The organism is Collinsella sp. An271 (assembly GCF_002159695.1).
GTDB classification, from domain to species: Bacteria; Actinomycetota; Coriobacteriia; order Coriobacteriales; family Coriobacteriaceae; genus Collinsella; species Collinsella ihumii.
Genome location: NZ_NFJE01000006.1, coordinates 1 through 115343, shown reverse-complemented (window position 1 = coordinate 115343; position 115343 = coordinate 1). Strand labels below are relative to the sequence as shown.

Sequence of the window (115343 nt, the reverse complement as noted above, 5' to 3'; positions counted from 1 at the left end):
TCAAAGCAACCTTTTTCGGAGCTTTGCACCATACTCTGGCCGTTGGGCACTCTTTACCGAAATCAGTATTTCCCTGGAAAAAGGGCAGTCCGATGCTATCGCCATTATATGTTTCAGTTTTTGGCGACTGCCCCATTGTCAGCTGGCACACATCACCAAGCCTCACCATAGGCCATTTAGCCAATGTGATCAGCCTCCTCGTGGAAAAGCACTTCCCAATAGCCATTTTTGCGCGCTCCAACTCGCTTAAGCACACCCTTTCCTGAAAGTGCGGAAAGCCTGCGGGAAACAGTTGCGCGCGCCATCCCCGTCTCAGTCGCTATCTCCCCGTACGTGGCGCGTGGAGCACGTTCCAGAAATGCCAGAATCATTCGATCCTTTTCGTCCAGTCTCAAAGTCTCATTTATAGTCTCATTTATAGTCTCATTTAACGTGCCATCAGTGCCATGCACCGCGCTTTCCGTCTCACCAGACGTGGCAACATCATCATTCAGCCCCAGGGCCTCTTGCGAGAACGGAAACGTCACGCAGATGAAGTTGTCGTCGATTTCGAATGCATCTCGACCGTACGCATCGAGAATACGGCGCATGCCGGAACCCAACTGCTCAACCAACTCCATATCGCGGAACACACGCATGAGCTCGCGCGAACGCGGAACGCTCCGCCCCGCAAAGAAGCCCTCGAGGCTCTGTCCGGGGACAAGGCCGCCATATGATGACACCGTGATTCGATCGGAATAGATCTCCACCACCGGTGAGACCTCCATCGTCCAGTCATTGTGCACAACGGCATTGATGATGGCCTCGCGCAGGGCGGTCGCGTCGACGAGCTTTCTCTCGATACGGTATTTCGGCGTTATGCGCGCTTTGGTCGTATTCTCGACCAGCATCTTGTCGAGCACGCGATCAAGCGCCTTTAGGATGGAGCAATACCCATACTCCTCGTTTTCCAACAGGTAATACTTGTCTTGACCGGCGTATTTTGCCACCTTCATGGACACGCCGTTCTCATCTGCCAGCAGATACGCAAGCCAGTTGTAGGCACCGTCATCCGTGCGCAGGTCAAGCGTTTCCTCAAACTCGTCGTTGAGCTTGAGGCCATGCCCTTCGTAGTAGATCTTGAGCTGGGTAAACGTCAGCTTCTGGCGCGGAGACCGAATATTGCGAATGGTCGGGCGAGCACGACAAGCAAAAAGACCGTCGATCATCGCTTGTGGCATGGGCTGCACTGCAGACCCAACGCGCACGCTGCATCCGCGCTCGGACATGCCATAGCGTCTCTCGTAATACGGCTTGTCCGGGCCGCCGGAAACGATGATCTTAACGACGGGAACATCCTGCACACGCTCAACCGAGACATCGATGATTCCAAGCGTTGCAGGAACGATACCGTCTCGAATACGGCTCGCGACCCGCAATTGGATATCGTCCACATCCAAGCCTTTGATTGGATTGCCCTCATCATCAACGCCGATATAGATAACCCCGCCCTCAGAGCTGTTGAGAAAGGCAACGACCTCGCGCTCGAACTTATCGGTCAGCCCCACCTTATATTCGATGTGCGCGTCTTCGGGCACCATATGCGTCACCTTACCCGTCCTCGCCAGGCAAACCCTCCTCGAGCATCGCTTGCAGCTCGAGAAGGCCTTTTTGAATCTCGGCTTCGGAGGCGATCAAATCGGCCATGATCTCCGATGTGGGAGGGTAGTCCACCTTTTCGTATACGATTTCCTTGTACTTGTTGATCGATAGGTCGTAATCGTTCTCAACAATCTCCTCCTTGGGAACAACGAAACTTTTTTCTGTACGAGCGCGCGACGCTTCCCCGCTCTCGGAACCGTTTTCGCGCCAATCCGCGTACCGCTTGACGATGTCGGGAATATCGTTTTCGGAAACCTCTTGCCGCTTGTCATCCAAGCTGAACCCGTCTGCTTGCATATCGTAAAACCAGACGTCCCCGGTTCCGTCATTACCCGTTTTGGTGAACACTAGAATCGCTGTGGACACCCCCGCGTAGGGCTTGAACACCCCGCTTGGCATGCTGATGACCGCCTGGAGGCAGTTGTCTTCTATAATCGCCTTTCGAATCGCCTTGTGCGCCTTGGAGGAGCCGAACAGCACACCATCGGGAACGATGCAGGCGCATCTACCCCCCAAACGAAGCGAGCGCAGGAAAAGCGCCAAGAACAAAAGCTCGGTCTTCTTCGTTTTGACCAGCTTGGTAAGATCTGGCGAAACGATATCGGCATCGAGACTGCCCTTGAACGGAGGATTTGCCAAAATCACCGAGTACTTGTTGGTATCCGTATTCTGCTCGCTCAGGCTGTCTTTATACTCGATACGAGGGTTCTCAATACCATGGGACAACATGTTCATGGCACCGATTCGCAACATGGTCCGATCCATGTCATAGCCCGTAAACATCTCGCTGTTGTAGTGCCGCCTGTTTTCCGCGTTTCGAAACGTCTCGTCAAAATAGCGCCCGGCGACATACTCAGCCGCCCCAACCAAAAATCCGGACGTTCCGCACGCAGGATCGCACACGGTGTCCTGAGGCTTCGGATCCAGCAGCTCGACCATCATGCGAATGATATGACGCGGCGTGCGAAACTGCCCATTCGTGCCCGATGTTGAAAGTTTACTTAGAAGATACTCGTAAACATCCCCACGGATGTCCTTATCCTTCCAGTCGATGCGATCCATCTGCTCCACGACCTTCGAGAGCATCTGGGGCGTCGGAATCAAAAACAACGCATCGCCCATGTACCTGGAATATGCGCTGTCTTTATCGGCATGCAGCCCTTTGATAAAAGGGAAAACGCGGTTCTGCACGACCTCATACATCTGCGGTGCCGCCATATCGCGAAACACCGACCATTTGCATTGCTCGTTGCCACCGGCAAATATGCTGGAATAACTCAGCCCGAGGACCAGAGATTCCTTGCCGCGCCGGTTATCGACCTCGTCAAGATCGCGCACAAACATAAGATAGGTGATTTGCTCGATGACCGACAACGGATTGGTGATCCCACCCGTCCAGAATGTTTCCCACAGACTGTCAATCTTGTTGCGAAGCTCTCCGGTAATCACAAGCCCTCCTTCGGTCTATTCGCTTTGCCAATCATACCTTGTCGCGCAGACACATTCATGGCGGTGCCAACAGATTCGAAGTGAGAAGGGGCATGGATATAGCAGGCCGTTACCCGAAGCTCCCCAGCTAGACGCCCGGCAGCGAAGCGCTGATCTCCAGGATGTCACCGAGCTTGCGCGCGCGGATCTCTCCCCCGTGGCGCTCGACGATCGAGCGGGCAATGGACAGACCGATGCCGTATCCGCCGGCGGAGCGCTCGCGCGCGGCATCGGGACGGTAGAAGCGCTCGAACAGCTGGCTGGTCTCCCCTGCGGTGAGGCTCGACGCCGGGTTGCTCACGACAAGCTGCACCGACCCGCGCGTCACGGAGAGCGTCACCTCCACATCGCCGTGCTCGTCGCTGTACTTGATCGCGTTGTCCAGCAAAACAGACACGAGCCGCGTCAGCGACGCCTCGTCGCCCTTGACGACCGCGCCCTCGTCGATCGAGGTGACCAGATGCTTCTCGGACGCCTCGGCAAGCGGCAGGAAGTCCTCGACCCCGCGCTCGACGATGCGGCTCACGTCGACGTCCGAAAACGAGTCGCGCGAGTCGGGCTCGTCGGCGCGCGAGCTCCATCAGGTCGCCGATGAGCTCCGTCATGCGCCCCGCCTGCTTCTTGGTGCTTCTCGTCCACTGCGTCTCGCCGTCGAGCTCCTCCATCAGCTCCACGTTTGCCGTGATGATGGCCACGGGCGTCTTGAGCTCGTGGGACGCGTCGGTCACGAAGCGCCTCTGCCGCTCCAGGTTGCGGATATACGGCCGCATGAACCGCTTCGAGAGCGGCACGATGACGATGAGCGTCACCGCGATGCAGGCCGCCATGACGCTCGCCGATATCGTCAACAGCGTGTCGGCGGCCTGGAACTGCCTGAAGCAGTCGACGACGAGCGACCCGCCTCCATCCTCGTTGAGGTAGACGTGGTAGCGGTACTGACCCCAATAGCCCTGCTCGCGCCCCTCGGCCAAGATCTCCGCGGCGGAATCGCCGGCGGCATCGCGGTCGATGGCGGCGATGTGATCGGTGTCGATGGACAGCGTCGCGCGGTCGGCGTCGAACGCGACCACGAAGTAGCGCGTCTCGAACGGCGTCTCCAGCGTGATCTGCGGCTCCGAGTTCGTGGGAGGTCGGTCGGGGATCTCGCCGCCGTGGTCGTGGATCATGTCGCCCACGTAATCGACCTCTTGCGTGAACAGCAGGTAGTTCCATACGTTGACCACGGCGAAGATGGCGAGCAGCGCGCCGGCGATCGACGCCATGGCGCCGGCGATCAGCCGCAGGCGCAGGCGCTGCAGCTGATCGCGGCGGCGCCGTGCCCCCGCTATGCGACGGAGCGCGTCCATCAATCCTCCGCTTCGCCCTCGAGCAGGATGTAGCCGCGCCCCCGGCTCGCCTCGATGCGGCAGCTCGACTACACGGATTTGATCTTGCGGCGCAGGTAGGACACGTACGTCCAGATGACGTTCGGGCTGACGTACTCGTCATAGCCCCACACGATGGTGAGCAGGCGCTCCGCCGTGATGAAGGCGCCGTTTTGCCGCATGAGCAGCTCCATGATCTGGTACTCCTTGTTTGCGAGGCGCACCGACAGGTCGCCGCACCTCAACTCGAAGGTCGAACGGTCGAGCTCGAGGTCGCCGAACGACAGCACGCGCGGGAGCATGGTGGGGCTTCGGCGCGACAGGGCCCGCACGCGCGCCAGGAACTCGGACATGTGGAACGGCTTGGGCAGGTAGTTTACGGTATCGACCAGCGGCGTCACCCGTACGCCGTCGACCTCCATGGAGGGTACGCGCGCCATGCGATGGCGCACGATATGGTGCGAGTTATGGGAGGCTTCTTTGGTACCAGCAGCCGCATGCACGCGCGAAAGCAATCGGTATGAGACCGGCAGGCGATGCATCACCGCTGCGCTATAGGAGCAAAAGACGATATCCGGGCGAGATGCGCCGAGCGTCGACAGTATTCGGCGCATGCGTTGATCGGGCAGAAGCTGCTCCCATGCGTCCGCGCGTTCAAACATGCACGGGAACGGTTCCACCAGCTCACCTGTCTGCACGCGGCGTCGCAAAGCAGCCTTTTCCGCTCGCGTCGTCGGGCGGACAAGCATGGCGTCGTCACTCGTCTTCAGCATCATTTCATCTACACGTCGGCCAGCTTCTGTATCTCGCTTCATATGCCACCCCGTTCATCGGCTCCATCGTCAATGAATTATGTACTGCATTTATAGATATCAGTGAAACATATTGTATATATTGCATATAAAGTGGCCGATCATCGAACCATCTGACAGAATTCCGACAGAGCCCGATGACACAAACTGGGCAGTTTGGCACGCTAAAGGCCTTTATTAGGCCCCTTTAGCGTGCCAAACTGCCCAGTTTGTGTCATTGACCCCCTCGCTTGGACGTGCCGGGATGCTATCCCTCCTCGCGCGGGGCCCTGGGGAAGGTGCCGACGCGGCACCCGTTTATTTGAATAAACCCGGCCTTAAGAAGCCCTTACGTTCTTGTCATGGTTTATTGCCCTGAGATTGCGCGTACCTCCCCCTGCTAGACTTTCCGAGACTTACGGAGGACCGATTTTGCTGAGGAGAGGTATGGAACGTCAGCTTGCGAGCAAGCGCGACACCAGGCGCACCCTATGCGCATGCCTGCTCGGTCTGCTCTGCGCCCTGTTGGTCTCCGTCGATCTCGCCCCGGTGCCCACCAAGGCGGTCGAGGCGCTGTGGCCCCATGCCACGGGCGCCGTCTATATCGCGCTCGAGGTGCTCTGCTCGTTCCCCGGACGCGAGGACAGCCTGCTTGTCGTGGCGTTCGGCCTGCTGCTCGCCCGGCCGGCGGCGACCGTCTACCTCGATCGCAACGCGGACCGTCCCCGCATGCGGGGCGCGTCCACCTGGGTCGTGCCCGCCCTGTTCGCGCTCGCCATGGTGTTCGGGCGCAGTTTCGATGTCGCCGGCTCCGCCGAGCTCGTCTGCGGCGGCATTTCCGAGGGAATCAAGGCCGCGCTCAGCTTCATCGGATGGCTGCTGCTCGCCCGCATCGGCATCGTCTACCTCTTCCGGCTGCTCGACCGCGCCCGAGCGGCAGCCGATGCCGAACCGACCGGGTGCGGCACGAGGCCCAGCTCCGCATCCCGCGCCGGCCGCGCCGCCGCGTTCGTCTTCGACCGCCACCCTTTCGCGCTTCCCGCCGCCCTGCTCGCCCTCGCCTGGCTGCCATGCCTGATCGGCTACGCCCCGGGCCTTTTCATGTGGGACACGGGAACGCAGATCCTCCAGTGGTTCGGCCACCCCAACAACGCGAGCTCCTACCTCAACCTGATCGACCCGGGCACGACCATCCTCACGCAGCACCACCCGCCGCTCACCACGGCGCTCATCGGCTCGTGCGTCCAGCTCGGTATGGCGCTTTGGGGCAGTGAGAACGCCGGCGCGTTCCTGTTCACCTGCCTGCAGTTCACCGCCGTCATCTGCTCGTATGCCCACGCCCATGCCGCGCTCGCGCGAATCGGCTGCCCGCGGGCGGCGCGCATGGCGGCCTTCGCCTTCGTGCTCGTCGTGCCGGTCTTTTCGAACTACGCCGTCCTCATCACCAAAGACGTCCTGTTCGCGGCGGCGTTGCTCCTGTTCGTCACGCAGCTCGCCCTGCTCGTTCGCGCCCAGCGCACCGAGGGCGTGCCGTTTGGAGGCTGCGACATCGCCCTGCTCGCCGCAAGCGCCCTCGGCATCACCCTCACGCGCAACGGAGCGCTCGTCATCGCCGCCGCGGGAATCATCCCCGTGGCGATCGTCTGCCTGCGCGGCCGCCAGCGCGGCGAACCCCGCACCGGCGCGCGTCGTGGGCTTCGCGTCGCGCTCGGGACGCTCGGCGCGGTCGTCGCCGTCAACGTCGCGCTCACCGGCATCGTCTACCCCGCCCTCGGCATCACGCCCGGAAGCCGTCGCGAGGTCCTGTCCATCCCCTTCCAGCAGACGGCGCGCTACGTGCGGGAGCACGAAGGGGAGCTGAGCCAGGAGGAACGTGACGCCATCGGGGCCGTGCTCGACATCGATGCCATCGGCGAGGTGTACAACCCGAACAAGTCGGATGCCGTGAAGAACACCTTCAACGAGGACGCGACCGCCGAGGACCTTGCGGCCTATTTCCGCGTCTGGGCAAGCGAGTTTGCGCGCGACCCCGTCTGCTATCTCGAGGCGACCGCCGCCAACTACTATGCGTACTTCTATGCGGGCCATGCCTCCAGCTGGTCGTACACCTCGGATTTCAGCCGCGAGGTCATGGACTGGGAGATGCTCACGCCCTATTTCTCGTTCTCCGCGCCGGACCATCCGGTCGTGCGCGCGTTGGACGGCCTGTGCACGCTTTGGCGCGCCGCGTTCCAAAAGCTGCCGCTCACCACGCTGACCATGCAGGCGGCCCTGTACTGCTGGGGCCTGATCGCGCTGACCGCCTACGCCGCGCGCACGCGACAGGGCCGGATGGCCGTGGTGCTCGCCCCCATGTGGGCGGTCCTCCTTATCACCCTCATCGGTCCCTGCAACGCCGCCACGTACTTCCGCTACGCCTACCCGCTCGCCGTCCTCGCGCCCTTCGCGTTCGCGCATGCCGTGAGCGGCGCGTGCGCGCCGGGGATGGCGCCGACCGATCGCCCGCGCGCGCAGGTCCCGCAGGTTTCCGGCGCCACCGCGCCGGACGCGGCGTGAATCGGCCGATGCTTCATAAGAGAGGTGACCCGCAATGAACCGTCTTGACCGTCCATCCGATGCGCCGCAGCCGCCTGAGGCCGGCGCGGTCGCCCCGCGCATCGCCGTGCTGATCCCCTGCTACAACGAGGAGCTGACGATCGGCACCGTCGTCGATGATTTCAGGCGCGCCCTGCCCGAGGCCGACATCTACGTCTATGACAACAATTCGTCCGACCGCACTTCCGAGATCGCGCGGGAGCACGGTGCCATCGTCCGCTTCGAGCCGCGCCAGGGCAAGGGCGTGACCGTCCGGCAGATGTTTCGCGATATCGAGGCCGACTGCTACGTGCTCGTCGACGGCGACGACACCTATCCCGCCGAGGCCGCCCGCTCCCTGATCGAACCGATACTCAGCGGCGAGGCGGACATGGCGGTGGGAGACCGCCTGACGAACGGCACCTACGAGCACGAGAACACGCGTGCCTTCCACGCCTTCGGCAACAACCTCGTGCGCTGGCTCATCCACTGGATCTACGGATACAGCTTCCACGACGTCATGACCGGGTACCGCGCGTTTTCCCGTCTGTTCGTCAAGACGATGCCCGTGCTCTCGGTCGGGTTCCAGATCGAATGCGAGATGTCGATCCAGGCCGTCGACAAGCACTGGCGCATCCTCGAGATCCCCATCGCCTATCGCGACCGTCCGGCCGGCAGCTTCTCGAAGCTCTCGACGGTCTCGGACGGCATACGCGTGCTCGTGGCCATCGGATCGCTCTTCAAGGATTACCGGCCGCTGAAGTTCTTCACGCTCGCGGCCCTGCTCTTTGCCGCATGCGGCCTGGTGGCGGGCGTGCCGGTCATCCTCGAATACCTTGCGACGGCCTATGTGAGCCGCGTGCCCTCGGCCATACTCGCCGCCGCGCTCATGTTCTGCGCCGCCCTGTCACTCAGCACGGGCGCCATCTTGGACACCGTCGCCAAAGGCGAGCGCAAGCGCTGGGAGCTTGCCGTCTACGAGGTGCAGGAGCGCGCGAGGCGGCGCGAGGACGGGCGAGCGCGGTAGGCCCCAACGCTGCGCACGATCACGGGAAGACAGCTCGGGCGCACGCCGAAGGTGTGTCCCCGATTTGCAAAAGTGCAAATTTCAGGTACGTCCCCGATTTGAATGACCCCCTGCTCGGGTGGTGCTGCAAAAAAGGGCTCTTCGGTGGTTTCTGTGGGAGAGATTCCGGCATAGGCCCAGCTCAGCGGGCGAAAACAACGATCTGGAACTGAAACGGCCCCGGGAGGGGCCGTTTCCGCGTCATCCGCCTATGATTGCTAAGCCAAATTCAGACAACCGAAGAGGTGTGACGCATGAAGAGTCTACTACTTCTCGCCCTCGGTCTGGCCCGCACGGTCGTCCTGGGCGCGCGCATCGAGGCCGAGCGCATCGTCGTGAGCGTCCGGCCCTACAAGCGCGAGCAGCGCCGCTGCCCCGTATGCGGCAGGGCCTGCGACTTCTACGACATGGCGAACCGCGGGGCCCCCAGGCTGTGGAGGGCGATGGACCTGGCGCGCTCGGCCTGCTACCTGGAGTACGCGCCCTGCAGGGTGCGCTGCCCGGAGCACGGCGTGCGCACCGAGGCCGTCCCCTGGGCGCGGCACGGGGCGCGCTTCACGCGCGACTTCGAGGACTGGGTGGCGTGGCTGGCGGTCCGCTGCACCGCCTCGGCGGTCTCCGAGCTCGCCCGCGTCGAGTGGCACAGCGTGGGCGGCGTGTGCAGGCGCGTCTACGCCGAGCTGGAGGCCGCGCGCGGCGCCTCGAGGTTCGACGGCGTGCGCCGCATCGGCATCGACGAGACGTCGTACAAGAAGGGCCACAAGTACGTCACGGTGGTCGTCGACCACGACCGCGGCTGCCTCATCTGGGCGCACGAGGGCACCGGCAAGGACGTGCTCAACCTGTTCCTCGACGAGCTCACGCGCGAGCAGAGGCGCGCCATAGAGGTGGTGACCGCCGACGGCGCGAGGTGGATAAGGCAGCTGGTCAAGCGCCGCTGCCCCAACGCGAGGTGGGTCATGGACCCCTTCCACGTGGTCCAGTGGATGAACGACGCGCTCGACGCCGTGCGCTGCGAGGAGTGGAACGCCGCCAGGGCCGCCGCCAGGGCCGCCAGGCCCAGGCCCGAGGGCAAGCGCGGCAGGCCTGCCAAAGGCGAGCTGCCGCCCGAGGAGGTCAGGGCGCTCGAGGAGGAGGCGGCCTCCATCAAGGGCAGCCGCTACGCGCTCGTGAAGAACCCCGAGGACCTCACCGACGGCCAGAGGGCGAGGCTCGAGGCGCTCAAGAAGAGGGCCGGCTCGCGGCTGGTCAGGGCCTGGGAGCTCAAGGAGGACCTGCGGGCCGTCTTCCGGGCAGCCGACGGCTCCGAGGCCGCCGAGCTGCTCGACGACTGGATGCACAGGGCCGCCTACTGCAAGATCGCCAAGGTCGTCGCCGTGGAGAAGAAGGTGCGCCGCCGGCGCGACGACATCATCGCCGCAGTCGAGCTCGGCATCAGCAACGGGCGCGTAGAGGCCATCAACAACAAGATCAAGGTGACGGTGAGGATGGGCTACGGCTTCCGCAACACCGACAACCTCGTGGCCCTGCTCATGCTCAGGTGCGGCGACTGCCAGCCCCAGCTCCCGGGTCGCCCGGTGAAGGCGAGGAAGAAGGGCGTGAAGGGAGCGAAGAGCGTTGCTGCCTAGGCTAGCCCCTTGTCACACAAACTACCGAAGCCTCCAAAAAAGTGGGCCGTCCCGGTTGCGGGACGGCCCTCATGCAAGCTGTCGTATCAGAAAAACCGTTACTTACCGACGCCCTTGCCCAGGCGGTCGGCCACGGCGGCCACGGCATCCTCGGATACCGCACCGCACGCGCGGCAGGAGTCGCCGCGATCGTCGAGCGGGTTGCGCGTGTCGTCGTCCTCGGCGTGGTGCGGGCGGAACTTGGAGTCGACGGCGTCCATCTCCAGCGGCTTGATGTGCTCGAGCGTGAAGCCCTTGCCGGCGCGCATGTTCTCCTTGGCGACCGAGATCATGAGCTTGATGCGGTTGAGCTGGTTGACCTCGGAAGCGCCCGGATCGTAGTCCACGGCGACGATGTTGCTCTCGGGATGGCGGCGGCGCAGCTCCTTGATGACCGACTTGCCCACGACGTGGTTCGGCAGGCAGGCGAACGGCTGGGTGCAGATGATGTTCGGCGCGCCGTGATCGATCAGGTCGAGCATCTCCGCCGTGAGCAGCCAGCCCTCGCCCATCGTGTTGCACAGGGAGAGCACCTGGCTCGCCTTGGCGGCAAGCGCGCTGATGGGCTCGGGGCGCTCGAAGCGCTTCGACTTCTCGAGGATCTCGTCGGCGGGTCCGCGCATCCAGTCGATCAGCTTGATGAGGGCGGCCATGGCCGTGCGCTGCGTACCGGAGCTGCCGAGCTCGCCCTTATCGTTCTCGGCGCCGCTCATCGCGAACAGGAAGAAATCGAGCAGGCCCGGGACCACGGCCTCGCAGCCCTCGTGCTCGATGACATCGACCACATGGTTGTTGGCCGTGGGATGGAACTTCACGAGGATCTCGCCCACCACGCCCACGCGCGGCTTGGTCCCCTCGCCCTTGAGCGGCATGGTGTCGAACGCCCGCACGCTCTCGCGCACGAGCTTGGTGTAGCTGTGGCGCGTGAAGGTCGGCGCCATCTCGCGCGCCTTGGCCATGTACTTCTCGTACAGCGCGTTGGCCGCGCCCGGCTCGACCTCGTAGGGGCGGCAGCGGTAGAGCATCTGCATCATGACGTCGCCGTAGAGCACCGCGTAGACGGCGGCCTTCAGGATCTGCGGCGTCACCTTGAAGCCGGGGTTGTCCTCGTCGAGCTTCACGGCGGAGATGGAGATGACCGGGATCTCGGGGTGGCCGGAGTCCTTCAGCGCCTTGCGGATGAGCGCGATGTAGTTCGTCGCGCGGCAGCCGCCGCCGGTCTGCGAGATGATGACGGCGGTGCGGGACAGGTCGTAGCGGCCGGACTCGATGGCCTCCATGATCTGGCCCGTGACGAGAATCGACGGGTAGCAGATGTCGTTGTTCACGTACTTCAGGCCCGCCTCGACTGCGCCGCGGTCGGTGGAGGGCAGAAGCTCCAGGTTGTATCCGTTCTTGCGGAAGACCTCCTTCACCAGGTCGAAGTGGATCGGCGCCATCTGCGGGCACAGGATCGTGTAGCCGTCACGGCGCATCTGCTCGGTGAACTTGACCTTGGGGAACGCAGCGGAGGCGGCGCGGCGCTGCGCGGACAGGGCGTACTTGTGCGTGGCGAACACCGGTGCCTCGTCGCTCGGGGCGACCGGCGCGGCATCGCCCTGCTCGTAGGCCTCGCCGGCGGCAGCGGCCTCGGCCGCGCGCTCGGCCTCCTGGTCCTTCAAGGCGGCCATGAGCGAGCGGATGCGGATGCGCGCCGCGCCGAGGTTCGACACCTCGTCGATCTTGAGCACGGTGTAGATCTTGCCGGAGCCCTCGAGGATCTCCTGCACCTGGTCGGTGGTCAGCGCGTCCAGGCCGCAGCCGAAGGAGTTCAGCTGGATGAGATCGAGGTCGTTGCGCAGCGTCACGAGCTTGGCCGCGCGATACAGGCGGCTGTGGTACATCCACTGGTCCACGACGCGGATGGGACGGTCGGGCTTGACGAGGTGCGCCACGGAGTCCTCCGTGAGCACGGCGAAACCGAAGCTCGCGATGAGCTCGGGCAACGCATGGTTGATCTCGGGATCGTTGTGGTAGGGGCGACCGGCCAGTACGATGCCGTGGCCGCCGTGCTCCTCGATCCAGTGGATGGCCTCCTCGCCCATCGTCTGGATCTGCTCATGGAAGGCGGCGTCCACCTCGTAGGCGTAGTTGACGGCGTCGTCGACCTCGCGGCGCGTCAGCTTGGGCCCGCGCACGCGGCCGCGGCCGGCCTCGGCATCGGACACGCGCTGCTCGGCGAGCACCTCGTACAGGCGGCGCTTGAGCGCCACGCGGTCGTTATACGGCACGAACGGATACATGAACTCGATGTTCTTCTCGGCGAGCTCGTCGATGTTCAAGCCGAGCGCCGTGGGATAGCTCATGACAATCGGGCAGTTGTAGCAGTTGCCCGCGGCCTCGTCCTCCTTGCGCTCCTTGCGGATGCAAGGCATCCAGATGAAGTCCGGATCCTTGTCGATGAGGTTCATGATGTGACCGTGGGAGAGCTTGGCCGGATAGCACACGGACTCCGACGGCATGGACTCGATGCCCGCCTCGTAGGTCTTCTTGGTGGAGTCGTCCGACAGCACGACCGAGAAGCCGAGCTTGGTGAAGAACGCATGCCAGAACGGGTAGTCCTCGTACATGTTGAGCGCGCGCGGGATGCCCACCGTGCCGCGCGGGGCCTCGTCGGCGTCCAGGCACTCACGGTCGAACAGCAGCTCGTTTTTCTTCTTGAACAGGTTCGGGGCCTCGGTCTTGCTCTTCTTGTGCCCCGCGCCCTTCTCGCAGCGGTTGCCCGTGATGAAGCGGCGGCCGCCGCCGAAGTCGTTGATGGTGAGCTGGCAGTTGTTGGAGCAGCGGCCGCAGCGCGCGTGCTTCTGCGTAACGGTGAGGTCGGCGATCTCGCCGGCGGTCAGGATGGTCGAGACGCCGGTGGCGCCGGCGCGGTCGCGCGCGAGCAGAGCGGCGCCGTAGGCCCCCATGCAGCCGGCGATGTCGGGGCGCACGGCGTCAAGGCCGGTGAGCAACTCGAAGGCGCGCAGGGTCGCGTCGGACATGAAGGTGCCGCCCTGGACGATGACCTGGTCGCCGATCTCGGACGGGTCGCGCAGCTTGATGACCTTGAACAGGGCGTTTTTGATGACGGAGTAGGACAGGCCCGCGGCGATGTCGCCCACCGTGGCGCCCTCCTTCTGCGCCTGCTTGACGCGGGAGTTCATGAAGACGGTGCAGCGGCTGCCCAGGTCGACCGGGTTCTTGGCGCCGATGGCCTCCTTCGCGAACTGCACGACGTCCATGTTCATGGACACCGCAAAGCTCTCGATGAAGCTGCCGCAACCCGACGAGCAGGCCTCGTTCAGCATGATGTGCTCGATGACGCCGTCGCGCACGCGCAGGCACTTCATGTCCTGGCCGCCGATGTCCAGGATGAACTGGACGCCGGGGAGGAACGCGCGGGCGCCGCGCAGGTGGGCCACGGTCTCGATCTCACCGGAGTCGGCCTTGAGCGCCTCGATGAGCAGCGCCTCGCCGTAGCCGGTCGTGGTCACGTGCCCGATGGTGCAGCCGGCCGGGATATGCGCGTAGAAGTCGGCCATGATGGTCTTGGCCGTGCCGAGGATGTCGCCGTTGTTGTTGCCGTACCACGTGTGCAGCAGCTGGCCGTCCTCGCCCACCATGGCGGCCTTCATCGTGGTGGAGCCGGCGTCGATGCCGATGAACACGCGGGCGCCCGTATAGGTCGCTAGGTCGCCCTTGGGCACGACCTCGCGGTCGTGGCGCTCCCTGAACGCGCGGTACGCCTCCTCGTCGGCGAACAGCGCGTCGAGGCGCGCGACCTCGGAGCCCTGCGTGTCGCCGAGCGCGTCGATGGCCTCGATGAGCTCGGGGAACGTTGCGAGCTTGTTGGACTCGTGCGCCATGGCGGCGCCGCTCGCCACGAACAGGTGCGCGTTCTCGGGCACGATGCGGTGCTCCTCATCGAGCTCGAGCGTGATGTAGAACCGCTTACGCAGCTCGGAGAGGTACTGCAGCGGGCCGCCGAGGAACGCGACGTTGCCGCGGATGGGGCGGCCGCACGCGAGGCCCGAGATGGTCTGCGTGACGACGGCCTGGAAGATGGAGGCGGCGACGTCTGCGGGCGCCGCGCCCTCGTTCAGCAGGGGCTGGACATCGGTCTTGGCGAACACGCCGCAGCGGGAGGCAATCGGGTAGATGGTCGTCGCCTCGCGGGCGAGCTCGTTCAGGCCGGACGCGTCGGTGTGCAGCAGCGTGGCCATCTGGTCGATGAACGCGCCCGTGCCGCCGGCGCAGGTGCCGTTCATGCGCTGCTCGATGCCCTGGTCGAAGTAGATGATCTTGGCGTCCTCGCCACCGAGCTCGATGGCGACATCGGTCGCGGGGATCAGGGTCTCCACGGCGCGCTTGCTCGCGATGACCTCCTGTACGAACTCCAGGCCGAGCCACTGGCTGAGCAGAAGACCGCCCGAGCCGGTGATGGCGCAGGTCATAGGCGTGCGCTCGAGCAGGCCGGCCGCGCCCACGAACAGGTCGCGCGCGCAGGCACGCACGTCGGTGTGGTGGCGCTGGTACTTGGCGTAGACGATCTGGTTGTCGTCGTTCAGGACCGCGAGCTTGACCGTGGTGGAGCCCACATCGATGCCCAGGTGGAGCGTGCCGTAGGCGGCCTCGGGATTCCAGATGCTGCCCTCGGGGACAACACCGATCTTGATCTCGTCGCTCATTTAGTTCCCCTCGTTCTCGAGTTGCAGGTTGAGAAGCTTCATGCCGTATTCCGGCACGTTGATGTCGATGGGCATGCCGTACAGGTCGCCGGGGCGCACGAAGGCGATGACCGTCATGATGCGCGCCATGGTCTCGGGGCTCTCCTTGAGGCCGGTCTCGAACCAGCGCTGGATCACGCCGACCTCGGCGGTGACGACATAGCTGAGGTAGTAGTCGAAGAAGGCGCCCAGCGCACCGGGGAAGATGCCGGTCTGCATGCGGTCGGCGACCGCCGCGCGCGCCAGGTCGATGAGCTTCTTGATGAACGCCGGGTCTCCGCCGGGACCAAGAAGCGATCCGATGAGCTCGCAGTGCTCGCGCAGGTAGTCGAGCAGCTCGACGGAGCCGGGGGCGGGAGCCAGCTCGTCGATGGTGCGATAGAGCTCCGGCAGCGTCGAGGCGCCGATGCGCGCCACGAGCCCTCCGATGTCTTCGAGCAGGACGGACTCCACCTGCTCGACGAAATCGGGAATGTCCTTGTAATGGGAGTAGAACGTGCGCCGCGTCAGGCCCGCGCACTCGGTGAGCGACGCCACCGTGATGCGCGACAGGTCCTCGCCCGCGCTGAGCTGCCGGACGAGCGCGCCGAGCAGCGCGTGCTGCGAGCGCAGCGACCGGCGGTCGCACTTGAAATCGGTTTGTGGCATGCAGTCCTTTCGGTTGCAATTTCACTCCGTGTGCATTATTGCACAGCGTGTGCACAAATATACCTGCCTCGCCGCGCCGCACGGTCTCTGCACAAGTGTCAAGGCACGGTTAAGGAAAACACCAATCGACTAAGTTTGCACCAGCCGCTACCGGGGCATGCCCCATCTACCGCGCGCTCCGGGCAACGCTCGAATCGACGGTACGTATAGGTAACACCGCCCCATCGACGGTACGGTATGGGAACGTTTTTGGGTGAAAAACGTTCCCATACCGCACCGTCGATCGACTGGCGTTCCCATACCGTACACTCGATTGCCCGACCGCGTCCCCGATTTGTGCCGGTCGGATCAGCGTTTTCCTTGATCTGCGGCTCCTCACATGCGACCAGTGAAATCGCGGCATCAAAAGATGCCCTCACAAAAATGGGCACACTAGAAGGTAGTCACCTAGCGAGGAGATGGTCTTATGTCGATATGCGCCGCATTCGCCGTTCCGCATCCACCGCTGATCGTTCCCGGGGTCGGGCATGGGCGCGAGACGGGCATCCAAGCCACCGTCGACGCCTATCGCGAGGTGGCGCGGCGCGTCGCCGAGATCGCGCCCGACACCATCGTGCTCTCGAGCCCGCATTCGACGTCGTACCTCGATTACCTGCACATCTCGGGCGGCAGCGGTGCAGCCGGAACGTTCGCCCAGTTCGGGGATCGCGCCGACGGGAGCCGGGTCGCCTACGACCGGGAGCTCGTCGACGCGCTGTGCGAGGCGGCAGACGCCTGCGGCCTTGCCGCCGGCACCGCCGGCGAGCGGGACCCCGAGCTCGACTGGGGCGTGCTCGTGCCGCTCCACTTCATCCAGGAGGAGTACGCGCGCCGTCGCGATGCGGGCGACGACCTGCCGACGTACCGGCTGGTCCGCATCGGGCTGTCCGGGCTCTCCCCGCTCGACCACTACCGCTTGGGCCAGCTCGTCCAACACACGGCCGATACGCTGGGGCGGCGCTGCGTCTACGTCGCGTCGGGCGACCTGTCGCACAAGCTTGCCGAGGACGGACCCTACGGATACGCCCCCGACGGCCCCGCCTTCGACGAGCTCGTCTGCCATGCCTTCGAGGAGGGCGACTTCCTGGCGCTGATGACCGTGGACCGCGGCATGTGCGAGCGCGCCGCCGAATGCGGGCTGCGCTCGTTCCAGATCATGGCGGGCGCGCTCGACCGCACGCCCATCCGATCCGAGCTGCTTTCCTATGAGGGGCCCTTCGGCGTGGGATACGGCATCGCCGCGTTCACTCCCACCGGGGCGCACGGCTCGGATGCCTCGCGCGCCATCGGCGACCGGTACGAGGCGTGGCATGCGGCGGACATGGACAGGCGCCGCCGCGCCGAGAGCCCGTGGGTGCAGCTCGCGCGCTTCTCGCTCGAATCCTACGTCCGCGACGGGCGGCGTATCGATCCCAGCCGGGACCTGCCGGCAGATCTCGCCGGGGCGCTTCCCGACGAGCTGTTCTCGACGCGCGCCGGCGCCTTCGTCTCGCTCAAGATGAACGGACAGCTGCGCGGCTGCATCGGGACCATCCTGCCCGTGCGCGACAGCCTTGCCGAGGAGATCTGCGCGAACGCGATCTCGGCCGGATGCCGCGACCCGCGCTTCTCCCCCGTGGAAGAAGACGAGCTCGCGGAACTGGTCTACGATGTCGACGCGCTGTCGGAACCCGAGGCGATCTCAGGGCCCGACGAGCTCGACCCCGCCCGCTACGGCGTCATCGTGAGCGCGAGCCAAGGGCGGCGCGGGCTGCTGCTGCCGGACCTCGACGGCATCGACACGGTCGCGGAGCAGATCGGCATCGCCGCGCGCAAGGGCGGCATCGACCCGGACGACCCGAGCATCACGCTCGAGCGGTTCACCGTCACGCGCCACGTATAGGGAGACGCGGGCGCGCCTCGAGGCGCCCGTCGAAGGAGGGGACCATGGAAGCAGCTGCGTACGCAACCTGCGGCACCTGCCCGCACCGCTGCCGCCTGGCGCCGGGACGCCTTGGAGCGTGCCGGGCCCGACGCAACGTCGGCGGCGCGGTGGTGCCCGCAAACTACGGGCGCGTCACCTCGCTGGCGCTCGACCCCATCGAGAAGAAGCCGCTTGCGCGCTACAGACCCGGCACCTTCGTGGTCTCGGCCGGAAGCTTTGGCTGCAACCTGCGATGCCCGTTTTGCCAAAACGCGGAGATCTCGCAAGCTGACGATGTGGGCGTCCCCTGGCGCGAAATCGCTCCCGACGAGCTCGTCGCCATCACCCGCGACGCACGCGACCGCGATGGCCGCGTGATCGGAATCGCCTACACCTACAACGAGCCGCTCGTGGGATGGGAGTACGTGCGCGATTGCGCGCAGCTGGCGCACGAGGCGGGGCTTGTGAACGTCTTGGTGTCGAACGGATGCGTCGAGCCGAGCGTGCTCGACGGGCTCGCGGGGCTCATCGACGCGGCGAATATCGATCTCAAGGGGTTTACCGACGGGTTCTACGACGCCTGCGGCGCACCCGCGCACGCGCTCTCCCGCGTAAAGGGAGCCATCGCGCGCCTTGCGGCCGATCCCGCCTGCCATCTCGAGGTCACGACGCTCGTCGTTCCCGGCATGAACGACACCGAGGAGGAGATCGATGCGATGGCCCGCTGGCTCGCATCGCTTGATGAGGGACGCGGGCGTAACACCGTCACCTACCATGTCACGCGCTTCTTCCCGCGCTGGCACCTCACCGATCGTGGGCCGACGCCCGTGGATGCGGTCTACCGTCTCGCCGACGTGGCGCGCCGGCACCTCGAGCACGTCTACACCGGCAACTGCTAGAAACGCTGATTAAAGCATTCCGCTCACAGCAGCGGTGACGGGCAATCGTCTGAATCGACGGTACGCTATGGGAACGCGGGCCTGCCGAAACCGTTACAACCCGCCGGCGGCGTCCAGCGACTCTCGCCCGGATGCACGTTGTCGCGGAACTTGCCCACCATGGACTCGACCTTGAGGCGCCACACGGTCGTAGCCGGCACGAGCTTCGTGCTCCACGGGAAATCCTCCGCATGGTAATGGCGCATGAGGATCTTGAGGCCGTCGACCTTGCGCTCGTCGGGCAGGATCTCCACGGTGCCCCGTCCGATGACGCTGCGGTACCCCATGGTGCAGCTCATGCGCTTGTCATAGAAGATGAAATTGTGGTCGCAATCCATCTCGAACGTCGCACGCGCATCGCGAGCCATAAGGTCGAGCTTATGGCCTCGGTTCGCACTATGGAAATACAGGTATACCTGACCGTCCTCGACATCGACGCCGAAATTGAGCGGAACGATGTACGGATAGCCGTCATCCCCGTTGAGCGCCACACGGCACACGTCGCAGGCGTCGATGATGGCGAGCTGCTCGGCGCGGACGGTGATCTCGCGGTCTGTGCGGATCATGCTGCCTCCATCTTGTTCGTACAAGTATGTCAACGTCAAGTATAGCAAAATGGAGGCGATGGCCGGCACGCCCCGCCGCATGTACCCGTCCCCCATGGCGGGAGAAGGCACCGGGCCTATTCGATACGCGTGTAGCCGCCGCGGAGCTGTTGCGCCCGCACCGTGTCGACCATGTGGCGCGGCACCGCGTGGAAGGCACAGCGACCGATCACGTTGCCCGCAGCGCGCTTGGCGGCATCGCTGCCGTTGGCGGTCGCGTATGCGTGCTCGAAGCGCGAGAGCATGGCGATGTCGTTGCCGCCGTCGCCGTACACCGCGACCTCGTCCTCCGTGTAGCCGAAGTGGTTCGCGAGCCACGCGACCGCAGCCCCCTTGTTGACCGCGGGGTCGGTCAACTCGAACATCACGGGCGAAAACGGCGCGTTGACCACCAGGTCGGAATGCTCGGCGATGAACGCCTTGAGCTCATCGGAGCGCGCAGGGTCGCCGACACGGCAGTTGACCTTGCAGATCTCATGCTTGAGGATCTCCGCGAGCGGGGTCATGAAATGGATGCTTCTCTGCATCGCCTGGCGCATGCCGCGCATGGCGATGCGGCGCCACCACGGGTCTGCCGCGAACCCCGCATCGCGCACCTCGGCGGATGCGGTCGCGAACGTGCCGTCAAGCGAGATGCAGTCGAAGCAGATGTCGGGAAACGCGGGGATGAGCAGCTCGAGCAGCTCGGGATTGACCGGGAACGTCTTGAGCACGCCCTCGCGGCCCACGACGATCGAGCCGTTGGCGCCGCACATCTCGACGGGAAGGCCGTCGAAGCCGTGGTCGCGGTTGGACAGCATGGTGCGGCCGGTGGCGATGACGACGTGCGCGCCGGCATCGGTCACCGTGCGGATCGCGTCGGCGATAGTCCGGTCAACGTTATGGAACGCATTCAGCAGCGTCCCGTCCAAGTCAGTCGCAAACAGCTTGATCATACGCTCGTCCTCACATCTCTCGGTGCCCGCACGTAATGGTACCCCACTGTCCGGGAAACGCAGGCCAATTCATGGAGCGCGAGGCACCGGCGCGGCGTGAATCGACCGGTGCTTCCCCTGAGGAACCGCCGATCAAAGGGCTTCGAGCCCCGCGGCGCAAGCGTTCGAACGTACGCTATAGGCACGCTCTCCCATCGGCGGTACGCTATGGTCACGCTTTCGGGCGAAAAACGTGCCTATAGCGTACTCTCGCCCGGGCGACGTGCCTATAGCGTACTCTCGATTCGGACGGCTCCGCAGAGCACGTGGAAAGCGCCCGGGACCGGGCCGGTACCGGCCATCGGTCAGCGCCCCCTAGCCCAGCGCCACGTCGAGCACCATCATCACCACGAAGCCCGCGATGACGCCGAAGGTCCCCACGTTGGAGTGCTCCCCCAGATGGGCCTCGGGGATGAGTTCCTCGACCACGACGTACACCATGGCGCCCGCGGCAAACGAGAGCAGCCAGGGCATGAACGGCTGGATCCACCCGGACACCAGCACCACGAGGATGCCGAAGATGGGTTCGACGATGCCCGACAGGCTGCCCATGGCAAAGGCGCGCCGCCGCGAGAACCCCTCGCGCACCAGGGGCAGCGAGATCGCCGCGCCTTCGGGGAAGTTCTGCAGGCCGATGCCCGCCGCCAGCGCAAGCGCCATGCCCAGATACGCCTCGCCGGCGGCACCCGCCTGCTGGGCCGCCATGGCGAACAGCAGGCCGACGCTCATGCCCTCGGGAATGTTGTGCAAGGTCACCGCCGACACGAGCAGGGTCGTGCGCTTCCAGCTGCTCTTGATGCCCTCGGGCTCGTCTGCATCCATGTGCAGGTGGGGCAGCAGGGAGTCCAGCGCGACCAGAAACGCCACGCCGAGCAAGAAGCCTCCCGCCGCGGGAATCCAGCCGATCTGCCCGAGCTCCTCCGCCTGCTCGATGGCGGGGTTGAGCAGCGACCAGACGCTCGCCGCGATCATCACCCCCGCCGCGAAACCCAGGAAGATGTGGTGCATGAGCTTGCGCTCGCCGCGAAAGAAGAAGACGACCGCCGAGCCCGCCGTCGTCATCAGCCAGGTGAATCCGCATCCCAAAGCCGCCCACGTGAGCGCCTGCACCAAATTCGCCGGAATCATGAGGCCACCTTTCCGCATTTCGTCTCGTCCGTCACGTGCCCGCAACCCGCCCGGAACAGGGGCGGGGACACGGTGGTTAACCTAGGCTAACCAATGTGTCCCCGCATCATACCCGCTTTTTGCCGGCGGCGCACGTGCGAAAACGCCCTCAACGTCCCTCTACAATTAGTTTAGGGAGGCCTGAATGGCTAGCCGTCCACCCACATTTCAGCATATTGTTAGCCCGTACGAGAGCATTGTCAAAGGAGACTTTGACCCGTTACATGAAACAAGGGCTATGGACATCAGGCAAATCAGGTATTTCGTTCACGCCGTGGAAGGCAAGTCTCTTTCCGCTGCAGCGAAGCGCCAGTTTGTCACCGTCCAGGCTGTTTCCAAAGCCATCTCGGAGCTGGAGCATGAGCTCGGCATCCAGCTGCTCACCCGCGGCAACCACGGCGTCAAGCCCACCGCCGTGGGCGTCGCGTTCTACGAACGCGCGCGCAAGACGCTGGCGAACTTCGACGAGCTCGACGACTTCACCAAGCACTTCCCCACCTCGCGGGACAACGAGCACATGTCGATCGCGCTGTGCTCGCCCTCGTTCGCCAACGCGGAAGGGGTCATGGCGAGCCTCTCGAAGTTCATCGGCAAGCGCCTCGGGCTCGACCTCGAGATCTTCATCGCCCCCGGCAGGGAATCCATCGAGGCGCTGCACGCCGGCGTCATCGACGCGGCCTGCACGCTCGGCGAGTACGCGAGCCCCGGTACCGACTGCGTCTCGGTCGGCAGCCTCCCGACCGGCGTGGCGCTCGCGCGCACCCATCCGCTCGCGCACAACCGGGCCATCACGCTGAGCGAGATGGCGCCCTACCCTGTCGTCTGGTCCGAAACGTTCGACGACTTCAACCGCTCGATCCACGCCATGTATCGCGAGCGCGGGCTCGCCTCGGAAGCGGTCCGTTTCCCCTCCAACGCGACCGATGAGCAGGTCAACGCGTTTTTCAGCGAGCAGAACGGCATGGCGTTCGGCGCCGTGCTGCCGTTCAACCAGACGAGTGGGAACCTGCTGACGTTCCTTCCCGTCGACCAGTGCGATCAGGTGCGCGTGCCGCTCTGCCTCATCTCGCTCAAGTCGCAAAAGACCGACGCCTACCGCGCCTTCGAGCGCTCGGCGGCGGCCATCTTCCGCGGCGGCCAGATTCTGGGAGGCTCGTGACCGATTGCTTTCGCGGCACCCGCCGCAGGGGCGGCCGGCGCGCAGCGGCTTGATCGGCGTTTCCTTAAGCGTTCTCCATCTGCTCAAGGCTTCCCGGGGCGCGGAGCAACATGGACCAAAGATAAGCCGTCATGGCCTCCGGTTCCCTTGAGTCCTTCTGGGCGCGACGCGTGTTGGCGGTCGTTGATGTGCCCGTCGACGCGGCGGGACGCTGGACGTAGGGTGCGTGTGATGCTGCAGACTTCATCGTTCACTCGATTCTTCCGACGGGACATCTTGGGCAGCGCTGACCGATCGCTTTCGCGGGGCCTGGCACGGGGCCGACCGGCGCGGGATGAATTGGTCGGCGTTTTCCTCACAATCGTCTGCGAACTGTTCGCACGCTCAGGATAAAACGTTACATCACGGGAAACACCTGAGGAACACTGTTCGTTTCGAAATCGAGACACGCCCGAAACCATTCCGAAACGTACGGACAGGAGGACGCCCGCGACTCCAGCGCCCCTCGCGACGCCCCCGCCGCCCAGACCGCGATTCGCGCCGCTCATGCATTTCCACTTCGGCGCACCATGTCTTTTCAAGACAGAGATTGCACCGTTCACCTGCTGTTTTGTTGCTAATCAACCCCGCGCTCGAACAACGCTCGCACTCCCGCCACACATTGCGCGGGGATTTGTGAGATAGTGGATAAGTTACTGCGGTGCCTGAGGGGGCGCGCCGCTCGATGCATGCGGAGGGAGGGTCGCGCGGCATGATCATTTCGCATATCGCGTCGCCTGCTGACGTGAAGGCACTCGATCGCAGCGAGCTTCCGACCCTTTGCCAGGAGATTCGCCAGGCGATACTCGCGAGCTCTGCGGCGGTGGGCGGCCATGTGGCCCCCAACCTCGGCGCCATCGAGCTCGAATGCGCACTGCACCGCGTGTTCTCGTCCCCGCACGACAAGATCATCTTCGACGTCTCGCATCAGACCTATGCGCACAAGATGCTCACGGGGCGCGCCGATGCATTTTGCGACCCCGCGCACTACCTCGAGGTGTCCGGGTTCTCGAACCCGCTCGAGTCGGAGCACGACCTGTTCGCCATGGGTCACACCTCGACCTCTATCGGACTGGCGCTCGGCATGGCCTATGCGCGCGACCTGGCGCACGAGACCCACGACGTCATCGCGGTCATCGGGGACGGCTCGCTTTCTGGCGGCCTTGCGTTCGAGGGCCTCGACAACGCGGCCGACCTCGCGAGCGGCCTGATCATCATCGTGAACGACAACGATCATTCCATCGCGGAGAACCACGGCGGACTCTACCGCAACCTGGCGCTGCTTCGCGAGAGCAAGGGGCGGGCGCAGGACAACTATTTCCGCACGCTCGGCCTGGACTACCGCTACCTCGACGACGGGAACGACGTGCTGGCGCTCGTCGACGCGCTGGAGGAGCTTCGCGGCATCGACCACCCCGTCGTGCTGCACGTCCGCACGGTCAAGGGCATGGGCTATGCCCCCGCCGAGGCCGATCCAGAAGGCTGGCACCATGTCGGCCCGTTCGATCTTGCGACCGGTGCGCGCGAGCCGCGCAAACCGGCGGCTCCCCATGCGAACTACGCCGAGCTCACGGCATCATGCCTCGTCTCCGCCATGGAGCGCGATCCGCGCGTGGTCGCCGTCTCCGCCGCGACCCCCTACATCATGGGCTTCACGCCCGAGCGCCGCGCGCAGGCGGGACGGCAGTTCCTCGACGTCGGCATCGCCGAAGAGCATGCCGTGACGCTCGTCACCGCGCTCGCCGCAGGCGGGGCGAAGCCGGTGCTCGGCATCTACGGCACCTTCCTGCAACGCGCCTACGACGAGCTGTGGCACGACCTGTGCCTGAACGCCGCCCCTGCGACCATCTTGGTCTACGGCTCGTCGGTGTTCGGAACGACCGACCAGACCCATCTCGGCTACTTCGATATCGCCATGCTGGGCGATATGCCCGGCCTGCGCTACCTCGCCCCGACCAATCCCGAGGAATACACCGCCATGCTGTCCTGGTCGCTCGAGCAGCGCGAGATGCCCGTAGCCATCCGGGTGCCCGTCGTCAGCGCGCCGGCGCCGGCAGACGGCCCGGCGTGCGATGATGCAGCCTTCGACACCCCTGCCTACCAGGTCGTGCGCTCAGGCTCAAAGATCGCCGTGCTTGCGCTGGGCGACTTCTTCGACCTCGGCGCGCAGGTCGCCGACGAGATCGAGCACCGCAGCGGCGAGCGCGCGACGCTCGTGAACCCGCGCTTCATCACCGGACTCGACCACGCCTGCCTGCAGCGCCTGTCGCGCACGCACGATGTGATCGTGACCATCGAGGACGGCGTGCTCGAGGGCGGCTGGGGCGAGAAGGTCGCACGCTATCTGGGTCCGCTCGGCACCCGCGTGCGCTGCTTCGGCGTGCACGCCGGCTTCCCCGACCGCTATGACCCCAAAGAGCTGCTGGCACACGACGGCATGACCGTCGACGCCATGGCGACCGAAGCGCTCCGCCTGTGCGAGGGCAGCGCTTCGTAGCAGGGGTTGGGTGACGGACGGGTTCGTTCCAACCCATGCTTGGCGAAGTGACGGTTTTTGCGGAAAGTTCGGACGAGATATCCATATCGATTCGAGCTTAATTCAGAATCGCGAGGTAATCGGGCATATCGTTTTGGCCGTTATGCAAAACATCCCTGCTGTTTCCGCAGAAACCGTCACTTCGTTTTCTGCGGAAAGGCGCCGCGGCGGCCCGGACCGTTGGGATGAGTTGAACCGAGCACGTCCCCAAGCAACCCATCGCCTCTGTGCACTCTACGGTGCGTAGGTGGTCTGCGCGCGCCCGCTTTTCCATAATGGGTGGGCGCGCAGAAGAATCCACCGAACGAGAAGGAGTTTTCTCCATGGGAAGATATGTGACCGCAGAAATCATCAAGAGCCTGCGTGAGGGCAAGTGCCTCACGCAGCGCGAGCTCGCCTCGGCCGTCGGCGTGACGGACAAGGCCGTATCCAAATGGGAGTCCGGGGGTTCACTTAGATAAAGATACCACATCAATCCCACGCTGACTTTTGCTCAACCGATACAGCCGGAGGGCTGGATAACAAGAAAAGGCGGTATGCGCCCCGTGGAGGGGGAGCATACCGCCTTTTCTTGTGGGGGTTTCCAAAGGGGGCAACGCCCCCATTTGGCACACGACTTTGCGAAGCAAAGTGTAGTGTGTTATACGCTCTGTCGGCGTTGCTGTGAAAATGCCGTTGCCGCCGGGGAGGGCAAGGGCATTTGAAGCGGCAGGAAAACAGGGCTGTGCTTGTGTGGCGTGGAGCCGCAAGCGCAGGTCTGGTTTCAACAGCAGACTGGGCGTATATGAAAGCCCCCGTCCCTCGTCCTACGCTCCGACTTGTGGACAAAGTGTCCCGAAGTTGTGGCCACACTCCCGGAAAAGTAGCAGGACAGCGGGCAGCCGTCAAGGCTGAAATGAACGGGGTTACACCCGGCCTTGACCGCCACCCGCCGTCCCGCTGAATGGGTGGACAAGGCGGCCAATCCCTCAAAGTGCTTGGCCGCACTCTCTTTCATTTTGGAGCATTCTTTTCCTCAAAATTGAAATGGGCGGGAAGCCATTTTGTGGCTTTGCTATTTCCCCGATAAACTGGGAGTTGTTGTGCAAGACATTATATTTTTCTATTTTCTATTATGAGCAATGCTGTAAATATAATTTCAAAAACAAGCATCATTAACGCTAATATCAAACGTGTAGAATTACATCCAACAATCAATGAAGCTATAGGGATAAGAACTGACATAATCATGTAAGTTTTTGATTTATATAACCAGCTATATGGTAACAAATGCGCCCCAAAAATCATAGCAATAACCATTAGCATTTTTTCTGGTACTGTTGGATAAATCCACATTGCAATCATTAAATATAAGATTTGATTTATCGAAAATAATATACCTAGATTATTCAGTGGATTGCTTTTGTCCTGAAATTGGATCTTTAATAATTTGGACATCAAAAATGCTAAAGGCAATAGTGGTGCGGTACAACAAAATGTTAGCAAATTCTTGGTAAGAATCGGTAAATCTAAGAATTGTACCATCATCACCAAAAGCCAAATCACAATAGAAGCTGAAATAAAATGAATACCTCTCTTTTGCTTGATAGCACAATCTATTCTTAAATCCTCTAAATTCATAACACGTTTTTCCTCCACAAATTCTAATTTAACGCTTTCTTTGCTTATATATAACAACAGCAAACCAACTGGCTATAATGAACATCATTATTCCTCGAACAATCTCCGCAATCAACAATTCTTTGCCGTTCATCACTTGAGATACCCAACAATATCTTTAACTAAGGGAAACTGGACGCGGCCTGCCCGACATCTCGCTCATCGACGCGCTGGCCCAGGCGCTGGGCGTGTCGGTGGCGGAGCTCCTGACCGGCGACGTGCGCGAGAACGCCAACCGCGCCGGCAACATGATGCGCTCGAAGTTCTACGTCTGCCCCATCTGCGGCAACGTGGTGCACGCCATGGGCGAGGGGTCGTTCTCGTGCTGCGGCGTGCAGCTGATGCCGCAGGAGGCCGAGGACGCCGACGAGGACGACGCCCACCGCGTGCACGTCGAGCGCATCGAGAACGACTGGTACCTCACGCTCGACCACCCCATGACCAAGCAGCACTACCTGAGCTTTGCCGCCTATGTGACCAGCGATACGGTCAGCCTGAAAAAGCTCTATCCCGAACAGAGCCCCGAGGTGCGCTTCCCCATGCGCGGCAGCGGCCTGCTGTACGTGTTCTGCAACCAGCACGGCCTGTTCCGGCTGAAGACGCCGCGCATCCAGCGCACGCGATAGCGCGGGAACGGAGCGGGGCGAGGGCGGGCACGCGGACACGCGGACGCACGGGCGCGGCAGGCGCTTTGGTACGCAGCCCATGCGCCGGAACAACCCATGGCGATATACTGGGGGCACGTGAATCGACGCCACCTCCCCGAACCAAAAGGAGTGCCCATGAACGTCCTCGTCCTGCTCCCCTTCAACGATGCGCAGCGCGCCGTCCTCGAGGCGGGCGCCCCCGACGCCGACTTCCGATACACCACCAAGGCCGCGGTCACCGATGAGGAGATCGCGGACGCCGACGCCATCATCGGCAGCCTCGCCGTCGACCGCCTGCCGGCCGCGCGCAACCTGCGGATGCTGCAGCTCAACTCGGCGGGCTACGACAACTACGTAAACCCCGCGGGCACCGTGCCCGCATCGGTCAAGCTCGCCTGCGCGGTCGGCGCCTACGGGCAGGCGGTGTCCGAGCACATGTTCGCCATGGTGCTCGCCCTCATGAAGCACCTCGACACCTACCGCGACGACCAGCGCTCCCATGCGTGGACCGACCGGGGCGCGGTCACCACGCTCGCCGGGGCGCAGGTGCTCGTGCTGGGCGCCGGCGACATCGGCACGCATTTCGCCCAGCTCTGCCGTGCCATGGGCGCGCGCGTGACCGGCGTGCGCCGGCGCGTGGGCGTGGTGCCGGAGGGCTTCGACGCCGTGTGCGCCATGGGCGATATCGAGACCGTCCTGCCCGACGCCGATGTCATCGTCTCGTTCTTGCCGAGCTCCGACAAGACGCGCGGGCTGGTGGACGCGCGGTTCCTGTCGCAGTGCAAGCGCGGCGCCTACTTTGCCAACGGAGGCCGCGGCGACCTCGTGGTGCAGCCCGACCTGATCGCGGCGCTCGAATCGGGGCAGCTTGCCGGCGCCGCGCTCGACGTGACCACGCCTGAGCCCCTGCCCGCCGACGATCCGCTCTGGGATGCGCCCAACCTGTTCATCACCCCGCACGTCGCGGGACAGTTCCACCTGTACACCGTGCTCGACAACATCGCGCGCATCGCCGCAGAGAACCTGCAGCATCTCGCGGCGGGCGAGCCGCTGCGCAACGAGGTCGAGCACTAGGGACCGCCGGTCGTTCCATACCGTGCTGCTTTTGGGGACAGTCCCTTTTGAACCGCGATGGCGCACATGCGCCATCGCGGTTCAAAAGGGACTGTCCCCAAAAGCAGCACAAAAGCAGCAGAGCCGATATGCAAAAATGCATGAGAAAGGTACGTCCCCCATTTACATCAGGAGGAGTTGGCATGAAGGTCATGTTGGTCAACGGCAGTCCGCACAAGACGGGCTGCACCAATCGCGCGCTCGAGGAGATCGCGCGCACGCTCGAAGACGCCGGCGTCGAGGCCGAGATCTTCTGGATCGGGGCGAAGCCCGTGGGCGGGTGCGTCTCCTGTGGCGGCTGCAGCACGCGCGGCGCCTGCGTTTTCAACGACACGGTGAACGAGTTCCGCGCCAAGGCCGCCGAGGCAGACGGCTTCGTGTTCGGCGCACCCGTGCACTACGCGCATGCGGCGGGCTCTCTGCTCGGATTCATGGACAGGCTCTTCTACGCCAACGGGCGCGCCGGGCAGCCGAACGTCTTCGCCCACAAGCCGGCGGCAGCCGTGGCGAGTGCGCGCCGCGCGGGCACCACGGCGGCACTCGACGATATCCAGAAGTTCTTCACCATCTCGCAGATGCCCATCGTGAGCTCGCGGTACTGGAACAACGTGCACGGCAACTCCGTCGAGGAGGTCGAGCAGGACGAAGAGGGCCTGTGGACCATGCGCCAGCTCGGCCGCAACATGGCCTGGATGCTCAAATGCATCGAGGCGGGCCGCGCTGCAGGCATCGAGCCGCCCGCCCAGGAAGCCGGCACCTGGACCAACTTCATCCACTAGCACGGCAGCGCCATTGGAATGCAAATAGGGGGACGTACCTGTTCCGTGCAAAAATGCACGAATAAGGTACGTCCCCCAATTTGCACAGGGATGGGGTCGCTCAGGCGATGGTCGCCGCGTCCGCTCCCTCGATGCGGATGTCGGCATCATAAAATGCCGTCAGCGCGTCGATGACATGCGCCACGTCGCGCGCACCCGCCGTCTCGTAGCTGGAGTGCATGGCAAGCTGCGGACATCCCACATCGATGGCGTGCATGCTCACGTGCGCGTTCGAGATGTTGCCGAGCGTGGAGCCGCCGGCCATGTCACTGCGGTTCGCGAACGTCTGGTACGGGATTCCCGCGTCGTCCATGATCGCGGAGAACACGGCGCGCGAGAACGCGTCGGTGCAGTAGTGCTGGTTCGCCGCCTCCTTGATCACGATGCCGCGGTTCAGGCGCGGATCGTTCGCCTCGTCGGCCTTCTCGGGATGATTGGGGTGGACGGCATGCGCGTTATCGCAGCTCACCAGCATGGAGCCGGCCAGCGCACGCACGAGGCTCTCCGGCGTGCGACCGATACGGGCGTTCACGCGCTCGAGCGTGTCGCGCAGAAGCGTCGACGCCGCGCCCTGCTTGGTGTGCGAGCCGACCTCCTCGTTATCGAAGCACACGTACACCGACACGTCGCGCTCGTTGCCGCTGGCCAAAAACGCCTCGAGCGCGGTGTAGGCGCACATGAGGTCGTCGAGCTTGGGCGCCGAGACGAACTCGTCGACAGCTCCCCATACGCGCGGCGCCTGGCGGTTCACCAGGAACAGATCGCGCGCCAAGATCCGATCGGGCGTGATGCCGAGCTCCTCGGCCACCAGCGCGTCGACCGCCCCGCTCGTCAGCTCGCCGGCGGAAAACAGCGGATACAGGTCGACGGCCCGGTTGGGCGAGAAGCTGCTGTTGACGCTGCGGTCCAGGTGGATGGCGAGGCTCGGGATGAGCGCCACGTCGCGATCGAGCGAAAACAGGCGGCTCACCACGCGCGCCCCGTCGCGCACGAGCACGCGACCGGCGAGCGACAGCGGCCGATCGAACCAGGTGTAGTCGATCGTGCCTCCGTACGGCTCGATATCGAGACGCAGGTAGTTCGCCGGGCCTTCGAGCTCGGACACCGCCTTGAGCTTGAAGGTGGGCGAGTCCGCGTGCGATGCGGCGATCTGGAAGTGGAATCCGTCCTGCGGCAGGTCGCGACCGACATGCCAGGCGATGATGCTCGAGCCGTTGCGTATCGTGTAGTAGCTTCCGCCCGGTTCCATGAACCACGGCGCCCCCTCGGGCAGATAGGTGAAGCCCGCGGCGTCCAGGCGTGCCCGGATGGTCGCCGCCGTGTGGAACATGCTGGGACAAGATTCGATGAACCGAACGAGTCCCTCTGCCGCATCCCGGTATGAAGCCGTATCGTCTGTCATGCCATATATCCTTTCGCTTGGCATCGTTTTGGCACTCAGTCTAAAGCATTTCTTGCGCATCTACGGAACAAGCGCAGATGCGCGCTTGACTTGAACCTCACTCAAGATGGGAGAATGAAAGCTGCGCTTTTCGCGTCCTGCCGGCACGCAGGAACGAGCGTCCAGAGACGTGAAAGAAGGAAGGCCATGAGGATCGCCGAGGTTTCCCAGAAATACGATATCTCCGCCGATACGCTGAGGTACTACGAACGCATCGGGCTGCTGCCGCACATCCGCCGCACCTCGAGCGGCGTGCGCGACTACGGGCAGGCCGACCTCGCGCGCGTGGAGTTCATCAAATGCATGCGCTCGGCGAACGTCTCCATCGAAGCGCTCACCGAATACATGCAGCTCTTCGAGCGGGGCGACGAGACGCTGACGCTTCGCAAGCAGCTGCTCGAGAACCAGCGCGACGTCCTGCGCGACCGCATCGCCGAGATGGAGGAGGGGCTCAAGCTCCTCGATTACAAAATCGCCCATTACGACGATCTGATCGTCGCGGCCGAGCGAAACATGCAACAATAAGACGAGCGTTCCAACCTCATCAACGCCATCTCACCCATGATCGGAGGCGGCCATGAGCGAATCGACGCATAGGCGCACCGGGTCACCCGCAACGCCGAAACCAGACGACGCTGAGCGGCGCGCCACCGCGGCGCGCATCGTCGGCGCGCTGATCGACGCCCTCGACGCGACGCTTTCCTGCAGGCGATCGGCGCTCGAGCTGTCCGTCCTGACGCTCGCCTCCGGCGGGCACCTGCTGCTCGAAGACGTTCCGGGTATCGGCAAGACCACGCTCGCCCGCGCGCTCGCCCGCGCCATCCGCGGCAGCGTGGCGCGCATCCAGTTCACGCCCGACATGCTCCCCTCCGATGTCACGGGCGTCTCCATCTTCAACCAGCAGCTGCAGGAATTCACGTTCCACCGAGGACCGCTGTTCGCCCAGATCGTGCTCGCCGACGAGATCAACCGCGCGAACCCCAAGACGCAGGCGGCCATGCTCGAGGCCATGGAGGAGCGCCGAGTCACCGTCGACGGCACGACCTATGAGCTGCCGCGGCCCTTCATCGTCATCGCCACGCAGAACCCCGTCGAGATGGAGGGCACCTACCCGCTGCCCGAGGCCCAGCTCGACCGCTTCATGTGCCGGCTCTCCCTCGGCTATCCGGATCAGCAGACGGAGGCGCGCATGCTCATGGCGCCGAGCGGACGCGATCCCCTCGCCTCCCTCAAGCCCGTCTGCAGCGCGCGCGACCTCGCCGCCATCACCGCCACCGCGGCCCGCATCCACGTGGCGCCGGCCGTCGCGTCGTACGCGGTCGCGCTGCTCAACGCGACGAGGACGAGCACCCGCACCAGGCTCGGCGCCTCTCCGCGTGCCGGCCTCGCCCTGCTGGCCATGAGCCGCATGCGCGCGCTCGTCAACGGGCAGGCCGCCGTCTACGCGGGCGACGTGCGCGCGATGGCGCCGCATGTGCTGACGCACCGCGTCGTGTTCAGCGACCCCTCGGTGGCGTCCGGCCCGCTTGAGCGGCAGCAGGAGACCCTCGAGCTCATCCTGTCCGACGTGCCCGCGCCGCACCGCGCATAGGCCCCGAGCGACCGGAGGGCCCCATGTCGCGCCGCGCCACGAAACCCGATGCACCGGCTCTCAGGACCGTTGCGGGCAACGTGCGGCGCGCGCGACGCAGGCTCGCAGCGCGCCCCCTTCCTCTGCGGCCCACCGTCGCCGCCGTCATCGCGTTCGAGATCGCCGCGGTCCTGCTCGTCCTGAGCGCGGGGACGGCGTCGATCGCCCTGATGGCGGGATGCGTCGCGCTGGCCTGCGCGCTCGCGTGGGGATTGGCCAGCGCGATCCTCGGCTGGGCGCTCAGCCCCACGTGGTGCGAGGGGGACCAGGACGGAGCCCGTGGATCCGCGGGCGCGCGCGTCCTTCGCGCGATCGCGGCGCGACCGGTCAGCATCCAGACGACGTGGCTCAGGCTCGACCAGCGCGGACGCGTCATCGATCAGGTCGCAGGCGACGCGGAGCCCGAGAATCGCGGCCTGTACTGCACCGGCGGAAGCGCGGTGCGCACGCGCGACCTGTTCGGATTCTGGATCACGCGGAGGGCCGTCGCGTCCACCCGCGAGATGTGGATTCCCCCGCGCGCCCACGACCTGCCCGTACCCGAGATCGACCGGCTCGCCGGCCGTGCGCCCGCGCTTGCGCCCGCAGATGTCCGCGAGCGCTCATCCGCCCTGGTCCGGCCCTACGAGAAGGGCGACCCGCTGCGCGCGATCTCATGGCGCCAGAGCGCGCACCACGGCCAGCTGATGTCCTTCGAGCTCGAGCGGGAGCACAACGTCTATCCCGTCGTTGTCGTCGATACGCTCAAGGTCGACGATATCGAATCGCTCGCCGCGGAGGCGTACACCGCCTCTGTCCGCCTCGCCGCGCAGCGAGGGGCGCGCGACGAGGTGCTCGTGACCGACGGGCGCGCACGCGCGGTCGGCATGCACCGGGTCGGCAGGCTCCTCGCCGCCCTGCAGCCCGATGCGCCGCAGGGCGGGGAGGCCCGTCGCCGCGAGGCCGCCCGTCGCAGCGCCCAGATCGCGCGCGACGCGCTCCACGGCGCCGGGGCAGCTGGCGCCGCGCGCCCCGTCGTCCTGATCACCGATCGCGTGGCCGGCGCGCTCGAGGACGCCTTGCGATCGCAGATCGCGTCGAGCCAGCTTGCCGTGGTCCACCCGCGTGCGACGGGCGGCCCGGAGGCGCCGGATGCGGCGAGCAGGCACCGCGAGGACGCTTCACGTCCGCACCGCGCCCGCAGGCGCCGCCGGGGCGCAGTGAGCGCCCCAGCGCCGACCGCAGGCTCCGCGCTGGCATCCGCGCTCTGCTGCGTCGTCGTGCTCCTGGAGACCTTCTCCCTTGCAGCGACGCTCATCGAGCCCGGGGCCTGGTGGCTATTCGGCCAGGTCGTGAGCATCATCGTGGCGCTGGAGGCGACCTGCGTCCGCTGGCTGCCGCGCACGCGGACGCGCCCTGCCGTCCGCATGGGGATATACGCCTCGGTCCTGCTGCTGATATGCGGCAGCGCCGCATTCGGCGCGGCGTCCCTCATCGGCATGAACGCCTCGCTCGACGTCTTCTCGCCCGAAACGTCCCTCGAGCAGCTCGGCATCGACGGGAACGGCGGCGGCCTCGGCTGGATCGCGCCGGTCTGCGCGCGGGGCATATACGACCTGTACTTCGGACAGTGGGTCCCGGTCAGCTGCGGCCCTGTCTCCGATGCCGCGCTCGTGCTCCTCATGGCACCTGTCGCTGCGGTCCTCCACGTGCTGCTCGTCTCGCACAGGCCGCGACCGGCCGTCGCCTGCCTGCCCCTAGCGCTACTCGCCGTGCGCTTCGTCTTCATGGGCGTGGCAAGCGAGTTCTCCCACATCGCCATCTCCGTGTTCTGCGGGCTCGCCCTGCGCGCCTTCGCGTGCGCGGGAAGCGCCGACAACCGGCCCGTCAGCGCGCAGCCGGGCGCGCAGCGGCGCGGCCCCCTCGGCGCGCTGGCGTCCCTGCGGCCGACCGCGCTCGCCTCCTGCGCGGCGGCGACCATCGTCGCATGCCTGCTCGCGCCGCAAGCCGCAGCCGACGCGCAGCGGCTTCCCCTCGACACGGGCCTTCAATCGAACGTGCTCGCCTCGAACACGGTGAGTCCCATCATGGATCTCAAGCGCGACCTTACGCGACCGCAGGAGACCATCGCCCTCACCTACACCACCACCTCGCGCCAGGCGCTCTACCTGCGCCTGACCACGCTCGGAGACTTCTCGGGCGACGTCTGGCGCATCGACGCGGCCCCCTCCGCGGGCTCCGGCGGCCTGCTCGAGCAGCTCTTCTCCCCTGCGGACCCCACCGAGGACATGCCCCAGGCGCTGCCCGGCTCGTGGACGAGCCCCGATGCCGCCATCGAGACGGTGCGCAACACGAACGCGACCTCGGTCGGCAGCATCCGCAGCATCAGCGCGCACATCAGCATCGATGCGCTCTCCTCGCGGTTCGCGCCCCTTCCCATCGGCGCGTACGACACGCAGACGGCAGATGACCAGTCGCAGGGCGACTGGCGCTGGAGCCCCGACGGGTCGGTATTCGGCACGCAGGCCATCACGAACCGCAGCCAGGTCTATGCCGTCGACGCGGCCTACATCTCCCCGATCACCGACAGCAGCTCGCTGAGCGGCATCGGCGGGATGCTGATCGGCTCGCTCCAGTCGAGAATCTGGTCCGCGAGCCCCGGCGACACCACAAGCGATTGGCAGGCTCGGCGCGACTCCTGGCAGGAGCTTTTGGACCAGGATCACGCAGAAGTCGATGGAGCCTACCTCGCGCTTCCCGACGAGCTGCCGGACCAGATCGCACGCGTCGTCGACCTGGCGTCCCAAATCGCTCCGCGCGATGAATACGACGAGCTCACGGGTGAGCTCACGTCGCTGGAGTTTCTGCTCGAATACTTCAACGACCCGCGCTTCACGTACTCCCTCGATGCCCCGGACGGAGACGGTCAAAACAACCTGCAGGTTATCGCGTCGTTTTTGGATTCCGGAGAGGGGTACTGCCTGCACTACGCCTCGGCGTTCGCGGTGCTGGGCCGCGCCCTCGGCGTGCCCACGCGTATCGCGCTCGGATACCGCACGTCCGATGGGCAGGCGGGAGATACCTATGTGGTCACCAACCGCGACCTGCACGCATGGACCGAAGCCTATCTGTACGGGGTCGGCTGGGTCCCCTTCGACGTGACGCCCGGGCAAGGGGAGCTTCCCGAGGCGTCGATCGGGCGAACGCTCATCGAACAGGACGAGCCCGACTCCACGCAGCAAGATGCGACCACGCCTGCATCCCCCCTCACGCCGGACGCGCCCGTCCAGCCCGACACCCCGGCGCAGCAGGCCGACAGCGGCGGCGACGGCGGGCGCAGCGATGCGGCCGACCCCGTTCAGCACGCGCTCAGCCAGGTTGCCGCGGTCGCACGGCAGGCGGCGCCGTTTGCAGGCGCGGGCGCGATCATCGCGGCGATCCTTCTCGGCCCCCGTGCGATACGGCGCGCTCGCCACGCGTGGCGCATGCGCGCCGTGGCCGGTGCCACCTCGCAGCCGGCGCGCGCCGCCGAGGCCGCTTGGTCCGAGATGCTCCATATGGCGCGAACGTATGATGTCGCCTGGCCTGCACACGCCACCGAAGAGGACATCGCGGGCGCCGTGGCGAAGAGGGCCCCGCGCGCGTCCGACGCGGCACGCTCGCTCGCAGACGCCGTCTGCCGCGCCCGCTACGACCAGCCGGATAACTTCATCAAGGACGCGGAGGCGCTCCAGCGCGCCCTGAGCGACCTGCGCGCGGCACTCGAGGAGCAGCCGGATGCCCAAGATGGCGCAGATTGATCCATTCGGCACCCCCGAAATGTCGCCGTTGCGCGAAAATGTCACGCTCGGAGGCACAAGAGGGAGGGGGGTCAATGACACAGAATGGGCAAAATGTCACGCTAAGAGCGTTTATTAACCCCTTTTAGCGTGCCAAATCGCCCATTCTGTGTCATTGACCCCCTCCCTCTGATTGCGCACCCCACACCGGCGCCGCTCGGGCGCAGCAGCCGCGCGCCTACGCCCGAGCGACGCTCTCGCACGGAATCGCGGCCGCGACCAGCAGCTCGATCAGGCGATTGATGGGCATGCGGCGCTCAGACGACATCCACTGCGTGATGGCCCCCAGCAGCCCGGACAGATAGAACTCGCGCAGCACGCCCTGCTCCGCCTCGCTCAGGCCGCATTCCGGCAGGATGAAGCGGTCGAGCAGCGGCGCGATGATCTCCTTGAGGCGGTCGCCGAAGCTCGGGTCGCCGTTCATGAGCCGCGGCAGGTATCCGTCAAAACGCTGGGCGAGCTCCAGAATCATGCCCATATGATGGCTGAAGTCGAGCGTATCCCCTGCGAGCAGGCGGTCCTGAACCAACGTACGGACCTGATCGAGAATGTCGTCCTCGATCTGCTCGAACAGGTCGTAGACGTCGCGATAGTACAGGTAGAACGTCGCGCGGTTATAGCCCGCATGGTCGGTTATCTCTCGAATGGTGATCTTCTCGATGGGCTTCACCATGTACAGGTCCCAAAACGCCTTGGTCATGTTGGCACGCGTGAGCTCCGCTGCCTGCGACGGTTTTCTCATCGATCTTCCTTAATGCCGCTTATTTCCATGCATTCCTTATTACCACCACCCTACCGTATCACTGTAAACGGAGTGTTTCGCCACGTTGACTATCGGGCAACGGTTCGGCGACTCGACAATCCCTGCCGGAATGTCGAGCAGCTCTCCCCTCCGCCTTTCTCCTCTTCTATACTAGATGCAAGTGATGTTTAGACAACACGCTGTCGAGTAATCTGAGGAGCTGAAACGCTCATGGCATACATCGAGTTCACCGACGTGCACAAGGTTTACGGGCAGGGCGAGGCGGAGATCCACGCGCTCGACGGCGCCACGTTCACCGTCGAGAAGGGGGAGCTCGCGGTCATCCTGGGCGCCTCCGGCGCCGGCAAGACCACCGCGCTGAACATCCTGGGCGGCATGGACACGGCCACGTCGGGCACCGTGCGCGTGGACGGCCGCGACATCTCCGGCGCGAGCAACGCCGAGCTGGTCGAGTACCGGCGCGCGGACGTGGGCTTCGTGTTCCAGTTCTACAATCTGGTGCCCAACCTCACGGCTCTGGAGAACGTCGAACTCGCGGCGCAGATCTGCCCCGATTCGCTCGATGCGGCCGACACCCTCGCCAACGTCGGGCTCGCCGAGCGCATGAACAACTTCCCCGCCCAGCTCTCCGGCGGCGAGCAGCAGCGCGTGGCCATCGCGCGCGCACTCGCCAAGAACCCCAAGCTGCTGCTGTGCGACGAGCCCACCGGCGCGCTCGACTACCAGACCGGCAAGCAGATTCTCCAGCTTCTGCAGGACACCTGTCGCCACGACGGCATCACCGTCGTTATCATCACGCACAACTCGGCGCTCGCCCCTATGGCCGACCGCCTCATCCGGTTCAAGAGCGGCCAGGTGACGGAGATGACCACCAATCCCGCACCCACCCCCATCGCCGATATCGAGTGGTAGGCAGGTGACATGATGGCCACAGCCGCCCGCAAGGATACTGCCCGAACGATACGCAACAACCTCAAGCGCTTCGTCTCCATCGCGGTGATCTGCGCCCTCGGTGTGGCCATGTTCTGCGGCCTGCGCGCATCGTGCTCCGATCTGCGCGAAGCGGCCGACCGCTTCTTCGATGAGCAGAACCTCTTCGACGTGCAGGTGCTCTCGACCCTCGGCCTCGATGATGACGATCTCGCGGCGCTCGAGGACGTCGAAGGCGTCGCCGGCGTCGAGGGCGGCTGGAGCGAAACCGCCTACACGACCGTGGACGGCTCCCATGCGTCGGTCGAGGTCAAGGCACTGTCGGAATCGGGCCTGAACGTCCCCCATGTGGTCGAGGGCGCGGTGCCCCAGCGTGCCGACGAGGTCGCCGTCACGCAGAAGTTCATCGACGCGAGCGGGCTGGACATCGGGGACGCCGTCGAGATCGACGAGGCGGAGAACGCGGACGAGGCGATCTTCGCGCGCCACCCCTACACCATCTGCGGCATCGTGATCGACGCGTCCGACGTCAACAACCCCGAGCTGTCGTTCCGCTCGAGCTCCACGTCCGACTACACGTTCATCGTGGCCCCAGGCGCCGTCGAGAACACCGACTCCTACACGGTCGCCTACCTCACGCTCGAGGGCACCGAGGGCATGGCGTGCTTCTCGGACGAGTACACATCAGCGGTCCGCGCCGTCACCGACCGCATCGAGGACACCATCCGCGACGACCGCGAGGCCGCGCGCACGGCACGCGTCAAGGGCGATGCCCAGGCAGAGCTCGACGACGCGCGCGCCGAGTATGAGCAGGAGCGCGCCGATGCCGAGGCGGAGCTGGCCGACGGCAAGGCGGAGCTGGACGACGCGGCGGCGCAACTCGCAGATGCCGCGGACGAGCTGGCCGACGGGCAGGCGCAGCTCGATGACGGCTGGGCGCAGATCGCCTCGAGCGAGCAGGAACTTGCAGACGGCCGCGCCCAGCTCGCCGACGGCGAGGCCACGGGCCGCGCCCAGGTGGAAGCCGAGCTCGCCCAGGCCCGCGAAGATGCCCAGAAGACGCTCAACGAGCAGATCGAGGCAGGCCGCGAGAGCGGGCTCATCGAGCTGAACCGCCAGTTCGATGAGGCGCGCCAGGAGGCCCAAGATCAGCTCGATGCAGGCATCGAGGAGGGTTATCAGACCGGGCTTGCGCAGCTCGACGAGCAGTTCGGCGCAGCGCGGCAGGAAGCCCAAGACCAGCTCGACGCCCAGATCGAGGCGGGGTACCAGCAGGGCCTCGAAGAACTCGACAGCCAATTCGACACAGCGCGCCAGGAGGCTCAGGCCGAGCTCGACGCCCAGATCGAGGCGGGATACGAGCAGGGCAAGGCCACCATCGACGAGAAGTTCGACGCCGCGCGCGCCGATGCCATCGCCCAGCTCGATGAGAAGCTCCAGCCCGCCCGCGACCAAGCCGAAGCGGAGCTGGAAGAGAAGCTCGCTCCCGCCTACAACAACCTGCAGTCTCTTACCACGCAGCTCGAGCAGATCCAGGCGGCCATCGAGCAGACCAGCGGGAACATCGCCTCCTACCAGGAGGCGCTCGCCGGCATCGAGAGCGTCGACGCCCAGCTTGCGGCCCTCGACCCCAACGATGAGGGCTACGAGGCGACGAAGGCGGAACTCGAAGAGCAGCGCGCCGCGTACCAGCTTACGCTCAACATCCTCGATTCGCAGGTCGGAGGGCTCGACGCCCTCAACAGCATGCTGGCGAGCGAGCAGGAGCAGGCCGCCACGATCCAGGCGAGCATCGATGGCGTCAACGCCGAAATCGAATCCGCCAAGCAGAAGGCATACGCCCCCATCGAGGCCGCCCGCGAACAGGGCATCAAGGAGATCGAAGAGCGCATCGCTCCAGAATACCAAGCGGCCTTGGACCAGCTGAACCAGACGATCGAAGCGCAGCGCGAGGCCGCGCAGGCCGAACTCGACGCACGCATGGAGGAAGAGTACGGAAGCGCGCTCGACACGCTCAAGCAGACGATCGAGGAGCAGCGCGAGGCCGCGCAGGCGGAGCTGGATGCCAAGCTCGATGCAGAGTACGCCTCCGCCCTCGAGACCCTGAAGCAGCAGATCGAGGAGCAGCGCGCGGCCGCGCAGGCGGAGCTCGATGCCCGCATGGAGGCCGAGTACGCCTCCGCTCTCGCCACGCTCGACCAGACCATCGCCGATCAGCGGACGGCTGCGCAACAGACCTTGGAACAGCAGCTCGCGGAAGGGCGCGCCACGGCATATGCGCAGCTTGAGGCGAGGATCGCGTCGGCGCGCGCCGAGCTCGAGGAGGGTGCTGCGCAGCTCGCTGACGCCCGCGCAGAGCTCGTCGACGCTCAGGCCGAGCTCGATCAGGGCCGGGCGGACTACGAGGACGGCCTCGCCGAGTACCAAGACGGTCTCGCCGAATGGCAGGACGGCCGCGCCGAGGCGGACGAGCAGTTTGCCGACGCCGAAGCCGAGCTTGCCGACGCGCAGGCGGATATCGACGCCATCGACGCGGCGACCTGGTACGTCCAGCCGCGCTCATCGCTGTCGAGCTATTCCTCCATATCGAGCGACGCCGATTCCATCGAGGCCATCGGCACCCTGTTCCCCATCGTGTTCCTGATCGTCGCGGTGCTTGTGTCGCTGACCACCATCACGCGCCTCGTCGAGGAGGAGCGCGGCCTTATCGGCACCTACAAGGCGCTGGGCTACCGCAACGGCGAGATCTTCGCCAAGTACCTGACCTACGCGCTCGCCGCGTGCGCCGCCGGCTGCATCGTCGGCCTGTTCTTGGGCTTCATCGCGCTGCCCGCCTTCATCTTCTGGGTATTCGACATCATGTACCTGCTGCCGAGCTACCCGTTCCTGTTCGATCCGCTCTACGGGTTCGGCGGCTCGCTCATCTTCATCGTCGCCATCGCCGGCACCGCTTACCTCGCCTGCCGCTCCGAGGTGCGCCGCACCCCCGCCGCGCTCATGCGCCCCAAGGCGCCGCGCTCCGGCTCGCGCATCCTTCTCGAGCGCATCCCCTTCATCTGGAGCCGCCTGTCGTTTTTGAACAAGGTCACGGCGCGCAACCTCTTCCGCTATAAGCGCCGCTTCCTCATGACCGTTGCCGGCATCATGGGCTGCACGGCGCTGATCGTCTGCGGCTTCGCCATCAAGGATTCGGTCGCCGAGCTCGTTCCCGAGCAGTACGAGCGCATCGCGCACTACGACCTCATGGCGGTCACCGAATCCGGCGACCACGACGCCGTCGCCGCCGAGGTGGCCGACGACTCCCGCGTGGACAGCATGGTCCGCATCTATCTCGACTCGACGACGCTCAAATACGGCGAGGACGAGGAGACCGTGCAGCTCATCGTCGTGCCCGACGACTACGCCACCTCCGACAAGCTCTCCGAATTCATGGGCGTGACCTCGCGCGACACCTCGGCGAGCATCGACCTTCCCGACGAGGGCGCCGTCATCACGCAAAACGCCTCCGAGGTGCTCGGGTTCGCCGTCGGCGACACGCTGTCGCTGCAGGATTCCCAGCTCAACCAAGCCGACATCGAGGCCGCGGCCATCGTCCGCAACTACCTGGGCAACTACGTCTACATGAGCGCGACCGCCTATCGCGCGGCGTTCGGCGACGACGCCCCCGCCCTCGCCTCGGACGGGAGCTTCGCCCCCAACGGCATGCTCGTGATCTGCAACAGCGCCGATGACGCGGCAAGCCTCTATGACGAAATGAGCGACGATTCCCGCTACCTCTCGGTCACGAGCACCGACGAGCTCGCCGACGACTTCAGCCAGTCGTTCATGCTCATCAACGCCGTGGTCGCCATCGTCCTCGGCATGGCTGCGGCCCTCGCCTTCGCCGTGCTGTTCACGCTGTCCACCACGAACATCTCCGAGCGCGAGCGCGAGCTGGCGACCATCAAGGTCCTCGGGTTCCGTCCGCGCGAGGTGCACCACTACGTGAACAAGGAGACCATCATCCTCACGTGCATCGGCATCGTATGCGGCCTGCCGCTCGGCTATGTCCTGGGCGATGCGCTGCTCCACGTGCTGCGTATGCCCTCGATCAGCTTCCTGACCGTGGTGACGCCCGTGAGCTACGTGATAGCCGCCGTGCTGCCGCTCGTGTTCGCGCTCGTGGTGAACCTCATCACCAACCGCACCCTCAACCGCATCGACATGATCGAGGCGCTGAAGAGCGTCGAGTAGCGCGACGAGGGCGTTTGGGTGACAGCCCCGCGGCGCCTCTTGGTGCCGCGGGGCTGTTTGCGAGATGAGGATTCGGGACGCCCGCCCCCGAAAAACGTGTATATCGAGTTTGGTGCGATTTTTCGGTGCCTTCTGCCCACATGCGCCGCACCCCTCGGCATTTGCCCAGTTGTTTCCTGCGGAAATGCTGAGGGGTGCGGCGCATGTGGGAAAAGCTGCCTCAAAAATCGCACCAAACTCAGCCTACCGCCTCGGTGGGTTTTACCCGAAACGGATTATTATGCAGTTTCTTAATGGGAATATACAATTTGAGGCCGCCTGAGCAGTCGACCCACTGAAAGCGAAGGGCCCTTGATCAAGGCTGTGCGTTTGCAAGACCAACGAAGCATCACCTTTACGGCACGCCTCGCTGCCCGCAGCCATCGTGCGGGCACCTACAGCACGACAAGGCTCACGGCGAGCAGCGCGGGCATGACGATGAGCGACATGAGCGTGGACACCGAGACCAAGCCGGCGCCGAAGCGGTAGTCGCCGCCGAACATCTGCGGGAACATCGCCGACACCGTGCCGCACGGCGCAGACAGCGCGATGACCACCACGAGCTTCACCGTGATATCCAGCGGCACGAACAGCAGAAGCGCGATGACGAGGGTCGGCACCACCAGCAGGCGCAGGATGCACGCGGCATAGAGGTTTCGGTTCCTCGCCAGGCTGCGCAGGTCGGTCTGCGCGAGGTAGGTGCCCATCACGAGCATCGCGAGGCCCGTGTTGAGGTTGCCCATGTCGGCCACGGCGACCTTGATGACGCCCCCGAGGTCGACCGAGCTCAAAAACAGGACGACGCCGATCGCCACCGCGATCACCGAGGGGTTCGTGATGATCTTTTTGGGCGAGATGGTCGCCCTATCCTGCGAGGCGAGCCAGACGCCATAGGTCCACATGAGCGGCACCTGCGCAGCGATGCACGCGGAGATGTAGAACACGTACTGCTCGCCCAGGACGTTCTGCACGAGCGGGATGCCCATGAAGCCCATGTTGGAGATCATGATGCCGATCTGCGCGGCGCGCATGCGATCGCGGAAGAACAGCCACGCCACGAAAGCGGAGAGCGCCGTGAACAGGAACGACAGTACGAAGCAGGCGGCGCCCGCCGCAAGCTTGTCGGGGTCGAAGCTCGTGGCGAGCGACTGCAGGATCACGGCGGGCGTGGCGACGTAAAGGGCGATGCTCGCCAGCTGCGCCGAGCCCGTGTTGTCGACAAGCTTGGCGCGATACAGAATCGCCCCGATCAGCATCATGATGAACATGGCGACCACCTGCGTGATCATGATAGGCATCGTCGCTGCAACCGACATCGTCTTCGCTCCCCCGCGCATCTACACAAACGCGACTATTGTGGCACAGCGCCCCGAGCCGGCACCGCGAGAGCCCGTTCATTCATGAAATTGTAGAGGTGTTAAATAAACGAATCCTGCACAGACGCCGAAAAGTCCCTCGTTCATTCATGAATGAACGAGGGCATAGGCACAGGGGGCAGTCGATTCAGCCCTTACGCACGTCTCGCATGGCGAAAGCCGGATGACCGTCAATCAGCGCTCGGGCAGCGGGCGAATCAAGATGAACGGCGTGAGCTCGCGCGACTGGCCTGCGGGGTTGTCGGCGATGAGGGCCTTGAGCGTATCCTCGTCGAGGTCGACGGACGATGCGTGCCCCAAGATCTCGACGTTGAGGTCGTTGGCGTCGACGATCATCATCTGCACGCCGGTTTCGGCCTCGACCTCGTCGCACACGCGGTCGGGCTCCGCGGGGATGCGGATGCCGTATTCGCCGTACTCCTCGAACTCATGGTCGTAGAACCCATCGAGACCGGATACCTCCTGGCCAACCATCTTGTAGAACACGCCCCGGTGCCCGAGCAGCTTGCCCACGCCCGCGCAAACTGCCGCCCAGATCACGCGCGCCGCGCCGACCTCGTTGATGGCGAACTGCATCTTATAGGGGCTGTTCACGCCGATACCGGCCGTCGAGGACGAGGCGAAGCGGGAGAGGAAGCGCGCCAGGCTCACTTTTGGGGACAGTCCCTTTTTATTCACGGCGGCGCGTGTGCGCCGCCGTGAATAAAAAGGGACTGTCCCCAAAAGTTCGCCCCGTTATCGGGTGCGGCTACTCGGTCAGCAACTTGGCGATCTGAACGGCGTTGGTGGCAGCGCCCTTGCGGATCTGGTCGCCGCAGCACCAGAACGTGATGCCGCGCGCCGTGTTCGGATTGGAGATATCGCGACGCAGGCGGCCGACCCAGATCAGATCCTGGTCGGACGTGTCGATCGGCATGGGATAGCGGTCGTGCGCGCTTGCCGCCTCGCGGTCGTCGACGAGCTTCACGCCCGGGGCGGCAGCCAAGGCCTCGCGCGCCTCTTCGAGCGTGATGTCGCGCTCGAACTCGAGCGTGACGCTCTCGGAGTGCGAGCGCAGCACCGGAACGCGCACGCAGGTGCAGTTCACGCGCAGCTCGGGCAGGTGCATGATCTTGCGGCCCTCGTTTTGCAGCTTCATCTCCTCGGAGGTGTAGCCCTCCTCCTTGAAGCCGCCGATCTGCGGGATGAGGTTGCTCACGAGCTGGGCCGCGAACGCACGAGGCTCGGGGATGGCCTCGCCGCGACCCATGGCGGCAATCTGCGCCTCGAGCTCGGCCATGCCCGGCGCACCGGCGCCGCTCGCGGCCTGATAGGTCGACACGATCATGCGCGTGACGCCGGCGACCTTGTGCAGCGGCCAGGTGGGCACCAAGCCGATGATCGTCGCGCAGTTGGGGTTGGCGATGATGCCATGGTGCCACGAGATGTCCTCGGCGTTGATCTCGGGAACGACCAGGGGCACATCCGGGTCGAGACGGAACGCGTGGCTGTTGTCGACCACGACCGCACCCGCCTCGACGGCCTTCGGCAGCATATCGCGCGCGATATCGTCATCGACGGCACCCAGCACGATATCGCAGCCCTCGAACGCCTCGGGACGGGCCTCCTCGATCTCGACCTCGCCGCCGGCGAAGGCGACCTTCTTGCCGGCAGAGCGCGCGCTGGCGAGCAGCTTGAGCTTGCCCACCGGGAAGTTCTGCTCCTCCAGGCACTGGACCATCTGCGTTCCCACGGCGCCCGTCGCACCGAGAATCGCTACGGTGTACTGCTTCATGATGTCCCTCCCATATACCGGACCGGTGGTTTGCTGGGGAATCAGCGGCCGATTGATTCCCTAAAACGGCTGCGGGGTCGGCTCCAGGTCCGACGTCTCGACGATGCCGTTCTCATCGGAGAACGCCTTGTAGATCGTGCGAATCGCCGTCTCGAAATCCTTCTCCTCGACGCCGACGATGATGTTGATCTCGTCGCAGCCCTGCGTGATCATGCGCACGCTCACGCCCGCCTGACCGAGCATGCCGAACAGGTGTCCTGCCACACCGGCGCGACCGTGCAGGTTGCGTCCGACCGTGGCGATCAGCGCCAAGTCCTCCACGACCTCGATCTGAAGCGGCTGGACCTCCTCCTGGATGTCGGCGATGATCGAGTAGAGCGAATCGTGCACGTCATCGGCCTGAACGACGGCTGCAAACTGGTCCACGCCCGTGGGCATGTGCTCGACGCTCACGTTGTAGCGCTCGAACACCGACAGGGCGCGGCGCATGAAGCCGATGCGGCTCGTCGTGCGGTCGCGCGCGACGTTGATGGCCAAAAAGCCGCGCTTGCCCGACACGCCCGTGATGATGGGCTCGCTCTCGCCCTCCTTGGCGTGCTCGGAGATGATCGTCCCGGGATCGGACGGCGCGTTCGTGTTCTTGATCACGAGCGGGATGCCCGCCTCGCGCACCGGGAAGATGGCCTCCTCATGCAGCACCGACGCGCCCATGTAGGAAAGCTCGCGCAGCTCTTCGTAGGTGATGCGGCCGATGGGCTGAGCCTCGGGCACGATGCGCGGGTCGGCGGAATAGAAGCCCGACACGTCGGTCCAGTTCTCATACAGGTCGGCACCGAGGCACTTGGCGAGAATCGAGCCGGAGATGTCGCCGCCGCCGCGGTCGAGCAGGCAGATGCGGCCCTCGCGCGTGGCGCCGTAGAAGCCCGGCATCACGAAACCGCCGCGCGGGGCACGCTCGTCGAGCAACTTGGCCGTGCGCTCCATCGAGAGCGTGCCGTCATGATGGAACGCCACGACGTCGGCGGCGTCCAAAAACGGCAGGTCGAGATACTCGGCCATCAGGCGCGCCGTGAAGTACTCGCCGCGGCTGACGAGCTCCTCGGTGCTGAACCCGCCGGTGCGGGCCTTGTCGCAAAACGCGGCCATCTCCTCGCGGATGGGATAGGAAAGGCCGAGCTCGTCGGCGATATCGACATAGCGCTGCACGATGTCGTCAAGCAGGTCGTCGCACGACACGCTGTACTTGACGTGCGCGTTCACGAGATACAGCAGGTCGGTGACCTTGGCGTCCCCGCTGCGCCGGCGCCCGCACGCGGACACGACGACGAAACGGCGCGCGGGATCCGCATCGATGATCCCCTTGATCTTCCTGAAATGCTCGGCGTCCGCGACGGAGGAGCCGCCGAACTTGGCAACTTTGATCATGAACCGACTAACCTTCCCCGAAAATCCACCACCGGCCGCCCGAAGACCCGCTGCGGCGATGCAGCGCGGACGCGACAGATAGCAGGAGCCACTTTAGTAGGTGCAAGTGTACTAGCCGTTTCGTCGAGGGTCAAAACCGGTGCGAAACGTCGTCCATTTGTTTCCAAACGGAAAACGTCCTGTGTTCAGCCGCTGGTATCGCAACCCGGATGCACCGCGAGAACCGCGCAGACCGCGACCGCTCTGCTACGATATCTCCACGATTCACTTTTGTTAGATAAAGGGGTGGTTCCCGATGGGTCTGTTCCACAGCACGCGCTCCCGTGAAGCCACGTGCACCGCCAAGCAAGCCATTCGCCGCGGCATCGCGCCCGATGGCGGCCTGTACGTCTCGGACGCGCTCGGCGAGACCACCATCGACGTCGCGACGCTCGCATCCAAGGGCTATTTCGAGCTCGCCCGCGAGGTGCTGGGCATCCTGCTTCCCGACTACACCGCCGACGAGATCGCGGCGTGCGTGGAGGAGGCGTACGGCGGCACGTTTGCGAGCGAGGAGGTCACCCCGCTCGTCCCGCTCAAGCAGGCGCCCAACGCCGACGGCGTCTCCACCTACGTGCTCGAGCTGTTCGGCGGCCCCACGAGCGCCTTCAAGGACGTGGCCCTGCAGATGCTGCCCCGCCTCATGGCGCGCACCGGCACGGGCGACAACGCGGGCGAGAAGATCATGATCGTGACCGCCACCTCCGGCGATACCGGCAAGGCGGCGCTCGCCGGATTCGCCGACGCGCCGGGCTGCGGCATCACCGTGTTCTACCCCGAGGGCAAGGTCAGCCGCGTGCAGGAGCTCCAGATGACCACGCAGGAGGGCGCGAACGTCTCCGTCTGCGGCGTCCGCGGCAACTTCGACGACGCCCAGAGCGCCGTGAAGCGCATCTTCGCCGATACGGAGCTGGCCGCACGCCTGGCCGACGCCGGTGTCGTCCTCTCGAGCGCCAACTCCATCAACGTCGGCCGCCTCGTGCCCCAGGTCGTGTACTACTTCGCCGCCTACGCGCAGCTGCTGCGCGCCGGCGCGATCAAGGCGGGCGACGCCGTCGAGTTCTGCGTGCCCACGGGCAACTTCGGCGACATCCTCGCCGGCTACTATGCGCGCCGCATGGGCCTGCCCGTCAGCCGCCTCATCGTGGCGAGCGACAAGAACAACGTCCTGTTCGACTTCCTCACCACCGGCACCTACGACCGCAAGCGGCCGTTTTTCACCACCACCTCGCCCTCCATGGACATCCTGATCTCGTCCAACCTGGAGCGCATGCTCTACTACGCGGCCGACGGCGACTGCGAGCTCGTGGCGAACCTCATGGCCGGCCTCGCCGACGGCGGGTCCTACACCGTCCCCGCCGAGGTGCTCGCCCGCATCCAGGACGTCTTCGGGTGCGGCTGGGCCGACGAGGACCAGGTCGCCGCTGCCATCCGCGACTGCTGGGACGCCAACGCCTACGTCATCGACCCGCACACCGCCTGCGGCTACCACGTGCTCGAAGAGCTCCCCGCCTCCCCCGGCACCGCCGCGCGCGTGCTGCTGTCCACGGCAAGCCCCTACAAGTTCCCGCGCGCCGTCGCCGGCGCGCTCGGCCTGTTCTGCCCTCCGAGCGACTTCGCCTGCATGGACGTTCTCGCCAAGGCGACGGGCACCACGCCGCCCGCCCAGCTCGCGACGCTGCAGCAGAAGCCGACTCTCCACACCGACGTGGTCGACGTGGACGCCATGGGCGCCTTCGTGGAGCACGCGGCCCTGAACCTGTAACCGCCGGGCATCCGCGTCGCGTCCGCGCGCCGTGCGCGAAGGCGGCCTGCGGCGCCGCGCAGACGCGACGGACCCGGTCTGATTGGAGTTTGCATGATCAAGATCACCGTTCCGGCCACCAGCGCGAACCTGGGCATCGGCTACGACACGCTCGGCATGGCGGTGTCGCTCTACTCGCACTTCACCTTCGACCGCGCCGAGCGCCTCACCATCACCGGGTGCCCCGAGGAGTTCCGAAACGAGGACAACCTCGTCTACGTCTCGTTCGTCGACGCGCTGCGTGAGTGGGACGAGGAGCCGTTCCCCGTATCCATCGACATCCAGACCGAGGTGCCCGTCGCCCGCGGCCTGGGCTCGAGCTCGACCTGCGTCGTCGCCGGCATCATGGCCGCGGCTGCGCTCACCGGCCACACGGTCGACCGCGCCGAGCTCGTCCGCATCGCCACCGCCGTCGAGGGCCATCCCGACAACGTCGCGCCCGCCATCCTCGGCGGAGCCGTCTGCTCGTTCACCCCCGAAGGGGACCTTCCCCGCTGCCTGCGCTACGAGGTGTCCGACCGCCTGCGCTTCATCACCATCATCCCGCCCTACGAGGTCCATACGAGCGAGGCGCGCAAGGTCGTGCCCCAGCAGATCCCGCTGTCGAGCGCCGTATGGCAGATGGGCCGCATCGCCGGCATGACGCGCGGCCTGGAGACCGGCGACACCGACCTGATCGCCGCCGCCAACGACGATCGCCTGCAGGAGCCCTATCGCCGGCCGCTCATTCCCGACTACGACGCGATTCGCCGCACGTGCCTTGCCGGCGGCGCCAAGACGCTGTGGATCTCCGGCTCGGGCTCCACGCTCATGGCCGTGACCGACGACACCATCGTCGCCAAGTTCCTGCAGGTGAGGCTGCAGGAGAGCTTCCCTGGCTGCGCGACGCATATCCTGACGTGCGACACGGAAGGCGCCCAGATCGAGTACCTGTGATAAGCGGGCGGCGCGGCGGGATGCACATTCGATACAGGCCGTGACCGCATCGAACGGCTATGATTGATGGATTCAGACCCTGTTCACGAGGAGCCCATCATGGACGAACCCACCGATAAGCCGCTTTCACCCGTCGTCACCGCCGTGTGCCTCCTGCTCGCCCTCTCCCCCGCCATCGCGCTGGCGGTCTCATGGGGCATGCTGCCCGATATCATCCCCGCGCACTGGGGCGCCGAAGGGATCGACCGCTGGGGGTCCAAGGTCGAGATGGTCGCGGTGCCGGCGGTCACGTTCCTTGCAAGCGGCGGCCTTCTCTTTGGCGCACGGCGCACCACGGGCGACGAGCGCGTCTCGTTTCTGAACGGGTCGCTTGGCGAGCGCGCCGTCATGGTCGTGTCGAGCATCTGCGTCTCGCTCGTCGGGCTCGTCTCGCTTATCTGCTGGATCACGGGCGCCCTGACACCCGAAGCCGCCGGCGGCGCCATCGAGACGGCGACGCTTTCCTGGCAGGTGCTCGGCGTGCCCGCGATCTTCCTGGTGGCGGGCATCCTGCTTGCGCTGCGAGCCCTCAACATGCCCGAGGACGCAGAGATGTTGCTGGAAGAGCAGTACCATGCGCAGCGCATCGCCGGCGCCATCATGGTTGTCGCCGGCGCCGTCATGGCCGTGCTCTCCGCGCTCGTGCTCAGCGGCACCATGATCCAGGTCGGCCAGGCCGCGATCGCAGCCGTCGCCATGGTCTTCGTCTTCGTGCTGCTCAAGCGCTGGCTGTAAAAGCCGGGGCATGGGTCATTTGGGGACGGGTTCATTTCAACCCATGCCCCGCAGTGGAGAATGCGCGATGTCCGCGGCCAGCTGATACCATAGGGAGCCAGCAAGCAAGCGAGGACAGGAGATGCGCATGACCCCGACGATTGCCATCATCGGCGCTCTGGAGAAGGAAGTCCGTCAGATCTATCAGGAGATCGAGCACGGCACCGTCGCCGAGGAGGCAGGCCTCACCATCGTGGGCGGCGAGTACCACGGGTTCAACCTTGTCGCCACCACGGCGGGCATGGGCACCGTCAACGCGGCGGCGGCGTCCCAGTACCTTGTGACCCGCTACGGCGCCAACGCCCTCATCTTCTCCGGCATCGCCGGCGGCCTCAACCCCGCGCTGCACATCGGCGACGTCGTCATCGGCGAGCGCCTGCGCTACATCGACACCGACACCTCCCTGATCGCCGAGTCGGCGCCCGGGCTGGAGGAGTTCACCTCCAGCGACTACCTCGTCGACGTGGCAGAGGAGGTCCTGGTTGCCCACGGCTACATCGACGCCGCGCTCGACGAGCGGCTCACCGCGCCCGGAAGCGCCGCGCGCGAGATCGCGGACGCCTCCCCGTACCGCCGCAACAACACCGACGCCGAGCCGCAGCGCTACCTGCGCGGGACCATCGCGACCGGCAACCGCTTCATCACCGGAGACGAGCTGCGCCGCGCCGTCATCGAGGCGACGGGCGCCGATTGCGCCGAGATGGAAGGCGCCGCCGTCGCCCACGTCGCCGCCAAATGCGGCATCGACTGCCTGGTGCTGCGCGCCATCTCGGACAACTGCGATGAGGCGTACGACGCCTTCTGCGAGCGCACCTTCGATTTGGACGAGTACGCGCGCAGCGCGAGCGGCCTGACGCTCGCCATCATCCGTCGCCTGGCGGGCAAGCTCGGCCTGCGCGACCACGACGCCGAATAAGGCACCCCGCCGACTGAGAGCGACCACCGACCAAGGAGTTCCCTTATGACCGACGCCATCCGCTACCAGACCGCCAAGTTCGTCGCGAGCTACGGCAACGCCTCCAAGATCCCGCCCTCGACCTGCCCGGAGGTGTGCTTCGTCGGCCGCTCGAACGTGGGCAAGTCCTCCATCATGAACAAGCTGTTCAACCGCAAGAACCTCGTGAAGGTGTCGAGCACGCCGGGCAAGACGAGCAACGTCAACTTCTTCGTCGCCGACGGCGTGCACTTCGTCGACCTGCCCGGCTACGGCTTTGCGCAGCGCTCCAAATCCGAACGCGAGCGCTGGGCCGACCTCATCTTCGACTTCCTGGATATGGAGCGCAGCTTCAACCTGGTCGTCTCGCTGGTCGACATCCGGCACGATCCCAGCAAGCTCGACCACCAGATGATCGAGTTTCTGCAGGAGGGCGGCTATCCGTTCGTCGTGGCGCTGACCAAGGCCGACAAGCTCTCGCGCAGCCAGCAGGGCCGCCAGCTCGCCACCATCCGCAAGCAGCTCAACGTGCCCGCCGAGGACATCATCGTGACCTCTTCGGCAACCGGCCAGGGCATCGACGAGCTCAAGCGCCGTATCGAGGCCGCCTGCCTCGATGAGGACGAGGACGAGCCGGCCGAGGAGTAGGCAGGACGCCCACAGGGCCTCCGAACACGAAGGGCGGGGCGCCTCGCGGAAGAGGAATCATTTCCTGATCCGCGAGGCGCCCCGCTTTTTGAGAAAAAATCACCTGTCCCTAAAAAATCGGCTAGTCGAGCTCTTTGAGGCCCTGGTACAGCTCCCAGTATTCGCCGTGCTGCGCGAGCAGCTGCTCATGAGTGCCGCGCTCGATGATCTTGCCGTGCTCGAGGACCATGATCGCATCGGCGTTGCGCACGGTCGACAGACGGTGCGCGATCATAAACGTCGTGCGGCCCTCCATGATGCGGTCCATGCCGCGCTCGATCAGCTTCTCGGTACGCGTGTCGATGCTCGACGTCGCCTCGTCCAAGATGAGCACCGGCGGATCGGCCACCGCGACGCGCGCGATGGCGAGCAGCTGCCGCTGCCCTTGCGACAGGTTCGCGCCGTCCGAGGTCACCATGGTGTCATATCCTTGCGGCAGACGGCGGATGAACGAGTCCGCGCAGGCGGCCCTGGCGGCCTCGCGCACCTCCTCGTCGGTCGCATCGAGCTTGCCGAAGCGGATGTTGTCCGCGATCGTCCCCGTGAACAGGTGCGTGTCCTGCAAGACGATGCCCAGCGAGCGCCGCAGGTCGTCCTTGGCGATATGCTGCACGTTGATGCCGTCGAAGGTGATCTCGCCCCCGTTGATCTCGTAGAACCGGTTGATGAGGTTCGTGATCGTGGTCTTGCCCGCACCGGTCGAGCCCACGAAGGCGATCTTCTGCCCCGGCTTGGCGAACAGGTTGAGCTTCGTCAGGACCAGGCGACCCGGCACATAGCCGAAGTCCACGTCGTGGAAGCGCACGTCGCCGCGCAGCGGGATGCGCCCGCACGCGAGCACCGTGCCGTCCGCGCCGAGCGCGGCCTGCTGCGCGACCGCTCCCGACTGCACGGCCGCAAGCTCCCCCTTCTCGCTCGCGCCATCGGTCCCCGCCGCGTTGGCGGAGGCACCGTCGGCCAGCGGAACGAGCGCGCCGTACGCGCCCACGCCCACGCCGTCGGGAAGCTGCCATGCCCAGCTGTCCCCGCCCGTGCGCACGAGCCTGACCTCACCCTCGTCGACCTCGGGCTCAAGCTCCATCGCGGCGAACAGGCGCTCGGCGCCGGCAAGCGCGTTCAGCAGGAAGTTGCCCAGCTGCGTGAACTGGTTGATGGGCTGCGTCGCCTGGCGCACGAACACCAGGTAGCTCGCGAGCGCGCCCACGTCGGCCATGCCGTTGACGGCCAGGATCGCGCCCACGACGGCCACGATCGTGTAGTTGATGTAGCCCACGCACACCGTAGTGGGCACCATCGTGAAGGCGTAGTTCTGCGCCGAGGCGCCCGCGCGGCGCAGGTCGTCGTTGCGCTCGGCGAACTCCGCGACGTTCGCCGCCTCGTGGTTGAACACCTTGACGACCTTCTGGCCTGCGACCATCTCCTCGATATAGCCGTCGAGCGAACCCAGCGCGTCCTGCTGGCGCGCGAAGAACGCCTTGCTGCGGCCGCCGGAAAAGCGCACGTACAGGGCGATGACCACGTTGCACGCGACCGTGATGAGCGTGAGCTGCCAGTTGAGCACGAACAGCACGGCGAGCGTTCCGACCATCTGGATGAACGCCTGAATCACGTTGGCGAAGCTGTTGTTCAGGGCCTCGGCCACCGTGTCGACGTCGTTGGTGAAGTAGCTCATCACGTCACCGGTGCGCGTGCGGTCGAAATACGACAGCGGCAGCGTCTGGATATGCGCGAACAGGTCGCGGCGGATGTCGAACACGACCTTCTGGGCCGCGCGCACCATCGTCTGCGTGTAGCCGAAGGCGGACACAACGCCGATCGCGTACACGCCCGCCGTCAGCATCACCAGGCCCGGCAGCTCGTCGGCGCGCCCCTCGGACAGGGCGTTCACCACGGGGCGCACCATGTAGGTGCCGAACAGGTTGGCCAGCGCCGCCACGGATACGAGCACCGCCACCACCAGCAGCGAGAGCTTCGCATGGCCCATGTAGGCGAGCAGGCGGCCCACCGTGTGGCGCAGATCGTTCGGTCGCGCCTGCGCAGTCGTCCTAGCCACGGCGCTCACCCCCTTCCTCGACATCGACGGGCGACGCGGTGCGCGCATCGGCCGACGCAGCTGCGCCCGCGAGCGCGCCATCCTCCGCATGTTCCATCTGAGAGGCGTAGATCTCCTGGTAGATGCTATCGTTTGCAAGAAGCTCGGCGTGCGTGCCGTGCGCATGCACGCGTCCGTCGTCCAGCACGAAGATCTCGTCGGCGTCCATGACCGACGTGATGCGCTGGGCGATGATGATCGTCGTCACGCCCGGGATGCTCGCCAGATTGGCGCGGATCTTCGCCTCGGTCGCCATGTCCACCGCGCTCGTCGAGTCATCGAAGATCAGGACGCGCGGGCGCTTGAGCAGTGTGCGGGCGATACACAGGCGCTGCTTCTGGCCGCCCGACACGCCGGCGCCGCCCTGGCCCAAGTCACCCGCCAGGCCGCCGATGCGGTCCAAAAACTCGTCGGCGCAGGCCAGGCGGCACGCCTCGAGCAGCTCCTCGTCGGTCGCGTCGGCATCGCCCCAGCGCAGGTTCTCGGCCACCGTGCCGGTGAACAGCACGTTTTTCTGCAGCACGACGCCCACCGCATCGCGCAGGGACGCGAGGTCGTAGGCGCGCACGTCGTGGCCGCCCACCAGCACCGCACCGTCCGTCGCGTCATACAGGCGCGCGATCAGCTGCACGAGCGAGCTTTTGCCCGAACCTGTCGAGCCGAGCACGCCCACGGTCGCACCGCTCGGCACGCGCAGGGACACGTGCTCCAGCACGTCCTCTTCCGCGGCCGCGCTGTACTTGAAGCTCACGTCGCGGAACTCGACGGATCCGTCGGGCACGTCGGTGAGCGCCTCCCCGTCTGCGGGGCTCGCGAGCTCAGGCACCTCGTCGAGCACGTCGCGCACGCGGCGGATGCTCGTCAGCGCGCGCGTGAGCAGCAAGAACACGTTGGAGATCATCATGAGCGAGTTCATGATCTGCAGCACATAGCTCATGAAGCCCGTGAGGGTGCCCACGCCGAGCGCCCCGGTCGCCACCATGTGCCCGCCGACCGCGAGCACCAGCACGGTCGTCGTGTACATGACCAGCTGGAATGCCGGAAGGTTGAGCACGGCCGTCGAGAACGTCTTGGTCGAAGTGCGCGCCAGCTCGCCGTTGACGCCCGCGAACACGTCGCACTCGTGCGGGCCGCGCACGTACGCCTTGACGGCGCGCACCGCGGTCACGTCCTCCTGCACCACGTTGTTGAGATGGTCCATCGACACCTGCAGGTCGCGGTAGAGCGGCGCCACGCGCCACGTGATGAGGCCGAGCAGGACGCCGAGCAGCGGCATCGTGCAGAAGAACACGACGGCGAGCTCGGCGCTCATGATGCTCGCGTACGCAAGCCCCATGATCAGCAGCACCGGGCCGCGCACCATGGGTCGAAAGCCGCTCGAGATCGCGTTTTGGATCACGGTGATGTCCGTCGTCATGCGCGTCACCAGGCTGGAAGTCTGGTAGCGGTCGAGATTGCCGAACGCGAACGCTTGGATCTTTTCGTACTCCGCCTGACGCAGGCGGGCGCCGAGCCCCGTGGCGAGACGGGAGGCGAACCGCGCATAGCCCAGGCCCAATACCAGCGAGAGCAGCGCGAGCGCGAGCATAATCGCGCCCTGGCGCATGATGACCGCCACGTCGCCCGACGCGATGCCCTCGTCGATGATGCTGGCCATGAGCATGGGGATCAGAAGCTCGAGCGAGGTCTCGAGCGCGACGAACAGCGCTCCGAGCGCCGCGTCGCGGCGATACGGTCCCACGTAGGAAAGCAGCAGGCGAATCTCAGACATGGCGAACCTCCGTGCTTTCGGACTCGGCCGACTCTTCGGGCTGCGGCTGCGTGCCTGCGGGCTCGGCGCCATCGGGCGCACGACCCGCGTCGGCGCGAGACAGATGCGCCCGCATGTTGGCCTGAACGCGGTCGAGCAGCCGTGCGAGCGCCGCGCGCTCATCGGGCGAGAAGCCCGCAAGCATGACCTCGTCGGTCATCGCGCACACCTTGTCCCACCGCGACACCGCCTCGACGCCCTTCTCGGTGAGCTCGACGGCACGGCGCCGACGATCCTCCCCGGGGACCAGGCGCACGAACCCCGCGCGGCCGAGCGTATCGAGCATGCGCGAGACGGCGGCAGGGTCGATGGAGAAATAGCTCGCGATGTCGCGCTGGGGGCTCGTGCCGTGCACGGCGAGATACGACAGGATACGGGGCTGCCCCGGACCGAGTCCGAGTTCCGGCAGGTACGGATGGTTGCACGACCGCATGAGATGGAACATCATGCTGACCTGCATGTGAAAATCAGTGAGGGAAAACCCGAGTGGAAACGATTCCGATATCTGTTCTTCCATGAGCATGCACCTTTTGACATACCAATAGTTGATATATCAAGTATAGCCCGTTCACGCGTCACGGTACATCACGGCTGCGGACAATGAGGCGATGCTTTGTGCCCCGCGACGAAGCGACGGTTTCTGCGGAAAGGCACTATACCGCCGGAACCTCCCCGGTCGCCAGGATCTGCTCGAGCGCGTCCTCGTCGAGCACCGGTACGCCGAGCGACTCCGCTTTCGTGAGCTTGGAGCCCGCCTTGGGTCCCGCCACGACAAAGCTCGTCTTCTTGGATACCGATCCGGTCACCTTGGCACCAAGCGCCTTGAGCGCCGCGCCCGCCTCGTCGCGCGTGCGGTTGACCAGCGTGCCGGTCAGCACGAAGGTGAGACCCGCCAGCGGCTGGCCGGCGGCCAGGTCGGCATCCACACCGGTCTCGGCGGCCGCGCGCTCGGCGGCACCCGACAGGTCCTCTTCCAGCGAAAGCCCCGCCACGCGCAGGCGGTCGAGCACGGCCAGGTTGTCCGGCACCGCGAGGAACTGCTTCACGCTCTCGGCGATCTTGGGCCCGATGCCGTCGATCGCGGCGATATCCTCCTCGCTTGCGGCCACCAGCGCGTCGATGGTCAGGAAACGCTGTGCGATGAGCTCGCCCACGGACTTGCCCACATGGCGGATACCCAGGGCGAACAGCACGCGGCCGAGCGGCTGGGCCTTCGACTTGTTGAGCTCGTCGATCACCTTGGCGGCGATCGTGGCGCCCACGGGAATCGGGTCGCCGGCGCGCACGCCGCGGCGCGCATCGTCCTTGAGGTAGGTACGGCCCGTGTCGAGCCCCGCGACCTGGTCGGTCGTCAGCGTGTAGAAATCCGCCACGTCGTGCAGAAGGCCCGCCTCGATCATCTTGTCCACGAGCTCCTCACCCACGCCGTCGACATCCATGCAGCCGCGGCTCACCCAGTGGAGCAGGCGCTCCTTGAGCTGGGCGGGGCAATCGATGGAAACGCAACGGTAGGCGACCTCGCCGTCCTCATGCACCACGGGGCCCCCGCAGGCAGGGCAGGTTGCCGGCATGTGCCAAGGCTCGGCGCCGTCCGGGCGCTTGTCGAGGACCGGTCCCACGACCTCGGGGATCACATCGCCCGCCTTGTGCACGATGATGGTGTCGCCCTCGCGGACGTCTTTGCGGTGCACCTCGTCCTCGTTGTGCAGCGTCGCGCGCGCGATGGTGGAGCCCGCCACGGTCACCGGGTCGAACTCGGCAACCGGCGTGAGCACGCCGGTGCGCCCCACCTGGATGCGGATCTCGCGCAGCACGGTCGTCTTCTCCTCGGGCGGGAACTTGAACGCGATGGCCCAGCGCGGCGCGCGCGCCGTGAAGCCGAGGCCGTTTTGCTGGTCGAACGAATCGACCTTCACGACCACGCCGTCGATGTCGTAATCGAGGTCGCTTCGGTGCGCAAGCGCCTCGGCGCAGAACTCGTGCACCTCAGCGGGCGTATTGCAGCGCGCCACATTGGGGTTGACCGAGAAGCCCGCGTCGCGCAGCCAGGCGAGAAACTCGTGCTGGGACCCCACGTGCAGCGGCGCGGTATCGGCGACGGCATACAGGAACGTGGACAGGTCGCGGCGCGCGGTCACCTTCGGATCCTTCTGGCGCAGGCTGCCGGCGGCGGCGTTGCGCGGGTTGGCGAAGGGATCGCGGCCCTCGGCATCGGCCTCCTCGTTCAGGCGCACAAAGCTGCCCTTGGGCATGTACACCTCGCCGCGAACCTCGATGGGCGCCTCCCGGTCTGCCCCCATATGGGCGAGGGCCGTCTCCGACAGGTGCATGGGCACATCGCGGATCGTGCGGACGTTCAGGCTCACGTCCTCGCCCGTCGTGCCGTCGCCGCGTGTCGCCGCGCGCACGAAGGCGCCGTTCTGATACGTGAGGGCCACGCCCAGGCCGTCGATCTTGAGCTCGCAGGTGTAGACGACGTGCCCCGCGCCCAGCGCCTCCTCGGTGCGCTTCAGCCACTCGTCGAGCTCCTCGAGGTTCATGGCGTCGTCCATGGAGTACATGCGCGCCATGTGCGTCACCGGGGCGAACTGCTCGGACACGTAGCCGCCCACGCGCTGCGTGTAGGAATCGGGCGTCACGAGGTCGGGGTAGGCGGCCTCGAGCTGCTGGAGCTCGACCAGCAGCTTGTCGAATGCGGCATCCGTGATCTCGGGCGCATCGAGCATGTAATAGCGATAGGCGTGGTAGTCGAGCAGATGGCGCAGCTCGGCAGCGCGCTCGGCGGCCGCATCGTGCTCCGCTACCGACGTCGTCTCGACCGGCGCATCCAACGTACCGTCACCAAACAGGCTCTGCTGCTCCACGATGGCTTCCCTTCACTCGGTTTGACTCGACCTCATAGGGTACACCACCGGTGGCGCATTTGGGGACGGGGCCGATTTTACCCATGACGGCACAACGCGCCCACAGTGCAAATCGGGGGACGTACCTGTTGCGTGCAAAAATGCACGCAACAGGTACGTCCCCCGATTTGCACTCACCCCGCTGTAACAAAAATCCCCGGCTTGCGCGGGCAACGCCCTGTCGCAAGCCGGGGAGTCACAAGACAGCAGGTAAGACCATGCCGCAGCCTACTCGACCTCAGCCTCGCCCGCAGCCGCAGCCGCAGCGGCGGCGTCCTCGGTGTCGCAGCGGTCGTGGTAGTGCAAGAGCCCCACGGCGATCGCCAGCGCGGCGGCAAGAGGAAGCGCCACGACCAAAAGCAGCAACGGTGGCATGCCGATCATGATGATGGGATCCATAGCCAGCCTCCTTACGCGAACAATCCGCCGGCGATACCCGCCACGCAGGAAAACGCCATGCACATGAGCGAAGCCGTCACCAGCGAGATGGGGAGACCGCGCAGGGCCCCGGGCACCAGGCGCTCGTCGATGCGCTGGCGGATCGTGGCGAACAGCACGACGGCGATGAAGGCGCCGAGGCCCGCTCCGATGGAGGAGCCGGTCGCCACGGCGAGCGTCGTCGCCTCACCGGCGGCGGCGTTGCCGAGCGGAGCCGCGAGCACGCAGGCGTTGACCGCGAGCAGGGTGCACTGCGTCATGATGCGCGCACGAGCGGCCTCGCTCTTGCCGGTGCATGCCACGGCGCCGTACAGGAACACCACGATCGAGCTCACGAGCACGTAGGCGATCGGAGCCATGTAGCCGATGCCCCACGGCTCGAAGAACAGGGCGAAGATCGGCCAGCCGACCAGACCGGAAATGGACGTGGCGGCCCACAGGGCAAGCCCGAACCTTACGGCATCCTGCGGCTTAAACGCCAGCAGAAAGACCGCGACCATGCCCACCATCTGGGCAAAGACGACATTGCTATCGAACGCCGCCGTGAATAGCGCGCTCAAAAACTCCATTAGCGCTCACCACCTTCGGACTGTTTGCGGCTGATCGCGACGGCGCTCTCGATGGATTGCACGAACGTGGCGACCAGCGCCATGATCAAAAGCGAGCCCGCAGGCTTGCCGAAGATGGCGATCGGCGTCGCGGCGAGCTCGGTCATGGTGAGACCAAAGACCTGGCCGGTCGCGAACATGCCGTTGATGAAGCCCACGAAGGTGAGCGTCGCGCACGTGCAGACCGCGGCGAACAGGGCCGTCGCCAGCGAGGACTTCGCCGTCGGGGCCGCGGCGAACCCGTCGCAGGAGACAAACGTCATGGCCATCGCGTTCAGGGCGGCAAGCGTCACATAGATGCCGAGGTCCTCGTGGACCACCGGATCGATGACGCGCAGGGCGAACCCGAGCAGGATCGCGATGGTGACGCTCACGGTGAGCGTCACGGGAATGTAGGCGAACCGCCCCGTCACGGCCCGCAGCGGGCGCGCCAGGATCGCCATGGCGAGGATGCTTGCGGCGGACACCGCGCCGATGGCAAAGCCGTCGACCGCAGAGGTCGCCACGAACAGGCCGGGCAGCGATCCGGCGACGACCAAAAACGTGGGCGTATGGGTGAGCGCGCGCACGCGCTCGTCCTGCTCATGCTGGATAAGCTCGTTCAGCGCCATGTTAGTTACCCCCCAACTGCGCATAGGCCTCGAACGCGATGTTCAAACAGCCGATCACCGCGTTGCTCGTGAACGTCGCGCCCGAGACGCCGTCGACGTGCGTCTCGCCGCTGCCGGCCTCCTCGACCGTCAGCGTGCCCGTCGCGGGAAGCTCGGCAAACGTGCCGAAGTAGTCCTCGGTCAGGGCGTTCGTGCCGATGCCGTCGGTCTCGTCCTCGGCGACGATCTGGATGCCGGCGACCGTGCCGTCGGTGCCGATGCCGACCATGAGCTCGACGTCGCCGTGGTAGCCCGTAGCCGAGCAGTCGAAGACCCACGCGCCGTCGTTGGTCTGGTACACGGAGTTCAGGCCCTCGATCGCAGGAGCGCTGACCTGCTCGAACGAGGTCGCATCGGGGAACAGCAGCGCGCGCTGGGCGCCGCCCTTGGACTCGTCGAGGCGCGCGTCGGCCTCGGCGAAGGCGTCGTGGCCGGCGAAGTTGACGCCCGCGGTGATGCCGCCGCAGACGACGGCGACCAGTACGATCGCGACCAGCGAATACCAGGCGCCTTCCTTATGGCGCGCCAGCCAGGAATTAGATGAGGGCATTCTTGACACCTCCAGCCGGAAGCGGACGCGTGATGCGGTCGATCAGCGGCACGAACATGTTCATGAACAGGATGGAGAACGCCACGCCCTCGGGAGAGGACGCGAAGAAGCGGATGAGCCCCGTGATGATGCCGCAGCACAGGCCGAATATGATCTTGCCCACCGGGTTCATCGGCGTGGTCGTGTAGTCGGTCGCCATGAAGAAGGCGCCCATGGCAAGACCGCCGGACAGCAGCTGGTAGACGACATCCTGACCCGCAAAGGCCGAGATGAGCGCCACGGCGCCGATGAACGGCAGCGTCGCCCAGGCGTCGACCACGCGCACGGCGAGCAGGAAGATGTAGCCAATCAGAAGCGTGATGATGCAGGTCTCGCCCAGTGCGCCGGCATGGTTGCCGAGCAGCAGGTCGAGGTAGCTGTAGGGCATATCGCCCGCGCTCGCCATGGCAAGCGGGGTGGCGCCGGTGATGGCGTCGAGCGGCTTGCCCGCCACGTCGGGATAGGCCGAAAGCGCGCTCGGCAGCGCGACCATGATGAACACGCGCGCGGCGACCGCCGGGTTGAAGATGTTGCAGCCGATGCCGCCGAACAGCATCTTCACCACGACGATGGCGAACGCGGTGCCGAGCACGGCGACCCAAAACGGGCAGTTCGCCGGCAGCGTGAAGGCGAACAGCATGGCGGTGACCACGCAGGACATATCGCCCGCCGTGGACTCGCGGTGCATGGCGATGCAGCACAGGTGCTCGCTCACGAGCGCCGTCGAGATGCAGACGAGCACCAGAAGCGGCGCGGCGAGACCGTAGAGCACGGTCGCCGCGATGAGCGTGGGCACGAGCGCCAGGCAGACGGCGCCCATGATTTTGGTGGTGGAAGCGTTACCGTGGAAATGCGGAGATGCCTCGTTGATGAGATTCATGATGCTTAAGCTCACGCCCCCTTCGCAGGCTGGGTGAGGCGCGCGACCTCGCTCCGATAGAAACCCTTGCCCTCGCGGATCGACGCGGTGATGCGGCGATGGGCCGGGCAGGTGTAGGCGCAGCTGCCGCACTCCATGCAGTTCATGATGCCGAGCTCATCGAGCGCGATCGCGTCATGGCTGCGCGAGGCGGAATCGAGCGCGTACGGCATGAGCCCGAGCGGGCACACGCGCACGCAGCGCCCGCAGCGGATGCACGGCGTCTCGTCGGGCAGAATCGCCTGGTCGTCCAGACACAAGATGGCGTTGTTGGCCTTGATGATGGGGCAGTCGATGCTCGTGAGCGTGCGTCCCATCATGGGACCGCCCATGATGATCTTACGCGGCTCCTTGGTAAGCCCGCCTGTCGCCTCGATGATGTCGCGCACGCTCATGCCGATCGGCACGCGGTAGTTGCCCGGGTTGGCGACGCAATCGCCCGCGAGCGTGAGCGTCTTGGTCACGAGTGGCATGCCGTAGCGGAAATACTGCTCGATGCGCGACGCGGTGGTGACGTTGATCACGAGGCAGCCGACATCGACCGGCAGGCCGCCTGCGGGCACGTCACGGCCGGTCGTGGCGCTGATGAGCACCTTCTCGCCGCCCGCGGGGTACTTGGTGGGAATGGCCATGACGTCGATGAGGTCGCTCCAGCCCTTTGCCGCCACCGTCTCGGTGAGCTTGGCTATGGCCTCGGGCTTGTTGTCCTCGATGCCGATGACCGCGGCGGGGATCTCGAGCGCGGTCGCGATGCGGTGGACGCCGTCGACGACGCGCTCGGCGTGCTCCATCATCTGGCGGTAGTCGCTCGTGATGAACGGTTCACACTCCATGCCGTTGATGACGAGGAACTCGAACTTCTTCCCCTCGGGCGCGCGCATCTTGAACCACGTGGGAAAGGCGGCTCCGCCCAGGCCCACCGCGCCCGACGCGCGCACGCAATCGAGGAACTCCTCCTTGGTGCTGTAGCTCGGCTGCGCGAGAGCAGGATCGTTTTCCATCTTGCCATCGGACTCGATGGCGACGACCGGCGCCGTGGCCCCGGTCGGCAGCTGCTCGGTGTCGGTGGAGACCACCGTGCCCGAGACGCTCGCGTGGACGGGTGCGTACAGGCCCGACCCGTCACCGATCAACGTGCCCACATACACATGGTCGCCCGGCTTCACGCACGGCATGCACGGGCCTCCGATATGCATGTTGAGCGGGATGCGCACCCGTTCGGGCGGCGTCACGGACGTGCAGGCGTATTCCCGCACATCCTTGCACTGGGGCGGATGGACTCCTCCCCGTGTCTTGTGCAGAGAGAACATGTTCTCCCCCTTCTGACCTCTCTCCCCCTTTATTCTGCAATCAGAATAAACACATCCTGATTACACGATATCGCCACAAGTTTAGCGATTTGTGTTAGCGAATACCAGAACCGAACTGCTTTTTGCATACGGACAGGGCCCGCCCGACGTGGAGGTCGTCGGTGCGGGCCCTGCCCCATAACTATGCTGAGCTGGGAGAATAGCGCTATTCGTCGACCGTTACCTGCCGATAGGTGATGCCGCACCGGTCGAAGATGCTGCGCGCGATCAGATTGTCCTCAGTGCCATCGTACTTGTTCGAGAGGTAGACCACCTCTCCGATGCCGGCCTGCACGAGCGTCTTGGCGCACTCGCGGCACGGGAACAGCGTCACGTAGACGGTGGCGCCGCCCATGTCCTTGAGGGAGCCGCGGTAGTTCAGGATAGCGTTGGCCTCGGCGTGGATCACATAGCTGTGCTTGTCGAGCAACGGGTCCTCGGCGGTATCCCAAGGAAACTCGTCATCGTTCAGCGTCGACGGCGTTCCGTTGTAGCCGACCGACAGGATGCGATGGTTGGTGTCGGCGATGCAGGCACCCACCTGCGTGTTCGGATCCTTGCTGCGCATGCTCGCCGCCATGGCGACCCGCATGAAGAATTCGTCCCAGCTGATAACATCGGTGCGTTTACCGGGCATGGGTGCGCTCCTCTCAAACGATCTTATCGCCCCATTCTATCCCGCCGACGGGGACGGGTACAGATGGCGGGAGCCGGGACGGCTGCCCCGGCTCCCGCCGCGTTCGCGCGCCTTTGCGCCGAATCGAGAAAAAGGGCGACCCGAAGGCCGCCCCGTCGTTGTCGCCTGTTAGCGCCCGCCCTGGCCGAGCAGCTCGTTCAGCAGCTCGCGCAGCTGCTCCTCGCTCATGGAGTTGGAGCCCTGGCCGTTCTGATCGGTCGAGCTGTCCTGCTGCTCCTGCAGGGCCTCGTCGGAGCCGAGCGTGACCTCGAGATCCATCTGCTCGCTGCCGCGCATGACGGTGAGCGTCACCTTCTCGCCCACGTCGTAGCCGCGCAGGGCGATGATCAGGCCGTCTGCGGAGGTGATCTCGTCGCCGTTCGCCGCGATCACGATATCGCCCGCCTGCATGCCGGCCTCGGCGGCGGGACCGCCCTCGGTCACCTCGTTGATGTAGGCGCCGTAGTCGACCGAGAGGTTGTTCTGGCGCGCGTTGAGCGCGTTCACGGTGGTCAGCGAGACGCCCAGATACGAATGGACCGGCGTCTGGCCAGCGATGATCTGGTCGGCGATGTTCTTAGCGTAGTTCACCGGGATCGCGAAGCCCACGCCCGAGCTCGAGCCCGAGTAGCTCTCGATGATGGAGTTGATGCCCACGAGCTCGCCGTTGTCGTTGACGAGCGCGCCGCCGGAGTTGCCGGGGTTGATGGCGGCATCGGTCTGGATCATGTTGGCATAGATGGTCGTGCCGGTCGTCGACTGCATGGCGGTCGAGCGGTACAGCGCGCTCACGATGCCGGTCGACACGGACTGCTCGTTGCCGAACGGGCTGCCGATGGCCATGACCCACGAGCCGACCGTCAGTTCGTCGGAATCGCCGATCTCGATCGGCGTCAGGACGTTCGGGTCGGCGTTCACCAGGCGGATGACCGCAAGGTCGCTCGATTCGTCGGAGCCGACAATCTCCGCCTCGTAGCTCGCGCCGTCATTCAGCGTGACCACGATGCTCGTCGCGTTCTGGACCACGTGGTAATTCGTCAGGATGTTGCCGTCGGTGTCGAGGATCACGCCCGAACCGATGTTGCCGCTGCTCGACGAGCCGCCGCTCATCATGCTGGAGGTGTCCTGCACCTCGGTCTCGATGGAGACCACCGAGGGCAGGGCCTTAGCCGACACAGCCTCGGCGAGCGTGGTGTCCTCGGCGTCGATCTGGATCGTCTGGGTGCCGGCGGGCGTGTTGGCGCTCACGCTGCCGCCGTCGCGGTTGATGTCGAGCGCTCCGGTCATGACCAGCGCGATGACCAGCACGGCGCCCACCGCCAGGCCGCCGAGCGCGCTCAGGAACACGGGCAGCCGCTTGGTGCGGGTCTTCACCACGGTGCGGCTGATCTTCTCGGTCGACGGCTCCTGCGCGGCATGGGCGCCGGCGTTCGGCATCGCGGTCGTCTGCGACACCTCATCCGGCTTGACCGGGGTCGGCTCCACTTGGACGCGCGGAGCGCCCGTGCTCTCGTTCAACCCATCAGGGCGCTGCGGGGTGTTCTCACTCATCATGGTTCCTTTCAATTGCCCAGCAAAGGATTTGTTGTCTGAACACGTTGTACCCCATGCGGCGTTCGAGGTACACAGGCTTTAGGTCACGTTAAGGGATTTGTAAGAGAGATGGGCAGATGATGGTGCGGAAAAGACCGGGGCCCGGCGCGCATGCCCGCCACGTGCGAGACGAGCGCGCCGGAAGCCCCCATGCGCAAGAAAAAGCGGGGCGGGCCGTGCCGCCCCACCCCGCAAGCGCGTCTTTGATTGACCCTACCCCTTGAACAGGTAGCCCACGCCGCGCACCGTCGTGATGTGCGCCGCGATCTGCGGGCCGACCTTAGAGCGGATGCGCCTGATGTGCACGTCGACCGTGCGCGTGCCGCCGCAGTACTCGAAGCCCCACACGCGGTGCAGCAGCACCTCGCGGCTGTAGGCGCGGTTGGGGTGCATGGCCAAAAACGACAGCAGCGAGTATTCCATCAGCGTCAGGTCAACCGGCTTGTCGTCCAGGTACACCTGGTACGTGGCGAGGTTGATGGTCATGTTGTCCACGCGCAACACGTCGTCGACGGAGAAGCTCTCCTCCTCCCCCATCAGGCGGCGCGCACGCACCTCGAGCTCGCCCTCGCTGGCGCCGGAGCAGATGAAGTCGCAGCGCGAGCGGGACGGCAGGTGCAGCCCCGAAAGCCCGTCGTCATCGACCAGAACGAGCATCGGGATGTTTCCGCGGTCGTCGAGCCACTTGCCGATCTGCTCGATCCGGTCGGCGCGGATGCCGTCGGCGTCAAGGATCAGCAGGTCGAAATCGCGCGCGGCGGTCGGTGAATCGGGCGTGGCCGCGCTCACGTCAACGCCCAGCGACGTCGTGAGCGTCTGGGCAAACTCGTAATACCGCGTTGTTCGAGCCATGAACAGGACGTTTTTTTCGGACATACCACCACCCTCTCGCTGGCGTAATCATACCAAGGGACAGCGCGCAGCGCATGCGGGCCGCAACGCCCGGATGCGCCGCACCGTGTGCGAGCCCTCGCGCCGCGTCCGCGACGATGGCGAGAGCCGCGACGACGCCGTCGTCAGGAGCTCGCCAGATACTGCTTGAGCTCCCACTCGGTAATGCTCGACGCGTACTTCTCCCACTCCTTGCGCTTCTTCTTGAGGAAGAAGCTGTGGATGTGCTCGCCGAGCGCATCCTTCATGAGCAGGGAGTTCTCGAAGATGTCGAGCGCCTCCTGGAGGTTTCTCGGCAGCGGGGAGCACCCGAGCTCGCGCAGCTCGAGGTCGGACAGCCCGGCATCGGTGAGCTCGGTCTCGGCCGGCAGCCTCAAGCCGCGCTTGATGCCGTCGAGACCGGCGGCCAGCGTGACGGCGCAGGCGAGATAGGGGTTGGCCATGGGGTCGGGGCTGCGCAGCTCGATGCGCGTGGAGAGCTGCTTGCCCGGCTTGTAGATGGGGATGCGGATCATCGCGGCGCGGTTGCGCAGACCCCAGGTCGCGTGCGTGGGCGTGGGCGAGCTGGACTTGCCCGTCGCCAGGCGCTTGTAGGAGTTGACCGTGGGGTTCGTGATCGCCGAGATCTCGCCGGCATGCATGAGGATGCCCGCCATGTAGCTCTTGGCGATGGGAGACAGGTGGTAGACGGGGTCGTCCTCGCCGTAGAACACGTTGTTGCCGTCGTAGTCGAACAGCGACTGGTGCAAAAACATCGCCGACGACGCCTCGTTCGCCATGGGCTTGGGCATGAACGACGCGTGGATGCCCGCCTCATAGGCCTCCAGCCGGATGATGTGCTTGGCCGTCATGATGGCGTCGGACATGGTGAGCGCCTCGGCATGGCGCAGCGAGATACCGTGCTGCGAGGGGCCGGAAGAGTGGAAGGTGTACTCGACCGGCACGCTCATCTTCTCGAGCGTGAGCACGGTGCTGCGGCGCACGTCGCGCGCCGAGTCGGAGGGCAGCAGGTCGAAATAGCCCACGTTGTCGAGCGGGGCCACCGTGTGCTCGTCGGGGAAGTAGTAGTACTCGAGCTCCGCGCCCACGTTCATGATGTAGCCGGCCTCTTCGGCCTTGTAGAACATGCGGCGCAGGCAGTTGCGCGGGTCGCCGTCAAACGGCTTGCGGTCGGGCGTGCACACATCGCAGAAGATGCGCGCCACGCCGTCGCTCGACGGGCGCCAGGGCAGGACCTGGAACGTCGAGGGATCGGGAAACGCCAGCATGTCCGCCTCTTCAGGCGCGGTGAAGCCCTCGATGGCCGAGCCGTCGAACCCGATGCCCTCCTCGAAGGCGACCTCGAGGTCCTCGGGGCTGATCGCGAAGCTCTTGAGGCGGCCGAGCACGTCGACGAACCACAGGCGGACAAAACGAATATCGCGCTCTTCGACCGTGCGGAGGACGAAATCGATGTTCTGGCTCTTATCCATAAGGACAACCCTTCCATGACGCGCGGTGGACTATCGAACCGACTGACTATAGGCGCACATTGTGCCATACCTATGTTTCGGCTGGGTTACCGCCCCCACTGAAGCCCAGACGATTGCGAGCGCCCCGAATGCAAATTGGGGGACGTACCTTCTGCGTGCACTTTTGCAAATATGGGGACACCCCTTCGGGCAAAACGACATGTTTCGGGTTGTTTGGAGGACGCTTCAACCCATACTGCCGCATCCTCCGGCTCGGCCCGGCTCGGCGCTTTTTCATGAGCTCCTCCCCCGGCCATCTGTATCCACGATGGCCTAGCAGGGGTTTTGCAAAAGGACGCCCCTTCCGCGCGCACATTTGCATGCGGAAGGTACGTCCCCGATTTGCAAAAATGCACGCAGAAGGTACGTCCCCACATTTGCACTTGCGGTTGGGGTGTTACTTGACGCCGCGGCCCAGTCGTTCGGCCACGCGGTCGACACCTTGGCACGCGGGGCAGCTGTCCGGCGAGGAGCCGCAGTGGCCCGAGCACGTCCCGCCCTGGGCGCAGTCCGCGCAGCTCCCTTTGCGCTTGATGCGGACGCACACCGCCACGAATGCGACGCCGATCGCGGCCAGGATGATGAAGTCGATAGGAGACATGGTTCCTCCTCGTTGTTTGTCGTATGAAACTTTACCTCATATTCCCGTCCATAACCACGAGGAGCAGGAAATCTGCACGGACGGGAGCGCGCAAAAAGGGCCGCCCGCATGTGCAGGCGACCCTTTGGGGAGGAGCGTGCTAAGTCGCTCAGGTTACGCGGTCACGGCGCCGGCGGGGACGACCTTGTCGTCGTCCTCCCACGCCCACTTGGGCATGGGGCGCACGACCTGGAAGATGATCGCTGCGGCAAACGCGACGGCAACGATCGTCCAGATGCTGAAGACGCCGGTGGCAGCCAGGTAGAACTGGTTGATCATGAGGCCGACGACCCACGCGAAGGCGCACTCGTAGCCGATGGCGATCGCGGTCCACTTGGCGGAGTTCATCTGAGCGCGGATGGTTCCCATGGCAGCGAAGCACGGGGCGCACAGGAGGTTGAACGCGCCGAACGCGGCGATGGCGCCCATGGACGGGAACATACCGGCGAACGCGGTCCACAGGTTCGGATCGGTCTCGGTGCCGTCGGCGATATGGAGCAGCGAGGAGGCCGTGGCCACGACGTTCTCCTTGGCCACCAGGCCGGTGATGGACATGGCCGTCGCCTGCCAGGAATCAAAGCCGAGCGGGGCGAAGATGAAGGCGATGGCGCCGCCGACCATGGCGAGCACGGAGTAGTCCGTGAACTCCTCGGGGATGCCCTCCATCGCGGGCAAGAAGCCGAACGCACCCTCGTACACGCCGAAGTTGGTGAGGAACCACACGACGATGGTGGAAGCGAAGATGATCGTGAAGGCCTTCTTGACGTAGGCGGACACGCGCTCCCAGATGTGCAGCCACCACGAGCGGATGGACGGGAAGTGGTAGCTCGGCAGCTCCATGACGAACGGGGTCGGACGGCCGGCGAACAGCTTGGTTTTCTTCAGCATGATGCCGGACACGATGACCGCGATGACGCCGAGGAAGTAGAACAGAGGGGAGATCCAGCTCGCCTCGGCGTCACCGACCATAGCGCCCATAAGCAGGGCGATGATGGGGAGCTTGGCTCCGCAGGGGATGAACGTGGTGGTCATGACCGTCATGCGGCGGTCCTTCTCGTTCTCGATCGTCTTGGTGGCGAGCACGCCGGGGACGCCGCAGCCCGTGGAGACGAGCATGGGGATGAACGACTTGCCGGACAGGCCGAAACGGCGGAACACGCGGTCCATCACGAAGGCGACGCGGGCCATGTAGCCGCAGTCCTCGAGGAAGGAGAGCAGCACGAACAGCACGAACATCTGCGGGATGAAGCCGAGCACGGCGCCCACGCCGGCCACGATGCCGTCGAGCACGAGGCTCTGGACCAGATCGCTCGCGCCGGCGGCGACAAGCCAGCCCTCGATCACGCCGGGGATGGACTGGAACTGCATGCCGAACAGCTCGAAGCCCTCGCCGAACAGGTTGTCGTTCACCCAGTCGGTGCCGGCGGTGCCGAACGCGTCGGCACCCGTCGCGATGGAGTAGACGGCCCACATGATGAGGACGAACAGGGGCAGGCCGAGAATGCGGTTCGTGACGATGCGGTCGATCTTCTCGGAGGTGCTCATGCGCGCAGGCGCCTTCTTGAGGCAGCCGTCGATCATGTGCGCGATGACCGCATAGCGCTCGCCGGTGATGATGGACTCGGCGTCATCGTCGCAGTCCTTCTCGCATGCGACGATAAGCTCGTCGACCCGGGCGGCGCTGTCCTTGGGGAGGTTGATGAGGCGCAAGGCATCCTGATCGCGCTCGAACAGCTTGACCGCAAAGTAGCGGCGCTTGGACGCGGGCACGGACGACGGGAGCAGGTCCTCGATCTTGGTGAGCACGTCCTCGATAGCGGAATCGAACCTGTGCTCGGGCACGCTGCCCTTGGTGGCCGCTGCGCGCTTGGCCTCGGCGAGCAGCTCGTCGACGCCCTTGTTGCGCAGCGCGGAGATCATCACGACCGGGCACCCGAGGCTCTTTGAGAGGGCGCGGGTGTCGATCTTGTCGCCGTTCTTCTCGACGAGGTCGGCCATGTTGAGCGCCGCCACGACCGGCAGTCCGGTCTCGACGACCTGGAGCGCCAGGTACAGGTTGCGCTCGAGGTTCGTGGCGTCGATGACCTGGATCACGACGTCGGGCTCGCCGCTCATGAGGTAGTCGCGCGAGACCTTCTCCTCCGGGCTGTAGGGGGAAAGGGAGTAGATTCCGGGGAGGTCGGTGATCGTGACGCTCTTGTCACTGGTCAGCTTGGCCTCCTTCTTCTCAACCGTGACGCCGGGCCAGTTGCCCACATAGCCGTTCTGGCCGGTGATCAGGTTGAAAAGCGTGGTCTTGCCGCAGTTGGGGTTACCCGCCAACGCGACATGAAGCTGTGAAGCCGCCATGCGTTTCCTTCTTCCAAAATAGGCTTTGAAACTTCTTCAAGTTACCGAGCTAGCCGTGCGAGATCCCTGGCGGGCGCCTCGGATCCCTTATAGTTAGAAATAGCTAACTCTACCTGCGCAAACGCCCTCGCGGGTGCCGTTACTGCACCTCGACGATGGCCGCCTCCTCCTTGCGGATGGAGAGCTCGTAGCCGCGAACGGTGATCTGGATCGGGTCGCCCAGCGGCGCGACCTTCACGACCTTGAACTGCGTGCCCTTGATGAGGCCCAGATCCATCAGATGACGGCGGAGCGCGCCCTCACCGTGCAGCTTGATGATGGTGGAGCTATCGCCCACCGCAACATCTCCCAGTGTCTTCATGTCCTTCCCCCTTCCTGTTCGCCACGTCCACGGTCGGCGCGCCGTCGCGCGCCCCGTGTCAGACCGTCATGACGCGCTGAGCGACCTTGGTGTCCAAGCCAAAGCGAGCGCCTTTGACCGTCACGATGATGTTGGAGGGACTGGAAGACACCACGTGCACCTCGGAGCCCTCGACAAACCCGATGTTCGCGAGATGGTGCTTGAGGTCCTCATCGCCGCGCACGCGCGTCACCATGATGGTCTCCCCCGCCTTTCGGAAGGAAAGCGGCATCGCGGGAACCTGCGGCCCTTGAGTCATACGGCATGTCTCCTCATCATCGTCCGATCGAATGGAACGGCATAGGCGAGGCAACGCTTCAAGTTAGCCCCGTCTATGTTTCCTACGGTAAACTAACACAAGGCTAACTTGTTGTGAAGGGGTTATGGCCAAGTTGAGCAAAAAAGTTACCTAAGGCATACATATGCTATAAGCTGGGTGACATTTGCGCGTGGCGACGATTCCCCGCCTTGCTGTCACGCCTGCTGGGAAACGCCGAGTAATTTGCCGACACACCCCGGTCATCGGTAAAACCACAGGACTGCCCGCTAACAGGGCCCAGCAACCGTACCCAGAACTGCGAGAGAGGGCCGTTCAAGGGGCCCTCTCTCGCAGTTCTGGGTACGGTTGCTGGGCCCTGTTAGCGGGTGACCTGGTAGAGGCGGTGGTGCATATCGGGGACGTACCTGCTCCATGCAAACATGCACGCGGAAGGTACGTCCCCGATATGCAGTCCGGGCCCCGTATGCACGCGATGGGCAAACCGCACCGCGAAACCCCAGGAAAGAGGGGATTAATATTTCTGCAAAATGAATTTGGTATCAAATCGGGAAGTATAAGTGGAAAACGGCCATATCTAACAAGCCTGTGACCTGCGGTTTCTTTGTTCGTCCGATCCCGAAAATCCCGGAAGGGACCCTCGATCCGCCCCTATGCGGCCCTTATTGCCCAAGACTTGATACCAAATTCAAAACGAAGGGCCAGCGCACCTTGATAAAAGGTTTTACCAAGGTGCGGTTTCGCACGCGGGCGGATACAACACCCACCGCGGACCCGACCGCCGCAAAGACCATCAACCAGTGTCTCCCTAGCCGAGGAGGGCCAGCACCTGGCGCTTGTGCTCCAGGAACTCCTCGGTCAGGGCGAAAGAGGCGCGCTCTGCGCGCGGGCACGGTATGCGCTCGGTGCCCACGATGCGCGTCGGGCGCCCCGCCTGGGGAGCGCCGCGCATGACGAAGATCTCGTCGGCGAGCTCGAGCGCCTCGTCGACGTCATGGGTCACGACGAGCGCCGTCGTGCCGAAGCGCTCGGCGACGTCAAGAAACCATGCGTGCATGTCGGCCTTGGTGAACGCGTCGAGCGCGGAGAAGGGCTCATCGAGCAGCATGAAATCCTGACTGAACAGATAGCTGCGAAGCAGGGCGGCGCGCTGCCGCATGCCGCCAGAAAGCTCCGAGGGCCAGCGGTCGGCCGTGCCCGCGAGCCCGAACGTGTCGAACAGCGCGAGCGCCTGTTCCCGCGCCTGGGCACGGGGCACCCCGCGCAACACGAGCGGCAGGGACACGTTGTCGACGATCGTCTTCTCGGGCAGCAGCAAGTCCTTCTGCAGCATGTACGCCAGCTGCCCCGGCGCGCCCGTGATGTCGCGCCCGTCGAGCTCGACGCTGCCGGAATCGGGCAGCGAGAGCCCGGCGACCACATGGAACAGGGTCGTCTTGCCGCAGCCCGAGGGGCCGAGCAGGCAGGCGATATGCCCTGCAGGTACCGTCAGGCTGATGTCGTCGAGTACCTGCACCCCGTCGAACGCCACGCTCACGTGCCCGACTTCAAGCTGTGCCACGTTTGCCTCCCCCTGGGGGCAGCGAGCCGTCGCCGCCGCCTCGTGCCCTAAGCTTCTGTTAGATAAACTGCAGGTCAAGACCGGCACCGGGTTCGATCTCAGGCGCAAAGCCCTGATCGCCGACCCAGCCGAAGAACGCGTCCCAGCGGCCCTGGTCGATCACGCCCCACGCGTCGGCGTCGGCCTGGTACTGGTCGGCCAGGTACTCCTGGCTCGCGCGCACGAGCTCCTCATCGAGCTCCGGCGACGCCTCGAGCAGCACGTCGGCGGCAGCGTCCGGGTCCGCGATGCAGTCCTCGTAGCCGCGGCGCGTCGCATCCAGAAACGCCTGCACGGTATCGGGGTCGTCGGCGATCAGGTCGTCGTTGGCGATGATCACCGGCGTGTAGAAGTCGAAGACCGAGTCGATGTCGGCGAACGCGAAGTAATTCGTGTCGAGGCCCGCAAGCTGGCACTTCACGCCGGCCCACGCCCAGTAGATCCAGATGGTGTCCACCTGGTCGGTCTGCAGCGCGGTCACCTCGTCGGTCACCGTGGAGGGGATCATCTGCACGCGGCTGAAGTCTCCCCCGTCGGCCTCGACGCAATGCTTGATCACGCCCTGCTCGATGGGGCCCTCCCAGGTGGCGTACGTGTGGTCCATCATGGCCGCGGGATGCGTGATGCCCTTCTCGGCGCGGCTGATGATGCCCGAGGTGTTGTGCTGGATGATGGCGGCGATGGCGCTCACGGGAAGACGGCTGTCCTCGCTCGAGACGTAGCTCGCCATGGTGTCCTGGAAGCTCACGCCGAACTGGGCCTCGCCGGTGGCGACCAGGGCGTCGGCGCCGTTTTCGGGCGCCTGCACGATCTCGACCTCGAGACCTGCCTCCTCGTAGTACCCGCGGGCCGCGGCGACGTACACGCCCGTGTGGTTGGTGTTGGGCGTCCAGTCGAGCGCGAACGTGATCTTTTTGAGCTCAGAGGCGCCTGTTGCCGCGGAGCCGCCGGAAGATGCGGTGCTCGATGAGGTGCCGTCGGAGCATCCGGCGAGCGCAGAGGCACCGAGGACGCCGGCGCCCGCAAGGCCGCACCGCACAAGCCCGCGGCGGGAAACCGGACGGTGGGCAAAAAGCTGATCGATGGTTGAGATGCGAGACATATGACTCTCCAATATGCGAAATCTGATCGATGCGCCTTGTCGGCACCTTTTCCTACCCCTCGGAGCGCTCCCAGGGCATGAGCTTGCGGCGCAGCGCGCCGACCGCCCACATGAGCACCAGCGACAGGGCGGAGATGAGGATGATCACGGCGAACATCTTGTCGAACGCGTAGGCGCTGCGCACGCGGGTCATGTAGACGCCCAGGCCCGAGAAGCCGCCGAGCCACTCGGCGATGACCGCGCCCACGATGGCGTAGGTCGCCGAGATCTTCAGGCCCGAGAACAGGTGCCCAAGCGACGCGGGCAGCTTCGCGTGGCGCATGATCTGCGCGCGGTTCGCGCCCATGGATCGCATGAGGTCGATGACGTCGGGGTCGACGGAGCGGAACCCGTCGAGCAGCCCCACCGTGATCGGGAAAAAGGTCGTGATGACGATGAGCACGACCTTGGGCAGCATGCCGTAGCCGAACCACAGCACAAGCAGCGGCGCGATGGCGACCGTCGGGATGGTCTGCGTGAGCACGACGAGCGGGTAGAACGCACGGTAGACGAGCTCGAAGCGGTCCATGAGGACCGCCGCGGCGAAACCGAGCGCGATGCCGCAGGCGAGCCCCGCCGCCGCCTCGGCGAGCGACGTCACGGCATGGCCGGCCAACAGCTGCCAGTCGCCGACGAGCGCCTGGATGACCGCCACCGGGCTCGGCAGCAGAAACGACGGGACGAGCCCCACCGAGCACACGAGCTGCCAGATGGCGACCAGGGCCAGCACGGTCACCGGGGCGGCCAGCTTGCCGACAAGCGGGCTCACCCCTGCCGTGCGCGCAAGCGCCGGCGCGCCCGAGCCCTTACGCTTCGGACTCATGGTACTTTCCGACCTTCTGCTCCGTCGTCAGCAGGCCGCGCTCGGGCGCATAGAAGATCTTGGCATAGGTGGCCACCTTGTCGGCGCCAGCCTTGATGACGATACGGTTCACCTCGGCGAGCACCTCCATGCACAGGTCGTAGTCGCCCTCGATCGCGGTCTCGAACGGACCGACGTACGCATCGGGAAACTTGGACATGATGTAGGCGATGGCCTCGTCGACGATGCGGCAGGTCTCCTCGTCGCTCTCCGTGTTCTGCGGCAGCACCTGAATCGCTACGCTTGCCTCCATGGTCTTCCCTTCCGAGGCATGAAAAAAGCCCCTCGAACATCGTAGGGGCTTTTGTATCAAAGCGTTGGTCCCTACGCCGGCATTACCCGGATCAGGTTCAGGGTCGAAGCGGTGCGGGCGATGCCGCCCGTCGAGCTTCCTCTCAGCCGGCATCCGCCAGCTCCCCTCTTGCGTGTCCAGTATATCCCAACTCGCGCAACCGCTCGCGCGTTCTTGCGACATCGGACGGCGCGGGACTCCATGTGCTATCGAGGTGCGGCCGACGGCAGCGCGCGACGGCCGGGCTCCGCGCCGTACGCGCGCGCATTGCGCGCCGCGAGCAGCACCGTGCTGCCGTTGTGCACCAGCGAGCTCGCCTGCGGGGTGACGATCCCCGTGACGCCGCCCGCCAAAAGCAGCGAATTCAAACCGATGACCTCGGCGAACGACGCGTCCATGCGAGCCGCGAGGCCCATGGAGAGCCTGCGCAGGCGCACGAGCGCATCCAGGTCGCCATCGGTGAGCGTGATATCGGCGACCTCTTTGGCGATCGCGGTCCCCGACCCCATGGCGACGCCGACATGGGCAGCGGAGAGCGCCGGCGAGTCGTTCACGCCGTCGCCCACCATCACCACGCGGCGACCCTCCAGGCGCAGCTGCTCGACGATGCCGTGCTTGTCTTCCGGCAGCAGGTCGCTTCGCCACTCGTCGATACCCGCCTCCGCGGCGATGCGCGACGCGGCGCGGGCGTTGTCGCCGGTGAGCATCACGATGCGCGTGAAGCCGAGCTCGCGCAGCTCGCGTATCGCGCGCGCCGTGCCGGGCTTGCACGGATCCTGGATGCCCACGACGCCCTTGAGCTCGCCGTCGACCGCGAGATAGAGCACGGACAGGCCGCCGAGCTCGGCGGCGATCTTCCCGCGCGCCTCGTCGGGGATGCGGACGCCCTCGTCCTCCACCACGAAATGCTCCGAGCCGATCACCGCGCGCTTGCCGTCGAGCGAGCTCGCGATGCCGTGCGCGACCAGGTACTCGACCGCCGCATGGCGCTCGCGATGCTCAAGCCCCTCCGCCGCCGCGGCGCGTACCACGGCGCGCGCCACCGGATGCGGAAAGTGCTCCTCCAAGCACGCCGCGAAGCGAAGCACCTGCGTCCTCGTCCATCCGTCAAGCGGAATGACGGCGCACACCCGGGGCGCCGCCTCGGTCAGCGTGCCGGTCTTGTCGAACACGATGGTGTCCGCCTCCGCCATGGCCTCGAAGTGCCTGGAGCCCTTAACCGTGAAGCCCTCGCGCGCCGCCTGGCTCATGGCCGAAAGGACCGCGATGGCGCCGGTGAGCTTCAAGGCGCACGAGTAGTCGACCATGAGCGCCGCGCTCGTGCGGGTGAGGTTGCGCGTCGTCAGGGCGACGATGCCCGCAAGCAGGAAGTTCCACGGCACGATTCGATCGGCGAGCCGCTCGCGGCGCGCCAGGCCCTCCGCCTTGTAGGCCTCCGCCTGCTCGACCAGGTTCACGATCGAGCGCAGCTTGGTGTCGCTCGCGCCGGCCTTGACGCGCACGTACGCCTCGCCGTCCTCCACGGCGGTGCCGGCGAACACGTCGTCGCCCACGGTGCGCTCCACCGCGAGCGGCTCGCCGGTCAGCGACGACTGGTTCACCATGGCGGTCCCCTGCTCGACCGTGCCGTCGACCGGAACGGGCATGCCGGTACGCACGACGATGAGATCGCCGGCGACAAGCGAGTCCGCAGGGACGCGGCGCTCCTCCGCTCCGCGCAGGGCCGGATCTCCGCAGGGCACGAGCTGTGCGTAATCGGGCACGTCGAGCAACGTGTAGATCAGCTGGTTTTGCGACGTGGCGCGCGTGTAGTCCTCGAGCAGCTCGCCCAAGTTGAGTAGCAGCATGGTGCTGGCGGCCGTCTTGAAATCGCGTTGCAGAAGCGAGATGCCGATGGCGGCTGCGTCGAGCACCGGCACGTCCAGGCGCGCACGGGCCAGCGAGCGCGCCGCGGCGCGGGCAAACCCCCGAAAGCCCCACAGGGTGCACAGGGCGCGCACCGGCGCGGGGAGGAACCAGCGTCGGGCGACATGGCCGCCCACGAGCGTCGCCACGTCCATCAGCAGGCCATGGGTTTTCGGTGCCAGCGCGATCTCGCACGACCCCCGCGCCACATCGATCGCCTCGGCATCGACCGCGCGCAGCACCGCCAGGGCTCCCTCGCGCTCGCCGGAGGCATAGCGCACGGCCACCGACCCGATGCGCGGGTAGACCGACACCGCGACGATGGCGGGAGCGGAGAGCAGCACGCGCCTCAGCGCGTCCAGATCCGCGTCTGGCACCCTTCCGGCAAGCTTCACGCGCATACGCCCGGGAACTTCATGCTCGATCGTTATCTGCATGATCGCACGTCTCCCCTTCATGAACGGCGGCTGCGGTGGGGACGGATCCCTCCGCAGCCACCTTTCCAGCTGTCCGGATTCGAGGCGCTACTCGGCCTTCTGCTCGACGGGCTTATCCGCCACGGCCTGCTCGTCGGCGTAGCACCCGCAGCAGCAGGCATCGTCCGCAGCCATCTCGGAGTTGAGGTACTCGGCCTCCGCCACGATGTCGTCGACCTCGGCCTTGGCCTGCTCGACGATGTCCTCGTAGCCCGCCTTGACGCGCATGCCCGCGGCGACGCCCTGAACGGCGAGGCGCTTGGCGGCGTCACTCGTGACGGCCTTGATGCCCACGGCGCCCAGCAGAGCGCCGATGCCGACGAGTGCCGCATGCGTTTTGGAAATGCTGAAGATAGACATGAGATGACCCTTCCGTGTCGCGAATGATGCCGATAGTCGTTTTTTCAACATAGTTCGCGTGCACGGTATGCCAAGGGAAACTTTTTGCCACAACACGATAGACATAGTTTCCCTTGTGAAACTATTGAGAATCTGAGGGGAGGGCCCAGGCTGCCTACAATCCTTTTTAAAGGAAACCCGCACGAAAGGATCGCCATGAAACAGCATCGGTTTTGGGCGTACGCGATGATCGTGTGCGCGCTCATGTGCGTCTACACGGGCAAGAAGCACATATAGGGAAGGCCGGAGCCCCTCCCGAAAAGACGGCGCACGGCAACGGGTTGATTGGGGACGGGTTCGTTCCAACCCATTGAACAGGAAGGACCCCGGAAGGGCAGTCGCTCTTCCGGGGTCCTTCCGCATGTCAGTATCTCGCTAGGCAAGCATCTAGCACATGGCCTCGATCTCCACCTTGGCGCCCATGGGCAGCGCACCGACCTGGAAGCAGGAGCGGGCCGGGTACGGTGCGCTGAAGAACTCCCCGTACACCTCGTTCACGTCGGCGAAGTCGGCCAGGTACACCGTGGTCTGGTTTTTCAGGGACAGTCCCCCGAATTTCACTCAGTGAAATTCGGGGGACTGTCCCTGAAAAACCGCTAAAAGACCGCTTCTATGACAGGAACACGGCCGCCTCGTAGGGGCGCAGCTCGAGCGCGCCGTCGGCATCCGACACGGGCGCATCGTCGTAGCTGCCGAGCAGGTACCGCGCACCGTCGACATCAAGCCCCGTCGCGCGCGACGGCTCGGAATCGAACGAGCACACCGTCACCAGGCGCGCATCGCCAAGCGTGCGCTCGAAGGCTATGACCTTGGGCGCCTGGGCGCCGGCATCCAGGAAGCGAACGGTGCCCTCGGCGAGCACGGGCAGCTCGTGGCGCAGCCGCACGAGCTCGCGGTAGAACTCGAACAGGGAACCGGCGACGCCGACCTCGGCCTTGGCGTTGACGAGCACGTGGTTTTCCGGCACCGCGAGCCAGGGGGTTCCCGTCGTGAAGCCCGCGTGCGGCCCTGAGGTCCACTGCATGGGCGTGCGCCCGTTGTCGCGCGAGCGCTCGTTCACGACGCGCAGCGCCTCCTCGGCCGTGGAGCCGCCCTCCATCAGGATGCGGTAGTTGTTCGTGCTCTCCACATCCGCGAAGCAGTCGATCGAAGGGTATCCCGCGTTGGTCATGCCCAGCTCGTCGCCCTGGAAGATATAGGGCGTCCCCTGCAGGGTGAACGAGCAGGTCGCGAGCATGCGGCCGACGCGCTCCCAGCTGCCGCCGCTCTCGCCGGCGCCCTCACGACCGCCGAAACGCGTGATCGCGCGCGGCTGGTCGTGGTTGTCCCAGAACAGCGCGTTCCAGCCGCCGCCCGCCTGCATGCCCTCCTGCCACGAGCGCAGGATCTCGCGCAGCCGCGCGATGTCGGGCTCCATGAGCTTCCACTTGTCGCCGTCGGCGTAGTCCACCTTCAGATGGTGGAAGCTGAACGTCTGGGTGAGCTCGTGGCGCTCGGGCGCGGTGTAGAGGATGCAGTTCTCGAGCGTGGTCGCGGCCATCTCGCCCACCGTGAGCATGCCGTCGATACCGGACGCAGCAACGAGTTCGCGCAGGTACTCGTGGACGTGCGGGCCGTCGGCCACGAGGCTGCGGCACGAGCCGTCTGGCGTGTCCTCAAAGACCTTGGGCTTGGAGATGAGGCTCACCACGTCGAAGCGGAACCCGTCCACCCCGCGCTCGCGCCAGAAGCGCACCACGTCGGCGCATGCGGCGCGCACCTCGGGGTTCGTCCAGTCAAGGTCCGGCTGGCTCACATCGTGCATGTGCAGGTACCACTTCCCCAGGCGCGGCTCCCACTCCCATGCGCTGCCGCCGAAGGCGCACTGCCAGTTGGTCGGAGGCTCGCCCGGATCTCCCGCACCGGTGCTGCCGCGCCCGTCGCGCAGGATGTAGTAGCGCCGGTAGCGCTCATCGCCCGCGAGCGCGCGCTGGAACCAGGCGTGCTCGCTCGAGGTGTGGCAGAGCACCATGTCAAGCATGACGCCGAGGTCGCGCGCATGCGCCTCGCGCACGAGCTCGTCGAAGTTGTCCATCGTGCCGTACACCGGATCGATTGCGCAGTAGTCGGAGATGTCGTAGCCGCCGTCAGCCTGGGGTGACGGGAAGAACGGCGTGATCCACAGGTAGTCGACGCCCAGATGCGCCAGGTAGTCGAGCTTGGAGGTGATGCCCGGCAGGTCGCCGACGCCGTCGCCGTCGCTGTCGCAGAAGCTCTTGATATAGATCTGGTAGACGACGCTTCGCTTGAAATCCTTCTCGATTGCAGCCATGCTGCAAGCCCCTTTCCGATGGTCCTGCCGGATGCGCTGCTGCGTCCATCCGGCGCCCCTTCTTTGGACCTTCGGGTTCGCCGGGCGATGTGCCCAGCGGACCCGGAGCGCGCGGTTAACCGCAAAACGTGATGACCGGCGTCTTTCCTTCCACAGCGTCCATGCCGCTTGCGAAGTCGAAGTCGGTCGCGTCGGCCGTAGAGGCCACGATGAAGGCCGTGGTCGCCGGGTGGCCCGCCGCGGCGATCTTTTCGGTGTCGAACGTGAGCAGCTTGGTGCCGGCCTTGACCTTGTCGCCCTGGTTCACGAAGCACGCGAAGCCGTCGCCGCCCATGTCCACGGTGTCGATGCCCACGTGGATGAGCAGCTCGACGCCGTTGTCCAGCGTGAGGCCCACGGCGTGGTTGGATGCGGGCATGGTCACGGTCACGGTGCAGTCGGCGGGCGCCACCACGGTGTCGCCGGAGGGCTCGATGCACACGCCGTCGCCCATGACCTTGCTGGCGAACATCGGGTCGGGCATCTCGGTGATGGGCATGACGCGGCCGGCAAGCGGGGCGAGCAGGGCCTGCTCGCAAGGCTCAGCACTGGCAGCGGGGGCCGGAGCGGAAGCGGGCTCGGCGTCGGTTGCGGACTCGGCAGCGGCGGCCTCGATCTTGGCGATGCCGCGGTCGGCGGCGGACAGCTGGCGCTTGCCCACGATCAGGGTGAGCACGAAGGGCACCACGATGGCGATGAGCATGCACAGCGCGAAGATGCCCCAGTAGTTGAACATGATGGACAGGATGCCCGGAAGACCACCCACGCCGATGGAGAGGGCCTTCACGCCGAAGCCCGTGCAGACCATGGCGGCGCAGGCCGAGCCGATCATTCCGCAGACGAGCGGGAACTTGTACTTGAGGTTCACGCCGAACAGCGCGGGCTCGGTGACGCCCAGGTAGCAGGAGATGCACGCGGGGATGTTCACCTGCTGGGCGCGCTCGTTGCGCTTCTGGAGCACGATCATGGCGAGCACGGCGGAACCCTGGGCGATGTTGGACAGCGCGATCATGGGCCACAGCGTGGTGTACTCGTAGATGCTCACCATCTGGGAGTCGATGGCGTTGGTCATGTGGTGCAGGCCCGTCATGACGAGCGGAGCGTAGAGCAGGCCGAACAGGGCAGCGAACAGCACGCGCACGTCGGAGGCGAGACCCCAGCTCACGGCGTTGGCGATGGCGTCGCCGATAGCCCAGCCGATGGGGCCCACGACCAGATGGGCGATGAACACCGCGGGCACGAGCGACATGAAGGGAACCACGATCATGCGCACCACGTCGGGCGTGACCTTGGTGAAGAACTTCTCGAGCCCCACCAGCACGAAGGCGGCCATGAGCGAGGCGATGACCTGGCCCTGGTAGCCGGTGCCCACAAAGGAATAGCACCCGAAGTTATAGGTGTGGGCGGCGATATCCTCCGCCGACGCGCCCGCCACCGAGAAGCCGTTCAGCAGCTGCGGCGAGACGAGCGTCAGGCCCAAGATGATGCCCAGGATGGGCGTGGTGCCCATCTTGCGCGTGACCGACCAGCAGATGCCGACCGGCAGCATGTGGAACACGGCCTCGCCGATGACCCACAGGAAGCTGTACATGCCGTTCCAGAAGACCCACATGTCGGCGATGGACTTCGTGCCGTGCTCCAGATCGAAGGCGCCGGCGTCGTTGAAGAAGTTGACCTCACCGATGATGTTGCGGAAGCCCAGAATCAGACCGCCACAGATGAGCGCGGGGATGAGCGGGGCGAAGATCTCTCCGAGCACGCCCATGGCGCGCTGAAGCGGATTCTGGTTCGCTCCCGCCGCGGCCTTGGCGGCCTCCTTCGACACGCCCTCGATGCCGGAGACCTTCGTGAACTCCTGATAGAAGTCTGCCACGTCGTTGCCGATGATGACCTGGAACTGTCCGGCCTGCGTGAACGTGCCCTTGGCGGCGGGCAGCTCCTCGATTGCCGCCACGTCCGCCTTGCCCTCGTCGACCAGCACGAAGCGCATGCGCGTCATGCAGTGGGTGACGGCAGAGATGTTCTCCTTCCCGCCCACGAGGTCGAGGAGCTTTGCGGCATCCTCTGTGTACTTTGCCATGCGGTAACCCCTTTCGCAGATAACTTATTTGAATAAGTTGCTGACGCAAGTGTACGCCCCTCGGATCAAAACTTATTTGAATAAGTTTGGCTTGCCATAAACGGTCGGTTTTTACCCGCAAACGGTTCATTGAGCAGCGAAGATGTGGCCGATTAGGCCGCTTTGGACGCCTCGGTGCCTTCCACTTGCGCGCGCTCACTTATCTGAATAAGCTGTGGGTATCCGACAACCGACGATGCGATTCTCTTGGCGGTGGATCTGTGAAAGCCCGATACGACGCTATCTTTCGCGACCTGCGCGACACCATCGAGGACGGGACCTACCCGTTCCAGTCCTTCCTCCCCTCGGAGGCGGAGCTGACCCGGTACTACACCTGCTCGCACAACACGCTTCGGCGCGCGCTCGGGCTCTTGCGCGAACAGGGCTACGTGCAGCCGGTGCACGGCAAGGGCGTGCGCGTGGTCTTCCAGAAAACGGAGCGCGAGACCTTCTCCGTCGGGCAGATCGAGTCGTTCCGCGAGGCGGGCCGGCGCTCGCATTTTCGAGCCGAGACCCGCGTGGTGGATATCCACCATCTCACCGCCACCGAGCAGATCGCCACCGCCTACGGCTTCGAGGAGGGGGTCGACCTGACCTACGTCGAGCGCGTGCGCGTCATACACGACGAGGCCCTCATCCGCGACTGCAGCCTGTTTCTCACCGAAGTCGTCCCCGACATCACCGAGGACATCGCGCGTTCGTCTATATATGAGTACATGGAGCACACGCTGGGCATCACGATCGCCATGAGCAAGCGCACCATCACCGGCGAGCGCGCCAACGAGCGTGACCGCGCGCTGCTCGACCTCGACGGCGTCGACTACCTGGCCGTCGTGGACAACCGCACCTTCGACGCGCAGGGCATCCTCATCGAGTGCACGCAGTCGCGGCACCGCCTGGACCATTTCCGCTTCCGCGATACCGCCGTACGCCAGAAGGTGTGATAAGGCGGTGCCGCTTGCCCCCGGCAGCCGAGGGGGCAAGCGGCACCGCCCAAAAAATCCAATTGTGCGCTACAGCATCCAGTCGGCGCTTTCGCGCTGCAGGCGGACCATGCGCGCGAACAGGCCGTCGGCCGCAAGCAACTCGTCGGGGCTCCCCTGCTCCACGACGCGCCCCTCGTCGAGCACCACGATCTTGTTCGCCGAGAGCACCGTGCGCATGCGGTGGGCGATCACGATGACGGTCCGGTCCGCCAGCAGCCGCGACAGCGCCGTCTGCACCGCCGTCTCGTTCTCGACGTCAAGACTCGCCGTCGCCTCGTCGAGCAGCACGACCGGTGCGTCCTTGAGCAGGGCGCGGGCGATCGAGATGCGCTGGCGCTCGCCGCCGGAAAGCTTGGAGCCGTTCTCGCCGATCATCGTGTCGTAGCCCTGCGGCATGCGGGAGACGAAGTCGTCGCAGTTGGCGGCCCGCGCCGCCGCGAGCACCTCCTCGTCGGTGGCATCGCGCCGGCCCAGGCGGATATTGCCCATCACCGTGTCGTCGAACAGCAAGACGTCTTGGAACACCACGGAGAAGTCGCGCAGCAGCGACTCGTGGTCCACGGCCGAGACGTCCACGCCGCCCACGCTCACCCGGCCATCCGACGCGTCCCAGAAGCGGGCCGCCAGGCGGGCGCACGTGGACTTGCCGGATCCAGAGGGGCCCACGAGCGCGGTGACCTCCCCCTCGCGCGCCGTGAAGCTCACATGCGAGAGCACCTGCTCCGCGCCGCCGTACGAGAAGCTCACGTCGTCGAACACCACATCATGGCCGACCGGCTCGAACGCGCCGTCTCCCGTGGCGAGCGGCTCCTCGTAAAACGAGCGCATGCGGGCGGACGCCGTGCGCGCGGAGAACAGCTCGGCGATCAGCATGAGGCACTGGTCGAACGGCGCGTAGATGCGGCTCACCACGACGAGGAAGGCGAACAGCGTCATGAACGTGCAGGTGCCGTCCATGATGAAGGCCGCGCCGGCGAGCACCGTGGTCGCAAAGCCCAGGCGCAGGATGATCTGGCCGCCGTTCACGCACACGCCGCACGCGATCTCGCTTTTGAACGCCTGGCGCTCGGCCTCGTCGACGTCGCGGCGAATGTGCTCGAGATAGCGCTCCTCTTGGTTGGTGGCGCGCACCTCGCGCACGCACTCGAGCGCTTCCTGGATATCCTCGGAGATCGCAAGCCCCCGCATGCGGGTGGCGTGCATCATCGGCTGCAGGGCCGAACGCGCGCCGAACAGTACCGCTAGGCCGACCGGGCAGCTCCACAGGGAGGCGAGGGCGAGGCGCCAGTCGAACGCGAAGAGCCCCACCGCCGCCACGCCAAGCGTGATGTAGGCGCCGTAGAGCTCCGGCAGCACATGGCTGTAGGCGTGCTCGGTCGTCTTGACGTCGGTCATGAGCGTCTCGGTGAGATCCGCGAGGTCGCGGCGGCCGAAAAACGACAGCGGCAGCTTGCGCAGGCGCTCGGCGAGGTTGATGCGCTGGCGGCCGCTCTCCTTGTAGATCACGCCGTACTGATAGTAGTAGGCGTAGTACTCCGCCATGAACAGCACGATGATGAACACGGCGAGGCCCGCCAGGTACGGAAGCGCATCGGGCAGGGCGGCGCCGTCTGTGAGGTGCGCCATGAACGCATCCATCAGCATGTAGATGATGCCGACGCCGGCGAACACGGCGATGTTGGCCGCCGCGGTCCACGCGGCGCCGAGCTTGACGTTGCGCACGCCCTCGTCGGTGAGCGCGTACTTCTCCTTGATGCTCATCGGGCATCTCCCCTCTCCGTTGACGCCGCGTCGCTCGAGATGCGCCAGCTCACGGCCTGCTCGTAATCGGCCCACATGCGCGCGTAGATGCCGCCTTCGGCTAGCAGCTGCCCATGCGAGCCCTGCTCGGCCACGCGTCCTCGGTCGAGCACCACGATGTTGTCCGCACCGCGCACCGTCGAGAGGCGATGGGCGATCATGATCACCGTGCGCGGGGCGCCGTCGCGGCTGCGCGCGAGGCGCTTGAAGGCCTTTTGGATCTTGACCTCGTTTTCCGGGTCGGCGAACGCCGTCGCCTCGTCGAGCACGACCACGGGCGCGTCCTTCAGGATCGCACGGGCGATCATGAGGCGCTGAACCTCACCGCCGGACAGATACGTGCCGCCCGTCCCCACCAGCGTGTCGACTCCTTGTGGCAGCTTCTCCAGGATGTCGTCGCACTGGGCCGCGGAAAGAGCCGCCAGGACCTCCTCGCGCGACGCTTCGGGGCGCGAGGCGCGCACGTTCTCGAGCACGGTCTGCCTGAACAGCCGGTTCGCCTGGAACACGAAGGCCACGCGGTCCATGAGGTCGTGCGGGTCGAGATCGCGCACGTCGACGCCCCCGAGCGACACGCGTCCGGAATCGACGTCCCAAAAGCGCGGGACGAGGCTCGCCGCCGTCGTCTTGCCGCCGCCCGACGGGCCCACGAGGGCCACCGTCGCGCCTGCAGGGACCTCGAAGCTCACATGGTCGAGCGCCGGCTCCTCGGCACCCTCGTACGTAAAGGTCACGTCCTCGAAGCGCACGTCGTTGCCCGCAGGGGCCTGCACCCGTCTCGGAGCCCGGATCACAGGCGCCGCCAGCACCTCGTTCACGCGCGAGACGGCGTCGGCCGCCGATTGGAACGCCTCGGACATGAACATCACGCGGGTCATGGCCGTCGGGATCACCGCGGCGAAGATCGTGTAGAACGCCACGTTCGCCACGAAGGAGGCGAAATCCGTCTCGCCAGGGGCGAGCAGTAGCGCGACCGGCACCAAGAACACCACGACGCCGTTGATGATCGTAAGCGACAGCGACTGCGGAACCTGGCACCATGTGACCGCGTAGTCCTGCGCCAGACGCGTGAACTCCTCGATCGCATCGTGGAACGCGCGGAACGAGTAGACGGTCTGCTGGAACACCTTCACCACGGGGATGCCGCGCACATATTCCGTGCCCGTCTTGTTCATCTTGACGAGCGACTCCATGTAGCGCGTCATGAAATCCATGCCCTTGCCGCCCATCATGTAGAACAGGCAGACGAGCGAGATGGCGACCGCCGCCAGGCACGCGAGGCCGAGCCGCCAGTCGAACACGAAGAACAGCACGAGCATGCCGACGATCATGGCGATGCTGCCGGCCGTGTCGGGCAGCTTGTGCGCAAGCAGGCCCTCGGTCTCGGCGGCGCAGCCGTCCACCACGCGGCGCAGCGCGCCGCTCGCATGGGTGTCGAAATAGCCGAGGCTCGTGTGCATGAGATGCTCGGTGGCGCGCTTGCGCATGTTGGAGGCGCAGCGGAAGGCGGCCGCGTGCGTGCACATGAGCCCCGCGCAGTACAGCAGGATCGAGCCCACGGCAAAGACCAGCGCCCACCATCCGTAGACGCCGATGCCCGTCGCCGCGCTCCAATCGGGTGCCACCGCGATGAGGTCGCGGGCGACGAGCCAGATGCATATATAGGGACCGAAGCTGATAAGCATCGATGCCGCCGAGAGCAAGCAGCCCACATAGGTGAGCACACGGCGTTCTTCTGCAAAATCGAGCAGCTGGGATATGGCGCCGCGCCCCTTTCCCTGGGCGGCGGACTCACCGTTTTGTCCCATGGGATACCCCCTTCTCTCTTGTTTTGTTGAGCATGTCTAACTTATCATTCGAGTGAGTGTTGGCTAACTTGCGGAGGCCAGATTGGGACGAATTCGAAACGATGCGGCATCCTGCGCGGCACCGCGGGCACGCGCCTGCGCGCACGACCGCCTCTCGATGCTCTACGAGCCGCAGGTCGAGCAGTTCGGCATCGCGCTCGAACCGTGCGGTGAAGCCCTCGCGGGCCGTGCGTCCACCGACGACGCCGACGCCGCCGTCTACGTGTACCGCATCGACGGCTGCTGCGTCGTCACCTCGCACCGCGTGCTCGTGAAACACGACATGCCGTTTTTCGAGCAATCCGTGCCGGGCTTGTGCGTCTGCACCCTTTCGCGCGACAGCCTCGCCCTGTGCCCGGTCGCGCCCCCGCGGCGCAGCCGTCCGCACGGCAACGTCGCCATCTTTGGCGACGGGGCTATGAAAAGCGACCGGTCGATCCTGCGCGCCGGAACACGGCAGGACGCGACGTCGATCATGCTTCTGCCCCGGTGGTTCGATCGGCTGGACGGCCGCGCGCGCCGCGCGGCGCGCGCCCTCATGGAGGAACCGGGCGACACGTGCATTGGGGATACCGCGGCAGCGCTCGACCGCACGATGCGCGCCTTGACGCCGCTGTTCGGCGGCAGACTCGCCAACCTGGCGATGCTGCATGCGCATACGGGGCGTGCGGCGCTGACCGCGCTCGGGTGGTACCTCGAGCGGACGCGCGCCGAGGCCGCAGCGGGCACGCGGGAGCAAAGGCAGCTGGTTCGCAGCGCGCAATGCCACGTCGGAATCAATCTGGATAAACCGCTCTCGCTCGATCAGCTCGCCCGCGACCTGCTGACCAGCCGCACGCGCCTGTGTGCCGCATTCAAGCAGGAAACGGGCGAGAGCCTGGGCGCCTACATCCGCCGAACGCGCATGGAGCGCGCCGCGGAGCTGCTGGGCAACCCCCGCCTCGACATCGCCGCCATCGCGTGCGCCGTGGGCTATCCGCGCACGTCGAGCTTCACCGTCGCCTTCGAGCACGCCTTCGGCTGCTCCCCTACCGCCTTTCGCGCGCGGTGCGGTGGCGCTCTCGGACGGGATCGTTTTTGCCCATGACGGTGCGCTGTGCCATCATGGGCAAAAACAACACCGTTCCAAACAGTGCCGCCGCCGGGAGGGCATCTCATGCGTATAGGAGAAACCTATAGGACCATCGCGATACTCGCCCTCATCGGTATACCCATCGGCATCGCGGTCGGCGCCATCGACGCGCTGTTCGGCCGCGTGCTGCTCGCCATCACCGCGTTCCGCGACGCGCGCCCCTGGCAGCTCGTCCCGTTTCTTGCCCTTGCGGGCGTGGCGATCGCATGGGCCTACCGCCGCTTCGGCAAGAACACCGGACGGGGCATGGGCCTCGTGTTCGACGTCGGCCACGGCACGGAACCCGAGATTCCCCTGCGCCTCGTCCCCCTCATCATGGGGGGCACGTGGATCACGCACCTGTTCGGCGGTAGCGCCGGCCGAGAGGGCGTGGCGGTGCAGATCGGCGCCACCCTCGCGCACTGGGTCGGAAGAAAGCTCCTCCTGCGCGATGCGGGCAACACCTTTTTGGTCTGCGGCATGGCCGCCGGCTTCGCGGGTCTGTTCCGCACGCCGCTTGCCGCCTGCGTCTTCGCCCTCGAGGTCCTGGTGGCGGGCAGGCTCGAGTACCGTGCGCTGTCCTGCGCGCTCACCGCGTCGTTTGCCGCCAGCATGACCTCGGGAGCCCTGGGGCTCGAGAAGTTCGAGGTCCCGCTTGCCGAGGCCCTCGCCATCACGCCCGCCTCGCTCGCGCAGCTCTGCCTGGCGGGCATCGTCTTCGGGCTGATCGGTGGCGCCTTCGCCTGGTGCCTCGCCGCGGCCAAGCGGCAGGCCGCGCGCATCTGCAACCCACTCGTGCGCATCGCCATCATCGGCGTCGCGCTGTCGGTCGCGCTGCTCGCACTGTGGCAGGGCCGCTACGCCGGCCTGGGCACCAACCTCATCTCCGCGAGCTTTTCTGGCAAGGGCGCTACCAGCATCTTTGTCTGGGACTGGGCGCTCAAGTTCGCCCTCACGGTCGTGACGCTCGCCGCCGGCTACCAAGGCGGCGAGGTGACCCCGCTGTTCTCCATCGGCGCGAGCCTGGGCGTCGTGCTTGCAGGCGTGCTCGGGCTTCCCCTCGAGCTGACGGCGGCGCTTGGCTACGCGGCCGTCTTCGGAGGCGCCACCAACACGATGCTCGCGCCCGTCCTCATCGGCGGCGAGGTCTTCGGCTTTGAGAACCTGCCCGCGTTCTTCGTCGTATGCGCGGTGGGCTACCTCGTGAATGGCAACCGCTCGATCTACACGGGCCAGACGCGCATCTGATGGGTTCGTTGGGGACGGGTTCGTTCCAACCCATCGGCGGCCCGAACGGCCGCCCATGGGTTGGAACGAACCCGTCCCCAACGAACCCATGGTATACTTGTTCGAACATGTTTGCCATAAGGAGGTCCTATGCGCATCGAACACGTCGCCCTGTATGTCAACGACCTGGATGCCGCCAAGCAGTTCTTCACGCGCTATTTCGGCGCCCGGTCCAACGAGCTGTACCACAACGCCACGACGGGGTTTCGTTCCTATTTCCTCTCGTTCGATGGCGGCGCGCCTCGAAATCATGACGCGACCCGACATGGACGACCTGGAGAAGCCGCTTGCAAGGACCGGCTTTGTGCATCTTGCCTTCAGCGTCGGAAGCCCCGAGGCCGTCGACCGCCTGACCGCGCAGCTCGCCGCCGACGGGTACCGGGTCGCAAGCGGCCCGCGCACCACGGGCGACGGATACTACGAGAGCTGCATCGTGGCGCTTGAGGGCAACCAGATCGAGATCACCGTGTAATCGACTGCCGCGCCCCTGCTTAGGAATCGCTTAACTCTGCCATGCGGTGCCGCACGCGCGCAGCGCTCCCCTACAATTGAAATCGATCTCGAAGGAGGCCTGCATGCTGCGCACCCACATCACCCGTCTTGTCGTCTCCGCGCTTTCGCTGGCGCTCGTGGCGCCCCTTTCCGGCTGCCTGGTCGCCGACAACACCGGATCGCGCATCGACGAGCTGAGCGACCCGTCTATCCAAGACGCCCTCGACCAGACTTCCGATGCGCTCGGTGACGTGGCCGATGCCCTCGATCAGGTGCAGAGCGACATAGCGGGCGCCATCAACGACGTGACGGGCACCCTCGAGGACCTCTCCGATCTGCCGAGCGTGCTTACCGACCTGCTCGGGAAAGACGGCGTGCTCTCCAAGGCGCAGACCGTGACGGTCGAGGACGCGCAAACGGGAGAGGCGCTCGACACCTACGACGGCGCCTCGGATATCTCACAGCTCACCGACACCCTCAGCGGCATGGATTACGCTGCATGGAGGCTCGCCGCATCGCGTCCCGACAGTCCCGAAGAGTTCATACTCCGCGTGAGCCAGACCGAGACCCTGAAGCTCGGCCAGGATCCCGACACGCTTGCGGCCAACGAGCTGTTCACCATCACCACATTCGCCGATTCGCCCGTCATCGAGCTCGACATCGCATCGCTCTCGTTCACGCCGGAGCTCGAGCTCCCCGAAGCCGATATCGCCTGCATCCGCGGCCTCGTCTAAGCTGCCAAGCAAACACAAGCAACGGCGTGAAGAAGCGCTACGGCTTCATCTATGTCGACCGCACCGATGACGACCCGCGCGAGTGCCGTCGGTACCGCAAGGATTCGTTTGCCTGGTACCACGACGTGATCGCAAGAAATGGCGCCGGGCTCACGCTGTAGGAGCGCATCACAGACCATTCGCCTGCAAAGCCCTCCGGATCCCCGCTGGGATCCGGAGGACTTTCTCCATGCGGGACGGGCGCGGCCCGCAGGCGAGCGTACCGCAAGGCGGTAGGCGCCCGACCAAAATGGTCAAAAATGGCACTCCCATTGCAAACGCGCGCACAGAATCCGTGTCGTGGTCAATTGCATCATTCCCATTGCAAATCGAAGTGACGCAACGGCGTCTCGGAAGGCGATTTTGTCCGTTTAGGGATGGCCGTTCGCCGGTTTCCGCGTATTCGGCCCCGAGACAGGAAGATTCGCATGGCAATGCGCATCATTTTATAATGCGCAGAAGCAATTCAGCATTTCCGTTTGCAATGGGAGCGCATGTTTTGACCACGGCACGGATTCTGTGCGCGTGCTTGCAATGGGAGCGCACCAATTGACCACCTTCGCTAAGGCGCTAGCCGACCAAACATGCCGTGTCGCAGGGCCCATGCCGTAAACCCAGCAAAAAGCAGCCCTTGCGCGCCGAGCGCAAGGGCTGCTTCACCATGGAGACGCGGCGCGTTCCAGCCGCGTCTCAAAAGTTCCAGGCGTGCCGGAGGCCTACATGAGGCGCAGGCCGACCTCCTTCAGCTGGGCCATGGAGACCTCGCTCGGCGCGGCCGACATGAGGTCGGAGCCGGAGCTCGTCTTGGGGAACGCCATGACGTCGCGGATGGAGTCGCTGCCGGCGAGCAGCATGCACACGCGGTCGAGACCGAGCGCGAAGCCGCCCATGGGAGGCGCACCGAAGGTGAGGGCCTCCATGAGGAAGCCGAACTGCTCGCGGGCGCGCTCCTCGGAAAAGCCCATGAACTCGAGCATCTTGAGCTGCAGCTCGGAGTCGTGGATACGCATGCCGCCGCCACCGGCCTCGAAGCCGTCCATGACGAAGTCGTAGGTGCACGACCCCATGGCGAGCGGATCGGTCTCGAGCAGGTCGAGCTCGTCGACATGCGGCAGCGTGAAGGGCTGGTGCTCGGCCTCGTAGCGCTTGGCCTCGTCGTCCCAGTGGAACAGCGGGAAGTCGACGACCCACAGGAAGTCGTGGCCCGTGCGCTCGATGCCCAGCGCGTCGGCCATGTGGGAGCGCATGCCGCCCAGGATCTCGTCGGAGGCGAGACGCGGGCCGGCGGCGAACATCACCAGGTCGCCGGGCTCGACGTCGCAGCGACGGCGCAGCTCGGCCATCTCCTCGTCGGAGAAGAACTTCACGATGGGGCTGTTGATGGAGCCGTCCTCGCGGAACGCGATCCATGCCAGGCCCTTGGCGCCAAAGGTCTCGGCCACCTTGGCGAGCTTGTCGATCTGGGCGCGCGGCCAGGCGCCGGCACCCTTGGCGTTGATCGCCTTGACGACCTGGCCCTCCGTGTTGGCGGCGCCTGCGAACACCTTGAACTTGGAGCTCTTGAACACGTCGGTGAGGTCGACGAGCGTCATGCCGAAGCGCGTGTCGGGCTTGTCGGAGCCGTAGGTGTCCATGGCGTCCCAATAGGAAAGACGGCGCAGCGGCGTGGGCATGTCGACGCCCATGTGCGCGAACGCGTCGTGCAGCACGTCCTCGAGCGCACCCATGACGTCGTCCTGGTCGACGAAGCTCATCTCGATATCGACCTGGGTGAACTCGGGCTGGCGGTCGGCGCGCAGGTCCTCGTCGCGGAAGCACTTGGCGACCTGGTAGTAGCGCTCGACGCCGCCGACCATGAGCAGCTGCTTGAGCAGCTGCGGGGACTGCGGCAGGGCGTAGAAGCTGCCCGGCTGCAGGCGGGAGGGGACGATGAAGTCGCGCGCACCCTCGGGCGTGGACTTGAACAGGCTCGGGGTCTCGACCTCCATGAACGCGCGGTCGTGCAGCGCGCTGCGGATGGCGAAGGTGAAATCGCTGCGCAGCTTGAGGTTGGCCATCATCTCGGGACGGCGCAGATCCAGATAGCGGTAGCGCAGGCGGGTGTCCTCGGAGGTCTCGATGCCGTCCTCGATCTGGAACGGCGGGGTCTTGGAGCGGTTGAGCACCTCGACGCGGTCGGCCAGGACCTCGATCTCGCCGGTGGGGAGCTTGGGGTTCACCGTGTCCTCGTCGCGCGCGATGACGGTGCCGTGCACGAGGATGGGCCACTCGGGACGCATGGTCTCGGCGGTGTGGAACGCCTCGCCCGCGGCGTGCTCGGGATCGAACGTGCACTGCGTGATGCCCTCGCGGTCGCGCAGGTCGCAGAAGATGAGGCCGCCGTGATCGCGGCGACGGCTCACCCAGCCGGTGAGCTTGACCTCCTCGCCGATGTTCTCGGCGCGCAGCTCGCCGCAGGTGCGGGTGTGCATGGAATGGATGTCGACGGGGTTTGCGATGTGGTCGGTAGCCACAGGGGTCCTCCTTATGAGATCTGTGCCGCCCCGTGCCGGTACGGGCGGCCTGCCTACAGATTGCCGAACCTGCGTAGACGGCGCAGGCTGGGCAGTTGCACTAGCATAGCGAAAAACTTCCCTCTCCGCGCATACTTTACAAAGTGGAAGCAAACGGGATGCGGCCGCCTGCCCGCGGCGGCCCCGGCCATCCCTGGGCAGGATGGGTTGAGGCGAACCCGTCCCCACATGACCCATGCATGTCAAGACATTGATTTGCACGGACTGTGCATTATTCGGCACCCTTATGCATAACTCGTGCACATTGTCGCAAAATGACCCAGTAAAAATGAATATTGATAGGTGTTTCCATACTGTTGCATGCATATTTTTTCTTGCCCATGCATAGTTATAAGAATTAGCATAGGGTCCACTCATGAATTCAACGGGGTTTTGGAAGGAGAACTCTCATGAACATCACCCGTAGGCAGTTTGTCCCCCTGGCGGCCGCTTCCGCCATGGCCGCTTTTGGTGTCGCCGGCTGCAGCAACGACACCGCATCCACCGCCACCGGCAGCACACCCGCCGCTGACGCCGGGTCCGCCGACACCTCCTCCGACGGCGAGCTCACCCTGTTCGAATCCGGCAAGCTGACGTTTGCCACCTCGCCCGACTATCCGCCGTTCGAGAACCTCGAGGACGGCGAGTACGTCGGCCTCGATATGGACCTCGGCCGCGCCATCGCCGACTACCTGGGCCTCGAGTGCGTCTACACCAACATCGACTTCGACGGCATCATCCCGGCGATCGTCGCCGGCGGCCAGGCCGACGCGGGCCTCTCCGGCATCTCCATCACGCCCGAGCGCGAGGAGCAGGTCCTGTTCACCGACCCGTACTACATCGACAACCAGGCCGTCGCGGTCATGAGCGACAACACCGAGATCACCGAGGACAACGCCGCTGAGGCGCTCAACAACGAGGCCGTCACCATCGCGGTCCAGAGCGGTTCGACCGGCGCCGACTTCGCCGCCGAGAACTTCCCCAACGCCGAGCAGCTGCCGTTCCCCAACTTCACCGATGCCTTCGCCGCCGTCCAGGCCGGCCAGGCCGATGCGGTCTGCGGCAACAAGGCCGTTGTCGACCAGATGCTCGCCGGCGCGTACTCCGATGAGCACACCGTGCTGACCTCTGCCACCGGCGAGGAGTACGCCATCGCCGTCTCCCAGGACAACCCCGACCTGGTCGACGCCATGAACGAGGCCATCGCCGCACTGACCGAGGACGGCACGCTCGACGAGATCATCGCCAACAACATGGGCTAATCCCCCATCACACGGCAACAGCTTACGCAACCGTTTGCTCGCGGCCCCTCTCCGGTGCGGAAGGGGGCCGCATTTCCCATATGTAGAAGCTAGAAACGAGGCTCCCGTGAGTAGTAGTTCCACACGTCGTCATCTTGCACCGGCCCTGAGCGCCATCATCGTGGCGCTGTGCGCGTGCATTCTGTTTGCCTCCACGCCCGCGCACGCCATGGAGATCGTCAAGTGCACCGGGCGACCCAACTCCGAAGACGACCCCACCGCCATCATGGGCAACACCCAGTCGCGCATCACCTTCGAGGCCACCGTCGATGAGGGGGAGAACGTCTCCCAGCTCGTCCTGCACATTCCCGACGGCACGTCGTTCAACACCGACGACCTGGCGCTGACGCTGCTCACCGGCGACGACCTCATGACGCGCAACGAGGTCGACTACACTGAGACCGTCGACGGGCAGGACCTCGTCCTCGACTTCAACACGCCACTGTCCCAGGCGGGCCACCTGAACATCATCGTCTACGACGTCTACTTCCCCACCGAGGGCGGCGATATGCAGGTCGAGGCGAGCTACTCAACCGCCGACGGCGCGGTCGACAACGCCTCCATCGAGGACATCCCCGTCATCTCCGTGCAGGGCATCTCCGCCACCGAGGCGCTGTCCCAGTGGCTCGAGGAGCAGGACTGGGTGAAGGCGTGGAACTCCAACCGCTTCCTGCGCCTGTTCGCGGACCCGACGATCTTCGTGACGAGCTTCCCGGTCGTGCTGACGGGCTTCTTCATGTCCATCGCCATCGTCGCCGTCGCCTTCCCGCTCGCGATTCCGCTGGGCCTCGTGCTCGCGCTCATGCGCCTTTCCAAGTTCCGCCTGTGGCGCGGCATCGCCACCACCTACGTCAACATCGTGCGCGGCACGCCGCTGTTCCTGCAGATCTACATCGCGTTCTTCGGCCTGCCGCTGGCGGGCATCAACATCCCCAACTTCCCGCTCGGCGTCGTCGTCATGATGCTCAATTCCGGCGCGTACATGTGCGAGATCTTCCGCGCCGGCATCCTCTCCATCAGCAAGGGGCAGACCGAGGCGGCGCGCTCGCTGGGCATGAACCGCCTGCAGACCACGCTCTACGTCATCCTTCCGCAGATGTTCCGCCTGGTGATCCCCAACCTCACGAGCGAGTTCATCACGCTGTACAAGGACACCTCGCTGCTCGCCGCTGTCGGCATCATGGAGCTCGTCATGTACGCGCGCACCATCGTGGCGTCCACCGGCTCCATCACGCCCTATATCGTGGCGGCCCTGTTCTACCTGGTCATCACCCTGCCGCTGTCCAAGGTCACGCGCCATCTTGAGGAGCGCACCCGCGCCGGGCGCAAGCGCAAGCGCAAAGGCGTCCCCGCGGCGTCCGCAACGACGAAGGAGGCTTAACCGATCATGGCCGATACCGCATCCACGCCCGCCACGCCCGCAGCGGGCGAGGCGATCATCCGCATCCAGAACCTGCGCAAGAGCTTCGGCGACCTCGAGGTCCTGCTCGACATCTCGCTCGACATCCACCGCGGCGAGGTCGTCGTCATCCTGGGCCCGTCGGGCTCCGGCAAGTCCACGATGCTGCGCTGCCTGAACCTTCTCGAGGAGCCCACGGGCGGCTCGATCATCTTCGAGGGCAAGGACATCACCGACCCCAAGGTCGACGTCAACAAGGTCCGCGAGCACATGGGCATGGTGTTCCAGCAGTTCAACCTGTTCCCGCACCTCGACGCCCTGCACAACGTCATGCTCGCGCAGCAGAAGGTGCTCAAGCGCTCTGCCTCCGACGCCGAGCGCATCGCCATGGAGCAGCTCACCCGCGTCGGGCTTGCCGACCGCGCCGACCACTTCCCCAGCGAGCTTTCCGGTGGCCAGCAGCAGCGCGTGGCCATCGCCCGTGCGCTTGCCATGGAGCCGCACGTGATGCTGTTCGACGAGGCCACGAGCGCGCTCGACCCCGAGCTCGTGCGCGGCGTCCTCGACGTCATGCGCGAGCTCGCCCAGGGCGGCATGACCATGGTCGTCGTCACCCACGAGATGGGCTTCGCCCGCGATGTCGCCGACCGCGTCATCTTCATGGACGGCGGCGTGATCGTGGAGCAGGGCTCGCCCGACGAGGTCTTCAACCATCCCAAGAGCGAGCGCACCCGCGCCTTCCTGGGCGAGGTCAGCCTTAAGTAATCGAATCGCCCGCCCCGTGCGCAAAGGCTTGCACGGGGCGGGCGATTTTTTTCGGAATGCTTCGTAGGCTGGGCAGATGCACCATGTGCGAGCTCGCCTGCAGCTCAAGCTCTCCCCAAGAGCATCCATTTCCATGCAGGAATGATCTTGATGTGGCCTTCCTGCATCTCGACGCCGCCTTCCTCCCGCAGCGTGATCACGGTTCCCTCGTCAGCACGGGTCGCCTTCATCGCAGCAGACAACGACCCGATTTCGCGGGCCCTCGTCTTCTCGGCGCTCATATCATCCGTAACCTGATAGAGGACATATGGCTCGGATGCCAAAGAATCCCCTACCAGAAAATCTATCTTCTCCCGCCGCGAAGAGGGAACGGTAAACGAGGTGATCGTCTCTATGCGGCGTCCCGAAGTCCCTCTCAAAAGCTCGATGAACACCGCCGTTTCCAACCGTTTGCCGATATCCTGCTGATTGGCGCGCGAGACCGCATAGGCCAAGCCGGCATCCGCTGCGTACACCTTCGGCGCTGCCGTGCTATCGGGCGCGAGCGATACCGAAAACTCAGGCAGCAGCTTGATGAGGTGCGCCTGCTCGAAAAGGCGAACCGTCTCGTTGATCGTTTCCCATGACGTCCTGTATCCCGCTGCGCGCAAGCCGTCAACCAGACGGTTGACCGACAGGTCGCACCCGGTATTGCGCAAGCAGAACAGGGCGACCTGCGTTGCGAGCGAAATGCCCACACGTGGGTATCTGTCGACAACATCCCGAGCAACCACATCGCGCATATACGACTGCAACATCGAAATACGTGCACCCGGGGAAAGTCTTTGAACTCCCGGGAAGCCGCCCTCGAGAAGAAATCGGTCGAAGAGGGCCTCAAGCTGAGTTCTGAGCTGAGGAGATACGGCTCCGTGTTCCCGCAGCTCCTCTGAAGTGGGAATATCGACGTCCTGGAATCCGCAAAACTCACGAAACGACAAAGGGAACATGCGGCACTCCAGAGAGCGCCCGCGAAACGTCGATGCGATCTCGTCTGCAGACATCTTGGAGGTCGACCCCGTGATCACGAGCGTGATGCGTTCGTGCTCAGCAATGCGCTGGCAGAACCCCTGCCAGCCATCGGCCTCCTGCACCTCATCAAGAAACAGATATGAACCTTCGGACCGTGCCGTGGGAACTTGGCGCCAGTATTCTTCGACCACATCGTTCAGCAACGTCGAGGGAGCGGGGGCCAGCCGCTCGTCTGCAAAATTGAAATAGAAAACTCGGTCGCGCGCGACGCCCGCCTTCAGCAACTCGTGAATCATCTGAAACACGTAGAACGTTTTCCCGCTGCGGCGCATGCCCGTAATGATGTGCACGAGATTGAAGAGATTCGGCTTGGGAAGCTCATCGGTTATCTTCGTGCGCGCAACTACCAGCGGAAAGGAAAACTCAAGCGCTTCACGGACAAGCGCTGCATATTCTTGGGGAGCCGGAGACACCATTTCCTCCTGTTCCTTGTCAGAATTCTCAAAGTCAGTGTACAACTTCTCGCCATCAAAGAGAAGTTTTGACGATATCTTCTCTCCGATGGCAAGAAGTTCAATAAGAATGCCGCTATCTCATATACAGCGAGATAGCGGCATCCGTTAAGCCGTTTAGAAATGAGACGTGCCTCCGAAAGGCATGCGGTATTACCCCGTGTTCTGGAGGCCCGCGGAGACGCCGGTCACGGTCGCGAGGATGAGGCTCAGGTACTTCGCCTTGGCCTCCTCGGAAAGGTCGCGGCCCTCGTCGCGCACGATGCGCAGGGCGCGCACCTGCGCGAGCGACAGCACGTCGACGTACGGGTCGCGCACGCGGACCGCGCGCCCCAGCACGCGGCGATGCTCGAGCGGCCACTCGTCGCCCACGATCGCCAGAACCCAGCGACGCGTGAGCTGCATCTCGTCGTACACCGCATGGGCCAGGTCGGCGCGATCGCCCAGCGCCAGGTACATCTTGGCGAGACGACCGTCCGTCTTGGCGATGGACATCTCCACGTTGTCGATGAACGTCGAGAACAGCGGCCACTCCCGATACGCCCGCCTGAGCGTCTCGAGGTCGCCGAACGCCTCGCAGGCGCTGCCCAGGCCGTACCACGCCGCCAGGTTGATGCGCGCCTGGCTCCAGCTGAACACCCACGGGATCGTGCGCAGGTCGTCCAGCGACTTGGCGCCCAGGCCGCGCTTGGCGGGACGCGAGCCGATGGGCAGCAGGCCGACTTCGGTCAGCGGGGTCACCGTCGAGAACCACGGCGTGAAGTCGGGCATATGCAGCAGGTCGAGATACCGTTCGTGCGAGACGCGGTCGAGCTCGTCTGCCATGGCGAGGTACTTCTCGGTCATCTCGGTGTTCGCGCGCTCCACCGACGGGGCGGAATTGAGCAGCGTCGCCGCCGCGACCCCCTCGACGTGGCGCTGCGCCAGCACCGGGTTGCCGTAGCGCGCGAAGATGACCTCACCCTGCTCGGTGACCTTGAAGAAGCACCTCACCGAGCCGGCGGGCTGCGCCAGCACCGCGCGGTTGGCCGGACCGCCGCCGCGGCCGACCGCTCCGCCGCGGCCGTGCATGAGCACCAAGTCGATATCGTGCTCGTCGGCCCAGACGGCGATGCGCTTCTGGGCGTAATGCAGCGCGAGCGTGGCGGTCGTGGGGCCGGCATCCTTCGCGGAGTCTGAGTAGCCGAGCATGACCTCCATCTTGCGGCCCGTCTGCGCGAGACGGGCCTGGACCGCCGGCAGCTCGAGCATGTCGTTCAGCACGTCGACGCAGTGCTCCAGATCCTCCAGCTGCTCGAACAGCGGGATGACATCGAGCTGCGGCACGTCCGAGGCATGCGCGAACGCCAGGTTCGCCAGCTCGTAGACATCGGCCACATGCTGGGCGGATTTCGTGAACGAAATGATATAGCGGTGCGCCATCTTGACCGCATAGCGCTTTTGGATGGAGCCGATCGCGCGAAACGTGTCGAGCACCTCGCGCGTCATGGGCTGCAGGTCTCCGTGGATGCCGTGCTCGCGGATGTCCTCAAGCGCCCGCGTGTGCACGAGCGAATGCTGGCGGAACTCCATCTCCACCATGTGGAACCCGAACGACTCCGTCTGCCAGATGAGCGTCTGGACCGGGCCGTAGGCGGCGCGCTCGGCACCTGCCGCGGCAAGCGAGCGCTGGACCACGCGCAGGTCGGCCAGGAAGTCCTCCGCCGAGGCGTACATCACGTCGGCATCGCGCGCCACCGTTCCGTCCAGGCGGTCGGCCATGACCAGCATGACGGCGCGATGCGGCTCGGATGCGGAGATGTCGCGCGCCCGGCTCGTGATGATCTCGCTCATCTCGACCTGATGGTTCCACAGGTTGAGCAGCTCGTCGGACGGCGCCGCGTATCCCGCCTCGAGGGTGAGGTTGCGGCCCACGCGGCGGCACTTGTCGGCGAGCGTCGCCACCATGTGCTTGTAGAACTTCGCCGCGACCTCGCGGCTCACCTTCGCGGTGACATTGGGGTTGCCGTCGCGGTCCGACCCGATCCAGCTGCCCGGATGGAAAAACGCGGGGCAGACGGGCGGCACGATGCCAGCGCCCTCGCCGAGCACCCAGTCATCGAAGCGCCGGTAGATGCGCGGAACGATGTCGAACAACGTATGGTCGAAGATGTCGATGACGGTGTCCGCCTCCTCGACCGGCGTCGGCTTCTTGATGGCGACCGGCGAGGTGCGCACGAGCGCATCGATCTCCTGCAGCATGTGGCGCTCGTTTTCCGCAAGATCCAAGCCGCCCAGATGGGGGCGCTCGGAAAGAAGCTTGCCGATACGCCTGATCTTGCCCTCGACGGCACGGCGGCGCGCCTCCGTGGGATGTGCCGTGAACACCGGGTGGAACTCGAGCTTGTTCAGCAGATCCGTCGCCTTGTCCACGCCGACCTCATCGATCAGCTGCTTGAACGCGATCGTGAGCTCGTTGGACGGATCGACGTCCGCCTCGATGGACACCAGGCGCTCGCGATCGTGCAGCGTCTCGACGCGGTAGTTTTCCTCGCACAGGTTCGCGAGGTGGAAAAACGAAGTGAAGGCGCGCACCAGGGTCTCGAGCGTCTGCAGCGGCAGCTCGTCGACGAGCTCGACGGCCGCGCGAAACGCGCTGTTGCTGTCATTGGTCGCCAGCGGCACGCCCTGCTCGTCGGTTTTCTCCGACGCTGCGGCAGCACCGGGGTTTCCTTCGTTCGCATGGATCGCGTGACGCAGCAGCACGTCGAACAGCTCGCAGATCTGGGGATCGTACTCCTTGAGCACGCGGCGCTCGAGCCGCTGGAACAGCGCCAGGTTGTCACGCAGGCTGTCGGGAATCTCGATCTCCGACAGCGGTCCGCACGTCAGCGCACCGACCGTCTCCTTCAGCTCCGATAGCAGCTGCGCGCGCTCTTCCGGCTGTCCAATCTCTTCCGCCATTCGCACACCCTCCTTCCGATGCAAGCGGGAAACCACCCACCGAGCAGTTGTTACCGCTTGAAGAAAGAACACGATAAGAACACTCGGAAAGTATACGTGAGTCCCCCGCACGCACAACAGGCTTCACAGAGTTCACGCTTTAGCAAACTAAATCAACCAATCAGCTGCCCCGCGCACACCGCGGCGCATAGCGAGCGTGAGGGCAGAGGCTGCGCCAACGCAACGTGGGCCCGTAGGCCGGGCATGGAATGGATTGACCGGCATCTCCCCTGCTCCTCGGAGGTGGTCAATGAACGCACTCCCATTGCAAATACTCGTGCAGAATCAGCAGCATGGTCAATGAGTGCGTTCCCATTGCAAACAGTAATACCGAACCAGATTCGGTTTATCATATTATGATATGCACTGAGATTCGGAGCGCCCTTTGGGGCCTCGCAAGTCCGAAAAAGCTCCTATACCCAACCTCATACAGAGTCATGAGCCGCTGTTGGCGCCTTTCCGCCACTTCGATTTGCAATGGGAGTGAGGTGATTGACCACAACTCAATCCTTCTATGAGAAATTGCAATGGGAATGCACTCATTGACCATCTTCCGGGCGGCATTGGCCGCCCGCCCCCCCCAATGACAGAGCCCTCCAAACGCAGCATGCCCGCCTGCCTGCCGCGTCGCGGCAGGCAGGCGGGCATGAGAAACCGAATCCCTCGCGCGGTCCTACGCGAGCAGGCGCGCGACAGCCTCGACGACGGCGCCGCGGTCCACCAGCTCCTCGTCGTGGGTCACCATGTTGCGGACCTTCACCTTGCCGGCGGCGAGCTCGTCGCCGCCGATGACCAGGATCAGGCGGGCATCGAGCTTGTCGGCCTGCTTGAACTGGCTCTTGAGCGAACGCCCCTGGTAGTCCGCCTCGGTGCGGATGCCGGCGGCGCGCAGCTCGTGCGTCAGGGCGAAGACCTCGCCGCGCAGCTCGGAACCGGCGTTCGCCACATAAACGCACGGCTCGATCCCGGTCGCCATATCGGCGCCGAACGCCTCGAGCGCGAGCATGGCGCGCTCGAATCCCACGGCAAAGCCGACACCCGGCGTGGGCTTGCCGCCCTCCAGCTCGACCAGGCCGTCATAGCGACCGCCGCCGCCGATGGAACCGACCCCGGCGCCGGGCGCCTCGACCTCGAACACGGTGCGGGTATAGTAGTCCAGACCGCGCACGAGCGTGGGGTCCTCGACATACTCGATACCCGCGGCATCGAGATACCGCTTGACCTGCTCGTAATGGCTGCAGCAGTCGTCGCACAGGTTGTCGCGCATGAGCGGCGCCGCCTTCATGACCTCGCGGCAGTGGTCGTTTTTGCAGTCGAAGGCGCGCAGCGGGTTGAGCTCGGCGCGCTCGCGGCACTCGTCGCACATCTCGTCGGCGTGGTCGAGGATGAAATCGCGCACCGCGTCGCGGTAGGCCGGACGGCACGCGGGATCGCCCATCGAGTTGATCAGCAGACGGAGCTTGCCCAGATCGAATCCCAGGCGCTTGTAGAACTCCATGAGCATGATGATGCACTCGGCGTCGGCAGCGGGGTCGGGAGCGCCCAGCCACTCGATGCCGACCTGGTGGAACTGGCGCAGACGCCCCTTCTGCGGGCGCTCGCCGCGAAACATCGCCTCGGCGTAGTAGGCCTTGAACGGCGTGGCGCCCTGCGGAACCAGGTTGTTCTCCACCACGGCGCGCACGACGCCGGCCGTGCCCTCGGGACGCAGGGCCAGGCGCTGCTTGGCCTTGAGCTTGGCGTCGGTCCCCTCTTCGAGCACGCGCGCGAAGTTGGCTCCCGAGAACACGCGGAACATCTCCTTGCGCACCACGTCGGTCGACTGGCCGATGCCGTGGACGAACACGTCGAGCTGCTCGATAGCGGGCGTCTCGATCATGTCGAACCCGTAGGGCTCGAACACCTCGGCCGCCACCTCCTGCATATGACGCCAAGCGCGCATATCGCGCCCGATCAGATCCTTGGTGCCCTCAGCCCTCTGTGCCTGCATATGTTCCCCTTATGTCGTGCCTGCCCGTGAGGCGGCGATTGAATTCGGTCACTCATTATATGATGAGACAATACGACAACGAACCCAGTCACCAGATTCTTACCAGACATACGACGCAAAGGACGCAGCAGATGCACCGATTCACCAACGATTACTCCGAAGGGGCGGCGCCCGAGATCCTCGAAGCGCTCATCCGCACGAACGACGAGCAGACGCCCGGATACGGCGACGACGCCCACTGCGCGCACGCTGCCGACCTGATCCGCGCGGCGACAAAGCAGCCGGATGCCTACGTGCGCTTCGTGCCGGGCGGTACCGTTGCCAACATGCTCGCCATCAGCGCGCTCACCGAGGATTTCGAGGGCCCCATCTGCGCCGCCGACGCGCACCCCACCATCCACGAGACGGGCGCCATCGAGGCGTGCGGCCGGCGCCTGCTGGCAACGGACGACCCCTTCGGCATCCTCACGCCTGACGCGGCGGAACTCACCTACCAGCACATGACGGCGACCGGCTGCCACACCACGCGCCCCGCCATGATCTACTTCTCGAACACCACCGAGTACGGGCACGTCTACACACGCGCCGAGTTCGACGCGCTGTGCGACTGGGCCGCCTCGCACGAGCTGGCCGTCTACGTCGACGGCGCCCGCATGGCGAGCGCGATGACCGCCGCGGGCGGCGACCTCGACATCGAGCACATCGCCGCGCGCGCCGACGCGTTCACGCTGGGCGGTACCAAAAACGGCATGCTCTTCGGCGAGGCGCTCGTGGTGAGCCCGCGCTCCGCCCGCGGCATGCGCGCCATCGACAGGATCCCCTACCTCACGAAACGCGCCGGCGCGATGACCGCCAAGGGCCGTCTCATGGGCGTCATGTACGAGGCGGCCTTCGATCCCGCGAAGGCGAACGAGGCGGGCGACGTCCCCTACTGGGCATACGCGCGCCGAGCGAACGCCTGCGCGGTGCGTCTGGCCGAGGGGCTTGCCCGCGCCGGCTTCGAGCCCTACATCAACACGAACGGCAACCAGCAGTTCTTCTGGGCGACGCCCGCGCAGGCCGAAGCCCTCGTCGACACCCTGGGCTGCGAGACCATGATCGCCGAAGACCCCACGGGCGCCGGCCGCGTCGTCGTGCGCTTCGTCACGAGCTGGGCCACGACCGAGGGGCACGTCGACGAAGCGGTCGCATACGCCCAGACGCTCGTGTAGCGCTTACCCCTGCAATGGGTCGGTTGGGGACGGGTTCGTTTCAACCCATGCCGCCGGGTCTGCCCGGGCCGGAGGGGTGCCCCCGATTTGCAAAAAAGCACGCGCAAGGTACGTCCCCAATTTGCACGTTAAAAGGCGGGGGCGCCGCGTACGACGCCCCCGCCTGCACAGTCTTCTGAACGACCGTTAACGCACCTGCGCCACGTGTACGACGTTTGTCGACGTCACGCCGTCGGAGAAGGTGATGGAGGTGTCCGGGTCGCCCACCGTAAGCACGGCCACGTCGCCCACGCGAACGTATCCGCGCTGCTTGGCGCAGTTGATCGCCGTCTTGACGATATAGCGCTTATCCCCGATCTCGCCCTCGGTCACCGGGTCGACGCCCCAGTAGATGGTCATCTTGCGCGTGGCGGCGTCATGCGGCGTCACGGCAAGGATCGGCAGCATCGGTCGGAAGTTGGACACCAGACGCGCCGAACGGCCGGATTCGGTCGGGATGATGATGGCGCGCGCCTTCACGTTGAACGCCGTGCTCACCGCGGCCAGACCGATCGCGCTGTTGATCGCGCGGATACCCGTCTCGTCCGTGTGGATGTCCAGGCGGTTGTGCTCGGGCATCGTGGCCTCGGCGATCAGCGCGATGTTGGCCATCATCTTCAAGGCCTCGAGCGGGTACTTGCCCGCGGCCGTCTCGCCGGAAAGCATGGTCGCATCGGTGCCGTCGTTGATGGCGTTGGCCACGTCGGTCACCTCTGCGCGCGTCGGGCGCGGGTTGCGGATCATCGAGTCGAGCATCTGGGTCGCGGTGATGACGGGCTTATAGGCCTTGTTGCACTTCTGGATGATCTCCTTCTGGATGGTGGGGCACACCTCGGGCGCCACCTCGACGCCCAGGTCGCCGCGGGCGACCATGATGCCGTCGGCCTCCTTCAGGATGTCATCGAAGTGGTAGACGGCCATGGCGCATTCGATCTTCGGTAAGATGTCTACGTTCTTGCCGCCGTTCTCATCGCACAGCTTGCGGATCTCGCGCACGCCGGCCGCATCGCGGATGAAGGACGCCGCGATGAAATCGATGCCCTCTTCCAGGCCGAACAGGATGTCCTTGCGGTCCTGCTCGGTGATGGTGGGCAGCGACAGCTTGGCGTTCGGGACGTTCACGCCCTTCTTCTCGCCCAGCTCGCCGCCGTTCTCGACATAGCAGGTCATGTCCTGGCCCGAGATGCCCTTGACCGTGAGACCGATCAGGCCGTCGTCGATCAGGATCGTGCTTCCCACGTGGACCTCGCGCGGAAGCTCGAGGTGATCCAGATAGAAATGCTCGGCGTTGCCCTGCAGGTCCTCAGAGGTCTCGGCCGCAGTCACCGTGACGGTCGAGCCGGGCTCGAGCGCCACCTTGGCATGGCCCTCCAGAAAGCCCGTGCGGATCTCGGGCCCCTTGGTGTCGAGCAGGATGCCCACCGGGATGCCGAGCTCGCCGGAGATGCGCTTGACGCGCTCCATGCGCGCACGCTGCTCCTCGTGGCTGCCGTGCGAGAAATTGAAACGGGCGACGTTCATGCCCGCCTTGATCATCTCGCGGAGGATATCGTCGTCATCACAAGCCGGTCCCATGGTGCAAACGATCTTTGTACGCTTATTCATGCTCCGCTCCACCTTTCTTGAATACGCTCCCGCGCATGCCGACAAAATCCCCTGCGATGCTATAAGCGTAACGGCACGCGCAAGAGGTTCGCGCGGCCGGTCTTCAAACGGTCGGATTGTCTGGTGAGCGTTGCGCGATCATCCGCGCAGGTAGCACAAGGCAATGTTCATATGACGGGGATGCGTTGTCTGGCGGCGCGAGCCCACAGGGGCCGTCCGCGACGCTTCACGTCCACAAAAAAGCCCGCCGGGAATCTCCGGCGGGCTTTGCAGCGTATCGATTCGTTGCCGTTATGCGCGACCGATGGAACCGAGGTTCTCCATGCGGATCTTCACGATCTTGGTGATCTCGGCCATGCCGGCACGGCCCGGCTTCTTGGGGTCGAAGGCGTTCGGGTTCTCGGCCATGAAGCCCTGATAGCCGCGGGTGTACGCCTGGCGCAGCTCGGTGGCGTAGTTGACCTTGCAGATGCCGTTCTTCACGGCCTCGGCGACCTGCTCATCGGGCACACCGGAGGTGCCGTGCAGCACCAGCGGCACGTCCACGGCGGCGCGGATGGCGCGCACGACGTCCTGCTCGATATGCGGGGTCTCGGTATACACGCCGTGAGCGGTGCCCACGCCGATGGCGAGGCTGGTGCAGCCGGTGCGCTCGACGAACTCACGCGCCTCGTCCGGATCGGTGTAGGGGTTCTCGCCCTCGACCGCCGGACCGTCGTCCTCCTTGCCGCCGACCTTGCCGAGCTCGGCCTCCACCGGCACGCCCATGGCGGCACCGGCGCGCGCCACGCTCGCGGTGAGCGCGATGTTGTCCTCGAAGCTCTCATGCGAGCCGTCGATCATGACGGAGGTGTAGCCGGTGCGGAGCGCCTGCATGCAGCGATCGTAGCCGTCGCCGTGGTCGAGGTGCAGGGCGACCGGCACGCTCGCGCGCTCGGCAGCGGCCTTCACCATGCCGTAGAAATAATCGAGACCGGCGAACTTCACCGTACCGGGCGTGGTCTGCATGATCACCGGGGACTTGGTCTCCTCGGCGGCAGCCAGCACGGCCATGACGAACTCGAGGTTCTCGATGTTGAAGGCACCGACCGCATAGTGGTTCTTCTGGGCATCGAGCAGCATGTCCTTGGTGGTAACGAGCATCGGTTTCGCTCCCTCCTGCCGCGCTCCTCTCGGGGCGGCCACGCGGCGCCGCATCCCTCTGACCGGCGCATCCGTTGCCTGTATTGTACGAAATGGGAGCACGCGGTGCGCCGTGCGGGATAAACGGTGCGCTCGGGCATGGGAAAGGAAAGAAAAACCGCTTCGCATGCGCCCGCATGCATCCTGTGCAGGATCTGCGCTCTAGCACAGGATGCGTCTCGGCATTTTTGCGCGTGACTCGTCGCCGCCCGACGTTTCTCTTTCGAATGAAAAGCAACCGCAAGCATTTTGCTTGCCTAAAAAGAAATAAGAGAAAAGCAAAATCTACACAACTCGGCCACTGACACGACGAGCTGCACCTATGAAGGTATCACCCGGCCGGAATGCACGGAATCGGCGCTGATTCCGTGCATTCCGGCCGGGTGATACCAGGAGTGATGCACCGCCGCCCCGATGCGCTCCATGTGCATCGGGGCGGCCCAAGAAGGAGAGGCAATTTCTTATCGTCCGGCGAACGCGTCGCGCAGGATATTCACCAGATCCTGCTTGCTCACGGCGCAGGGGTTGGTGGGCGTGCAGCGATCGTGCTGCGCTGCCTCGGCGATGGCAGACAGCTCGGCCTCGAACCTCGCGGCGTCGATGCGCCCGAGCTCGGACAGGCTGTTCTCGATGCCGAGATCGGCGCGAAGAGCGCAGATACGCGTCAGCAGCTCATCCGCGTCGGCCATGCCCAGCTCGACGGCCAGACGCTCGTAGGCCTCGCGGCAGTCGGAGCGGCCCAGGTGGAAGCGGATCACATACGGCAGCAGCACGGCGTTCAGGCGGCCGTGCGCCACGTGGAAACGGCCGCCCAACGCATGGGCGAGCGAATGGTTGATACCCAGACCCGCATTGGTGAACGCGATGCCCGCTATGCACGACGCCTCGATCATGCGCGTGCGGCTGCGCATGGCCATGCCGTCGCGGAAGGCGGCGGGCAGATCGGCGCACACGATCCGCAGGGCCTTGACCGCCATGGCGTCGGTAAACGACGTCGCCGTGCTCGACACGTAGGCCTCGAGCGCATGGGTGAGCACGTCCATGCCCGTGTCCGCCGTGACCGCGGGGGGCACGGTGCGCGTGAAGTCGGCTTCGAGCAGCGCGCCGTCGGGCGCCAGGAAATCGTCGATGAGCACGACCTTGTCGCTGCCGCGCGTGACGACCGCGAAGTTGGTCACCTCCGAACCGGTTCCGGCCGTCGTGGGGACGGCCAGGAAATAGGGGCGCTCCATGCCGCCCTCGCACGCGGACAGCAGCATCGCCTTTGCCGCGTCGATGCACGAGCCGCCGCCGAACGCCACGAGCAGGTCGGGGCGCACGCGGGCGAGCACGGCCGCGCCCTCGTCGACCAGCTCCTGGCTGGGATCGGGCCGCACGTTGGAATACGTCTCGTAGCGGGCGCCGGCAGGCAGGTGCTGCACCAGCTTGGCGAGCGCGCCCGACGACTCCAAAAAGCCGTCGGTGATGATGAGCAGGTTGCGATACGGCATCTCGGACAGGTGCTCAACGGCACGGAAACCGAAAAACAGCTCGGTCTTCATCTTGTATGCATTCATGGATGCTCCTAAACAGATATTAAGGCGAGGCCGGAACACGGGGCAGGCGGGCGCGGGCGGGCGCGGAGCCTTCGGGCGGGTCGAGCCCTGCCGGCGCTCCCCTACTTGATGGGGGCGAGGACCTCGGCGACGAAGCGGTCGGGATCGTAGGTGGTCCAGTAGTCGGTGACGAAGCGCTCGTACGAACAGCCCGCCAACCGGTAGCCGTGCTCGTCCGCGAACGCCGCCATCCGGTCGTAGGCCTCCCCCAGCTCCTCGAAGGGCCCCACATGGTAGGTGGCCAGGTACATGCCGTCGGGGCGTACGAAGCGGGCCTCGGGGTCGACCGTGCGGACCGCGTGCTGCAGTACCATCGCATCGCAGGGCTCGCCCTGCGAGCACCGCTGACGCCACGCGTCGAACGACTCGTGCCGCAAGATCACCGGCCCGGTGATGGGGTTGTCGTTGTCGGCCACGAACTTGGAGAACTCGAGGTTGATGGTGGCCTCGGCGAAATCCCCGTTGAACCGATACGGCATGGCCAAAAAGGTGTCGGCGGGCAAAAACACCGTGCGCACCTCGGTGGGGCGGGCGCCCAGCACGTAGTTGGCCTCGTGGATGAGCGCGACCCAGTCGTCGATGATGCGCATGCGCTCGCGGATGAGCTGCATCTCGCGCTCCCACGCATCGCGGCGCTCGGCAAAGGTCTGCTCGATCTCGCCGAAATCGGAGTTGAAGATGCGCGAGATGTCCTCGAGGGTGAACCCCATGTTCTTGAGGTAGTTGACCACGGGGATCTTGAGCATGGTGTTGCGCGTGTAGTAGCGGTAGCCGTTGTCACCGATCACGTCGGGCTCGATGATCTTGAGCTCGTCGTAATGGCGCAGGCTGCGCTGGGACACCCCGCCGATGCGGCTCACCTCGCCGATCAGGTACAGCTCCTCGCCCGCGTCATCGCGGCCGGTCCGTCTTCTGGTCATGCCGTCGCCTCCAATGCCGTAAGAAGGCCCACCGTGTAGCGGTAGGTGTCCTCGATAGCGTTCACGCGGCCGCGCTCCTGGCGGAGCAGCCCGTCGCGCAGCGCGAAGAGCGTGCGCAGGCGGTAGCCGGCGGCCTCGGCCAGATAGTAGTCGAGCGCGGAGACGCGCCCCGGCTCGCTGACGGCCCCGCGCGCATGCCCCGACGTCACGGACAGGTCGCGAGACGCCTCCTCCAGGCGAGCGCGCACAAGGTCCGCGATCTCGCCTAGCACGGCGGCGCGCACCGGCGAGGGCACCTCCAGACGCGCCGCCCAGGTGGCGGCGTAGCGCTCGGGGTCGGTCGCCCCCATCATGCGGGCGTACTTCTCCTCGACGAGGTTGCGGCCGACCGTCTCGGCGCCGCGCAGATCGTCGAGGATATACGGTAGCGCCGCGCGCGGGAAGGCGAGGTGCTGCGCCAGCCGATACACGAAAAACGACTGCAGGTCGTCTTGGCAGGACGCTCGGCCGAACATGCCCTCAACGCGGTCGAACTGCTCCCACTCGAGCGCCACGATCTCGCGCAGGACGGCCGTATCGGCTTCACCCGCGCCCGCGCGCCCGAGCAGCGCGCGCACGCCGGGGCGAGCGAACAGCGGATACACCTCCAAACGGCGCCCGGACGGCGCGCCCAGCTTGCAGCAGCCCATGTCCTCTCCTCGAATCGAAGATGCCTCACGCGTACGCGCCGGCACCCAAGGGGCAGGCGCGCAGATACTCGTCCTCGATGCGGCCATGGATGTCGAGCGCCGCATCCAGCAGGAAATCGCTTGCGCAACCCGTCCATCCCAGCGTGCGCACCGCGCCCAGCACACCTGCGCACAGGCACTCGACCTCGCCCGCGCGCACCGTGCGCACGGGCGCCGCCACGAGCGCCTCGATCCACGCCGCATAGGCGCGGCCCGCCGCCGTGCGCTCGACAAGCGATCTGAACGACCACTTGTAGAACGGCATATATACCCGGCTCAGCAGATGCAGGACCGCCATGAGGGCGCATGCGAACTCGGCGCGCGCCGCCCCGGCGGCTACGGCGTCGCCTCGCGACAGGCAGCGCGGCAGGTTGTACTGGCCCGCCTGGGCCATGGTCGCAAGGTTTGCCGCCACCTTTTGGCGCACCACCGGCTCGGGATAAAAGCCCTCGTAGACGTGGCGAGCCGCAGAGATGCCGCCGCCCTCGTCGACAAAGACCTCGCCGCCCGACACCACGGCCAGAAACTGCTCGGGAATCGCCAGCCATTCGCGGGACGTCGCCGGCGGGCGATCGAGCCCGGTGAAGGCGCGCAAAAACGAGCCCGTCTCGAACACGCCCACGCGCTTGCCGGAAAGCGGCGCGGCCTGCGGGCGGGTGAAGCCCAGAAACGTGCGAGGCAGCGCGTCGTAGCGCCTCTGCAGCTCGGGACCCCAGACATCGAAGACCGCTGCGGGCAGCCAGATGCAAAAGCCCGGCCCGAAGTCGTGGTCGCGCGACAGCTCGTCATCGAACCCCAGGCACTCCGACCCCGGCCCTACCAGGCCGACGGCCGCCTGGGCGCGCACGTCGGCAGGCAGGCCGGCGAACAGCGACGGCCCGTAGGCCTCGAAGTAGCGGCGCGAAAGCTCGAGCCCCTTCACGATGCACCCGCCTCCCATCCGGCAAGACGCGCGGCGCGGGACCCCGCCGCCCGCAGGCGCTCGACGTTCTCGGACGCACCGACCTTGTCGGCAAGGGAGCGCGCCGCCTCCCGGTAGCACACCGCCGCCTCGGCATAGCGGCCCTGCAGCATGCGGAGCTGCCCTGCGGCGGCGAAGGCGTTCGGGCGGTGGATATCGCGTCCGCCGCTCAGCGTGAGGAAGGCCTCGAGCGCCGGCGCGAGCGCGCGCTCCGCCGCATCGAGCCGCCCCTCGTCGATGAGCAGCTGCGCCAGGTTCACGCGGGCCACCGCGCGAGCGCCCGCAGAACCCGGTACCCGCCCGAGCAGGTCGACGGCGCGTTCCAGGTCGCGCCGGGCATCCGCCATGCGGCCGAGCCCGCGCCACGCGGAGCTACGGTTGTTGCAGATGGCGGAGCGCTCGTAGCAGCACTCCGGCTCATCGGCGAGCAGGGCCTCGGCGGCGTCGAACAGCTCGACCGCCTCGGCGAACGACCCCTGCGCCACGCACACGTCACCGTAGTTGAGCAGAAGACTCGCGCGCGAGCGGACGGGGACCTCACCGGGGCGCCGCTCGAGCAGGGAAAGCGCCTCGCGATACAGCTCGCGGGCGCGCCCGAGCTCGCCCCGGGTGCGGGCCACGCTGCCGAACTCGTTGGCGACCACGATCACGGCGTCGGCCGATCCGCAGGCGCGGGCGCGCAGGAGCGCCTCTTCGAAGAAGCGCACCACCTCGTCGCCGTGCAGCTCCCGATAGCAGTGGTCTGCGTCGCGCAGGAAGCCCTCGATGTCGAATGCGCGCGAGTCCATGGCGCGTTACGGAAGGATGGTCTCGACGTCGGTGTGCGGACGCGGGATGACGTGGACCGAGCGGAGCTCGCCCACGCGCTGCGCCGCCGCGGCGCCGGCGTCGGTCGCGGCCTTCACGGCCGCCACGTCGCCGCGCACGAACGTGGTCACGATGCCCGCGCCCACGTTGACCTTGCCGATCAGGCGCACGTCGGCGGCCTTCACCATAGCGTCGCTGGCCTCGACGGCGCCCACCGCGCCGTAGGTCTCGACCATACCCAGTGCCTCGTTCATGATTGTCCTCCTCATCTGCGGGGCCTAAAGCCCCTGGAACATGTAGTCGTCGGGGCGATGCGCCCCGCTTGCCGCGCGGCGCGCAGGGGTAATGTGCCCGCGCGCGCCGAGGTGCATGCGTTACTCGGGGATGCTGCGAAACGCCTTCACGAGCTCCTCGACCATCCTCTTCAGCTCGTCGGCGTCGACGGCATCGGAGGGCTTGTCGGCCTGAGCCGGAGCGGTCACCGGAGCGCAAGCCGCGCCGCAGCCGCAGCCCGGCGAATAGGAGATCGGCGCCGTGGCGGCCTGAGCCGGGGCGGATGCGCAGCACGCGGCATCCTTGTGACCGCGGGCGCGCGCCAGCTCGGGATGGTACTTCGCGAACAGCTCGTCGCGGGCCACCAGCTCGTCGGGCTCGATGATGCCGTTCACCACGCGCTTGACGTTGATGAGGTGGCGCGGCCCCACGTTCTCGGACACGGAGCTGCCGCCCCAGGTGCCGCAGCCCAGCGTCAGCGCGATGTCCAGACCGGTGGAAAGGCCCGTGCCGCCCTGGGTGCCGCCGGTGTTGATCAGGATGCGCGAGGCGGGTTTCACCGAGAACTTGCGCACGATGTCCTTGCTCTCGGTGTGGATGCTCATGGTGTGGCCGATGCCGTTTTGGAGCAGCGCGATCGACAGGTCGCACGCCTCCTCCCAGTTGGACACCGTGTAGAAGCCCAGCACGCAGGTGAGTTTCTCGTAGGACAGCGACCACTTGTCGCCCACGCCGTGCTGCTCGCCGATGAGCACGCGGGTGCCGGCGGGAACGGTGATGCCGGCGGCGTCGGCGATGACCTGGGCGCTGCGGCCCACGAACTTGGGGCTCATGGCGTGGCCGTTGCGGAACAGCAGCGCGCAGACCTTGTTGCACTCGTCCTCGGACATGAAGTAGCCGCCCTGGCGGGTAAACTCGGCGATGACGGCTTCGCGGTTGCAGGTCTCGCAGATCACGCTCTGCTCGGATGCGCAGATGGTGCCGTTGTCGAAGGTCTTGGACGCCATGATGCGGCGGACGGCGGCGTGCACGTCGGCCGTGGCCTCGATGTAGGCCGGCGAGTTGCCCGCGCCCACGCCGAGGGCCGGCTTGCCCGAGCTGTAGGCGGCCTTCACCATGCCGGGGCCGCCGGTGGCGATGATCATGGCCACCTCGGGTGCATGCATGAGCTCGTTGGTCGCCGCCATCGTGGACAGGGTGATGCCCTGGATGATGTTGGCCGGCGCACCGGCCTCGACGGCGGCGTCGCACATGAGCTGGATGGCCGTCTGCGTGCACTTGGCCGCCGCGGGATGCGGCGAGAACACGATGGCGTTGCGCGCCTTGAGGGCGATGAGCGACTTGTAGAGCACCGTCGAGGTGGGGTTCGTCGAGGGGACGATGCCCATGAGCAGGCCGACGGGCTCGGCGATGGTGATGGTCTGGAGCTTTTCGTCGACATCGATGATGCCGATGGTCTTCTGGTCGCGGATCTGCTCGTACAGCAGGCCAGAGGCCATATGGTTCTTGTAGACCTTGTCTTCCACGACGCCGAAACCGGTCTCCTCGACGGCCATGCGCGCAAGCTGCTCGCCGTTGGCCTCGGCGACCTCGACCATGTGACGCAAGATGCGGTCGATCTGCTCCTCGGTGAACTCGGCGATCTGGTTCGCGGCGACCTTGCCGCGGCGGGCGAGCTCGCGTGCGGCCTGGATGCTCTGAAGGTCGAAATCGAAATCCTGCATCGTGCCTCCTTCCATAGGTGTGATTCGTTGACGCGGGCGCGGGCACGACTGTCTGCGTCCGAAACTGATGGCAGCCGGTCCTGTCGGTTGCTGCCGCACGGGCCGGCGCATATGCGACTGGACGCGCGCTGGGGCCAGAGGGAGACGCCGGACGGTTCATCCGGCGCCTCCTCGGGGAGACACCGATCTTTTGTCTCCCGGGCCCTCAGCGCGCGGGTCCAGACGCGAGAGGGGGATCGATCCGAAGGCTCGCATCGGCAGGCCGCGAGCCCCGGTATGCGGCGGGCGGAGCTAGGCGCCCGATCCGCTACTTCGAGGAGGGCAGGATCGTCTCGACCGAGCCGTCGGGGCGCGGGATGACGTGGACCGAGAGCAGCTCGCCCACGCGCTGGGCCGCCGCGGCGCCGGCGTCGGTGGCGGCCTTCACG

Annotated in this window: 92 protein-coding genes, 2 pseudogenes and 1 riboswitch (1 of these 95 running past the window's edge); of the genes and pseudogenes, 34 read left to right on the top strand and 60 right to left on the bottom strand. The window is 65.5% G+C overall.

Annotated features, from left to right (window positions below):
- From B5F74_RS06985 to B5F74_RS06970, 4 genes are all read right to left on the bottom strand, one after another.
- Nucleotides 1–226, bottom strand: the start of a protein-coding gene (locus B5F74_RS06985) for a restriction endonuclease subunit S (RefSeq protein ID WP_087201152.1). Its footprint begins 950 nt before the window's first position; only the first 226 of its 1176 coding nucleotides appear in the window; it begins with the start codon at nucleotides 224–226; its stop codon lies beyond the left edge, outside the window.
- Entirely contained in the window at nucleotides 177–1580 is a 1404-nt protein-coding gene (locus tag B5F74_RS06980; protein ID WP_066834725.1) for an RNA-binding domain-containing protein, read from the bottom strand. Before B5F74_RS06980 ends, B5F74_RS06985 begins: the two co-directional genes overlap by 50 nt.
- Before the next feature lie 10 nt (nucleotides 1581–1590).
- Entirely contained in the window at nucleotides 1591–3090 is a 1500-nt protein-coding gene (locus B5F74_RS06975) for a class I SAM-dependent DNA methyltransferase (RefSeq protein ID WP_087201151.1), read from the bottom strand.
- A 127-nt stretch (nucleotides 3091–3217) separates the two neighbouring features.
- Complete coding sequence (locus B5F74_RS06970; protein WP_087201149.1) at nucleotides 3218–3655, bottom strand: sensor histidine kinase; 438 nt, start codon at nucleotides 3653–3655, stop codon at nucleotides 3218–3220.
- A gap of 65 nt (nucleotides 3656–3720) precedes the next feature.
- Here B5F74_RS06970 and B5F74_RS12635 point away from each other — a divergent pair, with 65 nt between their 5' ends.
- Complete coding sequence (locus tag B5F74_RS12635) at nucleotides 3721–4050, top strand: hypothetical protein (RefSeq protein WP_239283395.1); 330 nt, start codon at nucleotides 3721–3723, stop codon at nucleotides 4048–4050.
- 2 nt (nucleotides 4051–4052) lie between these two features.
- Nucleotides 4053–4508 (top strand): hypothetical protein, encoded by a 456-nt coding sequence (locus B5F74_RS12630; protein WP_239283394.1) that lies wholly within the window; start codon nucleotides 4053–4055, stop codon nucleotides 4506–4508.
- A 35-nt stretch (nucleotides 4509–4543) separates the two neighbouring features.
- Here the strand turns inward: B5F74_RS12630 and B5F74_RS06960 are convergent, their stop codons facing one another.
- The gene (locus B5F74_RS06960) at nucleotides 4544–5155 is read right to left on the bottom strand and encodes a response regulator transcription factor (protein ID WP_158095717.1); all 612 of its coding nucleotides are present in this window, start codon (nucleotides 5153–5155) and stop codon (nucleotides 4544–4546) included.
- A gap of 576 nt (nucleotides 5156–5731) precedes the next feature.
- Between B5F74_RS06960 and B5F74_RS06955 the strand changes: the two genes are divergently transcribed.
- The 3 genes from B5F74_RS06955 (at nucleotide 5732) to B5F74_RS06945 (ending at nucleotide 10552) form a co-directional block, all read left to right on the top strand.
- Nucleotides 5732–7840 carry a DUF6020 family protein gene (locus tag B5F74_RS06955; RefSeq protein ID WP_087201145.1) on the top strand — a complete coding sequence of 703 codons (2109 nt, stop codon included), beginning with the start codon at nucleotides 5732–5734 and terminating at the stop codon, nucleotides 7838–7840.
- Nucleotides 7841–7874: 34 nt separating this feature from the next.
- Nucleotides 7875–8885 (top strand): glycosyltransferase family 2 protein, encoded by a 1011-nt coding sequence (locus B5F74_RS06950; protein ID WP_087201144.1) that lies wholly within the window; start codon nucleotides 7875–7877, stop codon nucleotides 8883–8885.
- 293 nt (nucleotides 8886–9178) lie between these two features.
- A complete protein-coding gene (locus B5F74_RS06945) occupies nucleotides 9179–10552 on the top strand; it encodes an ISL3 family transposase (protein WP_066660379.1) in 1374 nt (457 codons plus the stop codon).
- Between the two features lie 98 nt (nucleotides 10553–10650).
- Here B5F74_RS06945 and B5F74_RS06940 read toward each other — a convergent pair whose 3' ends face one another.
- Nucleotides 10651–15300 carry a 2-hydroxyacyl-CoA dehydratase gene (locus B5F74_RS06940; protein ID WP_087201142.1) on the bottom strand — a complete coding sequence of 1550 codons (4650 nt, stop codon included), beginning with the start codon at nucleotides 15298–15300 and terminating at the stop codon, nucleotides 10651–10653.
- The gene (locus B5F74_RS06935) at nucleotides 15301–15987 is read right to left on the bottom strand and encodes a TetR/AcrR family transcriptional regulator C-terminal domain-containing protein (RefSeq protein WP_087201140.1); all 687 of its coding nucleotides are present in this window, start codon (nucleotides 15985–15987) and stop codon (nucleotides 15301–15303) included.
- Nucleotides 15988–16453: 466 nt separating this feature from the next.
- Here B5F74_RS06935 and amrA point away from each other — a divergent pair, with 466 nt between their 5' ends.
- A complete protein-coding gene (gene amrA, locus B5F74_RS06930; RefSeq protein ID WP_087201139.1) occupies nucleotides 16454–17908 on the top strand; it encodes an AmmeMemoRadiSam system protein A in 1455 nt (484 codons plus the stop codon).
- Between the two features lie 44 nt (nucleotides 17909–17952).
- The gene (gene amrS / locus B5F74_RS06925) at nucleotides 17953–18828 is read left to right on the top strand and encodes an AmmeMemoRadiSam system radical SAM enzyme (protein WP_087201137.1); all 876 of its coding nucleotides are present in this window, start codon (nucleotides 17953–17955) and stop codon (nucleotides 18826–18828) included.
- Between the two features lie 65 nt (nucleotides 18829–18893).
- On the opposite strand, the gene B5F74_RS06920 is transcribed toward amrS, so the two are convergent.
- From B5F74_RS06920 to B5F74_RS06910, 3 genes are all read right to left on the bottom strand, one after another.
- The gene (locus B5F74_RS06920; RefSeq protein WP_087201135.1) at nucleotides 18894–19433 is read right to left on the bottom strand and encodes a pyridoxamine 5'-phosphate oxidase family protein; all 540 of its coding nucleotides are present in this window, start codon (nucleotides 19431–19433) and stop codon (nucleotides 18894–18896) included.
- Nucleotides 19434–19549: 116 nt separating this feature from the next.
- Entirely contained in the window at nucleotides 19550–20407 is an 858-nt protein-coding gene (locus B5F74_RS06915; RefSeq protein WP_087201133.1) for an HAD family hydrolase, read from the bottom strand.
- Between the two features lie 354 nt (nucleotides 20408–20761).
- Nucleotides 20762–21574 (bottom strand): ZIP family metal transporter, encoded by an 813-nt coding sequence (locus tag B5F74_RS06910; protein ID WP_087201131.1) that lies wholly within the window; start codon nucleotides 21572–21574, stop codon nucleotides 20762–20764.
- Between the two features lie 277 nt (nucleotides 21575–21851).
- On the opposite strand from B5F74_RS06910, the gene B5F74_RS06905 reads away from it, so the two are divergent.
- The 3 genes from B5F74_RS06905 to B5F74_RS06895 all read left to right on the top strand — a co-directional run bounded on the left by B5F74_RS06905 (nucleotide 21852) and on the right by B5F74_RS06895 (nucleotide 25808).
- Nucleotides 21852–22772, top strand: a complete 921-nt coding sequence (locus tag B5F74_RS06905) for a LysR family transcriptional regulator (protein WP_158095716.1) — start codon at nucleotides 21852–21854, stop codon at nucleotides 22770–22772.
- A 751-nt stretch (nucleotides 22773–23523) separates the two neighbouring features.
- Complete coding sequence (locus B5F74_RS06900; protein ID WP_087201253.1) at nucleotides 23524–25308, top strand: 1-deoxy-D-xylulose-5-phosphate synthase; 1785 nt, start codon at nucleotides 23524–23526, stop codon at nucleotides 25306–25308.
- A gap of 362 nt (nucleotides 25309–25670) precedes the next feature.
- Complete coding sequence (locus B5F74_RS06895; protein WP_087201128.1) at nucleotides 25671–25808, top strand: helix-turn-helix transcriptional regulator; 138 nt, start codon at nucleotides 25671–25673, stop codon at nucleotides 25806–25808.
- Nucleotides 25809–26439: 631 nt separating this feature from the next.
- Here B5F74_RS06895 and B5F74_RS06880 read toward each other — a convergent pair.
- Nucleotides 26440–26967, bottom strand: coding sequence for a hypothetical protein (locus B5F74_RS06880; RefSeq protein WP_087201127.1), 528 nt, complete (start codon nucleotides 26965–26967; stop codon nucleotides 26440–26442).
- 233 nt (nucleotides 26968–27200) lie between these two features.
- On the opposite strand from B5F74_RS06880, the gene B5F74_RS06875 reads away from it, so the two are divergent.
- The 3 genes from B5F74_RS06875 to B5F74_RS06865 all read left to right on the top strand — a co-directional run bounded on the left by B5F74_RS06875 (nucleotide 27201) and on the right by B5F74_RS06865 (nucleotide 29545).
- Nucleotides 27201–27632: a hypothetical protein gene (locus tag B5F74_RS06875; protein WP_204212490.1), complete on the top strand. Its 432-nt coding sequence runs from the start codon at nucleotides 27201–27203 to the stop codon at nucleotides 27630–27632.
- 156 nt (nucleotides 27633–27788) lie between these two features.
- Nucleotides 27789–28727: a D-2-hydroxyacid dehydrogenase gene (locus tag B5F74_RS06870; protein WP_087201124.1), complete on the top strand. Its 939-nt coding sequence runs from the start codon at nucleotides 27789–27791 to the stop codon at nucleotides 28725–28727.
- 182 nt (nucleotides 28728–28909) lie between these two features.
- Entirely contained in the window at nucleotides 28910–29545 is a 636-nt protein-coding gene (locus tag B5F74_RS06865; RefSeq protein ID WP_087201123.1) for a flavodoxin family protein, read from the top strand.
- 100 nt (nucleotides 29546–29645) lie between these two features.
- Here the strand turns inward: B5F74_RS06865 and B5F74_RS06860 are convergent, their stop codons facing one another.
- A complete protein-coding gene (locus tag B5F74_RS06860) occupies nucleotides 29646–30986 on the bottom strand; it encodes a M18 family aminopeptidase (protein WP_087201120.1) in 1341 nt (446 codons plus the stop codon).
- A gap of 186 nt (nucleotides 30987–31172) precedes the next feature.
- Here B5F74_RS06860 and B5F74_RS06855 point away from each other — a divergent pair, with 186 nt between their 5' ends.
- From B5F74_RS06855 to B5F74_RS06845, 3 genes are read left to right on the top strand one after another with little or no spacing between them, the layout of a single operon-like run.
- Nucleotides 31173–31550, top strand: a complete 378-nt coding sequence (locus B5F74_RS06855) for a MerR family transcriptional regulator (RefSeq protein WP_087201119.1) — start codon at nucleotides 31173–31175, stop codon at nucleotides 31548–31550.
- 52 nt (nucleotides 31551–31602) lie between these two features.
- Nucleotides 31603–32616: an AAA family ATPase gene (locus tag B5F74_RS06850; RefSeq protein WP_087201117.1), complete on the top strand. Its 1014-nt coding sequence runs from the start codon at nucleotides 31603–31605 to the stop codon at nucleotides 32614–32616.
- A gap of 23 nt (nucleotides 32617–32639) precedes the next feature.
- Nucleotides 32640–36434, top strand: coding sequence for a transglutaminaseTgpA domain-containing protein (locus B5F74_RS06845; RefSeq protein WP_087201115.1), 3795 nt, complete (start codon nucleotides 32640–32642; stop codon nucleotides 36432–36434).
- A gap of 217 nt (nucleotides 36435–36651) precedes the next feature.
- Here the strand turns inward: B5F74_RS06845 and B5F74_RS06840 are convergent, their stop codons facing one another.
- Nucleotides 36652–37215 carry a TetR/AcrR family transcriptional regulator gene (locus B5F74_RS06840; RefSeq protein WP_087201113.1) on the bottom strand — a complete coding sequence of 188 codons (564 nt, stop codon included), beginning with the start codon at nucleotides 37213–37215 and terminating at the stop codon, nucleotides 36652–36654.
- Nucleotides 37216–37446: 231 nt separating this feature from the next.
- Between B5F74_RS06840 and B5F74_RS06835 the strand changes: the two genes are divergently transcribed.
- Nucleotides 37447–38148: an ABC transporter ATP-binding protein gene (locus tag B5F74_RS06835; protein WP_087201111.1), complete on the top strand. Its 702-nt coding sequence runs from the start codon at nucleotides 37447–37449 to the stop codon at nucleotides 38146–38148.
- Nucleotides 38149–38157: 9 nt separating this feature from the next.
- On the top strand, nucleotides 38158–42399 hold the full coding sequence (locus B5F74_RS06830) for an FtsX-like permease family protein (RefSeq protein ID WP_087201110.1): 4242 nt from the start codon (nucleotides 38158–38160) through the stop codon (nucleotides 42397–42399).
- 434 nt (nucleotides 42400–42833) lie between these two features.
- On the opposite strand, the gene B5F74_RS06825 is transcribed toward B5F74_RS06830, so the two are convergent.
- The 4 genes from B5F74_RS06825 to B5F74_RS06810 all read right to left on the bottom strand — a co-directional run bounded on the left by B5F74_RS06825 (nucleotide 42834) and on the right by B5F74_RS06810 (nucleotide 47013).
- Entirely contained in the window at nucleotides 42834–43754 is a 921-nt protein-coding gene (locus B5F74_RS06825; protein ID WP_158095715.1) for an AEC family transporter, read from the bottom strand.
- A gap of 234 nt (nucleotides 43755–43988) precedes the next feature.
- Nucleotides 43989–44492 carry a hypothetical protein gene (locus B5F74_RS06820; RefSeq protein WP_204212486.1) on the bottom strand — a complete coding sequence of 168 codons (504 nt, stop codon included), beginning with the start codon at nucleotides 44490–44492 and terminating at the stop codon, nucleotides 43989–43991.
- 70 nt (nucleotides 44493–44562) lie between these two features.
- Nucleotides 44563–45588, bottom strand: coding sequence for an aspartate-semialdehyde dehydrogenase (locus tag B5F74_RS06815; protein ID WP_087201107.1), 1026 nt, complete (start codon nucleotides 45586–45588; stop codon nucleotides 44563–44565).
- Between the two features lie 60 nt (nucleotides 45589–45648).
- The gene (locus B5F74_RS06810) at nucleotides 45649–47013 is read right to left on the bottom strand and encodes an aspartate kinase (RefSeq protein WP_087201105.1); all 1365 of its coding nucleotides are present in this window, start codon (nucleotides 47011–47013) and stop codon (nucleotides 45649–45651) included.
- A gap of 295 nt (nucleotides 47014–47308) precedes the next feature.
- Here B5F74_RS06810 and thrC point away from each other — a divergent pair, with 295 nt between their 5' ends.
- From thrC to yihA, 5 genes are all read left to right on the top strand, one after another.
- Nucleotides 47309–48817, top strand: a complete 1509-nt coding sequence (thrC, locus tag B5F74_RS06805) for a threonine synthase (RefSeq protein ID WP_087201103.1) — start codon at nucleotides 47309–47311, stop codon at nucleotides 48815–48817.
- A 93-nt stretch (nucleotides 48818–48910) separates the two neighbouring features.
- Entirely contained in the window at nucleotides 48911–49792 is an 882-nt protein-coding gene (gene thrB / locus B5F74_RS06800) for a homoserine kinase (protein WP_087201102.1), read from the top strand.
- Nucleotides 49793–49891: 99 nt separating this feature from the next.
- Nucleotides 49892–50566, top strand: a complete 675-nt coding sequence (locus B5F74_RS06795; protein WP_158095714.1) for a DUF1648 domain-containing protein — start codon at nucleotides 49892–49894, stop codon at nucleotides 50564–50566.
- 127 nt (nucleotides 50567–50693) lie between these two features.
- The gene (locus B5F74_RS06790) at nucleotides 50694–51521 is read left to right on the top strand and encodes a 5'-methylthioadenosine/S-adenosylhomocysteine nucleosidase (RefSeq protein ID WP_087201098.1); all 828 of its coding nucleotides are present in this window, start codon (nucleotides 50694–50696) and stop codon (nucleotides 51519–51521) included.
- Nucleotides 51522–51566: 45 nt separating this feature from the next.
- Nucleotides 51567–52187: a ribosome biogenesis GTP-binding protein YihA/YsxC gene (gene yihA / locus B5F74_RS06785; protein WP_087201096.1), complete on the top strand. Its 621-nt coding sequence runs from the start codon at nucleotides 51567–51569 to the stop codon at nucleotides 52185–52187.
- Nucleotides 52188–52308: 121 nt separating this feature from the next.
- On the opposite strand, the gene B5F74_RS06780 is transcribed toward yihA, so the two are convergent.
- From B5F74_RS06780 to treP, 27 genes are all read right to left on the bottom strand, one after another.
- On the bottom strand, nucleotides 52309–54279 hold the full coding sequence (locus B5F74_RS06780; RefSeq protein WP_087201250.1) for an ABC transporter ATP-binding protein: 1971 nt from the start codon (nucleotides 54277–54279) through the stop codon (nucleotides 52309–52311).
- Nucleotides 54272–56089, bottom strand: coding sequence for an ABC transporter ATP-binding protein (locus B5F74_RS06775; RefSeq protein WP_087201094.1), 1818 nt, complete (start codon nucleotides 56087–56089; stop codon nucleotides 54272–54274). Before B5F74_RS06775 ends, B5F74_RS06780 begins: the two co-directional genes overlap by 8 nt.
- Entirely contained in the window at nucleotides 56082–56645 is a 564-nt protein-coding gene (locus B5F74_RS06770) for a MarR family winged helix-turn-helix transcriptional regulator (protein ID WP_158095713.1), read from the bottom strand. Before B5F74_RS06770 ends, B5F74_RS06775 begins: the two co-directional genes overlap by 8 nt.
- 136 nt (nucleotides 56646–56781) lie before the next feature.
- On the bottom strand, nucleotides 56782–58959 hold the full coding sequence (gene ligA / locus B5F74_RS06765; protein ID WP_239283401.1) for an NAD-dependent DNA ligase LigA: 2178 nt from the start codon (nucleotides 58957–58959) through the stop codon (nucleotides 56782–56784).
- A gap of 300 nt (nucleotides 58960–59259) precedes the next feature.
- On the bottom strand, nucleotides 59260–59430 hold the full coding sequence (locus B5F74_RS12385; RefSeq protein ID WP_158095712.1) for a hypothetical protein: 171 nt from the start codon (nucleotides 59428–59430) through the stop codon (nucleotides 59260–59262).
- 11 nt (nucleotides 59431–59441) lie between these two features.
- Entirely contained in the window at nucleotides 59442–60038 is a 597-nt protein-coding gene (locus B5F74_RS06760) for an Rnf-Nqr domain containing protein (RefSeq protein WP_066828473.1), read from the bottom strand.
- On the bottom strand, nucleotides 60038–60688 hold the full coding sequence (locus tag B5F74_RS06755; RefSeq protein WP_087201089.1) for an Rnf-Nqr domain containing protein: 651 nt from the start codon (nucleotides 60686–60688) through the stop codon (nucleotides 60038–60040). Before B5F74_RS06755 ends, B5F74_RS06760 begins: the two co-directional genes overlap by 1 nt.
- Before the next feature lies 1 nt (nucleotide 60689).
- Entirely contained in the window at nucleotides 60690–61277 is a 588-nt protein-coding gene (locus B5F74_RS06750) for an FMN-binding protein (RefSeq protein WP_239283393.1), read from the bottom strand.
- Nucleotides 61264–62211 (bottom strand): RnfABCDGE type electron transport complex subunit D, encoded by a 948-nt coding sequence (locus tag B5F74_RS06745; RefSeq protein WP_229254060.1) that lies wholly within the window; start codon nucleotides 62209–62211, stop codon nucleotides 61264–61266. The genes B5F74_RS06750 and B5F74_RS06745 overlap by 14 nt, the downstream gene beginning before the upstream one ends.
- Entirely contained in the window at nucleotides 62208–63545 is a 1338-nt protein-coding gene (gene rsxC, locus B5F74_RS06740; protein ID WP_087201087.1) for an electron transport complex subunit RsxC, read from the bottom strand. The genes B5F74_RS06745 and rsxC overlap by 4 nt, the downstream gene beginning before the upstream one ends.
- A gap of 205 nt (nucleotides 63546–63750) precedes the next feature.
- Nucleotides 63751–64221, bottom strand: coding sequence for a dCMP deaminase family protein (locus B5F74_RS06735; protein ID WP_066828549.1), 471 nt, complete (start codon nucleotides 64219–64221; stop codon nucleotides 63751–63753).
- Nucleotides 64222–64389: 168 nt separating this feature from the next.
- Nucleotides 64390–65811 (bottom strand): trypsin-like peptidase domain-containing protein, encoded by a 1422-nt coding sequence (locus B5F74_RS06730; protein WP_239283392.1) that lies wholly within the window; start codon nucleotides 65809–65811, stop codon nucleotides 64390–64392.
- Nucleotides 65812–66066: 255 nt separating this feature from the next.
- Nucleotides 66067–66729: a winged-helix domain-containing protein gene (locus tag B5F74_RS06725; protein WP_066828554.1), complete on the bottom strand. Its 663-nt coding sequence runs from the start codon at nucleotides 66727–66729 to the stop codon at nucleotides 66067–66069.
- Nucleotides 66730–66869: 140 nt separating this feature from the next.
- The gene (locus B5F74_RS06720) at nucleotides 66870–68216 is read right to left on the bottom strand and encodes a glutamine synthetase family protein (RefSeq protein WP_087201084.1); all 1347 of its coding nucleotides are present in this window, start codon (nucleotides 68214–68216) and stop codon (nucleotides 66870–66872) included.
- Nucleotides 68217–68652: 436 nt separating this feature from the next.
- The gene (locus B5F74_RS06715) at nucleotides 68653–68856 is read right to left on the bottom strand and encodes a hypothetical protein (protein ID WP_087201083.1); all 204 of its coding nucleotides are present in this window, start codon (nucleotides 68854–68856) and stop codon (nucleotides 68653–68655) included.
- Between the two features lie 153 nt (nucleotides 68857–69009).
- Complete coding sequence (gene feoB, locus B5F74_RS06710) at nucleotides 69010–71244, bottom strand: ferrous iron transport protein B (RefSeq protein ID WP_087201080.1); 2235 nt, start codon at nucleotides 71242–71244, stop codon at nucleotides 69010–69012.
- 139 nt (nucleotides 71245–71383) lie between these two features.
- Nucleotides 71384–71605 carry a FeoA family protein gene (locus B5F74_RS06705; RefSeq protein ID WP_066828578.1) on the bottom strand — a complete coding sequence of 74 codons (222 nt, stop codon included), beginning with the start codon at nucleotides 71603–71605 and terminating at the stop codon, nucleotides 71384–71386.
- 58 nt (nucleotides 71606–71663) lie between these two features.
- Nucleotides 71664–71903: a FeoA family protein gene (locus tag B5F74_RS06700; RefSeq protein WP_066828580.1), complete on the bottom strand. Its 240-nt coding sequence runs from the start codon at nucleotides 71901–71903 to the stop codon at nucleotides 71664–71666.
- A gap of 826 nt (nucleotides 71904–72729) precedes the next feature.
- Nucleotides 72730–73482 carry an ABC transporter ATP-binding protein gene (locus tag B5F74_RS06695; protein WP_087201078.1) on the bottom strand — a complete coding sequence of 251 codons (753 nt, stop codon included), beginning with the start codon at nucleotides 73480–73482 and terminating at the stop codon, nucleotides 72730–72732.
- A 58-nt stretch (nucleotides 73483–73540) separates the two neighbouring features.
- A complete protein-coding gene (locus B5F74_RS06690) occupies nucleotides 73541–74623 on the bottom strand; it encodes an ABC transporter substrate-binding protein (protein WP_079988980.1) in 1083 nt (360 codons plus the stop codon).
- 52 nt (nucleotides 74624–74675) lie between these two features.
- Nucleotides 74676–75485, bottom strand: coding sequence for an ABC transporter permease (locus B5F74_RS06685; protein ID WP_087201076.1), 810 nt, complete (start codon nucleotides 75483–75485; stop codon nucleotides 74676–74678).
- On the bottom strand, nucleotides 75469–75777 hold the full coding sequence (locus B5F74_RS06680; RefSeq protein WP_066828600.1) for a thiamine-binding protein: 309 nt from the start codon (nucleotides 75775–75777) through the stop codon (nucleotides 75469–75471). The genes B5F74_RS06685 and B5F74_RS06680 overlap by 17 nt, the downstream gene beginning before the upstream one ends.
- A gap of 51 nt (nucleotides 75778–75828) precedes the next feature.
- Nucleotides 75829–75954: riboswitch (TPP riboswitch) on the bottom strand.
- Nucleotides 75955–76022: 68 nt separating this feature from the next.
- Nucleotides 76023–78158, bottom strand: coding sequence for a heavy metal translocating P-type ATPase (locus B5F74_RS06675; RefSeq protein ID WP_087201075.1), 2136 nt, complete (start codon nucleotides 78156–78158; stop codon nucleotides 76023–76025).
- Between the two features lie 87 nt (nucleotides 78159–78245).
- Nucleotides 78246–78557, bottom strand: coding sequence for a DUF6110 family protein (locus B5F74_RS06670; RefSeq protein WP_202615038.1), 312 nt, complete (start codon nucleotides 78555–78557; stop codon nucleotides 78246–78248).
- Nucleotides 78558–78983: 426 nt separating this feature from the next.
- The gene (locus B5F74_RS06665; protein WP_087201073.1) at nucleotides 78984–79157 is read right to left on the bottom strand and encodes a Rid family hydrolase; all 174 of its coding nucleotides are present in this window, start codon (nucleotides 79155–79157) and stop codon (nucleotides 78984–78986) included.
- 49 nt (nucleotides 79158–79206) lie between these two features.
- On the bottom strand, nucleotides 79207–80907 hold the full coding sequence (locus B5F74_RS06660; RefSeq protein WP_087201071.1) for an alpha,alpha-phosphotrehalase: 1701 nt from the start codon (nucleotides 80905–80907) through the stop codon (nucleotides 79207–79209).
- Nucleotides 80908–81022: 115 nt separating this feature from the next.
- Nucleotides 81023–83026 carry a PTS system trehalose-specific EIIBC component gene (gene treP, locus B5F74_RS06655; protein WP_087201069.1) on the bottom strand — a complete coding sequence of 668 codons (2004 nt, stop codon included), beginning with the start codon at nucleotides 83024–83026 and terminating at the stop codon, nucleotides 81023–81025.
- 260 nt (nucleotides 83027–83286) lie between these two features.
- Between treP and B5F74_RS06650 the strand changes: the two genes are divergently transcribed.
- A complete protein-coding gene (locus B5F74_RS06650; RefSeq protein WP_066828608.1) occupies nucleotides 83287–84009 on the top strand; it encodes a UTRA domain-containing protein in 723 nt (240 codons plus the stop codon).
- A 69-nt stretch (nucleotides 84010–84078) separates the two neighbouring features.
- Here the strand turns inward: B5F74_RS06650 and B5F74_RS06645 are convergent, their stop codons facing one another.
- Both B5F74_RS06645 and B5F74_RS06640 read right to left on the bottom strand, forming a co-directional pair.
- Nucleotides 84079–85812 (bottom strand): ABC transporter ATP-binding protein, encoded by a 1734-nt coding sequence (locus B5F74_RS06645; protein ID WP_087201067.1) that lies wholly within the window; start codon nucleotides 85810–85812, stop codon nucleotides 84079–84081.
- Nucleotides 85809–87659, bottom strand: a complete 1851-nt coding sequence (locus B5F74_RS06640; RefSeq protein WP_204212484.1) for an ABC transporter ATP-binding protein — start codon at nucleotides 87657–87659, stop codon at nucleotides 85809–85811. The genes B5F74_RS06645 and B5F74_RS06640 overlap by 4 nt, the downstream gene beginning before the upstream one ends.
- An 82-nt stretch (nucleotides 87660–87741) precedes the next feature.
- On the opposite strand from B5F74_RS06640, the gene B5F74_RS06635 reads away from it, so the two are divergent.
- The 6 genes and pseudogenes from B5F74_RS06635 (at nucleotide 87742) to B5F74_RS12610 (ending at nucleotide 91483) form a co-directional block, all read left to right on the top strand.
- Nucleotides 87742–88785, top strand: a complete 1044-nt coding sequence (locus tag B5F74_RS06635) for an AraC family transcriptional regulator (RefSeq protein ID WP_143753819.1) — start codon at nucleotides 87742–87744, stop codon at nucleotides 88783–88785.
- Nucleotides 88786–88854: 69 nt separating this feature from the next.
- Complete coding sequence (locus B5F74_RS06630; protein ID WP_087201061.1) at nucleotides 88855–90057, top strand: chloride channel protein; 1203 nt, start codon at nucleotides 88855–88857, stop codon at nucleotides 90055–90057.
- A gap of 129 nt (nucleotides 90058–90186) precedes the next feature.
- A pseudogene (locus B5F74_RS12625) lies at nucleotides 90187–90267 on the top strand (VOC family protein); the annotation flags it as partial.
- 79 nt (nucleotides 90268–90346) lie between these two features.
- Nucleotides 90347–90568 (top strand): VOC family protein, encoded by a 222-nt coding sequence (locus tag B5F74_RS12620; protein WP_239283405.1) that lies wholly within the window; start codon nucleotides 90347–90349, stop codon nucleotides 90566–90568.
- Between the two features lie 103 nt (nucleotides 90569–90671).
- Nucleotides 90672–91322 carry a hypothetical protein gene (locus B5F74_RS12615; RefSeq protein ID WP_087201059.1) on the top strand — a complete coding sequence of 217 codons (651 nt, stop codon included), beginning with the start codon at nucleotides 90672–90674 and terminating at the stop codon, nucleotides 91320–91322.
- 26 nt (nucleotides 91323–91348) lie between these two features.
- A complete protein-coding gene (locus tag B5F74_RS12610; protein ID WP_229254065.1) occupies nucleotides 91349–91483 on the top strand; it encodes a family 1 glycosylhydrolase in 135 nt (44 codons plus the stop codon).
- A gap of 594 nt (nucleotides 91484–92077) precedes the next feature.
- On the opposite strand, the gene aspS is transcribed toward B5F74_RS12610, so the two are convergent.
- Complete coding sequence (gene aspS / locus B5F74_RS06615) at nucleotides 92078–93832, bottom strand: aspartate--tRNA ligase (RefSeq protein ID WP_087201242.1); 1755 nt, start codon at nucleotides 93830–93832, stop codon at nucleotides 92078–92080.
- Between the two features lie 491 nt (nucleotides 93833–94323).
- On the opposite strand from aspS, the gene B5F74_RS06610 reads away from it, so the two are divergent.
- The 3 genes from B5F74_RS06610 to B5F74_RS06600 all read left to right on the top strand — a co-directional run bounded on the left by B5F74_RS06610 (nucleotide 94324) and on the right by B5F74_RS06600 (nucleotide 97378).
- Nucleotides 94324–95175: an ABC transporter substrate-binding protein gene (locus B5F74_RS06610; RefSeq protein ID WP_066828620.1), complete on the top strand. Its 852-nt coding sequence runs from the start codon at nucleotides 94324–94326 to the stop codon at nucleotides 95173–95175.
- 106 nt (nucleotides 95176–95281) lie between these two features.
- The gene (locus B5F74_RS06605) at nucleotides 95282–96595 is read left to right on the top strand and encodes an amino acid ABC transporter permease (RefSeq protein ID WP_239283391.1); all 1314 of its coding nucleotides are present in this window, start codon (nucleotides 95282–95284) and stop codon (nucleotides 96593–96595) included.
- Nucleotides 96596–96601: 6 nt separating this feature from the next.
- Nucleotides 96602–97378, top strand: a complete 777-nt coding sequence (locus tag B5F74_RS06600) for an amino acid ABC transporter ATP-binding protein (RefSeq protein WP_087201057.1) — start codon at nucleotides 96602–96604, stop codon at nucleotides 97376–97378.
- Between the two features lie 104 nt (nucleotides 97379–97482).
- On the opposite strand, the gene B5F74_RS06595 is transcribed toward B5F74_RS06600, so the two are convergent.
- From B5F74_RS06595 to hisS, 3 genes are all read right to left on the bottom strand, one after another.
- Nucleotides 97483–98904, bottom strand: coding sequence for an ATP-binding protein (locus tag B5F74_RS06595; protein WP_239283389.1), 1422 nt, complete (start codon nucleotides 98902–98904; stop codon nucleotides 97483–97485).
- A gap of 147 nt (nucleotides 98905–99051) precedes the next feature.
- On the bottom strand, nucleotides 99052–101841 hold the full coding sequence (locus B5F74_RS06590; RefSeq protein ID WP_087201055.1) for a phosphoenolpyruvate carboxylase: 2790 nt from the start codon (nucleotides 101839–101841) through the stop codon (nucleotides 99052–99054).
- A gap of 712 nt (nucleotides 101842–102553) precedes the next feature.
- Nucleotides 102554–103870: a histidine--tRNA ligase gene (gene hisS / locus B5F74_RS06585; RefSeq protein ID WP_087201053.1), complete on the bottom strand. Its 1317-nt coding sequence runs from the start codon at nucleotides 103868–103870 to the stop codon at nucleotides 102554–102556.
- 131 nt (nucleotides 103871–104001) lie between these two features.
- Between hisS and B5F74_RS06580 the strand changes: the two genes are divergently transcribed.
- The gene (locus tag B5F74_RS06580; RefSeq protein WP_087201051.1) at nucleotides 104002–105081 is read left to right on the top strand and encodes a beta-eliminating lyase-related protein; all 1080 of its coding nucleotides are present in this window, start codon (nucleotides 104002–104004) and stop codon (nucleotides 105079–105081) included.
- A 186-nt stretch (nucleotides 105082–105267) separates the two neighbouring features.
- Here B5F74_RS06580 and pyk read toward each other — a convergent pair whose 3' ends face one another.
- The 10 genes and pseudogenes from pyk to B5F74_RS06530 form a co-directional block, all read right to left on the bottom strand.
- Nucleotides 105268–106725, bottom strand: coding sequence for a pyruvate kinase (gene pyk / locus B5F74_RS06575; RefSeq protein ID WP_087201050.1), 1458 nt, complete (start codon nucleotides 106723–106725; stop codon nucleotides 105268–105270).
- A 291-nt stretch (nucleotides 106726–107016) separates the two neighbouring features.
- Nucleotides 107017–107868: a class II fructose-bisphosphate aldolase gene (locus B5F74_RS06570; protein ID WP_087201048.1), complete on the bottom strand. Its 852-nt coding sequence runs from the start codon at nucleotides 107866–107868 to the stop codon at nucleotides 107017–107019.
- A gap of 500 nt (nucleotides 107869–108368) precedes the next feature.
- The gene (locus tag B5F74_RS06565; RefSeq protein WP_087201046.1) at nucleotides 108369–109463 is read right to left on the bottom strand and encodes a 1-propanol dehydrogenase PduQ; all 1095 of its coding nucleotides are present in this window, start codon (nucleotides 109461–109463) and stop codon (nucleotides 108369–108371) included.
- 101 nt (nucleotides 109464–109564) lie between these two features.
- Nucleotides 109565–110422, bottom strand: a complete 858-nt coding sequence (locus B5F74_RS06560; protein ID WP_087201044.1) for a MerR family transcriptional regulator — start codon at nucleotides 110420–110422, stop codon at nucleotides 109565–109567.
- Nucleotides 110419–111111 carry a DUF4125 family protein gene (locus B5F74_RS06555; RefSeq protein WP_158095711.1) on the bottom strand — a complete coding sequence of 231 codons (693 nt, stop codon included), beginning with the start codon at nucleotides 111109–111111 and terminating at the stop codon, nucleotides 110419–110421. Before B5F74_RS06555 ends, B5F74_RS06560 begins: the two co-directional genes overlap by 4 nt.
- Nucleotides 111112–111136: 25 nt before the next feature.
- Nucleotides 111137–112072 (bottom strand): DUF4037 domain-containing protein, encoded by a 936-nt coding sequence (locus B5F74_RS06550; protein WP_087201040.1) that lies wholly within the window; start codon nucleotides 112070–112072, stop codon nucleotides 111137–111139.
- A complete protein-coding gene (locus tag B5F74_RS06545) occupies nucleotides 112069–112899 on the bottom strand; it encodes a tetratricopeptide repeat protein (protein WP_087201038.1) in 831 nt (276 codons plus the stop codon). The genes B5F74_RS06550 and B5F74_RS06545 overlap by 4 nt, the downstream gene beginning before the upstream one ends.
- Before the next feature lie 6 nt (nucleotides 112900–112905).
- Nucleotides 112906–113172 (bottom strand): BMC domain-containing protein, encoded by a 267-nt coding sequence (locus tag B5F74_RS06540; RefSeq protein ID WP_087201036.1) that lies wholly within the window; start codon nucleotides 113170–113172, stop codon nucleotides 112906–112908.
- 120 nt (nucleotides 113173–113292) lie between these two features.
- Complete coding sequence (locus B5F74_RS06535; RefSeq protein ID WP_087201034.1) at nucleotides 113293–114915, bottom strand: acetaldehyde dehydrogenase (acetylating); 1623 nt, start codon at nucleotides 114913–114915, stop codon at nucleotides 113293–113295.
- Between the two features lie 307 nt (nucleotides 114916–115222).
- A pseudogene (locus B5F74_RS06530) lies at nucleotides 115223–115343 on the bottom strand (carbon dioxide concentrating mechanism/carboxysome shell protein); the annotation flags it as partial.

What these genes read in the sequence shown, in the direction of transcription:
- B5F74_RS06980 (WP_066834725.1), bottom strand. Translation starts at nt 1,580, where the DNA reads ATGGTGCCCGAAGACGCGCACATCGAATATAAGGTGGGGCTGACCGAT.
- B5F74_RS12635 (WP_239283395.1), top strand. Translation starts at nt 3,721, where the DNA reads ATGAGCTCCGTCATGCGCCCCGCCTGCTTCTTGGTGCTTCTCGTCCAC.
- B5F74_RS06960 (WP_158095717.1), bottom strand. Translation starts at nt 5,155, where the DNA reads ATGTTTGAACGCGCGGACGCATGGGAGCAGCTTCTGCCCGATCAACGC.
- B5F74_RS06955 (WP_087201145.1), top strand. Translation starts at nt 5,732, where the DNA reads ATGGAACGTCAGCTTGCGAGCAAGCGCGACACCAGGCGCACCCTATGC.
- B5F74_RS06950 (WP_087201144.1), top strand. Translation starts at nt 7,875, where the DNA reads ATGAACCGTCTTGACCGTCCATCCGATGCGCCGCAGCCGCCTGAGGCC.
- B5F74_RS06945 (WP_066660379.1), top strand. Translation starts at nt 9,179, where the DNA reads ATGAAGAGTCTACTACTTCTCGCCCTCGGTCTGGCCCGCACGGTCGTC.
- B5F74_RS06940 (WP_087201142.1), bottom strand. Translation starts at nt 15,300, where the DNA reads ATGAGCGACGAGATCAAGATCGGTGTTGTCCCCGAGGGCAGCATCTGG.
- B5F74_RS06935 (WP_087201140.1), bottom strand. Translation starts at nt 15,987, where the DNA reads ATGCCACAAACCGATTTCAAGTGCGACCGCCGGTCGCTGCGCTCGCAG.
- amrA (WP_087201139.1), top strand. Translation starts at nt 16,454, where the DNA reads ATGTCGATATGCGCCGCATTCGCCGTTCCGCATCCACCGCTGATCGTT.
- amrS (WP_087201137.1), top strand. Translation starts at nt 17,953, where the DNA reads ATGGAAGCAGCTGCGTACGCAACCTGCGGCACCTGCCCGCACCGCTGC.
- B5F74_RS06920 (WP_087201135.1), bottom strand. Translation starts at nt 19,433, where the DNA reads ATGATCCGCACAGACCGCGAGATCACCGTCCGCGCCGAGCAGCTCGCC.
- B5F74_RS06915 (WP_087201133.1), bottom strand. Translation starts at nt 20,407, where the DNA reads ATGATCAAGCTGTTTGCGACTGACTTGGACGGGACGCTGCTGAATGCG.
- B5F74_RS06910 (WP_087201131.1), bottom strand. Translation starts at nt 21,574, where the DNA reads ATGATTCCGGCGAATTTGGTGCAGGCGCTCACGTGGGCGGCTTTGGGA.
- B5F74_RS06905 (WP_158095716.1), top strand. Translation starts at nt 21,852, where the DNA reads ATGGACATCAGGCAAATCAGGTATTTCGTTCACGCCGTGGAAGGCAAG.
- B5F74_RS06900 (WP_087201253.1), top strand. Translation starts at nt 23,524, where the DNA reads ATGATCATTTCGCATATCGCGTCGCCTGCTGACGTGAAGGCACTCGAT.
- B5F74_RS06895 (WP_087201128.1), top strand. Translation starts at nt 25,671, where the DNA reads ATGGGAAGATATGTGACCGCAGAAATCATCAAGAGCCTGCGTGAGGGC.
- B5F74_RS06880 (WP_087201127.1), bottom strand. Translation starts at nt 26,967, where the DNA reads ATGAATTTAGAGGATTTAAGAATAGATTGTGCTATCAAGCAAAAGAGA.
- B5F74_RS06870 (WP_087201124.1), top strand. Translation starts at nt 27,789, where the DNA reads ATGAACGTCCTCGTCCTGCTCCCCTTCAACGATGCGCAGCGCGCCGTC.
- B5F74_RS06865 (WP_087201123.1), top strand. Translation starts at nt 28,910, where the DNA reads ATGAAGGTCATGTTGGTCAACGGCAGTCCGCACAAGACGGGCTGCACC.
- B5F74_RS06860 (WP_087201120.1), bottom strand. Translation starts at nt 30,986, where the DNA reads ATGACAGACGATACGGCTTCATACCGGGATGCGGCAGAGGGACTCGTT.
- B5F74_RS06855 (WP_087201119.1), top strand. Translation starts at nt 31,173, where the DNA reads ATGAGGATCGCCGAGGTTTCCCAGAAATACGATATCTCCGCCGATACG.
- B5F74_RS06850 (WP_087201117.1), top strand. Translation starts at nt 31,603, where the DNA reads ATGAGCGAATCGACGCATAGGCGCACCGGGTCACCCGCAACGCCGAAA.
- B5F74_RS06845 (WP_087201115.1), top strand. Translation starts at nt 32,640, where the DNA reads ATGTCGCGCCGCGCCACGAAACCCGATGCACCGGCTCTCAGGACCGTT.
- B5F74_RS06840 (WP_087201113.1), bottom strand. Translation starts at nt 37,215, where the DNA reads ATGAGAAAACCGTCGCAGGCAGCGGAGCTCACGCGTGCCAACATGACC.
- B5F74_RS06835 (WP_087201111.1), top strand. Translation starts at nt 37,447, where the DNA reads ATGGCATACATCGAGTTCACCGACGTGCACAAGGTTTACGGGCAGGGC.
- B5F74_RS06830 (WP_087201110.1), top strand. Translation starts at nt 38,158, where the DNA reads ATGATGGCCACAGCCGCCCGCAAGGATACTGCCCGAACGATACGCAAC.
- B5F74_RS06825 (WP_158095715.1), bottom strand. Translation starts at nt 43,754, where the DNA reads ATGTCGGTTGCAGCGACGATGCCTATCATGATCACGCAGGTGGTCGCC.
- B5F74_RS06815 (WP_087201107.1), bottom strand. Translation starts at nt 45,588, where the DNA reads ATGAAGCAGTACACCGTAGCGATTCTCGGTGCGACGGGCGCCGTGGGA.
- B5F74_RS06810 (WP_087201105.1), bottom strand. Translation starts at nt 47,013, where the DNA reads ATGATCAAAGTTGCCAAGTTCGGCGGCTCCTCCGTCGCGGACGCCGAG.
- thrC (WP_087201103.1), top strand. Translation starts at nt 47,309, where the DNA reads ATGGGTCTGTTCCACAGCACGCGCTCCCGTGAAGCCACGTGCACCGCC.
- thrB (WP_087201102.1), top strand. Translation starts at nt 48,911, where the DNA reads ATGATCAAGATCACCGTTCCGGCCACCAGCGCGAACCTGGGCATCGGC.
- B5F74_RS06795 (WP_158095714.1), top strand. Translation starts at nt 49,892, where the DNA reads ATGGACGAACCCACCGATAAGCCGCTTTCACCCGTCGTCACCGCCGTG.
- B5F74_RS06790 (WP_087201098.1), top strand. Translation starts at nt 50,694, where the DNA reads ATGACCCCGACGATTGCCATCATCGGCGCTCTGGAGAAGGAAGTCCGT.
- yihA (WP_087201096.1), top strand. Translation starts at nt 51,567, where the DNA reads ATGACCGACGCCATCCGCTACCAGACCGCCAAGTTCGTCGCGAGCTAC.
- B5F74_RS06775 (WP_087201094.1), bottom strand. Translation starts at nt 56,089, where the DNA reads ATGTCTGAGATTCGCCTGCTGCTTTCCTACGTGGGACCGTATCGCCGC.
- B5F74_RS06770 (WP_158095713.1), bottom strand. Translation starts at nt 56,645, where the DNA reads ATGGAAGAACAGATATCGGAATCGTTTCCACTCGGGTTTTCCCTCACT.
- B5F74_RS12385 (WP_158095712.1), bottom strand. Translation starts at nt 59,430, where the DNA reads ATGGATCCCATCATCATGATCGGCATGCCACCGTTGCTGCTTTTGGTC.
- B5F74_RS06760 (WP_066828473.1), bottom strand. Translation starts at nt 60,038, where the DNA reads ATGGAGTTTTTGAGCGCGCTATTCACGGCGGCGTTCGATAGCAATGTC.
- B5F74_RS06755 (WP_087201089.1), bottom strand. Translation starts at nt 60,688, where the DNA reads ATGGCGCTGAACGAGCTTATCCAGCATGAGCAGGACGAGCGCGTGCGC.
- B5F74_RS06750 (WP_239283393.1), bottom strand. Translation starts at nt 61,277, where the DNA reads ATGCCCTCATCTAATTCCTGGCTGGCGCGCCATAAGGAAGGCGCCTGG.
- rsxC (WP_087201087.1), bottom strand. Translation starts at nt 63,545, where the DNA reads ATGTTCTCTCTGCACAAGACACGGGGAGGAGTCCATCCGCCCCAGTGC.
- B5F74_RS06735 (WP_066828549.1), bottom strand. Translation starts at nt 64,221, where the DNA reads ATGCCCGGTAAACGCACCGATGTTATCAGCTGGGACGAATTCTTCATG.
- B5F74_RS06730 (WP_239283392.1), bottom strand. Translation starts at nt 65,811, where the DNA reads ATGAGTGAGAACACCCCGCAGCGCCCTGATGGGTTGAACGAGAGCACG.
- B5F74_RS06725 (WP_066828554.1), bottom strand. Translation starts at nt 66,729, where the DNA reads ATGTCCGAAAAAAACGTCCTGTTCATGGCTCGAACAACGCGGTATTAC.
- B5F74_RS06720 (WP_087201084.1), bottom strand. Translation starts at nt 68,216, where the DNA reads ATGGATAAGAGCCAGAACATCGATTTCGTCCTCCGCACGGTCGAAGAG.
- B5F74_RS06715 (WP_087201083.1), bottom strand. Translation starts at nt 68,856, where the DNA reads ATGTCTCCTATCGACTTCATCATCCTGGCCGCGATCGGCGTCGCATTC.
- feoB (WP_087201080.1), bottom strand. Translation starts at nt 71,244, where the DNA reads ATGGCGGCTTCACAGCTTCATGTCGCGTTGGCGGGTAACCCCAACTGC.
- B5F74_RS06705 (WP_066828578.1), bottom strand. Translation starts at nt 71,605, where the DNA reads ATGAAGACACTGGGAGATGTTGCGGTGGGCGATAGCTCCACCATCATC.
- B5F74_RS06700 (WP_066828580.1), bottom strand. Translation starts at nt 71,903, where the DNA reads ATGACTCAAGGGCCGCAGGTTCCCGCGATGCCGCTTTCCTTCCGAAAG.
- B5F74_RS06690 (WP_079988980.1), bottom strand. Translation starts at nt 74,623, where the DNA reads ATGTCTCGCATCTCAACCATCGATCAGCTTTTTGCCCACCGTCCGGTT.
- B5F74_RS06685 (WP_087201076.1), bottom strand. Translation starts at nt 75,485, where the DNA reads ATGAGTCCGAAGCGTAAGGGCTCGGGCGCGCCGGCGCTTGCGCGCACG.
- B5F74_RS06680 (WP_066828600.1), bottom strand. Translation starts at nt 75,777, where the DNA reads ATGGAGGCAAGCGTAGCGATTCAGGTGCTGCCGCAGAACACGGAGAGC.
- B5F74_RS06675 (WP_087201075.1), bottom strand. Translation starts at nt 78,158, where the DNA reads ATGCAGATAACGATCGAGCATGAAGTTCCCGGGCGTATGCGCGTGAAG.
- B5F74_RS06670 (WP_202615038.1), bottom strand. Translation starts at nt 78,557, where the DNA reads ATGTCTATCTTCAGCATTTCCAAAACGCATGCGGCACTCGTCGGCATC.
- B5F74_RS06660 (WP_087201071.1), bottom strand. Translation starts at nt 80,907, where the DNA reads ATGGCTGCAATCGAGAAGGATTTCAAGCGAAGCGTCGTCTACCAGATC.
- treP (WP_087201069.1), bottom strand. Translation starts at nt 83,026, where the DNA reads ATGGCAAAGTACACAGAGGATGCCGCAAAGCTCCTCGACCTCGTGGGC.
- B5F74_RS06645 (WP_087201067.1), bottom strand. Translation starts at nt 85,812, where the DNA reads ATGAGCATCAAGGAGAAGTACGCGCTCACCGACGAGGGCGTGCGCAAC.
- B5F74_RS06640 (WP_204212484.1), bottom strand. Translation starts at nt 87,659, where the DNA reads ATGGGACAAAACGGTGAGTCCGCCGCCCAGGGAAAGGGGCGCGGCGCC.
- B5F74_RS06630 (WP_087201061.1), top strand. Translation starts at nt 88,855, where the DNA reads ATGCGTATAGGAGAAACCTATAGGACCATCGCGATACTCGCCCTCATC.
- B5F74_RS12620 (WP_239283405.1), top strand. Translation starts at nt 90,347, where the DNA reads ATGACGCGACCCGACATGGACGACCTGGAGAAGCCGCTTGCAAGGACC.
- B5F74_RS12615 (WP_087201059.1), top strand. Translation starts at nt 90,672, where the DNA reads ATGCTGCGCACCCACATCACCCGTCTTGTCGTCTCCGCGCTTTCGCTG.
- aspS (WP_087201242.1), bottom strand. Translation starts at nt 93,832, where the DNA reads ATGCACACCCGCACCTGCGGCGAGCTGCGCGCCGAGAACATCGGCGAG.
- B5F74_RS06610 (WP_066828620.1), top strand. Translation starts at nt 94,324, where the DNA reads ATGAACATCACCCGTAGGCAGTTTGTCCCCCTGGCGGCCGCTTCCGCC.
- B5F74_RS06600 (WP_087201057.1), top strand. Translation starts at nt 96,602, where the DNA reads ATGGCCGATACCGCATCCACGCCCGCCACGCCCGCAGCGGGCGAGGCG.
- B5F74_RS06590 (WP_087201055.1), bottom strand. Translation starts at nt 101,841, where the DNA reads ATGGCGGAAGAGATTGGACAGCCGGAAGAGCGCGCGCAGCTGCTATCG.
- hisS (WP_087201053.1), bottom strand. Translation starts at nt 103,870, where the DNA reads ATGCAGGCACAGAGGGCTGAGGGCACCAAGGATCTGATCGGGCGCGAT.
- B5F74_RS06580 (WP_087201051.1), top strand. Translation starts at nt 104,002, where the DNA reads ATGCACCGATTCACCAACGATTACTCCGAAGGGGCGGCGCCCGAGATC.
- pyk (WP_087201050.1), bottom strand. Translation starts at nt 106,725, where the DNA reads ATGAATAAGCGTACAAAGATCGTTTGCACCATGGGACCGGCTTGTGAT.
- B5F74_RS06570 (WP_087201048.1), bottom strand. Translation starts at nt 107,868, where the DNA reads ATGCTCGTTACCACCAAGGACATGCTGCTCGATGCCCAGAAGAACCAC.
- B5F74_RS06565 (WP_087201046.1), bottom strand. Translation starts at nt 109,463, where the DNA reads ATGAATGCATACAAGATGAAGACCGAGCTGTTTTTCGGTTTCCGTGCC.
- B5F74_RS06560 (WP_087201044.1), bottom strand. Translation starts at nt 110,422, where the DNA reads ATGACCAGAAGACGGACCGGCCGCGATGACGCGGGCGAGGAGCTGTAC.
- B5F74_RS06555 (WP_158095711.1), bottom strand. Translation starts at nt 111,111, where the DNA reads ATGGGCTGCTGCAAGCTGGGCGCGCCGTCCGGGCGCCGTTTGGAGGTG.
- B5F74_RS06545 (WP_087201038.1), bottom strand. Translation starts at nt 112,899, where the DNA reads ATGGACTCGCGCGCATTCGACATCGAGGGCTTCCTGCGCGACGCAGAC.
- B5F74_RS06540 (WP_087201036.1), bottom strand. Translation starts at nt 113,172, where the DNA reads ATGAACGAGGCACTGGGTATGGTCGAGACCTACGGCGCGGTGGGCGCC.
- B5F74_RS06535 (WP_087201034.1), bottom strand. Translation starts at nt 114,915, where the DNA reads ATGCAGGATTTCGATTTCGACCTTCAGAGCATCCAGGCCGCACGCGAG.